General features: G+C 60.7%; 115 protein-coding genes, 2 tRNA genes, 1 pseudogene and 1 riboswitch (1 of these 119 only partly in view). Of the genes and pseudogenes, 68 read left to right on the forward strand and 50 right to left on the reverse strand.

Features of this window, described 5'->3' with window-relative positions:
* Window positions 1-1,695 carry the 3' portion of a pyruvate, phosphate dikinase gene (ppdK, locus tag WDZ78_RS11220; protein ID WP_425673055.1) on the forward strand. The gene continues 1,032 nt to the left of window position 1, outside the view, so 1,695 of the gene's 2,727 nt are visible here — the last part of the coding sequence; its start codon lies off the left edge, out of view; it ends in the stop codon at window positions 1,693-1,695.
* On the opposite strand, the gene WDZ78_RS11225 is transcribed toward ppdK, so the two are convergent.
* The 3 genes from WDZ78_RS11225 to WDZ78_RS11235 all read right to left on the reverse strand — a co-directional run bounded on the left by WDZ78_RS11225 (window position 1,673) and on the right by WDZ78_RS11235 (window position 4,042).
* Window positions 1,673-1,945, reverse strand: coding sequence for a hypothetical protein (locus WDZ78_RS11225; protein ID WP_020010640.1), 273 nt, complete (start codon window positions 1,943-1,945; stop codon window positions 1,673-1,675). The genes ppdK and WDZ78_RS11225 overlap by 23 nt on opposite strands.
* Window positions 1,946-2,127: 182 nt before the next feature.
* Window positions 2,128-2,526, reverse strand: a complete 399-nt coding sequence (locus tag WDZ78_RS11230; protein ID WP_425673056.1) for a hypothetical protein — start codon at window positions 2,524-2,526, stop codon at window positions 2,128-2,130.
* 151 nt (window positions 2,527-2,677) lie between these two features.
* Complete coding sequence (locus WDZ78_RS11235) at window positions 2,678-4,042, reverse strand: dicarboxylate/amino acid:cation symporter (protein WP_425673057.1); 1,365 nt, start codon at window positions 4,040-4,042, stop codon at window positions 2,678-2,680.
* A 357-nt stretch (window positions 4,043-4,399) separates the two neighbouring features.
* On the opposite strand from WDZ78_RS11235, the gene WDZ78_RS11240 reads away from it, so the two are divergent.
* Window positions 4,400-5,320, forward strand: coding sequence for a DUF1499 domain-containing protein (locus tag WDZ78_RS11240; RefSeq protein WP_425673058.1), 921 nt, complete (start codon window positions 4,400-4,402; stop codon window positions 5,318-5,320).
* A gap of 92 nt (window positions 5,321-5,412) precedes the next feature.
* On the opposite strand, the gene WDZ78_RS11245 is transcribed toward WDZ78_RS11240, so the two are convergent.
* Window positions 5,413-6,321 carry an MBL fold metallo-hydrolase gene (locus tag WDZ78_RS11245; protein ID WP_020812866.1) on the reverse strand — a complete coding sequence of 303 codons (909 nt, stop codon included), beginning with the start codon at window positions 6,319-6,321 and terminating at the stop codon, window positions 5,413-5,415.
* A 202-nt stretch (window positions 6,322-6,523) separates the two neighbouring features.
* Between WDZ78_RS11245 and WDZ78_RS11250 the strand changes: the two genes are divergently transcribed.
* Window positions 6,524-6,598, forward strand: a tRNA-Gln gene (locus WDZ78_RS11250).
* Window positions 6,599-6,609: 11 nt separating this feature from the next.
* Here WDZ78_RS11250 and WDZ78_RS11255 read toward each other — a convergent pair.
* The 4 genes from WDZ78_RS11255 to WDZ78_RS11270 all read right to left on the reverse strand — a co-directional run bounded on the left by WDZ78_RS11255 (window position 6,610) and on the right by WDZ78_RS11270 (window position 10,018).
* Window positions 6,610-6,921: a type II toxin-antitoxin system RelE/ParE family toxin gene (locus tag WDZ78_RS11255; protein ID WP_111784577.1), complete on the reverse strand. Its 312-nt coding sequence runs from the start codon at window positions 6,919-6,921 to the stop codon at window positions 6,610-6,612.
* Window positions 6,911-7,192, reverse strand: a complete 282-nt coding sequence (locus tag WDZ78_RS11260; protein WP_425673059.1) for a type II toxin-antitoxin system ParD family antitoxin — start codon at window positions 7,190-7,192, stop codon at window positions 6,911-6,913. The genes WDZ78_RS11255 and WDZ78_RS11260 overlap by 11 nt, the downstream gene beginning before the upstream one ends.
* Before the next feature lie 299 nt (window positions 7,193-7,491).
* Entirely contained in the window at window positions 7,492-9,207 is a 1,716-nt protein-coding gene (gene mqo, locus WDZ78_RS11265) for a malate dehydrogenase (quinone) (protein ID WP_425673060.1), read from the reverse strand.
* 388 nt (window positions 9,208-9,595) lie between these two features.
* Window positions 9,596-10,018 carry a hypothetical protein gene (locus WDZ78_RS11270; RefSeq protein WP_003509022.1) on the reverse strand — a complete coding sequence of 141 codons (423 nt, stop codon included), beginning with the start codon at window positions 10,016-10,018 and terminating at the stop codon, window positions 9,596-9,598.
* Window positions 10,019-10,282: 264 nt separating this feature from the next.
* On the opposite strand from WDZ78_RS11270, the gene WDZ78_RS11275 reads away from it, so the two are divergent.
* Window positions 10,283-10,359: transfer RNA gene (locus WDZ78_RS11275), tRNA-Pro, on the forward strand.
* 822 nt (window positions 10,360-11,181) lie between these two features.
* Here WDZ78_RS11275 and cysN read toward each other — a convergent pair.
* From cysN to WDZ78_RS11290, 3 genes are read right to left on the reverse strand one after another with little or no spacing between them, the layout of a single operon-like run.
* Window positions 11,182-12,666: a sulfate adenylyltransferase subunit CysN gene (gene cysN, locus WDZ78_RS11280; RefSeq protein WP_129564567.1), complete on the reverse strand. Its 1,485-nt coding sequence runs from the start codon at window positions 12,664-12,666 to the stop codon at window positions 11,182-11,184.
* Complete coding sequence (gene cysD, locus WDZ78_RS11285; protein ID WP_020009567.1) at window positions 12,666-13,619, reverse strand: sulfate adenylyltransferase subunit CysD; 954 nt, start codon at window positions 13,617-13,619, stop codon at window positions 12,666-12,668. Before cysD ends, cysN begins: the two co-directional genes overlap by 1 nt.
* A gap of 28 nt (window positions 13,620-13,647) precedes the next feature.
* Entirely contained in the window at window positions 13,648-14,430 is a 783-nt protein-coding gene (locus WDZ78_RS11290) for a phosphoadenylyl-sulfate reductase (protein ID WP_425673061.1), read from the reverse strand.
* Window positions 14,431-14,634: 204 nt separating this feature from the next.
* Here WDZ78_RS11290 and WDZ78_RS11295 point away from each other — a divergent pair, with 204 nt between their 5' ends.
* From WDZ78_RS11295 to WDZ78_RS11315, 5 genes are all read left to right on the forward strand, one after another.
* Entirely contained in the window at window positions 14,635-15,075 is a 441-nt protein-coding gene (locus tag WDZ78_RS11295) for an RrF2 family transcriptional regulator (protein WP_111781800.1), read from the forward strand.
* 444 nt (window positions 15,076-15,519) lie between these two features.
* Window positions 15,520-16,545 carry a sulfate ABC transporter substrate-binding protein gene (locus WDZ78_RS11300; protein WP_020009570.1) on the forward strand — a complete coding sequence of 342 codons (1,026 nt, stop codon included), beginning with the start codon at window positions 15,520-15,522 and terminating at the stop codon, window positions 16,543-16,545.
* A gap of 196 nt (window positions 16,546-16,741) precedes the next feature.
* Complete coding sequence (cysT, locus tag WDZ78_RS11305) at window positions 16,742-17,599, forward strand: sulfate ABC transporter permease subunit CysT (RefSeq protein ID WP_425673062.1); 858 nt, start codon at window positions 16,742-16,744, stop codon at window positions 17,597-17,599.
* Window positions 17,592-18,464 carry a sulfate ABC transporter permease subunit CysW gene (gene cysW / locus WDZ78_RS11310; RefSeq protein WP_425673063.1) on the forward strand — a complete coding sequence of 291 codons (873 nt, stop codon included), beginning with the start codon at window positions 17,592-17,594 and terminating at the stop codon, window positions 18,462-18,464. Before cysT ends, cysW begins: the two co-directional genes overlap by 8 nt.
* A gap of 11 nt (window positions 18,465-18,475) precedes the next feature.
* A complete protein-coding gene (locus WDZ78_RS11315) occupies window positions 18,476-19,516 on the forward strand; it encodes a sulfate/molybdate ABC transporter ATP-binding protein (protein ID WP_425673064.1) in 1,041 nt (346 codons plus the stop codon).
* 737 nt (window positions 19,517-20,253) lie between these two features.
* Here the strand turns inward: WDZ78_RS11315 and WDZ78_RS11320 are convergent.
* The 3 genes from WDZ78_RS11320 to WDZ78_RS11330 all read right to left on the reverse strand — a co-directional run bounded on the left by WDZ78_RS11320 (window position 20,254) and on the right by WDZ78_RS11330 (window position 23,563).
* Window positions 20,254-21,267: an NAD(P)H-quinone oxidoreductase gene (locus WDZ78_RS11320; RefSeq protein WP_425673065.1), complete on the reverse strand. Its 1,014-nt coding sequence runs from the start codon at window positions 21,265-21,267 to the stop codon at window positions 20,254-20,256.
* Window positions 21,268-21,355: 88 nt separating this feature from the next.
* The gene (locus WDZ78_RS11325; RefSeq protein ID WP_020009575.1) at window positions 21,356-23,158 is read right to left on the reverse strand and encodes a GGDEF domain-containing protein; all 1,803 of its coding nucleotides are present in this window, start codon (window positions 23,156-23,158) and stop codon (window positions 21,356-21,358) included.
* A gap of 168 nt (window positions 23,159-23,326) precedes the next feature.
* Window positions 23,327-23,563 (reverse strand): ribbon-helix-helix domain-containing protein, encoded by a 237-nt coding sequence (locus WDZ78_RS11330; RefSeq protein ID WP_026363483.1) that lies wholly within the window; start codon window positions 23,561-23,563, stop codon window positions 23,327-23,329.
* Between the two features lie 369 nt (window positions 23,564-23,932).
* On the opposite strand from WDZ78_RS11330, the gene betI reads away from it, so the two are divergent.
* The 3 genes from betI (at window position 23,933) to betA (ending at window position 27,925) form a co-directional block, all read left to right on the forward strand.
* Window positions 23,933-24,568, forward strand: coding sequence for a transcriptional regulator BetI (gene betI, locus WDZ78_RS11335; protein ID WP_003508993.1), 636 nt, complete (start codon window positions 23,933-23,935; stop codon window positions 24,566-24,568).
* Window positions 24,565-26,046: a betaine-aldehyde dehydrogenase gene (gene betB / locus WDZ78_RS11340; RefSeq protein ID WP_425673066.1), complete on the forward strand. Its 1,482-nt coding sequence runs from the start codon at window positions 24,565-24,567 to the stop codon at window positions 26,044-26,046. The genes betI and betB overlap by 4 nt, the downstream gene beginning before the upstream one ends.
* 229 nt (window positions 26,047-26,275) lie before the next feature.
* Complete coding sequence (betA, locus tag WDZ78_RS11345; RefSeq protein WP_425673067.1) at window positions 26,276-27,925, forward strand: choline dehydrogenase; 1,650 nt, start codon at window positions 26,276-26,278, stop codon at window positions 27,923-27,925.
* A 3-nt stretch (window positions 27,926-27,928) separates the two neighbouring features.
* On the opposite strand, the gene WDZ78_RS11350 is transcribed toward betA, so the two are convergent.
* Window positions 27,929-28,228 (reverse strand): type II toxin-antitoxin system RelE/ParE family toxin, encoded by a 300-nt coding sequence (locus WDZ78_RS11350; protein WP_425673068.1) that lies wholly within the window; start codon window positions 28,226-28,228, stop codon window positions 27,929-27,931.
* A complete protein-coding gene (locus tag WDZ78_RS11355; protein WP_020009581.1) occupies window positions 28,225-28,497 on the reverse strand; it encodes a YlcI/YnfO family protein in 273 nt (90 codons plus the stop codon). Before WDZ78_RS11355 ends, WDZ78_RS11350 begins: the two co-directional genes overlap by 4 nt.
* Window positions 28,498-28,648: 151 nt before the next feature.
* Here WDZ78_RS11355 and WDZ78_RS11360 point away from each other — a divergent pair, with 151 nt between their 5' ends.
* Window positions 28,649-29,992, forward strand: coding sequence for a chloride channel protein (locus WDZ78_RS11360; RefSeq protein ID WP_425673069.1), 1,344 nt, complete (start codon window positions 28,649-28,651; stop codon window positions 29,990-29,992).
* A gap of 4 nt (window positions 29,993-29,996) precedes the next feature.
* Here WDZ78_RS11360 and WDZ78_RS11365 read toward each other — a convergent pair whose 3' ends face one another.
* Window positions 29,997-30,749, reverse strand: coding sequence for a DUF3750 domain-containing protein (locus WDZ78_RS11365; protein ID WP_425673070.1), 753 nt, complete (start codon window positions 30,747-30,749; stop codon window positions 29,997-29,999).
* Window positions 30,750-30,822: 73 nt separating this feature from the next.
* Here WDZ78_RS11365 and WDZ78_RS11370 point away from each other — a divergent pair, with 73 nt between their 5' ends.
* Together WDZ78_RS11370 and WDZ78_RS11375 are read left to right on the forward strand one after the other, a co-directional pair.
* A complete protein-coding gene (locus WDZ78_RS11370) occupies window positions 30,823-31,821 on the forward strand; it encodes an asparaginase (protein WP_020009584.1) in 999 nt (332 codons plus the stop codon).
* Window positions 31,822-31,955: 134 nt separating this feature from the next.
* A complete protein-coding gene (locus tag WDZ78_RS11375; RefSeq protein WP_020009585.1) occupies window positions 31,956-32,576 on the forward strand; it encodes a glutathione S-transferase family protein in 621 nt (206 codons plus the stop codon).
* A 92-nt stretch (window positions 32,577-32,668) separates the two neighbouring features.
* Here the strand turns inward: WDZ78_RS11375 and WDZ78_RS11380 are convergent, their stop codons facing one another.
* Complete coding sequence (locus WDZ78_RS11380) at window positions 32,669-33,328, reverse strand: glutathione S-transferase family protein (protein WP_425673071.1); 660 nt, start codon at window positions 33,326-33,328, stop codon at window positions 32,669-32,671.
* A gap of 82 nt (window positions 33,329-33,410) precedes the next feature.
* Complete coding sequence (locus WDZ78_RS11385; protein WP_080865972.1) at window positions 33,411-33,926, reverse strand: MarR family winged helix-turn-helix transcriptional regulator; 516 nt, start codon at window positions 33,924-33,926, stop codon at window positions 33,411-33,413.
* A gap of 141 nt (window positions 33,927-34,067) precedes the next feature.
* Here WDZ78_RS11385 and WDZ78_RS11390 point away from each other — a divergent pair, with 141 nt between their 5' ends.
* Complete coding sequence (locus WDZ78_RS11390; protein WP_425673072.1) at window positions 34,068-35,597, forward strand: MDR family MFS transporter; 1,530 nt, start codon at window positions 34,068-34,070, stop codon at window positions 35,595-35,597.
* Window positions 35,598-35,633: 36 nt separating this feature from the next.
* Here the strand turns inward: WDZ78_RS11390 and WDZ78_RS11395 are convergent, their stop codons facing one another.
* Both WDZ78_RS11395 and WDZ78_RS11400 read right to left on the reverse strand, forming a co-directional pair.
* Window positions 35,634-35,933: an addiction module antidote protein gene (locus WDZ78_RS11395; RefSeq protein WP_020009589.1), complete on the reverse strand. Its 300-nt coding sequence runs from the start codon at window positions 35,931-35,933 to the stop codon at window positions 35,634-35,636.
* On the reverse strand, window positions 35,914-36,228 hold the full coding sequence (locus WDZ78_RS11400; RefSeq protein ID WP_425673073.1) for a type II toxin-antitoxin system RelE/ParE family toxin: 315 nt from the start codon (window positions 36,226-36,228) through the stop codon (window positions 35,914-35,916). Before WDZ78_RS11400 ends, WDZ78_RS11395 begins: the two co-directional genes overlap by 20 nt.
* A 235-nt stretch (window positions 36,229-36,463) precedes the next feature.
* On the opposite strand from WDZ78_RS11400, the gene WDZ78_RS11405 reads away from it, so the two are divergent.
* From WDZ78_RS11405 to WDZ78_RS11415, 3 genes are all read left to right on the forward strand, one after another.
* The gene (locus tag WDZ78_RS11405; RefSeq protein ID WP_026363485.1) at window positions 36,464-37,474 is read left to right on the forward strand and encodes a ligase-associated DNA damage response exonuclease; all 1,011 of its coding nucleotides are present in this window, start codon (window positions 36,464-36,466) and stop codon (window positions 37,472-37,474) included.
* Between the two features lies 1 nt (window position 37,475).
* A complete protein-coding gene (locus WDZ78_RS11410; RefSeq protein ID WP_425673074.1) occupies window positions 37,476-39,101 on the forward strand; it encodes a cisplatin damage response ATP-dependent DNA ligase in 1,626 nt (541 codons plus the stop codon).
* A 174-nt stretch (window positions 39,102-39,275) separates the two neighbouring features.
* Window positions 39,276-40,241: an alpha/beta hydrolase family protein gene (locus WDZ78_RS11415; protein ID WP_425673075.1), complete on the forward strand. Its 966-nt coding sequence runs from the start codon at window positions 39,276-39,278 to the stop codon at window positions 40,239-40,241.
* 38 nt (window positions 40,242-40,279) lie between these two features.
* Here the strand turns inward: WDZ78_RS11415 and WDZ78_RS11420 are convergent, their stop codons facing one another.
* Together WDZ78_RS11420 and WDZ78_RS11425 are read right to left on the reverse strand one after the other, a co-directional pair.
* Window positions 40,280-41,062 (reverse strand): glycosyltransferase family 32 protein, encoded by a 783-nt coding sequence (locus tag WDZ78_RS11420; protein ID WP_020009594.1) that lies wholly within the window; start codon window positions 41,060-41,062, stop codon window positions 40,280-40,282.
* Window positions 41,063-41,215: 153 nt separating this feature from the next.
* On the reverse strand, window positions 41,216-43,930 hold the full coding sequence (locus tag WDZ78_RS11425; RefSeq protein WP_425673076.1) for a heavy metal translocating P-type ATPase: 2,715 nt from the start codon (window positions 43,928-43,930) through the stop codon (window positions 41,216-41,218).
* Window positions 43,931-44,096: 166 nt separating this feature from the next.
* On the opposite strand from WDZ78_RS11425, the gene WDZ78_RS11430 reads away from it, so the two are divergent.
* Together WDZ78_RS11430 and WDZ78_RS11435 are read left to right on the forward strand one after the other, a co-directional pair.
* Window positions 44,097-45,005 (forward strand): L,D-transpeptidase, encoded by a 909-nt coding sequence (locus WDZ78_RS11430; RefSeq protein WP_425673077.1) that lies wholly within the window; start codon window positions 44,097-44,099, stop codon window positions 45,003-45,005.
* Between the two features lie 155 nt (window positions 45,006-45,160).
* Entirely contained in the window at window positions 45,161-45,886 is a 726-nt protein-coding gene (locus WDZ78_RS11435) for a L,D-transpeptidase (protein ID WP_020009597.1), read from the forward strand.
* 198 nt (window positions 45,887-46,084) lie between these two features.
* Here WDZ78_RS11435 and WDZ78_RS11440 read toward each other — a convergent pair whose 3' ends face one another.
* Entirely contained in the window at window positions 46,085-46,543 is a 459-nt protein-coding gene (locus tag WDZ78_RS11440; protein WP_020009598.1) for a MarR family winged helix-turn-helix transcriptional regulator, read from the reverse strand.
* Between the two features lie 191 nt (window positions 46,544-46,734).
* Here WDZ78_RS11440 and WDZ78_RS11445 point away from each other — a divergent pair, with 191 nt between their 5' ends.
* The 3 genes from WDZ78_RS11445 to WDZ78_RS11455 all read left to right on the forward strand — a co-directional run bounded on the left by WDZ78_RS11445 (window position 46,735) and on the right by WDZ78_RS11455 (window position 48,371).
* Window positions 46,735-47,157 carry an organic hydroperoxide resistance protein gene (locus WDZ78_RS11445; RefSeq protein WP_003509379.1) on the forward strand — a complete coding sequence of 141 codons (423 nt, stop codon included), beginning with the start codon at window positions 46,735-46,737 and terminating at the stop codon, window positions 47,155-47,157.
* A gap of 109 nt (window positions 47,158-47,266) precedes the next feature.
* Window positions 47,267-47,650, forward strand: coding sequence for an MbcA/ParS/Xre antitoxin family protein (locus tag WDZ78_RS11450; protein ID WP_020813092.1), 384 nt, complete (start codon window positions 47,267-47,269; stop codon window positions 47,648-47,650).
* Window positions 47,610-48,371: an RES family NAD+ phosphorylase gene (locus WDZ78_RS11455; RefSeq protein ID WP_425673078.1), complete on the forward strand. Its 762-nt coding sequence runs from the start codon at window positions 47,610-47,612 to the stop codon at window positions 48,369-48,371. The genes WDZ78_RS11450 and WDZ78_RS11455 overlap by 41 nt, the downstream gene beginning before the upstream one ends.
* Window positions 48,372-48,409: 38 nt before the next feature.
* Here WDZ78_RS11455 and WDZ78_RS11460 read toward each other — a convergent pair whose 3' ends face one another.
* From WDZ78_RS11460 to WDZ78_RS11470, 3 genes are all read right to left on the reverse strand, one after another.
* Entirely contained in the window at window positions 48,410-49,924 is a 1,515-nt protein-coding gene (locus WDZ78_RS11460) for an ABC-F family ATP-binding cassette domain-containing protein (RefSeq protein WP_425673079.1), read from the reverse strand.
* Between the two features lie 386 nt (window positions 49,925-50,310).
* Complete coding sequence (locus WDZ78_RS11465; protein ID WP_425673080.1) at window positions 50,311-50,733, reverse strand: YciI family protein; 423 nt, start codon at window positions 50,731-50,733, stop codon at window positions 50,311-50,313.
* 101 nt (window positions 50,734-50,834) lie between these two features.
* The gene (locus WDZ78_RS11470; protein ID WP_003522235.1) at window positions 50,835-51,281 is read right to left on the reverse strand and encodes a MarR family winged helix-turn-helix transcriptional regulator; all 447 of its coding nucleotides are present in this window, start codon (window positions 51,279-51,281) and stop codon (window positions 50,835-50,837) included.
* 149 nt (window positions 51,282-51,430) lie between these two features.
* Here WDZ78_RS11470 and WDZ78_RS11475 point away from each other — a divergent pair, with 149 nt between their 5' ends.
* The 3 genes from WDZ78_RS11475 to WDZ78_RS11485 all read left to right on the forward strand — a co-directional run bounded on the left by WDZ78_RS11475 (window position 51,431) and on the right by WDZ78_RS11485 (window position 53,556).
* Window positions 51,431-52,159: a DUF899 domain-containing protein gene (locus tag WDZ78_RS11475; protein ID WP_020009604.1), complete on the forward strand. Its 729-nt coding sequence runs from the start codon at window positions 51,431-51,433 to the stop codon at window positions 52,157-52,159.
* Between the two features lie 27 nt (window positions 52,160-52,186).
* A complete protein-coding gene (locus WDZ78_RS11480) occupies window positions 52,187-52,681 on the forward strand; it encodes a DUF1579 domain-containing protein (RefSeq protein ID WP_026363488.1) in 495 nt (164 codons plus the stop codon).
* A 95-nt stretch (window positions 52,682-52,776) separates the two neighbouring features.
* Window positions 52,777-53,556, forward strand: a complete 780-nt coding sequence (locus tag WDZ78_RS11485) for a VOC family protein (RefSeq protein ID WP_425673081.1) — start codon at window positions 52,777-52,779, stop codon at window positions 53,554-53,556.
* A 40-nt stretch (window positions 53,557-53,596) separates the two neighbouring features.
* On the opposite strand, the pseudogene WDZ78_RS11490 reads toward WDZ78_RS11485, so the two are convergent.
* A pseudogene (locus WDZ78_RS11490) lies at window positions 53,597-54,492 on the reverse strand (LysR family transcriptional regulator).
* Between the two features lie 122 nt (window positions 54,493-54,614).
* Here WDZ78_RS11490 and WDZ78_RS11495 point away from each other — a divergent pair.
* From WDZ78_RS11495 to WDZ78_RS11505, 3 genes are read left to right on the forward strand one after another with little or no spacing between them, the layout of a single operon-like run.
* Window positions 54,615-55,337 (forward strand): SDR family oxidoreductase, encoded by a 723-nt coding sequence (locus WDZ78_RS11495; RefSeq protein WP_425673082.1) that lies wholly within the window; start codon window positions 54,615-54,617, stop codon window positions 55,335-55,337.
* A gap of 10 nt (window positions 55,338-55,347) precedes the next feature.
* Window positions 55,348-55,824, forward strand: coding sequence for a carboxymuconolactone decarboxylase family protein (locus WDZ78_RS11500; protein ID WP_425673083.1), 477 nt, complete (start codon window positions 55,348-55,350; stop codon window positions 55,822-55,824).
* Window positions 55,821-56,171 carry an Atu4866 domain-containing protein gene (locus WDZ78_RS11505; protein ID WP_020009610.1) on the forward strand — a complete coding sequence of 117 codons (351 nt, stop codon included), beginning with the start codon at window positions 55,821-55,823 and terminating at the stop codon, window positions 56,169-56,171. The genes WDZ78_RS11500 and WDZ78_RS11505 overlap by 4 nt, the downstream gene beginning before the upstream one ends.
* Window positions 56,172-56,227: 56 nt before the next feature.
* Here the strand turns inward: WDZ78_RS11505 and WDZ78_RS11510 are convergent, their stop codons facing one another.
* Window positions 56,228-57,799: a helicase HerA-like C-terminal domain-containing protein gene (locus WDZ78_RS11510; RefSeq protein WP_020009611.1), complete on the reverse strand. Its 1,572-nt coding sequence runs from the start codon at window positions 57,797-57,799 to the stop codon at window positions 56,228-56,230.
* Window positions 57,800-58,113: 314 nt separating this feature from the next.
* Here WDZ78_RS11510 and WDZ78_RS11515 point away from each other — a divergent pair, with 314 nt between their 5' ends.
* Window positions 58,114-58,506 (forward strand): hypothetical protein, encoded by a 393-nt coding sequence (locus WDZ78_RS11515; protein ID WP_425673084.1) that lies wholly within the window; start codon window positions 58,114-58,116, stop codon window positions 58,504-58,506.
* Between the two features lie 7 nt (window positions 58,507-58,513).
* Here the strand turns inward: WDZ78_RS11515 and WDZ78_RS11520 are convergent, their stop codons facing one another.
* The gene (locus WDZ78_RS11520; protein WP_020009613.1) at window positions 58,514-58,945 is read right to left on the reverse strand and encodes a winged helix-turn-helix transcriptional regulator; all 432 of its coding nucleotides are present in this window, start codon (window positions 58,943-58,945) and stop codon (window positions 58,514-58,516) included.
* 103 nt (window positions 58,946-59,048) lie between these two features.
* On the opposite strand from WDZ78_RS11520, the gene WDZ78_RS11525 reads away from it, so the two are divergent.
* The 3 genes from WDZ78_RS11525 (at window position 59,049) to WDZ78_RS11535 (ending at window position 61,476) form a co-directional block, all read left to right on the forward strand.
* Window positions 59,049-59,807, forward strand: coding sequence for an SDR family oxidoreductase (locus WDZ78_RS11525; RefSeq protein ID WP_425673085.1), 759 nt, complete (start codon window positions 59,049-59,051; stop codon window positions 59,805-59,807).
* Between the two features lie 70 nt (window positions 59,808-59,877).
* Window positions 59,878-60,684, forward strand: coding sequence for an AraC family transcriptional regulator (locus WDZ78_RS11530; RefSeq protein ID WP_425673086.1), 807 nt, complete (start codon window positions 59,878-59,880; stop codon window positions 60,682-60,684).
* Between the two features lie 180 nt (window positions 60,685-60,864).
* Window positions 60,865-61,476: a LysE family translocator gene (locus WDZ78_RS11535; RefSeq protein ID WP_425673087.1), complete on the forward strand. Its 612-nt coding sequence runs from the start codon at window positions 60,865-60,867 to the stop codon at window positions 61,474-61,476.
* A 25-nt stretch (window positions 61,477-61,501) separates the two neighbouring features.
* On the opposite strand, the gene WDZ78_RS11540 is transcribed toward WDZ78_RS11535, so the two are convergent.
* Together WDZ78_RS11540 and WDZ78_RS11545 are read right to left on the reverse strand one after the other, a co-directional pair.
* Window positions 61,502-62,329 carry an aldo/keto reductase gene (locus WDZ78_RS11540; protein WP_425673088.1) on the reverse strand — a complete coding sequence of 276 codons (828 nt, stop codon included), beginning with the start codon at window positions 62,327-62,329 and terminating at the stop codon, window positions 61,502-61,504.
* A 112-nt stretch (window positions 62,330-62,441) separates the two neighbouring features.
* A complete protein-coding gene (locus tag WDZ78_RS11545; protein WP_425673089.1) occupies window positions 62,442-63,368 on the reverse strand; it encodes a bestrophin family protein in 927 nt (308 codons plus the stop codon).
* Window positions 63,369-63,555: 187 nt separating this feature from the next.
* Between WDZ78_RS11545 and WDZ78_RS11550 the strand changes: the two genes are divergently transcribed.
* Both WDZ78_RS11550 and WDZ78_RS11555 read left to right on the forward strand, forming a co-directional pair.
* Window positions 63,556-64,263 (forward strand): helix-turn-helix transcriptional regulator, encoded by a 708-nt coding sequence (locus tag WDZ78_RS11550; RefSeq protein WP_425673090.1) that lies wholly within the window; start codon window positions 63,556-63,558, stop codon window positions 64,261-64,263.
* A 48-nt stretch (window positions 64,264-64,311) separates the two neighbouring features.
* Entirely contained in the window at window positions 64,312-64,680 is a 369-nt protein-coding gene (locus WDZ78_RS11555; RefSeq protein ID WP_020009620.1) for a VOC family protein, read from the forward strand.
* 66 nt (window positions 64,681-64,746) lie between these two features.
* On the opposite strand, the gene tam is transcribed toward WDZ78_RS11555, so the two are convergent.
* Window positions 64,747-65,517, reverse strand: coding sequence for a trans-aconitate 2-methyltransferase (tam, locus tag WDZ78_RS11560; RefSeq protein ID WP_020009621.1), 771 nt, complete (start codon window positions 65,515-65,517; stop codon window positions 64,747-64,749).
* Window positions 65,518-65,852: 335 nt separating this feature from the next.
* Between tam and WDZ78_RS11565 the strand changes: the two genes are divergently transcribed.
* Both WDZ78_RS11565 and WDZ78_RS11570 read left to right on the forward strand, forming a co-directional pair.
* Window positions 65,853-66,734 (forward strand): branched-chain amino acid aminotransferase, encoded by an 882-nt coding sequence (locus WDZ78_RS11565; protein ID WP_020009622.1) that lies wholly within the window; start codon window positions 65,853-65,855, stop codon window positions 66,732-66,734.
* 171 nt (window positions 66,735-66,905) lie between these two features.
* On the forward strand, window positions 66,906-69,266 hold the full coding sequence (locus tag WDZ78_RS11570) for a methyl-accepting chemotaxis protein (protein ID WP_020009623.1): 2,361 nt from the start codon (window positions 66,906-66,908) through the stop codon (window positions 69,264-69,266).
* A 411-nt stretch (window positions 69,267-69,677) separates the two neighbouring features.
* Here the strand turns inward: WDZ78_RS11570 and WDZ78_RS11575 are convergent, their stop codons facing one another.
* Window positions 69,678-70,565 carry a LysR family transcriptional regulator gene (locus tag WDZ78_RS11575; RefSeq protein ID WP_425673091.1) on the reverse strand — a complete coding sequence of 296 codons (888 nt, stop codon included), beginning with the start codon at window positions 70,563-70,565 and terminating at the stop codon, window positions 69,678-69,680.
* A 95-nt stretch (window positions 70,566-70,660) separates the two neighbouring features.
* On the opposite strand from WDZ78_RS11575, the gene WDZ78_RS11580 reads away from it, so the two are divergent.
* Complete coding sequence (locus WDZ78_RS11580; protein ID WP_020009625.1) at window positions 70,661-71,203, forward strand: GNAT family N-acetyltransferase; 543 nt, start codon at window positions 70,661-70,663, stop codon at window positions 71,201-71,203.
* A gap of 125 nt (window positions 71,204-71,328) precedes the next feature.
* On the opposite strand, the gene WDZ78_RS11585 is transcribed toward WDZ78_RS11580, so the two are convergent.
* Window positions 71,329-71,706: a hypothetical protein gene (locus WDZ78_RS11585; RefSeq protein WP_425673092.1), complete on the reverse strand. Its 378-nt coding sequence runs from the start codon at window positions 71,704-71,706 to the stop codon at window positions 71,329-71,331.
* A gap of 220 nt (window positions 71,707-71,926) precedes the next feature.
* Between WDZ78_RS11585 and WDZ78_RS11590 the strand changes: the two genes are divergently transcribed.
* Both WDZ78_RS11590 and WDZ78_RS11595 read left to right on the forward strand, forming a co-directional pair.
* Window positions 71,927-72,529, forward strand: coding sequence for a superoxide dismutase (locus WDZ78_RS11590; RefSeq protein WP_003511955.1), 603 nt, complete (start codon window positions 71,927-71,929; stop codon window positions 72,527-72,529).
* A gap of 259 nt (window positions 72,530-72,788) precedes the next feature.
* A complete protein-coding gene (locus WDZ78_RS11595) occupies window positions 72,789-73,634 on the forward strand; it encodes a metallophosphoesterase (protein WP_425673093.1) in 846 nt (281 codons plus the stop codon).
* On the opposite strand, the gene WDZ78_RS11600 is transcribed toward WDZ78_RS11595, so the two are convergent.
* A complete protein-coding gene (locus WDZ78_RS11600) occupies window positions 73,623-74,333 on the reverse strand; it encodes a helix-turn-helix transcriptional regulator (protein ID WP_425673094.1) in 711 nt (236 codons plus the stop codon). The two genes, WDZ78_RS11595 and WDZ78_RS11600, sit on opposite strands and share 12 nt — an antisense overlap.
* A 133-nt stretch (window positions 74,334-74,466) precedes the next feature.
* Between WDZ78_RS11600 and WDZ78_RS11605 the strand changes: the two genes are divergently transcribed.
* The 6 genes from WDZ78_RS11605 to WDZ78_RS11630 all read left to right on the forward strand — a co-directional run bounded on the left by WDZ78_RS11605 (window position 74,467) and on the right by WDZ78_RS11630 (window position 78,322).
* Window positions 74,467-75,096 (forward strand): LysE family translocator, encoded by a 630-nt coding sequence (locus tag WDZ78_RS11605; protein ID WP_020009629.1) that lies wholly within the window; start codon window positions 74,467-74,469, stop codon window positions 75,094-75,096.
* A 119-nt stretch (window positions 75,097-75,215) separates the two neighbouring features.
* Window positions 75,216-75,650 carry a c-type cytochrome gene (locus tag WDZ78_RS11610; protein WP_425673095.1) on the forward strand — a complete coding sequence of 145 codons (435 nt, stop codon included), beginning with the start codon at window positions 75,216-75,218 and terminating at the stop codon, window positions 75,648-75,650.
* A 90-nt stretch (window positions 75,651-75,740) separates the two neighbouring features.
* Window positions 75,741-76,661: a c-type cytochrome gene (locus WDZ78_RS11615; protein ID WP_425673096.1), complete on the forward strand. Its 921-nt coding sequence runs from the start codon at window positions 75,741-75,743 to the stop codon at window positions 76,659-76,661.
* Between the two features lie 38 nt (window positions 76,662-76,699).
* Window positions 76,700-76,933, forward strand: a riboswitch (cobalamin riboswitch).
* Between the two features lie 162 nt (window positions 76,934-77,095).
* Window positions 77,096-77,278, forward strand: coding sequence for a CbtB domain-containing protein (locus WDZ78_RS11620; RefSeq protein ID WP_003509308.1), 183 nt, complete (start codon window positions 77,096-77,098; stop codon window positions 77,276-77,278).
* Window positions 77,279-77,289: 11 nt separating this feature from the next.
* Window positions 77,290-78,003, forward strand: a complete 714-nt coding sequence (locus WDZ78_RS11625; protein WP_425673097.1) for a CbtA family protein — start codon at window positions 77,290-77,292, stop codon at window positions 78,001-78,003.
* Between the two features lie 4 nt (window positions 78,004-78,007).
* Window positions 78,008-78,322, forward strand: a complete 315-nt coding sequence (locus WDZ78_RS11630; protein ID WP_020009633.1) for a hypothetical protein — start codon at window positions 78,008-78,010, stop codon at window positions 78,320-78,322.
* A 191-nt stretch (window positions 78,323-78,513) separates the two neighbouring features.
* Here the strand turns inward: WDZ78_RS11630 and WDZ78_RS11635 are convergent, their stop codons facing one another.
* From WDZ78_RS11635 to WDZ78_RS11655, 5 genes are all read right to left on the reverse strand, one after another.
* The gene (locus WDZ78_RS11635; protein WP_026363492.1) at window positions 78,514-79,080 is read right to left on the reverse strand and encodes a type 1 glutamine amidotransferase family protein; all 567 of its coding nucleotides are present in this window, start codon (window positions 79,078-79,080) and stop codon (window positions 78,514-78,516) included.
* 21 nt (window positions 79,081-79,101) lie between these two features.
* Entirely contained in the window at window positions 79,102-79,590 is a 489-nt protein-coding gene (locus WDZ78_RS11640) for a GNAT family N-acetyltransferase (protein WP_003509304.1), read from the reverse strand.
* 195 nt (window positions 79,591-79,785) lie between these two features.
* Window positions 79,786-80,733, reverse strand: a complete 948-nt coding sequence (gene pip, locus WDZ78_RS11645; protein ID WP_425673098.1) for a prolyl aminopeptidase — start codon at window positions 80,731-80,733, stop codon at window positions 79,786-79,788.
* 84 nt (window positions 80,734-80,817) lie between these two features.
* Complete coding sequence (locus tag WDZ78_RS11650; protein ID WP_026363493.1) at window positions 80,818-81,231, reverse strand: MerR family transcriptional regulator; 414 nt, start codon at window positions 81,229-81,231, stop codon at window positions 80,818-80,820.
* Between the two features lie 110 nt (window positions 81,232-81,341).
* A complete protein-coding gene (locus WDZ78_RS11655) occupies window positions 81,342-81,692 on the reverse strand; it encodes a hypothetical protein (RefSeq protein ID WP_425673099.1) in 351 nt (116 codons plus the stop codon).
* A 128-nt stretch (window positions 81,693-81,820) separates the two neighbouring features.
* Here WDZ78_RS11655 and dmeR point away from each other — a divergent pair, with 128 nt between their 5' ends.
* Complete coding sequence (dmeR, locus tag WDZ78_RS11660; protein WP_003509296.1) at window positions 81,821-82,093, forward strand: Ni(II)/Co(II)-sensing transcriptional repressor DmeR; 273 nt, start codon at window positions 81,821-81,823, stop codon at window positions 82,091-82,093.
* Window positions 82,094-82,191: 98 nt separating this feature from the next.
* Window positions 82,192-83,223, forward strand: a complete 1,032-nt coding sequence (dmeF, locus tag WDZ78_RS11665; protein ID WP_425673100.1) for a CDF family Co(II)/Ni(II) efflux transporter DmeF — start codon at window positions 82,192-82,194, stop codon at window positions 83,221-83,223.
* Between the two features lie 10 nt (window positions 83,224-83,233).
* On the opposite strand, the gene WDZ78_RS11670 is transcribed toward dmeF, so the two are convergent.
* The 5 genes from WDZ78_RS11670 to WDZ78_RS11690 all read right to left on the reverse strand — a co-directional run bounded on the left by WDZ78_RS11670 (window position 83,234) and on the right by WDZ78_RS11690 (window position 89,710).
* On the reverse strand, window positions 83,234-83,521 hold the full coding sequence (locus WDZ78_RS11670) for a hypothetical protein (RefSeq protein ID WP_020009640.1): 288 nt from the start codon (window positions 83,519-83,521) through the stop codon (window positions 83,234-83,236).
* Window positions 83,522-83,861: 340 nt separating this feature from the next.
* Window positions 83,862-84,956: a quaternary amine ABC transporter ATP-binding protein gene (locus WDZ78_RS11675; protein WP_425673101.1), complete on the reverse strand. Its 1,095-nt coding sequence runs from the start codon at window positions 84,954-84,956 to the stop codon at window positions 83,862-83,864.
* On the reverse strand, window positions 84,949-85,857 hold the full coding sequence (locus tag WDZ78_RS11680; protein ID WP_020812990.1) for an ABC transporter permease: 909 nt from the start codon (window positions 85,855-85,857) through the stop codon (window positions 84,949-84,951). The genes WDZ78_RS11675 and WDZ78_RS11680 overlap by 8 nt, the downstream gene beginning before the upstream one ends.
* A 247-nt stretch (window positions 85,858-86,104) precedes the next feature.
* Complete coding sequence (locus tag WDZ78_RS11685) at window positions 86,105-87,115, reverse strand: ABC transporter substrate-binding protein (RefSeq protein ID WP_020009643.1); 1,011 nt, start codon at window positions 87,113-87,115, stop codon at window positions 86,105-86,107.
* Window positions 87,116-87,610: 495 nt separating this feature from the next.
* Window positions 87,611-89,710, reverse strand: a complete 2,100-nt coding sequence (locus tag WDZ78_RS11690; RefSeq protein ID WP_425673102.1) for a S9 family peptidase — start codon at window positions 89,708-89,710, stop codon at window positions 87,611-87,613.
* 223 nt (window positions 89,711-89,933) lie between these two features.
* Between WDZ78_RS11690 and WDZ78_RS11695 the strand changes: the two genes are divergently transcribed.
* The 4 genes from WDZ78_RS11695 (at window position 89,934) to WDZ78_RS11710 (ending at window position 93,466) form a co-directional block, all read left to right on the forward strand.
* Entirely contained in the window at window positions 89,934-90,335 is a 402-nt protein-coding gene (locus tag WDZ78_RS11695) for a DUF930 domain-containing protein (protein ID WP_003509289.1), read from the forward strand.
* Between the two features lie 105 nt (window positions 90,336-90,440).
* A complete protein-coding gene (locus WDZ78_RS11700) occupies window positions 90,441-91,349 on the forward strand; it encodes a dihydrodipicolinate synthase family protein (protein WP_020009646.1) in 909 nt (302 codons plus the stop codon).
* A 51-nt stretch (window positions 91,350-91,400) separates the two neighbouring features.
* Window positions 91,401-92,126: a polysaccharide deacetylase family protein gene (locus WDZ78_RS11705; RefSeq protein WP_425673103.1), complete on the forward strand. Its 726-nt coding sequence runs from the start codon at window positions 91,401-91,403 to the stop codon at window positions 92,124-92,126.
* A 260-nt stretch (window positions 92,127-92,386) separates the two neighbouring features.
* Window positions 92,387-93,466, forward strand: a complete 1,080-nt coding sequence (locus tag WDZ78_RS11710) for a bifunctional transcriptional activator/DNA repair enzyme AdaA (RefSeq protein ID WP_425673104.1) — start codon at window positions 92,387-92,389, stop codon at window positions 93,464-93,466.
* Between the two features lie 297 nt (window positions 93,467-93,763).
* Here WDZ78_RS11710 and WDZ78_RS11715 read toward each other — a convergent pair whose 3' ends face one another.
* Together WDZ78_RS11715 and WDZ78_RS11720 are read right to left on the reverse strand one after the other, a co-directional pair.
* On the reverse strand, window positions 93,764-94,960 hold the full coding sequence (locus WDZ78_RS11715; RefSeq protein ID WP_020009649.1) for an AI-2E family transporter: 1,197 nt from the start codon (window positions 94,958-94,960) through the stop codon (window positions 93,764-93,766).
* An 84-nt stretch (window positions 94,961-95,044) separates the two neighbouring features.
* Window positions 95,045-95,905, reverse strand: a complete 861-nt coding sequence (locus WDZ78_RS11720; protein WP_425673105.1) for a VOC family protein — start codon at window positions 95,903-95,905, stop codon at window positions 95,045-95,047.
* Here WDZ78_RS11720 and WDZ78_RS11725 point away from each other — a divergent pair.
* The 5 genes from WDZ78_RS11725 (at window position 95,888) to WDZ78_RS11745 (ending at window position 98,579) form a co-directional block, all read left to right on the forward strand.
* Window positions 95,888-96,136, forward strand: a complete 249-nt coding sequence (locus tag WDZ78_RS11725; RefSeq protein ID WP_425673106.1) for a hypothetical protein — start codon at window positions 95,888-95,890, stop codon at window positions 96,134-96,136. The two genes, WDZ78_RS11720 and WDZ78_RS11725, sit on opposite strands and share 18 nt — an antisense overlap.
* Before the next feature lie 47 nt (window positions 96,137-96,183).
* Window positions 96,184-96,594: a universal stress protein gene (locus WDZ78_RS11730; protein ID WP_003509277.1), complete on the forward strand. Its 411-nt coding sequence runs from the start codon at window positions 96,184-96,186 to the stop codon at window positions 96,592-96,594.
* A gap of 61 nt (window positions 96,595-96,655) precedes the next feature.
* Window positions 96,656-96,976: a TraR/DksA family transcriptional regulator gene (locus WDZ78_RS11735; RefSeq protein WP_020009652.1), complete on the forward strand. Its 321-nt coding sequence runs from the start codon at window positions 96,656-96,658 to the stop codon at window positions 96,974-96,976.
* A gap of 317 nt (window positions 96,977-97,293) precedes the next feature.
* Window positions 97,294-97,962, forward strand: coding sequence for a PAQR family membrane homeostasis protein TrhA (gene trhA / locus WDZ78_RS11740; protein WP_026363495.1), 669 nt, complete (start codon window positions 97,294-97,296; stop codon window positions 97,960-97,962).
* A 119-nt stretch (window positions 97,963-98,081) separates the two neighbouring features.
* Window positions 98,082-98,579, forward strand: a complete 498-nt coding sequence (locus tag WDZ78_RS11745; RefSeq protein WP_425673280.1) for a GNAT family N-acetyltransferase — start codon at window positions 98,082-98,084, stop codon at window positions 98,577-98,579.
* A gap of 211 nt (window positions 98,580-98,790) precedes the next feature.
* Here WDZ78_RS11745 and msrB read toward each other — a convergent pair whose 3' ends face one another.
* Complete coding sequence (gene msrB, locus WDZ78_RS11750) at window positions 98,791-99,198, reverse strand: peptide-methionine (R)-S-oxide reductase MsrB (protein WP_020009655.1); 408 nt, start codon at window positions 99,196-99,198, stop codon at window positions 98,791-98,793.
* Window positions 99,199-99,401: 203 nt separating this feature from the next.
* On the opposite strand from msrB, the gene WDZ78_RS11755 reads away from it, so the two are divergent.
* The 10 genes from WDZ78_RS11755 (at window position 99,402) to WDZ78_RS11800 (ending at window position 107,799) form a co-directional block, all read left to right on the forward strand.
* Window positions 99,402-101,771 carry a putative monovalent cation/H+ antiporter subunit A gene (locus WDZ78_RS11755; protein ID WP_425673107.1) on the forward strand — a complete coding sequence of 790 codons (2,370 nt, stop codon included), beginning with the start codon at window positions 99,402-99,404 and terminating at the stop codon, window positions 101,769-101,771.
* Window positions 101,768-102,187 (forward strand): Na+/H+ antiporter subunit B, encoded by a 420-nt coding sequence (locus WDZ78_RS11760; RefSeq protein ID WP_020009657.1) that lies wholly within the window; start codon window positions 101,768-101,770, stop codon window positions 102,185-102,187. The genes WDZ78_RS11755 and WDZ78_RS11760 overlap by 4 nt, the downstream gene beginning before the upstream one ends.
* Window positions 102,187-102,564 carry a Na+/H+ antiporter subunit C gene (locus WDZ78_RS11765; RefSeq protein ID WP_003509263.1) on the forward strand — a complete coding sequence of 126 codons (378 nt, stop codon included), beginning with the start codon at window positions 102,187-102,189 and terminating at the stop codon, window positions 102,562-102,564. Before WDZ78_RS11760 ends, WDZ78_RS11765 begins: the two co-directional genes overlap by 1 nt.
* Before the next feature lie 19 nt (window positions 102,565-102,583).
* Window positions 102,584-104,161, forward strand: coding sequence for a Na+/H+ antiporter subunit D (locus tag WDZ78_RS11770; RefSeq protein ID WP_425673108.1), 1,578 nt, complete (start codon window positions 102,584-102,586; stop codon window positions 104,159-104,161).
* The gene (locus WDZ78_RS11775) at window positions 104,158-104,637 is read left to right on the forward strand and encodes a Na+/H+ antiporter subunit E (protein WP_020009659.1); all 480 of its coding nucleotides are present in this window, start codon (window positions 104,158-104,160) and stop codon (window positions 104,635-104,637) included. The genes WDZ78_RS11770 and WDZ78_RS11775 overlap by 4 nt, the downstream gene beginning before the upstream one ends.
* On the forward strand, window positions 104,634-105,017 hold the full coding sequence (locus tag WDZ78_RS11780) for a cation:proton antiporter (protein ID WP_020009660.1): 384 nt from the start codon (window positions 104,634-104,636) through the stop codon (window positions 105,015-105,017). The genes WDZ78_RS11775 and WDZ78_RS11780 overlap by 4 nt, the downstream gene beginning before the upstream one ends.
* The gene (gene mnhG, locus WDZ78_RS11785; protein WP_026363497.1) at window positions 105,014-105,346 is read left to right on the forward strand and encodes a monovalent cation/H(+) antiporter subunit G; all 333 of its coding nucleotides are present in this window, start codon (window positions 105,014-105,016) and stop codon (window positions 105,344-105,346) included. The genes WDZ78_RS11780 and mnhG overlap by 4 nt, the downstream gene beginning before the upstream one ends.
* A 433-nt stretch (window positions 105,347-105,779) precedes the next feature.
* Window positions 105,780-106,208 carry a MucR family transcriptional regulator Ros gene (gene ros / locus WDZ78_RS11790; RefSeq protein WP_003509257.1) on the forward strand — a complete coding sequence of 143 codons (429 nt, stop codon included), beginning with the start codon at window positions 105,780-105,782 and terminating at the stop codon, window positions 106,206-106,208.
* A 333-nt stretch (window positions 106,209-106,541) separates the two neighbouring features.
* Window positions 106,542-106,964, forward strand: coding sequence for a helix-turn-helix domain-containing protein (locus WDZ78_RS11795; protein WP_026363498.1), 423 nt, complete (start codon window positions 106,542-106,544; stop codon window positions 106,962-106,964).
* Entirely contained in the window at window positions 106,957-107,799 is an 843-nt protein-coding gene (locus WDZ78_RS11800; protein WP_425673109.1) for a DUF6456 domain-containing protein, read from the forward strand. The genes WDZ78_RS11795 and WDZ78_RS11800 overlap by 8 nt, the downstream gene beginning before the upstream one ends.
* A gap of 4 nt (window positions 107,800-107,803) precedes the next feature.
* Here WDZ78_RS11800 and WDZ78_RS11805 read toward each other — a convergent pair whose 3' ends face one another.
* Entirely contained in the window at window positions 107,804-108,220 is a 417-nt protein-coding gene (locus WDZ78_RS11805) for a SufE family protein (protein ID WP_003509253.1), read from the reverse strand.
* Window positions 108,221-108,327 lie beyond the last annotated feature (107 nt).

Consider the following 108,327-nt stretch of genomic DNA (forward strand, 5'->3'; position numbering starts at 1 on the left):
AAGCTGTGGATGCTCCAGACCCGGTCCGGCAAGCGCACCACCCGTGCCGCCATGAAGATCGCCGTCGATATGGTGGAGGAGGGGTCGATCTCGCAGGAGGAAGCCGTCTGCCGCATCGAGCCGTCATCGCTCGACCAGCTGCTGCATCCCACCATCGATCCCGGCACATCCCGTCCCATCATCGGCTCCGGCTTGCCGGCCTCGCCGGGAGCGGCGACGGGTGAGATCGTCTTTACCGCTGAAGAGGCGGTTGCAGCGGAGGCGGAAGGTCGCCGCGTCATTCTGGTGCGCATCGAAACCAGCCCGGAAGATATTCACGGCATGCATGCCGCCGAAGGCATTCTGACAACACGCGGCGGCATGACCAGCCACGCCGCTGTGGTGGCGCGCGGCATGGGCATCCCCTGCGTCACCGGCGCCGGCTCCATGCGCGTCGACATGCGCAACAAGGTGCTGATCGGCGTCGGCTGCATGCTCAAACGCGGTGATGTCATCACCATCGACGGTTCCTCTGGCCGCGTTCTGAAGGGCGAGGTGCCGATGACGCAGCCGGAACTCTCAGGTGATTTCGGCAAGCTGATGGAATGGGCCGACGGCCTGCGCCGCATGACCGTGCGCACCAATGCCGACACACCCGCCGACGCCCGCGCCGCCCGTGCGTTCGGCGCTGAGGGTATCGGCCTTTGCCGAACCGAACATATGTTCTTCGAGGGCGACCGCATCCATGTGATGCGTGAAATGATCCTTGCCGAAAGCGAAAAGGGCAGGCGGGCGGCGCTCGATGAGCTTCTGCCGATGCAGCGTTCGGATTTCACCGAACTGTTCCAGATCATGCACGGCCTGCCGGTAACGATCCGCCTGCTCGATCCGCCGCTGCACGAATTCCTGCCGAAGACAGATGGCGAGATCGTCGAGGTGGCCGCCGCCATGGGCATGCCGCAGACGGTGTTCCGCCAGCGGCTGGATGCGCTGCACGAATTTAACCCCATGCTCGGCCATCGCGGCTGCCGCCTGGCGATTTCCTATCCCGAGATCGCGGAAATGCAGGCCCGCGCCATTTTTGAAGCCGCCGTTGCGGCGGCGCGCATCACCGGCGCGCCCGTCGTGCCTGAGATCATGGTGCCGCTGGTCGGCTTGCGCTCGGAGCTGGATTACGTGACCGCGGTCATCGATGGTGTTGCCGCCGCGGTGGCGGAGGAAACCGGCATGGAGATCGAATATCTGACCGGCACCATGATCGAACTGCCGCGCGCTGCATTGCGCGCCCATGTCATTGCGGAAGCCGCGGAATTCTTCTCTTTCGGCACGAACGATCTGACGCAGACCACCTTCGGCATTTCCCGCGATGACGCGGCGCGCTTCATCAATACCTATCAGCGCAAGGGCATCATCGAACGCGACCCGTTCATTTCACTGGATTTCGATGGCGTGGGAGAACTGATCCGCATCGCCGCCGAACGCGGCCGCCAGACGCGGCCGGAGCTGAAGCTCGGCATTTGCGGCGAACATGGCGGTGATCCGGCCTCGATCCATTTCTGCGAGGATGCGGATCTTGACTACGTCTCCTGCTCGCCTTTCCGCGTGCCCATCGCTCGCCTTGCGGCGGCGCAGGCGACGCTGGCCGCAAGGTCGAAGCAGGGGCAAACGCCAAGCAATGTCGCCTTCATTCCTGTCAGGGGTTCTGTTGGACGATGATGCGCCGCTCCACCACCACCGGGCGGTAGAACATGTCGCGGTTCATCTGCGCCTGCCAGGCGCGGTTGTCGGCGCGACGATCCATTTCCAGATCGAGAAGGCAGCCCGCCATCGGGTCGGTGCCGGGGCGGAAACCATAACCCCGGCATGTCGCCTCATCCCGCGCCCGGCGCTCTTCCGGCGTCAGCGTCTGGCACGCGGTGAGCGCCAGTATCGTGGCAAGCGAACCGAGGACGATGGAAACACGCATCTTGTTTCTCCCTTAACATGACAGCCGTACGGCACTTTTATTGCCGCGATTGATACGCCTGTTTTGATGTGGGGAAAAGCCGCGTTGGGGCGGAAAGTTGCATCAATCCGCGATGGGGGAGGCCCAGCAAGCGGCGATAGCCGGGTCGGCTCCGACGGGCAGAGCGACGTTGCAAAACCTGTTCAGGAAAAGCGAAGAAAAGACGGTGGGAACAAACCCTGTTGAATGAGCCAGTCGCCAAGCAGAACCGTAAGGATGGCGATGAGGACGATGCCGCCGATAAATGAGAAGAGGCCGAGCGTGGCCTGCGTCCACCGGCGGGTTTGATAGAGGTAAATCGCAAGCCCGATGGGCGCGAGCAGAATGGTCGCGAGTTTGGCGGCGGAACTGCGCCGAAGGTCCCGCTTTTCGGCGTCCTCTATCTGCCACCAGGCAAACAGCGTGATGATGCCGACCATCTGCACCAGATCATTTGCGGTAAAGGAACTTGGAGGTCCGGCAGGCCAGACGGCCGCGTCGATGAGAAGCCCGAGGGATATGAAGGCGAGCAGGCCGACATAGATCCAGTGACGTTTCGCCATGCACAGGTTCCGCCGAAAGATGCGTTGTTATCTGTGTCGCTATCGCTATCGATGAAACCATCTCCGTCAATCCCAAACTCTCATGGAGCAACGGACATGGTCCTCGTTGGGGCGTCTCCGTTTTACCGGAAACGCCCCACGATGATCGCGGTCAGGCCGCCACGACTTCCCGGTCATCGAGCGCGTCGATGTCCTTGGTGTTGTTGTAGGCGGCCTCATTGAGGATGCCCTCGCGCTTGGCGACGATGGTGGGCACCAGCGCCTGACCGGCAACGTTGACCGCCGTGCGGCCCATGTCGAGGATCGGGTCGATGGCGAGCAGCAGGCCCACGCCTTCGAGCGGCAGGCCGAGGGTGGACAGCGTCAGCGTCAGCATGACCACAGCACCTGTCAGGCCGGCCGTTGCGGCGGAACCGAGCACCGAGACGAAAACGATCAGCACATAGTCCTGAATGCCGAGCGGCACCTGGAAGAACTGCGCGATGAAGATCGCCGAAATCGCCGGATAGATGGCGGCGCAGCCGTCCATCTTGGTGGTGGCGCCGAGCGGCACGGAGAAGGCGGCATATTCGCGCGGCACGCCGAGGCTCTTTTCCGTCACGGTTTCGGTGACGGGCAGGGTGCCGATGGAGGAACGCGACACGAAGGCGAGCTGGATGGCCGGCCATGCGCCCGCAAAGAAGCGTGACGGCTTCAGGCCGTGGGCGAGAAGCAGGGCCGGATAGACCACGAACAGCACCAGCGCTAGACCGATATAGACTGCCGCCGCATACCAGCCGAGCTGCGACAGCGTCGTCCAGCCATATTGGTCAACCGCGCGGCCAAGCAGGCCGATGGTGCCGATGGGGGTGAGGCGGATGACCCACCACAGGATTTTGCGCACGATCGCGAGCAGCGACTGGTTGAAGGCGAGGAACGGCTCCGCCGCCTTGCCCGCTTTCAGCGCCGCGACGCCAAAGGCGATCGACACCACGAGAAGCTGCAGCACGTTGAAGTTCAGCGAGGTGCTGCCTGCGCCGTTGTTGATTTTGGTCGAGGCTTCGAGGCCGAACACGTTGGCCGGGACGAGGCCTTTCAGGAAGTCGAGCCAGGAGCCGGTGGAGGAGGGTGCCGCCGCTGCCGTATTGGCAATCGCCGTGTTGACGCCCGGCTGGATGACGAGGCCGAGCACGATGCCGATGACCACGGCGATCAGCGCGGTGATGGCAAACCACAAAAGCGTCTGCCAGACGAGCTTTGCCGCATTGGAGAGGTTCTTGAGATTGGCGATGGAGGCGACGATGGCCGTGAAGATCAGCGGCGGAACCAGAGCGCGCAAAAGCTGCACGAAAATACTGCCGATAGTCTGCAGCGTCACCGAAAGCCAGTTCGGGCTGCCGGCGGCATCGGGACCGATGTTGCGCGCAACGAGCCCGAGCAGCAGACCGATGACCATGGCGATCAGAACCTGAAAGCCGAAATTGCGATAAAAGGGTTTAGGCCCGGAGGGGCCGGCGGACGTCGTTGCCTGTGACATGACATGTCTCTTTATTGTGCAAGAAAACGAGAATGTTGCACTTTTTACACGCATTCTCGAGGGAGGTCGCCGAGGATACGCCGATTTCCTCAGCAATTAAGGGATGAACGTGCGTATTTGTTGCGTTGCCGGGGAATTATTCTCGCAGATGGCGAATTCTCAGAAAAATGTTCCGCCCCATCGCGCTTCCGTTCCCGGCTCCTGACGGGAGGTTTTCGCATTTTGGCTTGCGGATCAAACCCGTCCTTTGTTTTCCTCGCCGTAAATCCGGTCTATGACATCATATGCAGGTGATTCCCTGCCAGAATTCGGGTGCAACGCTTTTTAGCCAATGCGATCTAACGGATATCCGCTTTCATGACTGTGCGTTTCGTCCGGCCTTTTTCGGTTGCAGCCTATCTTTCCCGGTATCTGGGTCTTGCGGCGCTTGTGCTGTTTCTCATCGCCGCCGGCATTCACCGTTTCGGGCCGCTGACGACACCTGATCTCGTCGGTCTGCTCATCATTGCCGCGGGCATCGCTCTGGCGGCCGTGCTTCTGGCGCTGATTGGTCTAGAGCGGTTGTGGACCAGGGGTGCGCGCGGCGGCCTTTCGGCGCTGGCGGCGCTGCTTCTTTCGGCTCTGCCGCTCGGCGTGGTCGGTTACGGCGCCTTTCTTTATTGGCAGCAGCCGAAGATTTACGACATCTCCACCGACCTGAGCGATGTGCCGGAATGGCTGGTGACGCCTGCGGCCAATCAGCAATGGATGGTGCGGCCCGCTGTCATCACCAAGGCCGACCGGGATGCGCAGATGGAGGCCTATGCCAGCCTCGCCGGCCGCCGTTATGAAGGCGCGATCGACCGCATCTATGCCGCCGCGAAGAAAATGGCCGCCGCCCAGACTATCCGCATCACCCACACAAAGGGGGTGATCGGGGCGGAAGACGCGCCCTCTGCCGGCATTCCCGAGCAGGACAGGACACAGCCCGCGGAAGAGGGGCCGGTGGAGGACCTGCCCTCCATCGTGCCGGTGCCCATGGCCCGCCCGACTGACGCGCCATTGCCCACCTTTTTCAATGGCAGCGGTGTTGTGCTGATGCAGGGTGAAACCCGTACCCGCATCTGGGGCCTGCGTTTCGATATCCTCATTCGCCTGAAAGAAGAGGCGGAAACCACCATCGTCGATGTCCGCGTCGCTTCCCGCTACGGCCCACACGATCTCGGCATGGGGGCGGCGATTGCGGAAGCCTATCTCGATGCGCTGGATGCGGAGATGCAGGGGCTGAACGACAACTGAGGCTATTTGTCTTGTTGTGGCACCCGCTCGTTCCCCGTCGAACGGGCGGCGAGCGACGAAAGCATCGTGAGAATTCGCGCGTCAAAACCTCATCACGCCGGAAAATATTCGCCCAGCAGCGAAGGCGCACCATCTGTCCGCACTTCGCCCTTTTCGATCAGGTCCTCTATATGCGCCAGCACGGAAAGGGCGGCCGCGCCGTGCAGGCGCTTGTCGGTGCTGGCATAGATCACCTTCACCATATCGGCGATCAGCCGGTCGCCTTCGCGGATGCGCTTCAGAACCGCCTTTTCCCGCATACGTCGATGAGCGCGTAGCCCGCGCATGAAGGCCGAGGGATCGGTGACCGGGCCGCCGTGGCCGGGCAGGAACAGCCGGTCGTCGCGGGTGAGCAGCCTCTCCAGCGAGGCCATGTAATCGCTCATCGCCCCGTCAGGAGGTGCGACGATGGTGGTAGCCCAGGCCATCACATGATCGGCGGAAAAGACGATGCCACTGCCATCAAGCGCGAAGGCGGCGTGGTTGGCCGTGTGCCCCGGCGTATGCAGCGCGGTCAGCGTCCAGCCGTCGCCGGAAAGGCTCTGCCCATCGCCAAGCGCGATATCGGGCACAAAAGCCGTATCGGAACTTTCGGCAAAGGGATTGGTCTCGCCCACATGCAGCGGCCGGGCGGCGCGATGCGGACCTTCCGCCACCGTCAGCGCGCCGGTCGCCGCCTTCAGCCGCCGGGCGAGCGGCGAGTGATCGCGATGGGTGTGGCTGACGAAGATATGGGTGACCTCGCGGCCATCAAGCGCCGCCAACAGCGCCTGAAAATGTGCCTCATCCTCCGGGCCGGGATCGATGACGGCAACAGAGCGGTCGCCGACGATGTAGCTGTTGGTGCCGTGAAAGGTGAAGGCGGAAGGATTGTTAACGGTGATGCGCTGGATGAGCGGGGCGACAGGAACCGCCTCGCCATAGGCCGGCCTGAAATCGAGATCGAATGCCGGGTCCGCCATCGAGACCTCCTGAAAAATGCCATGCCAGCTTGAGCCACGGCCTCAACCGCGCCACCGCCCAAGCCCTAACATGCGAACTTCGCCACGGCACCCAAAAAGCTTGGGTTTTGTGAAAAAATTGGTCGCCGGGTCATTGCCGGGCCGGGCAGGCTTTGATAATCAGGCCCGGTTCGGGCAGCGGCGTTTCGCTTCACTGCCCTGTTGGGGCGTCGCCAAGCGGTAAGGCACCGGTTTTTGGTACCGGCATTCCCAGGTTCGAATCCTGGCGCCCCAGCCATCTATTCCAAGTCAGAACAACGTTCTCAGATCCCTGCGGCCATCGATCACGCGAACGATTTCGACGGAACGTATTTCGTCGCCATTGGTATCCGGCACGGTTTCGTAGAGAATGACGTAAGGTGCCTCGATGAGCATGCGGGCAGATGGAAAAATTTCCGGGTGGCGTTCGCCCAGATGAGGATGGTCAATCAGACTCTCCGCTTTAGCGCGGAATCGGGCAAAATACCGCTCCGCGGCCAAGGGCTGCGACTTACCGATATCGACATATATTTTCTTCACATCGCTGCGTGCGCGGGGCGTCCAGACAAGCTTAATGGTCACGATTTTTCAACGAAGCCAGTTCTGCACGCGCTTCATCGAGCATCTCGTCAAAATCCACTTCGGTTGAACCGCCACTGGCTTTGCCCTCGCTCCACAACGCGCGCAGCTTGGCGATATCGTCGCGTCGTTGAACCCATTTTGCCGACCAGTCGCGCATCGCTTCCCTGATGACTTCGCTACTGCTGGCATAGGCACCGCTTTCCACGGCGTCGCGCAATATTTCGGCGTGCTGGGGTGTTACCGAAACGCTGATCTTTTCAACATTGGCCATGTCATTTCTCCATGGATATTTGGTAGGAATTATTACTACCAAATGGTTTTTGACACGAGATATTTTTTCGACGCCTTTAATGGCAATGGATCGGTGTGCACTGGATGCCGGGAGGTCGGAAAACCTCTCCTTCGTCATGCTCTGGGCTGTCCTGAGTATCTGCGAATGATTGATTTTATTGAATGTGTCAGTCCTTGACACAAGGCCGAGGATGAGGGCGCGGGCGAAGTAGTAGTCTCCAACAAAAACGCCGCGCATCCAAAGACACGCGGCGTCCAATCCTAGATCGCACCTAAGCCTTAAAGCGCGATATCCGGCACCTTCTTCACCGGCGCGCCCGCAGGCGCCGCACCGGCGCCCTTCAGCGCCTCAAGGTCGATCTGCGGCGGCGTCGGCAGCTGCAGGTGTTCGGCGGTGTAAGCCCATTCCTCACGCACCTTTTCCGGGTCGTCATTAAGCTTGGTGCCGTAGCTCGGCACGATCTGGCGAAGCTTCGTCTGCCATTCCGGCGTTGCCACCTTGTCCTTGAAGACCTTTTCGAGAACGCTGAGCATGATCGGTGCTGCGGTGGAAGCGCCGGGCGAAGCGCCGAGCAGGCCGGCGATGCTGCCATCCCCTGCAGCGACGACTTCGGTGCCGAGCCGCAGCACGCCGCCCTTTTCGTCGTCGCGCTTGATGATCTGCACGCGCTGGCCGGCCTGCCACAGACGCCATTCGCCCTGCTTGGCGTTCGGGAAATATTCCTTCAGCGCGGCAAAGCGGTCGTCATCCGACATCATCAGCTGGCCGGCGAGATACTCCACCAGCGGATATTCGTCGATGCCGACGCGCACCATCGGCCAGGCATTGCTTGTGGTGACCGAGGAGACGAGGTCGAAATAAGAGCCTTCCTTCAGGAACTTGGTGGAGAAGGTGGCGAAAGGTCCGAACAGGATGACGCGCTTGCCGCCCAGCACACGGGTATCGAGATGCGGAACCGACATGGGCGGCGAGCCGACCGAGGCCTTGCCATAGGCCTTGGCCAGATGCTGCATCGTCACATCAGGGTTTTCATTGATCAGGAACGAGCCGCCCACCGGGAAACCGGCATAGTCGTCCGCTTCCGGAATGCCGGACATCTGCAACAGATGCAGCGCGCCGCCGCCAGCGCCGATGAATACGAATTTCGCGTCCACCACCTGTTCGGCATCGGTCTTGGTATTGGTGTAGGTCACGCGCCAGCTGCCATCGGCATTACGCTGAATATCGGAAACCTCGCTATTGACCTGAAGGTCGAAATTCTGGTCGCTCTGCAGATGCGATACGAACTGGCGGGTGATTTCGCCGAATTCCATGTCGGTGCCGAGCGGCGACCAGGTCGCGCCGATCTTCTGGGAAGGATCGCGGCCTTCCATCATCAGCGGCACCCACTTCTTGATCTGCTCGGGATCGGTGGAGAATTCCATACCGGCGAAAAGCGGGCTGGCCTTGAGCGCCTGATAACGCTTTTCCAGATAGGCGACGTTCTCGTCACCCCAGACGAAGCTCATATGCGGCGTGTGGTTGATGAAGGAGCGCGGGTTCTTCAAGACGCCGTTGCGCACCTGCCAGGCCCAGAACTGCCGGGAAATCTGGAAGGATTCGTTGATGTTGACGGCCTGGGTGATCTTGATGTTGCCGTTGTCGTCTTCCGGTGTGTAGTTGAGCTCGGCAAGCGCCGAGTGGCCGGTGCCGGCATTGTTCCAGCCGTTCGAGCTTTCAAGCGCCACGCCGTCCAGCCGCTCCAGCATCTGCATCGACCAGGTGGGCTCCAGTTCGCGCAGCCACACACCGAGTGTCGCGCTCATGATGCCGCCGCCGATCAAAAGCACATCGACCTTCTTGGCGGCCGTATTGGCGAGAAGCGGAGAAGAGGGCAGCGCCGCTGCGGCAATTCCGGCGAGCGCGCCGCCCAGAACCTGTCGGCGGTTCAGCGGAAATGCATGGGAGAGATCAGTGAGCTGGGATTTGTCTTGATCGATGGGAGTCACGGCCATACCTGATTCTTGTTTTGTGTTAAAAACATTCCTCCCGATCGCCCCGTTACAACAAAGCGTAAATCGGCACAACCCGGCCCCATTCACTCCAGTTCAAGCGTTTTTGCAGGGATTTGGCCGGGGCATATGGTCGCGTCAGCGAATTTTGCATATTTGCGGATCGTCATTTTTAGGGCGGTGAAGATTAGGCGATGCTTTCAAACGGTTGAAAGGGTTCTCTGCGCCCGATATCGCAAAAAGCCCGCCCGGCTGCACCTTGCCGGCCATCATGGCTGGCGCAATGCCGCTGCGGGCCGATTTTTTTTCAGAAAAATGACAAAAATCCCGAAAAAGTGAAAAGGCCCGCCGGTTCGGGCGGGCCTTGGCGCGTTCGGTTTGTGGCCGAAGATCAGTTTGCGGCGAGGAATTCCGCGCAATAGCTCGGGCCGTTGACGCCGGGGCGGTCGGAGACGGTGCGCACGGCGGTGATCTTGTAGTCGCTGGAAACGACGAGCTGCACGGTGCAGGAGAGCGAGGCGGTGCGGGCCGGCGAGATCTGGCGACCCTTCTTCCCATCCTTGCCTTCTTCAAACCTGGCCGGAATGGTGGCCTTCTTGTAGCCGCCACGCCAGTTATAGACGGTGGAGCTGCCGGTTTCCGTATCGCTCAGCGGCGGGCCGAATTTTGCGAAGAAAATACCTGCGGACTGGCCGACCCAGCGGGTCTCAACGGGGCTCTTCTGGGTGAAAGAAGGAGTGGAGCCGCCCGTGGAAGTGGTGCAGGCCGAGAGCGCAATGGCAAACGCTGCGAGCGTTACGCTGCGAGATAGCATGATGAAATGTCCTTTGTGCCGTGTCCGGCTTCCCGCCGGTCATTCCGTTCCCCTAGCAGATTTGGAGACGGCGGGCAGGGGAGGTGGGCGGCTTGACGAAAATTTCCTGCCACAATTGCTTTTTTGTAACGTTTTGAGGGCGTCCAGGCGGTGCCGCAGGCGCTTGGCAGGGCTGTTTCAACGGATGGGGAAAACTTGTCACAAAAAATGCAATAAGCCGCTTGTCGAATGCCGGAGGCTGGTCTATAGAAGCGCCGCTGGTCACGGAGTGTAGCGCAGTCTGGTAGCGCACGTCGTTCGGGACGACGGGGTCGGAGGTTCGAATCCTCTCACTCCGACCAGCTTGAAGCCCAATAGATACAGCGGCTTGCAACTCATCCCGATACTTCCTGAAAATCTCCAGATCAAAGCCTCGCACCGAAACCGTCCCTGTTAAATCAGAACCGGTTGGAATGCATTCGTGGATCTTGCCTGAAAATCAGGGCACAGATGCGGATAGGCGCCTTCAAACTCCCGTTCTTCAATTGGTGCCTGCTTTAGGGGGCGGAGAGCGTTTCCTGCTCGTGGATGTGAAGCTGCACCGTCGCTTGAGCCGGCCGCCCGAACAAAAGAGGCCCGTCGCTCCGCCAAGCGCCAGGCCTCAATGTCGCGGCCTTGTTTCAGGGGACGCGCGACACGGACCGTCTTAGAAGCGTCAATTCTCGTCCACAATCCAAGAAGTTATCCATGACGGTCACAAGCCCTGAAATCCGGGGCCATCGGCATGATCAACTTATCGCGATCAAAAAAGAGGCCCGCTGTTTTTTCAAACAACGAGCCTCTGTTGGGCCGCTTGGCGGAGCGACCGCACGCAAATTCGCCTTTTGCGCATGAACGGCGAATGAACAAACGGGTTTCTGTGCGGACGAGAAACAACCCGTAAAAATCAGGAGAGCAACATGGATCGGAAAGCCGCCTCAGCCGTTATCTAACCATACAACAATGGAGGATAACATGCTGAAGGGTATTGCACTGTGGGCTATGGGCGTTCCGGTCGTGGTGATTATTCTGCTTTATATGTTCGTGTTTTAAGCTGATCCCAAGTCTTTTACACGGAAGAACCTCTCAAACGAAAAAGGCGACCGTTTTGACGGTCGCCTTTTGTTTGTCTATGCCTGTGCCTGTCAGCTGAGGTCGCCGATCAGCCGCGAGGCTGTGGCAGCGTCCGTGCGGCGGATGTCTATTTCGTCGCGGTGTCTTGCCAGGAGTTCGCTCGCCAGCAGCTTTTCCGCGAGATCGGCGGGCAGCGAGAGAATCACGCGGTCACCCTGTTCTTCCGTCGCGCCGACGCTCCGCTTGCCGGCAATCATGCCGCCCGCCACCGTGTTGTTGGTGTCGGGGTCGATCAGGATGAACGAGCCGGTTGAGCGGTTCTGTTCGTAGGCATCGAAGATCGCCGTCTCGTCGAAGGAAAGCCGCACCTTGCCGATGGCGTTCATCGGCAGCGAGGTCTCATGCGCCTGCCATTCGCCTTCCTTGAGGTTGAGCTGGCTGACGGGCTGGACGCTGACGCGCTGGCGGCGGCTGCCGCTTTTCAGCCAGTAACGCTTGCCCGCTTCGATGCCGCCCGGCTGCAACGCGACGATCTGCGCGTCGAAGGCAAGGCCCGTCTGCGGCTGCGCCTCGATGGAGACGATCATGTCGCCGCGCGATACGTCCACCTGACGGTCGAGAACCAGCGTGACTGCGTCACCCGCGACGGCCGCATTGCGCACCAGATCGAAAGTGACGATCTGCTTGACATTGGCGACCATGCCTGACGGCAGGATGACGACGCTGTCGCCCGGCTTCACCGAACCGCCGGCAACCGTGCCCTGATAACCACGGAAGCTTTCACCCGGCCGCGACACGCGCTGCACGGGCAGGCGGAAGCCGCCGGACTGCGCGGAGCGTACGGTGGCCAACTCCAGCGTTTCCACCAGCGTCGGGCCTTCATACCAGGGCATGGCGGCCTTGCCTGACAGAACGACGTTTTCACCCTTCAGCGCCGACATCGGAATGGCGGTGATCTGCTTGATGCCGAGGTTGGAGGCGAACTCGCGGAATTCGTGGGCGATCAGCTCGAAACCGGCCTTGTCGTAATGCGTCAGGTCGATCTTGTTGACGGCCAGCACGAACTGCCGGATGCCCATCAGCGCCGCAATGGTGGCGTGGCGGCGCGTCTGTTCCAGAATGCCGGTGCGGGCATCAACGAGCAGCACGGCGAGATCGGCTGTGGAAGCGCCGGTCGCCATGTTACGGGTATATTGCTCGTGGCCGGGCGTATCGGCAACGATGAAGGCGCGCCGGTCGGTGGCGAAATAACGATAGGCGACATCGATGGTGATGCCCTGTTCGCGCTCCGCCTGCAGGCCGTCTAGCAGCAGCGCGAAATCGGGCAGGCCGAGATCGTTCTGCTTGCCGCTGTCGCGGTGCAGGGTGGCGGCCTGATCTTCCTTGACGGCCTTGGTGTCCCAGAGAAGACGGCCGATCAGGGTCGACTTGCCATCATCCACGCTGCCGCAGGTGATGAGCCGCAAGGGGCGCGTATCGCGCGCTGCCTTCGAATGCTCGGCAAAGGGCAGGATGGTGGCGGAAGAGGAGGGGGTGTTGGCGGCGGCGGTGCTCATCAGAAATAGCCCTCGCGCTTCTTCTTCTCCATCGAGCCGGACTGGTCACGGTCAATCGCGCGGCCCTGCCGTTCGGAAACGGTGGCGATTTCCAGCTCGGCGATGACCTCCTGAAGCGTTGTGGCTTCTGAACGGATCGCGCCGGTGAGCGGGAAGCAGCCGAGCGTGCGGAAGCGGATCGAGCCGTGTTTGATCTCTTCGCCGGGCAACAGTTCAAGGCGCTCGTCTTCGGCAAGGATCATCATGCCGTCGCGCTCGATGTAAGGACGCTCGGCGGCGTAATAGAGCGGCACCAGCGGAATGTTTTCCGCTTCGATGTAACGCCAGATATCGACCTCGGTCCAGTTGGAGAGCGGGAAGGCGCGCACGCTTTCGCCCTTGCGGACCATGCCGTTATAGATGTTCCACAGTTCGGGGCGCTGGTTGCGCGGATCCCATTTGTGGTCGGGCGTGCGGAAGGAGTAGATGCGCTCCTTGGCGCGGCTCGCTTCCTCGTCGCGGCGTGCGCCGCCGAAGGCCGCATCGAACTGGCCGGCATCGAGCGCCTGACGCAGCGCTTCGGTCTTCATGATGTCAGTGTAAAGCGCCGATCCGTGGGAGAAGGGCGTCACATTTTCCGTCTTGCCGCGCGGGTTGGTATAGGAGATCAGGTCGAGATCATATTCCTTGACGATATTGTCGCGGAACTCGATCATTTCCTTGAACTTCCAGCCCGTATTGACGTGCAGCAGCGGGAAGGGAATGCGGCCGGGAAAGAAGGCCTTGCGCGCCAGGTGCAGCAGCACGGATGAATCCTTGCCGATGGAATAGAGCATCACGGGATTGTCGAATTCGGCGGCGACTTCGCGGAAGATGTGAATGGCTTCGTTTTCAAGCGCCTTCAGATGGGGATCGAGCGGCGGCTTGGATGCGACAGTATTCTTGCTGTCCGTCTCGTGGACTGCGTTGGACATTGTGAACTCCGGAAAATGTACTGAATGATTATCGTTGCGGGATGGCGGAAACGGCGGATGTCTGTTCCGCACCGGCGACGTGAAGACCGCATTCGCGCTTCTCGTCGTTTTCCCACCACCATCGTCCGGCGCGCTCAGGCTCGCCGGGCTTGATGGCGCGTGTACACGGCTCGCAGCCGATGGAGGGGTATCCACGCGCATGCAACGGATTGACGGGAATGTTTTCGGACGCGACATAGGCCTTGATCTGGTCGATGTCCCAGTCCGCCAGAGCATTGATCTTGATCAGATGACGCTCGGCGTCGAACTCGGCGAAGGGCGTGGTCGCACGGTTGCCCGACTGGCCGCGGCGAAGGCCGGTGATCCAGAAGGCGGCGCCATCAAGCGCCTTGCCGAGCGGGATCAGCTTTCTGACATGACAGCAGGCGTGGCGCGCCTCGATGCTTTCGTAAAAGCCATTGAGGCCGTATTTCGCGGCATAGGCGTCGATATCGTCCTGCTCGGGCCGGAAGCGACGGATTTCAATGCCGAAACGTTCTTCGGTTTCATCGATGAGATCGACGGTTTCCTTGAACAGACGGTCGGTTTCCAGCGTCACGACATCGATCGGCAAGCGGTGCGTACCGATGGCGGCGGTGATGACCTGATCCTCGATACCGAGGCTGGTGGTGAAGACCGCACGGCCGCCGAGACCGGCGATGAAGGAAAGTCGTCCCGCAAGATCGAGCCCGGCAAGCGTGGCGTCGAGGGAAGCGGCATCGGCAGAGGCATTTGCTGAATTGATCGTCATTGTCACGTCCGGGATTTCCATGGCCGATTATTGTTGAAATCCGGCCTCTGGAACAGAAATGACAGTCTTTGTGCGCTGCACTTGAGAGCAAAAATGCCTCACGCGCGCTTGGTATGAGCAAAAGATGCCCGTTCACCTTCTTTGCAGCTTGGATTTGAATTGTGACAACTTCTGCGCTAAGCCGGAATTGCCGGGTTCCCGGGCTTGTGGTCTACTGGTTTTACGATGATTTCGCAGAAGGCAAAATATGCGCTGAGGGCGCTCCTTTCGCTGGCCAAGGCCGACGGCGGCTGTCCTGTGCAGATTTCCGATATTGCCCGCGAACAGGCCATTCCGAAAAAGTTTCTGGAACAGATACTTCTCGAAATGAAGAAGGAACGCATCGTCGAGAGCAGGCGCGGCAAGCAGGGCGGGTATCTCCTGGCGCGCCCGGCCTCGGATATCACCTTCGGCGAGGTGCTGCGCCTCATCGACGGACCGCTCGCCCCCTTGCCGTGCCTGTCGCAGACCGCCTATCGCCGCTGCGAGGATTGTGACGGCGAGAAGCAGTGCGAAATCCGCCACGTCTTTGCCCGAGTGGCCGATGCGACGCGCAATATCCTTTTCAATACGACCATTGCCGATGCCGTTGCCGGTGTCGAAGTGCCGGAGCTTTTGACGGCCTGACGCATCGGACCGCAAACTCAAAGACTGCTCAGTGGAACTGCTTCTCCTGTGTGGGCGCCTCCCTCCACCCTCATTCCTGTGACAAGCACAGGAATGAGGGTGGAGGGAAAGGGTGCGCCGTGTCTACCCGTGAGCTTAAGTCCGCTGAACGGACAGCCCTGTGCTGATACGTCTCCCCCATCCCCTCATGCCGCTCAGACGAAAAAATCGTCTAAAACCCCATAATATTTTTCGCCATCGCGGTAAAAAATCGCCAAAAATGTGAAATGCTTTTGCATTCAGAAAAGTTTTACACGACGCTTGTTGCGCCTTTCGCTTATGCTGCGCTGTATTTGTTGCCCGGGGAAACGCTCTCGGGAAACACTTTTTCGATCGTATTCGGCCTCATTGACCAACTCTACTCAACCGGTAGAGTTAAGCCATCGCAATCAGGAGGGAATACCGATGTCCAAGCTTCTGTCCGGTTTGAGCGTTGTTGCGCTTAGCCTTTCACTGGCACTTGGCGGCGCTGGCTCGGCCGCCGCGCAGACCAAGCTGCTCAACGTGTCCTACGACCCGACCCGCGAGCTCTACAAGGACTTCAACGAAGCCTTTGCCAAGAAGTGGAAGGCCGACACTGGTGAGGACGTCACGATCCAGCAGTCGCATGGCGGTTCCGGCAAGCAGGCGCGCTCGGTTATCGACGGCCTTGAGGCCGACGTGGTGACGCTGGCGCTGCAGAGCGATATCGACGCCATCGTCCAGAACTCCGGCAAGATCAACAAGGACTGGCGTACCCGCCTGCCGCACAATTCCTCGCCTTATACCTCGACCATCGTGTTCCTGGTGCGCAAGGGAAACCCGAAAGGCATTCATAACTGGGGCGATCTGGTAAAGGGCGACGTGCAGATCGTCACGCCGAACCCGAAGACCTCGGGCGGCGCGCGCTGGAACTATCTTGCCGCCTGGGCCTGGGCCAATGAAGAATTCAAGGGCGACAAGGACAAGATCAAGGCCTATGTCGGCGAGCTCTACAAGCGCGCTCCCGTTCTCGACACCGGCGCCCGCGGCTCCACGGTGACCTTCGCCCAGCGCCAGATCGGTGACGTGCTGCTGGCCTGGGAAAACGAAGCCTATCTCGCCGGCCAGGAATTCGGCGCTGACGCCTTCGATATCGTCGTGCCGCCGATCTCGATCCTTGCCGAACCGCCGGTCGCCGTGGTTGACGCCAATGTCGACGCCAAGGGAACGCGCAAGGCGGCGGAAGCCTATCTGCAATATCTCTATTCCGACGAGGGCCAGAATATTGCGGCGAAACACTTCTACCGTCCGTCCAACCCCGCCGTGGTCTCCAAGGATCTGCTGAAGCAGCTGCCCGACATCAAGCTCGTCACCATTGACGATCCGCAGTTTGGCGGTTGGGCCAAGGCGCAGCCGGAACATTTCGGTGACGGCGGCATCTTCGACCAGATTTACAAGCCCGCAAAGTAAGCGGATGATGGGGTGAAAACGCGATCACCCATCCGCAGGGACAAGACAATGAGAGCCTGATCGACCGGACACCGCGCCGGTCGATCCTTTATAATAAACGCCGGGGAACACCGGCTCCCAGAGAGCATTTCCAGGAAAAGTGGACCCCGGTTTTCTCTCCGGAAATGCGCCAAAACAAAGATTATCCGGAGCCTTGATGAGCAATAATACATCCGGAAACAGGTGGAAATGGCGGCAGTCTAGCGTCATACCGGGCTTCGGCCTGACGCTTGGTTACACAGTGACCTATCTGTTTCTCATCATTCTTATTCCGCTCGGCGGCCTCATCTGGTCCACGGCGAAACTGGGTTTTTCAGATTTCATTGCGATTGCCACCGGTAGCCGCACGCTGAATGCGCTGCGCGTCAGCTTCGGTACGGCGTTTCTGGCGGCGCTGGTCAACGCGGTTTTCGGCGTCATCGTCGCCTGGGTTCTGACCCGTTACCGTTTTCCCGGCCGCCGATTTGTCGATGCCATCGTCGATCTGCCCTTTGCCCTGCCGACGGCGGTTGCCGGTATCGCGCTCACCACGCTTTATGCCAATCGCGGCTGGGTCGGCTCGCTGTTCGAACCCTTCGGCATCAGAATCGCCTTTACGCCGACCGGCATCGTCATTGCGCTGATCTTCATCGGTCTGCCTTTCGTGGTCCGCACCGTGCAGCCGGTCATGGAAGAGATCGACCGTCAGGTGGAGGAGGTGGCGGCGACGCTTGGCGCCAACCGTTTCCAGACCATCACCCGCGTTCTGCTGCCGAGCCTGACACCCGCCATCCTTACGGGTTTTGCGCTCGCCTTCGCGCGCGGTGTCGGGGAATATGGCTCGGTCATCTTCATCGCCGGCAATATTCCCTACGTCTCGGAAATCGCGCCGCTCCTCATTGTCATCCGGCTGGAGGAGTTCAATTATGCGGCCGCGACCGGCATCGCCACCATCATGCTGATCATCTCGTTCGCCATGTTGTTCCTCATCAATCTCATTCAGGCCTGGAGCCGCAAGAGGTACGGTTATGTCTGAGACCGCTCCCCGCACGTCCCCCCGGCCGTTCCGCGACCCCGCCAGCGAGAGCTTTCCCGCCCGGCTGGCATTGATCGCGATAGCCTTCGTATTCCTCGCTGCTTTTCTGGTTCTGCCGTTGGTCTCGGTCTTCTTCGAAGCCTTCCGCAAGGGTGCGGAAAGCTTCTGGGAGGCGATAGTTGAGCCGGATGCGCTCTCCGCCATCCGCCTGACGCTGCTCGTCGCCGCCATTTCGGTGCCGCTCAACCTGATCTTCGGGGTGATGGCCGCCTGGGCGATTGCGAAATTCGAATTCAAGGGCAAGGCGTTCCTGATCACGCTCATCGACCTGCCGTTTTCGATCTCGCCGGTCATCTCAGGTCTGGTCTATGTCATCCTGTTCTCATCCCACAGCGTTCTGGGGCCATGGCTGAAGAGCTACGGCATCGAAATCCTCTTCGCCGTGCCGGGCATCGTGCTCGCGACCATCTTCGTCACCTTTCCCTTCGTCGCGCGCGAACTGATCCCGCTGATGCAGGATCAGGGCAATGGCGATGAGGAAGCGGCGATTTCGCTCGGCGCTTCCGGCTGGCAGACCTTCTGGTATGTCACGCTGCCGAATATCAAATGGGGCCTGCTTTACGGCGTGCTGCTCTGCAACGCCCGCGCCATGGGCGAGTTCGGTGCCGTCTCGGTGGTCTCGGGCCATATTCGCGGCGAGACCAACACCATGCCGCTGCATGTCGAGATACTCTATAATGAGTACAATATCGGCGCAGCCTTTGCCGTGGCGACGCTGCTGGCCGGTCTGGCGCTCGTGACGCTCGTTCTCAAAACCATTCTCGAAATACGCTTTGGCGCGGGCAACGCAGCCGGCAAGCATTGAAAGGCATCTTCATGGAAGTGAAAGTTTCCGGCATCACCAAGCAGTTCGACCGCTTTCCGGCGCTGAACGACGTGTCGCTCGACATTCGTTCCGGCGAGCTGATCGCGTTGCTCGGGCCGTCCGGCTCCGGCAAGACGACGCTGCTGCGCCTTATCGCCGGCCTGGAGCAGCCGACCGAAGGCCACATTTTCTTTGGCGATGAGGACGCCTCGCACCGCACGGTGCAGGAACGTAATGTCGGTTTCGTCTTTCAGCATTACGCGCTGTTCCGCCACATGACAGTGGCGGAGAACATCGCCTTCGGCCTGAAGGTGCGTCCCTCCGCCAAGCGCCCGCCAAAGGCCGAAATCCGCAGGCGCGTATCCGAGCTTCTCGACATGGTGCATCTCTCCGGTCTCGAAAAGCGCTATCCCACCCAGCTTTCCGGCGGTCAGCGCCAGCGCGTGGCGCTTGCCCGCGCCGTCGCCATCGAGCCGAAGGTCCTGCTTCTTGATGAGCCTTTCGGCGCGCTCGACGCCAAGGTCCGCAAGGAACTGCGCCGCTGGCTGCGCGAATTCCACGACCGCACCGGCCACACCACCGTCTTCGTCACCCACGATCAGGAAGAGGCGCTGGAACTGGCCGACCGCGTCGTCGTCATGAGCCAGGGCAAGATCGAACAGGTGGGCACGGCGGACGATGTCTATGACACGCCCAACTCCCCCTTCGTTTTCTCCTTCATCGGCGAATCCTCCAGCCTGCCGATAACGATCCGCGACGGCCATGTGCTGTTTCAGGGAGAGAGCATCGGCATCGATGAGAGCGGCACGGGCGAGGGTGAGCTTTTTTTCCGCCCGGAAGATGTGGTGTTGACGGCGGAGAAGGACGCGCTTTACGGCAAGGTCACCACCTGTCGCCGCCTCGCCGGCACCCGCATCGCCGAAATCGACATCGCCAATAACGGCCACGAACCCTATCACCTCGAAATCGAGGTGCCGCTCAACGCCGCCGTGGCCGTGGGCGCGGAACTACGCTTCCGTCCGACGCGGTGGAAGGTGTTCGGGAAGAAATAGGGGAGAGGTAACCGCAGTTGACGGTCGATGATTTGTCGCTCTTTAACGCGCGTCACGTTTAATCTGATTCCACAGTACACCACAGTTGAAATCATCGACGGTGCTGCGCGTCGTTACCCCCTCTGTCCTGCCGGACATCTCCCCCTCAAGGGGGGAGATCGGCAAGAGGCTTTCTCGCCACTTCATCCTCGACCGTCGAGAGGTGCGAGACCTCACCACGGAACGATCTCCCCCCTTGAGGGGGAGATGTCCGGCAGGACAGAGGGGGTAACGACACCCAGCACCGTCGATGATTTTCAACTGTGGTGAACTGTGATCTGATTCATGCGACGCGCCTCAGTTCTCCGTCATACCGGCCTCGAGCCGGTATCCAGCCAACCCAAGTCCTTGGGCTGAAAGGAGTTCTTCTCATCGCGGGAGAGCCGCCCCGGCATTCGAGGCACGGATTTCCCCAATAGTCGAAGTAATAAGCAAAAACGGAAAAGGGCCGCCGAAGCGACCCTTCCATGAGTTTGGTCCTGTTTACAGACCCGGGACTGTTTCTCAACGTTCCGAAGGCTAGAGGTTTTACGCCGAGGGTTGCCCCGTCGAAAACACACCCTTTCCATTGCCTGCACCAGAGACCGAAATCTCACTAGACATTGGATCACCTCCTTCCGATACGTTGAACATAACTAGAAGGTAGTACGATTCGTCAGTAATGCAAGAGGGATTACTTTTAACCCGTATTAGGGGCATCACGACACCCGCATCACGATCTTGCCGATGTGATTGCTGCTTTCCATCAGCCTGTGCGCTTCCACAACCTCGTCCAGCGTGAAGACCCGGTTGATGACAGGCGCGACCTGGCCGCTTTCGATGAGCGGCCAGACCTCTGCGATGAGGTCGTCGCGGATGGCGCGTTTTTCGTCCGCCGTGCGGGGGCGCATGGTGGAGCCGGTGACGGTGAGGCGTTTGACCATGATGGGGGTAAGGTTGACCTTTTCGGCCGTAGCACCACCGAGAAAGGCGATGATCGACAGGCAACCATCCTTGGCGAGTGCCGCAAGGTTCTTTTCGAAATAGGCCGCGCCGATCATGTCGAGAACGACATCGACGCCCTTGCCGCCGGTTTCGGATTTAACGATTTCGGCGAAATCCTCCTCGCGGTAATTGATCGCGCGCTTGGCGCCGAGCTTAACGCAGGCTTCGCATTTTTCCGCCGAGCCCGCCGTGGCATAGACTTCTGCGCCAAAGGCTTTGGCGAGCTGGATCGCCGTCGTGCCGATACCGCTGGTGCCGCCGTGGATGAGCACGCTTTCCCCTTCGGTAAGGCCTGCCATCTGGAAGAGATTGGCCCAGACTGTGAAGAAGGTTTCCGGTAGGGCGGCCGCTTTGATCGCGTCGTAACCTTTGGGGAAGGGCAGGGCCTGCCCGGCGGGCACGGTGCAATATTCGGCATAAGCGCCGCCATTGGCAAGCGCGCAGACTTTATCACCCAATTTGAACTCATCGACGCCTTCGCCCAGCGCAACCACGTCGCCGGCGATTTCAAGGCCGAGGATGGGGCTTGCATCCCTTGGCGGCGGATAGGTGCCCTGTCGCTGCGCGACATCGGGGCGGTTGACGCCCGCCGCCTCGACCTTCACCAGAATTTCGCCTTTTGCGGGCTTGGGCAAAGGCGCTTGTGAAAGCTGCATCACCTCCGGACCGCCATGGGAGGGAAGGTCGATGAAGCGCATATTTTCGGGCAGGGTCTTCGTGTCGGGCATGGCCAGGGGCAACTCCTCACTTGTCGGCGTCGCCTGAAGATGTAGGTCAGATGCGCCGTCGAGGGAAGGTGGCCCTTTGCCGCTGATGTCAATTTGTCTCGCCGAACACCCGAACGACGAAGCCGCTTTCATTTTCCTTCGCAGCGGCCTTCACCCCCGCGATCTCGCTGCCGATACGCTCGGGATTGGCAATGATCAGCCCCTTCGGCAGGGTGAGGACACCGATGGAGCAGCGCAGCAGCGCGAAGTCCCGCTCGTTGCCGTGGCGGTCCTGGCCCTTCATGCAGCCGGCGGCGCGGTCTTCGTCAGAATAGAGTTCGGCGACGTCATCGTGAAAATCGCTGAGCAGCCGCTCGAGGATTTCGGTCAGTTCTTCCATCGACCAGTCACGCACACCGATGAAGAAGTCGTCGCCGCCGATATGGCCGAGGAAACAATCGCCGGCAAAAAAGTAGCGGCGCATCAGAGCCGAAAACAGGGTGATGGCGTGGTCGCCGGCGTTGAAGCCGTATTTGTCATTGAAGGGTTTGAAATTATCGAAGTCGCAATAGCAGAAGAAACGCGCCTCGTCGCCATCGCTGCAGCGGTCGGCAATGAAGCCGCCAATCGCGCGGTTGCCGGGCAGCGCCGTCAGCGGGTTCTGGTCCTGCGCCATCTTCAGCTGTTTTTCGTTGATGACCTTGATGAGCGAGGCGGCGGAAACAATGCCGGCGTAACGCATGTTTTCAGTGAGGATGATGCAGGCGCTGCCACCCATGCTGGCGAACATGTTCATCAGCTGGTCGGCATCCGCATCGAGGCCGACGATCGGCGCGGGATCGACGAAATGGGAAATGGTGCGCTCATAGATCTTGTTCTTGAGCAGGTCGCGGCCGAAGGGCCGATAGATATATTCCTTGAGGTGATATTCGTTGATGACGCCGCGCGGTTCGCCATTGGCGTTAAGAACCGGGAAGAACGCCTGCTGCGGATTTCTGCGGAACAGTTCGAAGACGCTGTCGACGCTGTCATGCTCGAAGACGGTGGGAAGGCGCTCTATTTCCCGGCGGATGAGAATTTCATCCAGCGTCTGGCTGCTGCGTCGCGCCACGCCGATGCGGTTGATGTGGGGAAAACTTTCAGGCAATTCGCTGGTAAAGACCGTTGGCCTGGCGATCAGCCAGCCCTGTACCAGATCGACGCCGAATTCGCGGCAGGTCAGAAATTCGGCTTCGGTTTCGATGCCTTCGGCAATGACCCTGACGCCGAGAACATGGGCGATGTTGACGATGTTGCGCACGAGGTGCTGCTTGCGCGGCAATTGGTCGACGCCGGTGATGAAATGCCTGTCGATCTTCAGGTAATCCAGCGGGAAGTCGCAGAGCAGCTTCATCTCGCCGTGACCGGCGCCGAAATCGTCGATTGCCAGCTTGAAGCCTTCCTTGCGCATGCGGGCGATCAGCGCGGTGAACTCCGGCACGCTGGTATTGTCGAAACGTTCGGAAAGCTCAAAGCAGATGGAGGAGGCCGGTATGCCCGCCCGCGCCAGATGGCCGACGAGCTTGTCCAAAATGGCGTCGCCATGCGGGATCAGCCGCACATCGAGATTGAGGAACAGGGTGGCGGAGGAAAAATCGGGCAGGGTGGAGAATTTTGCGAGAGCGCGGCTTGCCAGCATCTGCTCGAAGGCCTTCAGCTCGCCATCCGCGGCAGCTTGATCAAGAAGCGCCAGCGGATTGGAAAAACCGAGCCGATCATGGCCGCGCATCAGCGATTCATAACCGAAAATCGTGCCCGTCGTCGCCTCGACAATCGGCTGGAACGCCGTTTCGAGCACCAGCTTGGCCATGGGAAACATGTGCCCGGAGGCAAAACGCCTGATGACATCATTCTCCAGCGTGACGGCCTGCATTTTATTCTCCGCTGTTGCCGGTCCCCATGTGGCTAACGTAAGGGGAGCCTGTCTCTTTTGCGGCGAACAATCGCAGATTACAGGTCAACAAAAGCTTTCACGACTGTGAAGCTTTCATGAACGTTTTATTACAACCCCATGAGCATTTTGGGGTTGTTGCGCCGGGCCTCATGCGCGGCGGATGTGTCCGGTGTGAGCGGCGTAGAGATCCGCAACGTTCATGCGCTCCCGGTCAGCCTCGACAGGCTCTGCGGACTTGGTGTCGACGCCATGTTCGGCGGAGGCAGCCCATAGTCTCAGCGCCGCCCTGACGACCTCGCTGCCGGATGCGTAAGCGCCGCAATTCACGGCCTCGCGCATTCTTGCTGCCTGTTCCGGGGAAATCGATACTGTTACCATTGGCATGATATCACTCCCTTCTTTAAACGCTGCGATCGGTCGTTCGATGTCCGGTTTGCGGATCGGGCGCCGTCGTGGTCTAGGCGGGCGTTTTTATCGTCTTTCGTCTGGCGCCGCTTCCAGCGAAATTTGTATCATCAGCGATATTAGCACGAAACGCGTTCCATTCCCAATTCGCAGTATATCACGGTTTAGTTTTTCCCCCGTGAGCCGGGCAGCAGCATGGGGTTTGCCACGCTGGCCGATGAGCTGGAAACTACCACACCCCGGCGGCGGAAAATATGATCCATCGCAAATCAGCGACATAAAATGGCGCGTTTTTTATTGATTGATTGATCAATCAAGAATAATTTGCCATCCGTCAAGGAGACCCCTATGCCCAAGATCGGAATGGAGCCTTTGCGCCGCAAGGCGCTTGTGGATGCGGCGCTCCGCACCATAGGCCACCATGGTTCGCTGAATGTGACAATGTCTGACATCGCCCGGGAAGCGGGCGTGTCGGCAGCGCTCGCGCATCATTATTTCGGCAGCAAGCAGCAGCTTCTTCTGGAAACCATCCGCAGCCTGCTGCGTGACTTGAGGCGCGATGCCGTGGCGGCGCTGACCCGCGCTTCCGGCCCGCGTGAAAGGCTGAGCGCCATCGTGCATGTCTCCTTCCAGAGCGACCAGTTCACGCCCGAAACGGTGGCGGCATGGCTCGCCTTTTATGTCGAGGCGCAGCGTTCGGAAGAAACCCGCCGTCTGCTCGTGCTTTATTCCCGCCGCCTGCGCTCAAACCTCATGGCGAGCCTCAACCGGCTTTGCCCGCCGGACGATGCCGCGCGCATTGCGGAAGGGGCGGCGGCTCTGATCGACGGGCTTTATATCAGGCACAGCCTGCGTTCCGCCCCGCTTGGCCTCGCCTCCGCGCCGGCGCTGGTCGAGGATTATTTCGACATGCAGCTTAAATCTTTTCCCGATGGACAGCGCCCGAAGCCGTCTATCCGCGTTCTCAAGGAGACTTCGACATGACCATCGCCACGCCGCTCAAGGCGCAGCCGAAAGCCTCGCATTTCATCGACGGGGACTATGTCGAGGATAATAACGGCGCACCGTTCGAGAGCATCTTCCCGGCCACCGGCGAAGTGATCGCAAGGCTGCATGCGGCAACACCTGCCATCGTCGAGCGCGCCATCGCCTCGGCCAAACGCGCGCAAAAGGAATGGGCGGCGATGAGCCCGATGGCGCGCGGCCGCATCCTCAAACGCGCCGCCGATATCATGCGCGAGCGCAACGATGCGCTTTCCACGCTGGAGACACTGGATACGGGCAAGCCCATTCAGGAAACCATCGTCGCCGATCCAACCTCCGGTGCCGATGCTTTCGAATTTTTCGGCGGTATCGCGCCGTCCGCATTGAACGGTGATTACATCCCGCTCGGCGGCGATTTCGCCTATACCAAGCGTGTGCCCCTCGGCGTCTGCGTCGGCATCGGCGCCTGGAATTATCCGCAGCAGATCGCCTGCTGGAAGGCTGCGCCCGCGCTGGTCGCCGGCAACGCCATGGTCTTCAAGCCCTCGGAAAACACGCCGCTCGGCGCGTTGAAGATCGCCGAAATCCTCATCGAGGCCGGCCTGCCGAAGGGCCTGTTCAACGTCATTCAGGGCGATCGCGATACCGGGCCGTTGCTGGTCAACCACCCGGATGTCGCCAAGGTCTCGCTCACCGGCTCGGTTCCGACCGGCCGCAAGGTTGCCGCCGCCGCCGCCGGTCATCTGAAACACGTCACGATGGAACTCGGCGGCAAGTCGCCGCTGATCGTCTTCGACGATGCCGATATCGAAAGTGCTGTCGGCGGGGCGATGCTCGGCAATTTTTATTCCTCGGGTCAGGTCTGCTCCAATGGCACCCGCGTTTTCGTACAGAAAAAGGCGAAGGAGCGTTTCCTTGACAACCTGAAAAGCCGCACCGAGGCGATGATCCTCGGCGATCCCCTCGATTACGCCACCCATCTCGGCCCGCTGGTCTCCAAGGCCCAGCAGGAGAAGGTTCTTTCCTATATCGAGAAGGGCAAGGCGGAGGGGGCGACGCTCGTCACCGGCGGCGGCATTCCCAACAATGTCTCGGGCGAGGGCGCTTATGTGCAGCCGACCGTCTTTGCCGATGTGACTGACGACATGACCATCGCCCGCGAGGAAATCTTCGGGCCGGTTATGTGCGTGCTGGATTTCGACGGTGAGGACGAGGTTATCGCCCGCGCCAACGCCACCGAGTTCGGGCTGGCCGGCGGCGTCTTCACCGCCGATCTCGCCCGCGCCCATCGTGTGGTCGACCAACTGGAGGCGGGCACGCTGTGGATCAACACCTACAATCTCTGCCCGGTGGAAATGCCCTTCGGCGGCTCGAAACAATCCGGCTTCGGGCGGGAGAATTCGGCGGCGGCGCTGGAGCATTATAGCGAGCTGAAGACGGTTTATGTGAGCACGGGGAAGGTGGAAGCGCCTTATTGATGGGCGGTGCGTGGGGCTTCACCCCCCTCTGTCCTGCCGGACATCTCCCCCTCAAGGGGGGAGATCGAGATGCGGCGAGGTCGCGCCGATCTCAACGTTTGCGAATGAAGCGGTGGTAGCGCCGCTTGCCGATCTCCCCCCTTGAGGGGGAGATGCCCGGCAGGGCAGAGGGGGGTAAACCTCACCCGCCACAGTCAATCGGAACCAACGCTCATTGGAGAGCACAATCATGCAGGCAGATTACATCATCGTCGGTTCCGGTTCCGCAGGTTCCGCCATCGCCTATCGCCTGTCGGAAGACGGCCGTTATTCGGTGATCGTCATCGAGGCGGGCGGTTCGGACTTCGGTCCGTTCATCCAGATGCCGGCGGCGCTCGCCTGGCCGATGAGCATGAAGCGCTACAATTGGGGTTATCTCTCCGAACCGGAACCCAACCTCGACAATCGCCGCATCACCGCGCCACGCGGAAAAGTCATCGGCGGCTCGTCCTCCATCAACGGCCTCGTTTACGTGCGCGGCCATGCGGAGGATTTCAATCGCTGGGAGGAGCTTGGCGCGCATGGCTGGGCCTATGCGGATGTGCTGCCTTATTTCAAGCGCATGGAGCACAGCCATGGCGGCGAGGAAGGCTGGCGCGGCACGGATGGGCCGCTGCATGTGCAGCGCGGCCCGGTCAACAATCCGCTGTTCCACGCCTTCATTCAGGCGGGTGCGCAGGCTGGCTTTGAACTGACGGACGATTATAACGGCTCCAAGCAGGAAGGTTTCGGCCTGATGGAGCAGACCATCCATGATGGCCGCCGCTGGTCCGCCGCCAATGCCTATCTGAAGCCGGCGCTGAAGCGCGGCAATGTCACGCTGGTCAAGGGTTTCGCCCGCAAGATCGTCATCGAGAACGGCCGGGCCGTGGGTGTCGAGATCGAACGCAAGGGCGCAGTGGAAACCATCACGGCCAATCGCGAGGTCATCCTGTCTGCCTCCTCGTTCAACTCGCCGAAACTGCTGATGCTTTCGGGTATCGGCCCTGCTGCGCATCTGAAAGACATGGGCATTGAGGTGAAGGCGGATCGTCCGGGCGTTGGCGCAAATCTCCAGGACCATATGGAGTTTTATTTCCAGCAGGTCTCCACCAAGCCGGTCTCGCTTTATTCCTGGCTACCATGGTTCTGGCAGGGGGTGGCGGGCGCGCAGTGGCTGCTGTCGAAAGGCGGGCTTGGCGCCTCCAACCAGTTCGAGGCCTGCGCCTTCCTGCGTTCCGCGCCCGGCCTGAAACAGCCTGATATCCAGTATCATTTCCTGCCCGTGGCCATTTCCTATGACGGCAAGGCCGCGGCAAAAAGCCATGGCTTTCAGGTGCATGTGGGCTACAACCTGTCGAAATCACGCGGCAATGTCACGCTTCGCTCGGCCGATCCGCATGACGACCCGGTTATCCGCTTCAACTATATGAGCCACCCGGAAGACTGGGAGAAATTCCGCCATTGCGTGCGCCTGACGCGCGACATCTTCAGCCAGAAAGCCTTCGACGATTTTCGCGGGCCGGAAATCCAGCCCGGCGAAAATGTGGAGACGGATGAAGAGATCGACGCCTTTTTGCGCGAGCATCTGGAAAGCGCTTACCACCCCTGCGGCACCTGCCGCATGGGCGACAGGGACGACCCAATGGCCGTCGTCGATCCCGAGTGCCGCGTGATCGGGGTGGAGGGCTTGAGAGTGGCGGACAGCTCGATCTTCCCGCATGTGACCTATGGCAACCTCAACGGCCCGTCGATAATGACCGGCGAAAAGGCGGCGGATCACATTCTCGGCAAAACCCCGCTGCCACGCTCCAATCAGGAACCGTGGGTAAACCCGCGCGCGGCCGTCAGCGACCGGTGAGGGTCAATGGTAGTCGTCCTCGCGCTGGTGGCGGACGGCGGCAATGGTGACGGTTTTCGGGCCATCAATGCGGAACAGCACGATATAGCCGGAGGAACCGAAGGGCAGGAGGAGCTCGCGTATGAGGCTGTTTTCGGCAGATGCCTTGCGGCAACTGAAGGGAAAATCGCCGAGAATCTCTAGTCCTGCTCCTATGGCGCGGATTGCTTTATCAGCCACATCGATGTCGTAGGCGATCAGAAAATCATAGATGCGATCAAAATCGGCCAAGGCTTCTTCGGTATAGCGAAGCTCATACGTCATTTCCGCTTCGCGGATTTCGCAGCATCAAGTTTCTTTTGCATCATCGAAAGAACATCGTCGGTGCTATAATAAATGCCGGTGCGCTCCGCTTCTTCGAGTGACGCCAGCCCGCGCGCAATGAATTCCGCCTGCGATTTACGGATTTGCACCTGCCTGCGCACGGACTCTTCAACGAAGGAAGAAAGCGTCTCGCCTTCCTTCAGCACGCTTTCAGCAGCCTCGCGAAAATCCGCCGTCACCCGCAGCGAAGGGATCGTTGCCGTTTTCATGTCTACGTCTCCGTGCGTTGCAATTGCGACGCAAAGAATGTGCCGATGGGGGCGACCTGTCAAATGCAAAACCTTGCAATCACGTCCGGGGAGGCAGATAAACGGGCATCCCTCCCGAGAAACAATACCGAAATCACAGATCTGGACCGCCATGCCCGTCGACTACAAAAAGCTGAAGATGCTCCGCCGTTCCCGTGTCGTGTGGGGTTCATGGCGGGTGTGGAGGCCGAGGGCGGTTTTCTGGATTGGCGCGATTGCGGTCGGCCTTATCAGCGTCGGCTTTGCATGGCTTGCGGATCGGGCCCAGCACCTTTTCTTCGCGGCGACATCATCGGGTGAATGGGCGTTTCTGCTGCCGCTCATCATCACGCCGCTTGGCTTCACCCTGTGCGCATGGCTTGCGATCACGGTTTTTCCCAATGCCGGCGGTAGCGGCATTCCCCAGGCCATCGCCGCCCGGCACCTGCGGGATGATGCGGACCGTTCGCGGCTTCTGTCGCTGAAACTCGCTTTCGGTAAGGTGGTACTGACGGTTGCCGGCCTACTCTCCGGCGCCTCCATCGGCCGAGAGGGGCCGACGGTGCAGGTCGGGGCTTCGATCATGCTACAGGCGGCGCGCTGGGGCGGCATGGCGCAGGCAAAGGGTCTCATCCTCGCGGGATCGGCGGCGGGCATCGCGGCGGCGTTCAACACGCCGCTGGCCGGCATCGTCTTTGCCATCGAGGAAATGAGCAAGACCTATGAATCCCGCGCCAACGGCCTTGTGCTGACTGCCGTCATCCTGTCGGGCCTCGCCTCGCTGGCGCTGGTCGGTAGCTATACCTATTTCGGCGCCAGCTCCGTCATGGCGAAAACGACGATGGACTGGCTGCTGGTGTTGATCTGCGGTGTCGGCGGCGGCGCATTTGGTGCGCTGTTCAGCGCCGCGGCCCTGCGACTGTCCGCCCGTATCAGGCGTTTTGCCCAGACCATGCCGTTGAAGCGGATGCTGGTAGTGGCGGCAGCCTGCGGCCTTGCCTCTGCGGCAATCGGAATAGCGTCTGGAGGCGCGACATTCGGAACCGGCTATGAACAGGCGCGCGCCACAATCGAGGGTGAGGCCGCACCGGCATTCTTCTTCATCGAAAAACTGGCGGCGACCTTTCTGGCAATGATGTCAGGCATCCCGGGCGGCATCTTCGCGCCCTCGCTGTCGGTGGGCGCGGGTTTCGGCAGCACCATGGCCACCTTGCTCGGCACCAGCATCGGCCTCGGCGCGATTGTCGGCATGGCGGGTTATTTTGCCGGCGTGGTGCAGGCGCCGATGACGGCCTTTGTCATCATCCTTGAAATGACCGGTAATCATGAAGGCGTCATGCCCATCATGGCTGCATCGATGCTGGGATATCTGACATCGCGGCTTTTCTCCCGCGAGCCGCTTTATCATGGCCTGTCGCGGGTCTTCATCGCCCAGAGCATCCGCGCCAGACGCGCCGCTCAGGCCAGCGAAACGTAACCGTTTAGGCGCGGATGCCCGCCACGCCGAAATAACCGAGCCCCGGTATCTTCACGCCGGGGCGGCCAAAATCGATGCCGGCGACAAGACCGAGAAAATTGACCTCAAAACCGCTGCGGGCGCCTGCCGAAATGCCGAACAATCCGCCCAGCGAAACGCTCGCGTCCTTCCAGTCGTCGGCTATGTGGTAAAACGCGCCGTCCGGCAGATAATCGCGGCCGACCGCATCCGGCGGCAGCACGACGCCCAGTTCCGGCACGCTGCGCAATACATGGGCGACGAAGGTGTTGGAGTTGGGGCCGGGATAGATGCGATAGCCGCCCGGCCGGCCATAGGGGTAATCGGCAATCGCCTTTTCGATCTTCGGGATCAGCTTTTCCGCCTCCGCGCCGTGAATGGCCACCACCTGGCGCGGCGTGTTGGAATACCAGTAGGCATCCGCCGCATAACCATTGTGGCGGATCGGCGTGCCCCAGCCCACCTTGTCGTAACGGTCATAGCTCGCAGCACCGGGCTTTTTCAGCACGACCCAGGCATGGCTGGCGACGGAGCCCTTGAAACCGCCGGTCATGGCGGAAAAGACGTAGACGGCGGCTTCTCCGTCGCTGGATACCCCCGGCAGCATGCCGGAGGACGACCATCTTGCGGCGTTCCAGCCGCGCGGATGGTCCTTCATGGCCCACAGCCCTGCCGAAGCCAGCGCCGGCAGCAGATAGATAATGGCAATCGCCAGCAGCAGACGTTTTGCAAATTTCACTGATAGCCCCGTGCATCGAAAAATCAATTGCGGTATCAACGACATAAAATCAGAATTTTTTGAGGCTGAGAGAATGAACAATTCCGTTACCGTCGAAGTCACCAGGGGCAATCTCGTCGAAAGCCGCCATCAGGGTCTTGTCGTGGTGGTGGATGGCGATGGCGGCGTGCTGTTTTCGGCTGGTGATATCGAGCGCGGCATCTTCCCGCGTTCCGCCTGCAAGGCCATGCAGGCGCTGCCGCTGGTGGAAAGCGGTGCTGCGGATGCCTATGGTTTCGGTAATCGCGAACTCGCGCTTGCCTGTTCGTCCCATTCCGGCGAGGACGCGCATGTGGAACTCGCCGCTTCGATGCTGGAAAAGGCGGGCAGGGACGTGGATACGCTGGAATGCGGCGCGCACTGGTCTTCGGACCAGAAAACCATCATCCATCAGGCTCGTACGCTGGAAAAGCCGACGGCGCTGCATAATAATTGCTCCGGCAAACATTCCGGTTTCATCTGCGCCTGCTGCCACACCGGCACCGATCCCAAGGGCTATGTCGGTTACGACCACCCGCTGCAGCGGGAAATCCGCGCCACGATGGCAAGCCTGACGGGTGCTGCTCTTGGCCATGACAATTGCGGCGTGGATGGCTGCTCCATCCCCACCTATGCCGTGCCGCTCAAGGGGCTGGTGCATGGTTTCGCGAAAATGGCGACGGGCAGGGGGCTGGAAGCGGGGCGTGCGACAGCGTCGCGTCGTCTCATTGAGGCCTGCATGGCGGAACCCTTTTATGTGGCGGGCACGGGCCGAGCCTGCACGAAACTGATGCAGATTGCGCCCGGCAAAATCTTTGCCAAGACCGGCGCCGAAGGCGTTTTCGTTGCCGCCCTGCCGGAAAAGGGTATCGCCATGGCGGTGAAATGCGAAGACGGTACGACACGCGCCGCCGAAGCCATGGTATCGGCATTGCTCGCCCGCTATTTCGATGAAGGCAGCGCCGAGCAGCAGGCGCTGAGCGGCATGGCGAACCGGCAGATGCGCAACTGGAACGGCATCCATGTCGGCGATGTCAGAGTCGTCGGGCTCTAAATAACCTTTGACGCGGCCGGTTGCCGGCACGATGATGACAGGCCCTTTATGTGACGGCCATCCCATGGCCGCCGCGGGTCGGCGTCCGCATGAGGAAGAAACGGGCGCTTCATTGCTTTGGAGGTTGCATATCCATGTTCACATTGTTCTTCTCCCCCGGTTCCTGTTCCCGCGCAAGCCATATCGTGCTTGAGGAATCCGGCCTGCCTTACAAGGCCCACCGCGTCAATTTCGCGGAGGGCGAGCAACGCTCCGAGGCATTTTTAAAGATCAATCCCAAGGGCCGCGTGCCGGCGCTGGCCACCGCAAGCGGCGTGCTGACGGAGACGCCCGCCATTCTCGCCTTCATCGCCCAGATGGCGCCTGAAAAGAAGCTCGCGCCGCTCGATGATCCCTTTGAATTCGCGCTGATGCAGTCCTTCAACGCCTTCATTTCCTCGACCGTGCATGTCGCCCATGCGCATGGACGGCGCGGCAGCCGCTGGGCGAATGAGGATAGTTCGCTGGCCGATATGAAGGCGAAGGTGCCGCAGACCATGGGCGAGTGCTTCGAACTGATCGAGCACGGCATGCTGCACGGCCCATGGGTTCTTGGCACGGCCTATTCCGTTGCCGATCCCTATCTTTTTGTGATGTCCGGCTGGCTGGAAAGCGATGGCGTGGATATTGCCCGCTTCCCTAGGGTGCATGACCACTTCCGCCGCATGAACGACCGCCCGGCGGTGCAGCGGGCGCTGGCGGGTGAGAGGGGCTGAGAGGCCCCAACTCGGTCTGGTGTTGCTCCGTCATCCCCGTGACAAGCACAGGAGTGAGGGCAGAGAGACGCGTTGGCGGAGTGCCCTGCCGCTCAGGCCGCCTCGGCCGCGCGGGTATCCCACATCGTCTTGAACGCCGTGCGGGTCTGGCAGCGGTCCAGCCAGGCTTTCAGCGCCGGATGGGCATCGAACAGCGGCCTGTGGCCCTGCGCGTAACGAACGATTTCCGCCGCGTTGAGATCGGCCACCGTGAAACGGCCGCCCACCAGGTATTCGTGGCTGGAAAGGTGCTGCTCCAGTACCCGGAAGGGGCGCTTCAGCAGGCGGGCGGCGACATCGATCACCGCCTTGCCGCTATCGCTTTCCGAAAGGCCTTCGGCGATGGCGGAGGAAATCTTCAGCGAATTGGTCTCGATTTCGGTCGCGGCAAAGAAGGACCATTGCAGCATCGCCGCATCTTCCTTCAAATCGACGGGCGCAAGCGGTCCGCCATATTTGCGGGCGAGGTATAGATTGATGGCCATGGATTCGTAAAGCACCATTCCGTCATCCTCGATGCAGGGAATGGTGCCCATCGGGTTGACCGCCAGGAAATCCGGCGAAAGCGTGTTGAGCGGCGCATCCGCAGCCAGCGGATCGGCAAGACGGCGGGCCTGTATCACAGGCACATGCTTGAATTCTATGCCGAGTTCCCCTGCCAGCCACAATGTGCGCGTGGCGCGGGAACGGTAGACACCGTAAATCGTCAACATCGAAATTACCCCTTTAACCTGTCAGATGGCGGCACGTTACGGTCTAGCCATTTTAAAGTGAAGCTGCGGATCGCAGGGTCAACTATGATTTTTTCTGATCCGTCAGGAGGTCCGTATCCGGCGAGAGCCGGCATTCGAAGCGGTCGATAAACCGTTCGAACAGGCGGGCGAAAGTCTCCACATCCTCCGCCGGCCATCCGTCCATGACGTCCTCGATGACGCTCATCTTGGTCCGGCGCATTTCCTGCAAAAGGCTGGTGCCGAGCGGGGTGATCTCGACAATGCTGCGGCGGCCGTCTTCCTGGGAAACGCCGCGTTTCAGCAGGCCGCGCCCCACCATATCCGCCACGACCCTGCTGCCACGCGAGGGATCGATGCGCATGCCCTCGGCAATCGCGCCCACGGTAACGTCGCCTTCCGCCCGGCGCAGAATGTCGAGCACGTCGATATGCGAAAGTTCCAGACCCGGAGCGAGCTTGGCAAGCGCCATGCGGCCGATGATGCGGCGGCCGATCATGATGCGCATGCGCGTCATTGTATTGCCGATCCGCTTGATGTCCTCAGGCAGATCCTCGCTCCAGTTTTCCTCAGTCGCCACGCTTCATCGTCCCTTTCGATGCAGTTTCCCGATCACATTTAGCGGCATTAGCATAGATGTCAAAAACTTGCCATTGACATATATGTGCTGATAGCACACAAATTGCCGCAGTAAAACCGCCGAAAGCCAACGAGATTTTTCATGGATATGTCCACCGCCCCCGTGGCGCCGCTTGTGTCGGATCATCGGCGCAGGCTCATCGTCTTTCTATTCCTGATGCTGGCCATGTTCATGGCGACCCTCGACAACCAGATCGTATCGACAGCACTGCCCACCATCGTCGGTGAATTCGGCGCGCTGGAGCGTTTCGGCTGGATCGGCTCTGCCTATCTTCTGGCGACCAGCGCGGTCATGCCTGTCTACGGCAAGCTCGGCGATCTCTTCGGCCGCAAATATGTGATGATCGCTGCGGTCGTCATTTTCACGCTCGGCTCGCTTGCCTGCGGGCTGGCCTGGTCGATGGATTCGCTGATTGCGGCCCGCGTGCTGCAGGGGCTTGGCGGCGGCGGCATCATGGTGTCGATCTTTTCCGTCAATGCGGATCTGTTCGAACCGCGCGAGCGCGCCCGTTACCAGAGCTATTCCAGCCTCACCATCATGGCGTCAGGCAGTGTCGGCCCGATCCTCGGCGGCACGATGAGCGACCTGTTCGGCTGGCGGTCGATCTTCCTCATCAACCTGCCGCTCGGCATTATCGTCATTGCAGGTCTGGCGCTGATGCTGCCCTATCGCCGTCCGGCCCGCCAGCCGAAGATCGATTATCTCGGCGCGGTCCTCCTGGCGGCCACCATTGCCAGCGTGGTCTTCTGGGCAGACAGCAGCGAATTGTTCGGCTCGCTGATCGCAGGCCCCAGCCTCGGCATCATCGCTTTCGCCGTCATCGCCGCTTTCCTCTGGGTGCAGGTTGAACGCCGCGCGCCGGAACCCGTCGTGCCGCTCAGGCTCTTCAAGGACAGCACCTTTCCGCTCTTGATGATCGTTTCGCTGACCAGCGGCGGCATCGGCATCGGCATGGTCAATTATTACGCCCTGTTCCTGCAGACCACGACCGGGCTTTCGCCTTCCCATGCCGGCCTGTTTTTCATCGCCGTCACCGGCGGCATCGTCATGGGTTCGCTTTCAGCCGGGCGGCTGATTTCGATCACCGGCGTCTACAAGCCCTTCTCGGTGGCGGGTCTCACCATCAACCTCATCGCCATGCTGCTCTTCACGCAGATGCACGCCGGAACGCCGCTTCCCCTGATCGCCGCCTTGATGCTGGTGCAGGGTTTCGCTGTTGGGCTTGGCCAGCAGGCGCCGATCATCGGCGTGCAGAATTCCGCGCCCAAGGCCGATATCGGGGCTGCGAGCGGCGCGGTGACGCTGACCCGCATGGGCGGCGCGGCGATCGCCATCTCGGTCTATGGCGCCATCGTATCATCGAGCCTCAGGGGCGTGGCCGTCGATATTCCCGGTGTCGGCAAGATCGAGGAGTTGACGCCGAAAATCCTCTCCGAACTTCCCGCCGCCTCACAGGCCGCCGTCGCCTCGCTTTATTCGGATGCCTTCACGCCGCTATTCTTCGCCGCAGCCGCAACCGCCGCCATCGGCCTTGCGGCGGCGCTGATGCTGAAGCCGGTGCGGCTGCCGGCAGCGATGCAGGCAAAGCCGGCGGAAGAGGCGGCGGAGTAGCATAGCGAGGTTAACCGACAGGTCGTGAACGCCGCCTCACGCGGCGTTTAATGACTTTTCAACGGCCAGCCGAAAGCCCAGCGCATGCAGGACCTTCTGCACGGTTTCATAGCGAAGCTTCGAACCGGGCCTAAGCGCCTTATAAAGGCTTTCGCGGCCGAGACCCGAAGCGTCCGCAACGTGCGACATTCCGCGAGCCTTGGCGACCGCGCCAAGGGCGGCAATGAAGACGTCGGGGTTCTCGTCTTCCATTGCGATTGCCAGAAATTCAATCATGGCTTCGTCGCTATCCAGGTAGTCTGACACATCGAATTTGCTAAATTCCGTCACGGCCATCCCTTCCTATTGTGTGTGCTATCTCGATTGCGCGCTTTATGTCCCGCCTTTGCGAAGACTTATCGCCGCCGACCAGAAGGAAATAAACCCTCTTGCCAACGCGAGTGAAATAGACCCGATAACCGGGACCGAAGTGGATGCGCATTTCTGAAACGCCTTCACCCACCGGCGCGCAATCGCCGAAGTTGCCATGCTCGGCTGCCGTGAGACGATGAAGAATCCGCACTTTTCCGGCACGATCTTTCAACACCTTCAGCCATTCGTCGAACTCTGCCGATTTCTGGAAACTGTTCATGACAGCATGTATCCGATTGGATACATTTCTGCAAGTGTAAATCCCATGGCTACCGTGTAAGCCGGTTATGCGCTGGCATTGCGCCTGCGAACTTCGTACCAAAACTCCATACGGCCGCGGCTCAAAGCCGAAATGACGGGGCTAAACAAAAACACCGCCACTGGAAATTTAATGCCCGTTCCGCGTTATTCTCGCAGCACTTTACATTCGCGCGGGCGGCCCTATCTCAATGAATATGAAGCCGGAACAGCTGTTGAATTCCACGCCCAAGGGCCTCTATTGCCCGGCGGGCGATTTTTATATCGATCCCGTCCGCCCGGTGGCGCGGGCGCTCATCACTCATGGCCATTCCGATCACGCCCGCGCCGGCCATGGCGCGGTGCTGGCCACGCGCCAGACGCTCGATATCATGCGCATCCGCTACGGCGAGGATTTCTGCGGCAGCGAGCAGGCGGTCGCTTTCGGTGAGAGGGTGGATGTCAATGGCGTGACGGTGGGTTTCCATCCGGCGGGCCATGTTCTCGGCTCCGCCCAGATCTCCGTGGAAATGAACGGCATGCGCATCGTTGCCTCGGGCGATTACAAGCGCGGCGTCGACCCCACCTGCGCACCCTTCGAGACGGTACCCTGCGACGTCTTCATCACAGAGGCCACCTTCGGCCTGCCGGTGTTCCACCATCCCCTGCCGCGTGTGGAAATCGGCAAGCTGCTCACCTCCATCAAACAATTTCCAGAACGCACCCATCTGGTCGGGGCCTATTCGCTGGGCAAGGCGCAGCGCGTCATCCGGCTTTTGCGGGATAATGGCTATGCCGATCCCATCTATATTCACGGCGCGCTGGCGCGGCTTTGCGACTATTATGTCTCTGAGGGTATCGATCTCGGCGATCTGCGCCCCGCGACGCTCGAAAAAAGCGATCCTTCCGCCTTCAAGGGCGCGATTGTCGTAGGTCCGCCCTCGGCGTTTCAGGAGCGCTGGGCGCGCCGTTTCAACGAGCCGCTGATTGCCTTTGCGTCCGGCTGGATGATGGTGCGGCAGAGGGCAAAGCAGGGCGGTGTGGAGCTGCCGCTGGTCATATCAGACCATTGCGACTGGCCGGAACTTCTGGAGACGATCAAGGAAATTTCTCCGCAAGCCGTCTGGGTCACCCATGGCCGTGAAGAGGCGCTGGTGCGCTGGTGCGAATTGCAGGGCATTGCCGCCAAGCCGCTGCATCTTGTCGGTTACGAGGATGAGGGGGATTGAGATGAAAGCCTTCGCCACCCTTCTCGATCGCCTCGTTCTCACCCCCTCGCGCAACGGCAAGCTGAAGCTGCTGACCGATTATTTCCGCGATACGCCCGATCCCGACCGGGGTTACGGGCTGGCAGCGATTGCCGGCACGCTGGACCTCAAAAGCGTCAAGCCGGCCCTGCTGCGCGAGCTGGTGCTGGAGCGGATGGATGAAGTGCTGTTCCGCTATTCCTATGATTATGTGGGCGATCTGGCCGAGACCATATCGCTGGTCTGGGGCAATATCGGCGGCGCGGATGACGCCGAGGCTCAGGACCCGCGTCTCGGCGAAGTCGTCACACTGATGAATTCACTCGGCCGCACGGAGGTGCGCGGCGCGGTGCGCGATCTGCTCGACCGGCTCGATACGTCCTCGCGTTTCGCTTTCCTCAAACTTGCAACCGGCAGCCTGCGCATCGGCGTTTCGGCGCGGCTGGCGCGTCAGGCGCTGGCGGATTTTGCCGGGAAAGACATCACCGAGATCGAGACCCTCTGGCACGGGCTGACGCCGCCCTATACGCCGCTTTTCGCATGGCTTGAGGGCAGGTCGGACCGGCCGGTGCTGGCGACACCAGCCATCTTCCACTCGGTGATGCTGGCGACGCCGGTGGCCGATGGCGATCTCGATGGGCTGGACCCGACCGACTATGCCGCCGAATGGAAATGGGACGGCATTCGCGTGCAGCTGTCCCGCGCCGGTGGGACACGAAAACTCTATTCCCGTTCCGGCGACGATATTTCCGGCGCCTTTCCAGACGTTCTGGAGGCGATCGATTTCGAAGGTGTGATGGATGGCGAGTTGCTGATTGGCGGGACAGTGCGGTCCAACAATCTCACCCGCACCTTTTCCGACCTGCAGCAGCGGCTGAACCGCAAGACGGTGACGGCAAAGATGCTGGACGACTATCCCGCCTTCATCCGCGCCTATGACCTGCTGTTCGATGGCGAGAGCGATATCCGCGCGCAGACCTATCTGGAGCGCCGCGGCAGGCTGTCCGATATCATCGAGCATGCCCCGCATGACCGTTTCGACCTGTCGCCGCTGATCGGCTTTTCCAGCTGGACGGAGCTCGACACGCTGCGTGCCGCGCCGCCTGATCCTGTCATCGAGGGCGTGATGATCAAGCGCCGTGACAGCGCCTATCAGGCCGGCCGCGCCAAGGGGCCGTGGTTCAAGTGGAAAAGAGATCCTTACAACATCGACGCTGTCATGATGTATGCCCAGCGCGGCCACGGCAAAAGGTCGAGCTATTATTCCGATTTCACCTTCGGCGTCTGGGCGGAAGGCGAGGGTGGCGAACAGCTCGTACCCGTCGGCAAGGCCTATTTCGGCTTCACCGATGCGGAGCTGGAGGTGCTGGACAAGTTCGTTCGCGACAACACCGTCGAGCGCTTCGGTCCGGTGCGGGCGGTGCGCGCCACGCCGGATTTCGGTTTTGTGCTTGAAGTGGCCTTCGAAGGTATCAACCGCTCCACCCGCCACAAATCCGGCGTCGCCATGCGCTTCCCCCGCATTGCCCGGCTGCGCGCCGACAAGCTGCCGGCGGAAGCAGACAGGCTTTCGACGCTGGTGGCGATGATCGATGGTGCGGAGGGGTAGGGGGCTGCGCCGCTTCCCTCATTACCGTGACTAGTGCAGGAGCAAGGAAAGTGTTTTGTCCAGAAATTGCCATGATGGCTGCGAATACATTGTTGTCATTCGCGAATCCGTGATTGGACAGCCTCCCGCCGCAGTGTTGAACTGCTGATACAACCATCCTCGTCAGGTGAACATATGGCAGACAAACGCTTTCTTTCCTCACCCTTCGGACAGGAAGAGAGCGGCTTGATCTCGCCGGGCATGACGCGGCGCAGAGTGCTGGCAGGCGCCGTGGGACTGTCAGCGGCAGTTATCCTGCCGCCCGCCGTGAAAGCGGGCATTCCCACACCCGAAGTTTTGCCGCTGGAAAGGCAGGATTATGCGGAGGCCCGCCGACGTTTCCATACCCATCTGCTGCGCAAGATGGCCGCGCCGGAAAAATCCTCGGCGCTTGGCACGCCGCCAGGGGCGGAGCGTGTCACCTATTCCGGCGGGCCGGATGGCTCGATCGAACTTGTCGCCTGGCTCTCCCACTATCAGCCGTCAAAAACGCTGAAACCCGCCGTACTTTTTCTCCACGGCGGCAACGCCACCGGTGACGGCCACTGGGCGCTGATGAAGCCCTATTGGGAGGCGGGCTTCGTCGTGATGCTTCCATCCTTTCGCGGCGAAAACGGCCAGAATGGCAATTATTCCGGCTTTTACGACGAAACGGCGGATGCGCTGGCGGCGGCGACCTATCTGGAAAACCTTCCCGGCATCGACAGGAAGCGGTTCTTCATCGCCGGCCATTCCAATGGCGGCACGCTGACGCTTCTGGCCGCCATGAGCCGCAAATTCCGCGCCGCCGCGCCCATATCGGCAGGGGTCAATTCCTGGCGTTATTTCAACCGCTATAGCGACGAGATCTGTTTCGACGAAACCGACGAGCGCGAATTCATCATGCGCTCTTCCGTCTGTTTCGGCCCCAGCCTCAAATGCCCGGCGCTGCTTTTACGCGGCACGGAGGAGCGGCCCTTCGATGCCGATCACCAGCTTTTTGTGGACCGCGCCCTGACATCCGGCTTCAAGGTCGATAAAAAACTGCTGCCCGGCAGCCATAATGGCGTGGTTCCGGGCGCGGTGGAAGAAAGCATCCGCTTTTTCAATGGTTTCGTCTAAACGCGATATTGCGCGGCTGCTTGCCGGCGCATGGCGTCCTAGTTCTTGACGATGGACGTCTTGGCCTGCTCGGCCCACCATGCGCCGTCTTTTTTGTCGGCATATTGCGCGCGTTTGTTGGTGAATTGCCCCTGCGTGCACATTTCGCGGTAATTGCGAACCGGCAGCCCGAGTTCCTTGACGACGGCATGCACCACCGTCGGACCCGTCATGTCATAGACGCTGACGAGCGTTCCCTCTTCGATATTCTGGGCAATACGATCGGCCATCAGCCTCAGCGCCGGGTGACCGGGTTTCGATGCCATGAAGTAATTTGTGATTTCGCCATTTTTCATGGCGATGAAAACGGCGTCTTCATCCGCGCCGATCACATCTTCCGGGCGGGCCGCAAAGTTGGAATCGATATCCAGATAGATGCCGCCTTCCTGCAGAAGAACCAGAATACGCCAGAAATCCGCCTTGGCGGCGCCGACCTGCAATCGACGGAAGGCATCGGCATAACGTCCGGGAAAATGCCGGTCGATATAGGCCTGGCACGCCTCGTCATCATGGTAGCGATATTCGAATTCCGGCGTCAGCCAGCGGTTGAACAGGAAATTCGCATAGATCGGCGTCGTTACCCGGTTGGAGTAATTCGTCTGCCAGATGATGCGCGGAATGGCTTTTTCCGATTTCGGGCTGCGTCTGGCAGGCTGATACTCCGGAAGCGTCTTTCTTCTGCCGGGGCGGATGAAGAGATCGATGGAGAAAACAACCTTGACGATGTTGCCGCCGATCTTGATCGCGCGGTACGCAATGCGGTTATAGCCAGTTTTAACCAAGTTCAGCGCTCCTGCGCGTGGAATCGTTTGTCACGCGCGTGGAAAACGGCGGCACGCGGTATTTATTGGACGCAATTAGTTTGTCAATACGCTGAAAATGAGACCGGCCGAGCCCGGATTAACGAGGCTCGGCCGGTTTGGGAGGGGCTGCAATCAGGCTTTGTTGCGGTTGAAATATCCAAGCAGCCGCATGGCGTTTGCGGTGACCAGAACCGTAGCGCCCGTATCGGCGAAAACGGCGAGCCACAGGCCGGAAAGGCCGGTGACGGTCGTCACCAGAAACACTGCCTTCAGGCCGAGCGCGATCGTCACGTTCTGGCGGATATTGCTCATGGTGGCGCGTGACAGGCCGATGAGGCGGGCGGCATCGCCGACATTGTTGCGCATCAGCGCCGCATCCGCCGCTTCCATCGCCACGTCAGTGCCCGAGCCGATGGCGACGCCGACGCTGGCCGCCGCAAGGGCCGGCGCATCATTGATGCCGTCACCCACCATCACCACGGTCTTCTTTTCGGCAAGCTTGCGGATTTCCTCGACCTTGTTCTGCGGCAGGAGTTCGCCGCGCGCCTCAAGGCCCAGCTTGTTGCCGATGGCCTTTGCCGTGCGGGCATTGTCACCCGACAGCATCAGCGAGGAAATGCCCATCTCCTTCAGCGCTTTCACACCTTCGGCGGCATCCTTGCGCGGCTCGTCACGCATGGCGAAGAGGCCGCTTGCCGCCCCGCCGACTATCACGACGGCCACCGTCTTGCCTTCGCTCTCCAGCGTGGAGATGCGGTCGGCCAGTTCCTTGGAGACGGTGCCGACTTCGGTTGCAAAGCGCGGCGCGCCGATGAACAGGTCTTTTCCGCCGACATTGCCCTGCATGCCGCGACCGGAAATCGCCTTGATGTTGGAGCCTGGCAGGGGCTTTACGCCGAGCTTTTCGGCATGATTGACGATGGCGCGGGCGAGCGGATGGCTCGATTCATGCTCGATGGTCGCGGCCGCCGCGATCAGGCCGGCCTCGTTGCCGTCAAGCGCCACAACGTCAGTCACGACGGGTTCGCCAAGCGTCAGCGTGCCGGTCTTGTCGAAAGCGACGGTTTCGGTGCGCGCCAGCATTTCGATGACCGCGCCGCCCTTCACCAGCATGCCGTGGCGTGCCGCAGCCGAAAGGCTGGAGGCTATGGCCGCGGGAACCGAAATGACCAGCGCGCAGGGGCAACCGATCAGCAGCAGGGCGAGACCGCGATAAATCCACGTATCCCAGTCACCGAGGCCGGCGAGCGGCGGCACGATGATGGTGAGCACGGAGATCGCCACGATCAACGGCATATAATAACGCGAGAAGCTCTGGATGAAGCGCTCGGTCGGGGCACGCGCATCCTGCGCTTCTTCGACAAGCGTGATGATGCGGGCAATGGTATTGTCTTCCGGCGCGCGGTCGACACGGATGCGCAGCGAGCCGTCATGGTTGATGGAACCGGCAAAAACGCGTGCGCCCTTTTCCTTGGCGACGGGAATGCTCTCTCCGGTCATCGGCGATTCGTCGACGCTGGACTGGCCTTCCATGACAACGCCATCGGCGGCGATACGGTCGCCGGGACGCGCCACGACCACCTGGCCGATGCGCACCTGATCGGCGGCAACCTGCCGAAGCGCACCGTTTTCCTCCACCAGCGCCGTCTTCGGCAAGAGCGAACCGAGCGCCTTGATGCCAGAGCGCGCACGGGCGGCGGCAAAGCCTTCCAGCAATTCACCGACGGAGAAGAGCAGCACGACAATGGCCGCCTCTTCCGCCTCGCCGATGATGATCGCGCCAATGGCGGCAATCGTCATCAGCATCTCGATGGTGAAGACCGCACCGAAACGGGCGGCATTGAAGGCATTCTTCGCGATCGGGAAGAGCGTGACCAGCGTGGCGATGATGAAGGCATAACCGCCCCATGTGGGGAAGGTCAGTTCCGCCGCATAGGCAATGGCGACCAGAATGGTGCCGGTGAAGGTGTTGCGCGCCTTTGCGGTGCGCCACCAGACGCCTTTTTCATCCGCGCCATGGGCATGCCCCACTTCCGCGGCCTGCGCTGCAGACACCGGAGCGGAACCATGCGAATGGCCCGCATGGTCGTGGCCGGAATGATCGTGACCAGAATGGTCATGTTTGGAGTGGTCATGATCATGCCCGCTGCAGGACGCGTGATCGTGCCCGGAATGGTCATGATCTGAATGGTCATGATCCGAATGGTCGTGGTCGTGGTGATGCCCGCCGCACGACCCATGGTCATGGTCGTGATCCGCCACTTTTTCGCGCGCGGACTTTTCCTGCGGCAGCAGGGCCGGTTTAAATCCTAGCTTGCGCAGCGTGTCTTCGATTTTTTCGACCGGGGTTTTGTTCTCGGCCAGCGAGAGGTTCAGCCGTTCGCGGGCAACCGAGACCTTGACGTCGCCAACGCCGGGCAGGCGGGAAAGCGCGGTTTCGATCTTCGCGGCGCAGCTGCCGCAATCCATGCCGCCGACCGAAAAGGTCAGCGCATTGTTCTTGTCAGCGGCCGTTTCGGCCCCGTCATGGTGGTGACCGCCGCAGGAGGAATGGTCGTGATGATCGGCCTCGACCTTTGCCTGGGGAGCCTTTTCGCGCGGCAGCAAAGCGGGTTTGAAGCCAAGCTTGCGCAGCGTGTCCTCGATCTTGTCGACCGAGGTTTTCTGTTCGGCCACCGAGAGGTTCAGCCTTTCACGGGCAACCGACACCTTGACGTCGGCAACGCCGGGCAGGCGTGAGAGCGCGGTTTCGATCTTCGCCGCACAGCTGCCGCAATCCATGCCGCCGACCGTAAAGGTCAGTTCCTCCGATTCCCTGTTCAAACTGCCGCGTGTCGAAATATTCATGGTTTCGCTCCTGAATTCCAGTCGACAGTCAATCTGGCACCTCTAGCAACTAGAGCTTCAAGAGGAAAAATGCGGGTTTTCGATTTTTTTTGAAAAACCGACGCCAGCTTCGCGCCAGCCGCACGGTTCATCATGACGGTAGATTGGATTCCATGAAGCGGTTCAGATGATAGCACTCCTTTTGAAAAATGGTCGCCGGGCGGCCTCTCTGGTCGGGCTTGCGCTGCTGCCTCTCATGAGCGGCTGCCTTTTCGTGACGGATACGACCCGGATGGACCCTGACGTCTTCGTCAGGGAAACGGCGCCGGTGTTCAATTTCAACTCCGTCAGTTCCAATCGCCAGCCGGAACTGCCGCCGCAGCCGGGCCAGCTTTCGACGCGCCCGCCGGATCTGTTCAGAACCCGCTTCCATCAGGAATACGGCCCGCCGGTGCGCGGGCAGGGGCTCAGTGCGCCGCAGGTGCAGGGTTTTAACGCGCAGCAGCCGCAGGGCCAGACGATGGCCTATGGCCTGCCCGTCTCCAACCCGCTGCATCGGGTCATGTATGGCCCTATCCGCGACGAGGACCGCTCGCTGCCCGCCATTCCCTATGGGCGCATCGATCCACGTTATCTCCGGCAGGAAGTCAGTTACCAGACGGCGGAAGCGCCGGGCACCATCGTCGTCGATACAAGGCAGCATTTCCTTTATCTCGTGCAGTCCGGCGGCAAGGCGATCCGTTACGGCGTTGGGCTGGGGCGTGACGGTTATGCCTGGTCGGGCCGCGGCAAGATCCAGTGGAAGGCGAAATGGCCGCGCTGGACGCCGCCCGATGAAATGGTCAAGCGCCAGCCGGAACTCGCCTCCATCTCCGCCGCCAATGGCGGCATGACGCCCGGCCTCAACAACCCGCTCGGCGCACGCGCGCTTTATATTTTCAAGGACGGCAAGGACACGCTTTACCGCGTGCATGGCACACCGGACTGGCAGTCCGTCGGCAAGGCAACGTCCTCCGGCTGCGTACGCATGCTCAATCAGGATGTGATCGATCTTTACGAACGCGTGCCGCAAGGGGCGCAGATTGTGGTTATCTGAACACGTTCTAAAAGAAAGAGATATGGGACCCATTCCGCCAGCACCTTGTGACTGGCTTTTAGCGGTCGGTTAACTATTTTCGCAATACGCATGACACGGAACAAATGACGTACAGCGGCGATATAGCCGTTCGAAATGTGGGACAAACCGGCCTTATGACAAGCACCGACACAGATCTTTCCAGACGCACCTTCCTTTCCCTTCTTGGCCTCTCCTCCGCTTCGCTTCTCGCAGGCTGCGCCTCATCGGGCACGGGAGACGCCATCCGTCAGCAGGCGAGCGCCATCGGCACCGATTTCCGGCAGATGTTTTCGCCGGGCGTCAGCGATGCGGAACTGGCCGTCATGTACGGCTCGGTTGAGGATGGCGGTTACGTCATTCCCGCCGTACCCTATCAGAAAATCGACCGGCGTTATTACCGCCAGCGGGTTGTCGATCCGACCGGCGAGCGCCCGGGCACCGTTGTCGTCGATACACGCTCGCGCTTCCTTTATGTCGTGGAGCAGGGCGGCAGCGCCATGCGTTACGGCGTCGGCATCGGCCGCGATGGTTTCGCCTGGTCGGGCGAGGGCGTCATCCAGTGGCGTCAGAAATGGCCGAAATGGACCCCGCCGGATGAGATGGTCGCCCGCCAGCCGGAACTGGTCAAATATTCCTCCAAGAATGGCGGCATGCCGCCGGGCCTGAAGAACCCGCTTGGCGCGCGCGCCCTTTATATCTTCCAGAACGGCAAGGACACGCTTTACCGTCTCCACGGCTCGCCGGAATGGAATTCCATCGGCAAGGCAGTCTCTTCCGGCTGCGTGCGCCTGATGAACCAGGACGTCATCGACCTCTATGACCGCGTGCCTCAGAAGGCCCGTGTGGTGGTCTGGCAATAAGCCGAAAACGTTTCGAATAAAAAGGCGGCCTTGGTGCCGCCTTTAATTTAAGGAAAACCTGTCCCCATACTCGACGTCATCCTCGGGCTCGTCCCGAGGATCCAATCACGTCGCACTAAATCAATACGTTGCAGATGCTCGGGACAGGCCCGAGCATGACGGCAGAGAGATTATCAGCCCTTGCGACTTGCCGGAGGGTTACGGACGGCTGAGACTGTCCTTAAGCGCATTCACCCGGTCGCGAATCTGCACCAGTTCCTCCAGCCCGCAGCCGGTGGCGCTGCCGATCGCCGCCATGATCTTCACGCCCTCTTTTTTGAGGTTCGCGCCCTTCGGCGTCAGGGCCACCAGCACCTGCCGCTCGTCCACGGTGCCGCGTTTGCGGGTGATCAGCCCCGCATGTTCCAGCCTTTTCAGCAATGGCGACAGCGTGCCGGAATCAAGGCCCAGCATTTCGCCAAGCGCCTTGACGGTGGACGTCTCCTTTTCCCACAGCGCCATCATGACCAGATATTGCGGATAGGTCAGCCCGATCGGGTCGAGCAGCGGTTTATAGGCGCGTGTGAAGGCGTGTGCCGCGCCATAAAGGGCAAAACATATCTGCTGGTCCAGCCTCAACAGGCTTTCCATCTTCTTCTCGTCGCCCTCTGCGTCCATTTTCGTGCTCCAAAATCAACCGGGGAGGGAACAATCAGCCCCCGCTTTCGGTTCCTGCCGCATGGATGCGCGGCGAAATTTCGTGAAAATTATCGCAAAAAACGATTTCGTATTCAACGTGCAAAATTATATTGCGCAAAATTAAATTGTTCGCTATAAGAACTCAACACCAACCCGAAGGAGTAAATGTCATGCCCATTCTCTACACGACCAAAGCATCCGCCACCGGTGGCCGCGCCGGCAACGCCAAGTCGGAAGACGGCGTTCTCGACGTTACGCTGACCGTTCCGAAGGAACTGGGCGGCGATGGCGCCCGTGGCACCAATCCGGAACAGCTTTTCGCAGCCGGTTATTCCGCCTGCTTCCTGGGCGCGCTGAAATTTGTCGCCGGCAAGGAAAAGGTAAAGATTCCTGAAGACACCACTGTGACGGCAACCGTCGGTATCGGCCCGCGCGAAGATGGCGGCGGTTTCGGCATCGAAGTGTCGCTGAAGGCAAATATTCCGGGCGTCGAGCGCGAAGTCGCCGAAAAGCTGGTTGCTGCCGCTCACATCGTCTGCCCTTACAGCCACGCCATGCGCACCTCCACGGAAGTGCCGGTCTCGGTGGCCTGATCCAATCCGCGTGAGCAATTCCATGTGAGCAATGAGGCCGGGTTTATCCCGGCCTTCTTGTTTGTGGAAAGAAACATGCTATATTCTTTCCAAGGAAAGGATGTGCGCCATGAATATTCACGCCAAGACCGCCATGGATCCTGCTTCGCAGGGCAGGGTCGTCACCAAGGCCGTTATGACGGCTGCCGAGCGGCTGGGCCTGAATGCCGCCCGCACGGCGGATATCCTCGGTGTTTCCGCGCCGACGGTGTCGCGCATGAAGCGGCTGGATTTCCTGCTGGAGCCGGGCGCCAAGTCCTTCGAGCTTGCGGTGCTGCTGATCCGGGTCTTTCGCTCGCTGGATGCGATTACCGGCGGCGATGAGGCGGTGGCCAAAAACTGGCTGCGCAATCACAATACGGCGCTTGATGCCGTGCCTGCCGAGAGGCTCACCACCATTACCGGATTGATCGATGTCCTCTCCTATCTGGACGCCCGACGCGCTCCTGTCTGAAAAACGCGCCGTATCGGGAAAATACTGGCGGCTGGTGGAAGCGCAGCATCAGGTATCCACCATGAAGCTGGTGGATACGGTGGAGGAGCAATCGCTGCTGGAAGATATTCTGGAGGCGAGTAAACGGCCCTTTCCGCCGGAATGTGTAGGTTTCGACTATCTTCTTGCGACGCCCTTCCGTTATGGCGCCGCCTATCCGCACGGCTCGCGGTTCCGCCGGGCGGGCTTTACCGAGGGCGTTTATTACGCCGCCGCGAAGGTGGAAACCGCGCTTGCCGAAATGGCCTTCTACCGACTGCTGTTTTATGCGGAATCCCCTGGCACGCCGCTGCCCGCCAATCCCGCCGATTATTCCGCCTTTGCCGCCCGTATCGCCACCAATGCGGCGCTGGATTTGACGAAACCGGGACTGAGCCGCGACGAGGCGCAGTGGACCGATCTGCAAAATTACGAGCCATGCCAGGCGCTGGCCGAGCAGGCACGTGTGGCCAAGATCGAGGCGATCCTTTACCGCTCGGTGCGCGATCCCCAGGGCGGCCTCAATATTGCGGTCCTGTCGCCAAAGGCCTTTGCCGAAAAAGCGCCGGTGGAACGGATGAGCTGGCGCATCCGCCTGTCGAAGACGGGCGTGCAGGCGCTGTGCGAATTTCCGATGCGCAGAACGGGGTTTGCGGTCTCGGATTTCGCTGGCGATCCACGCCTCGCCAGCCTTTTGGGCTGACGGGCGTTTGCTTGTTTTACCTCGGCCCTCAAGGACCATCAAGCCGAAGCGAAAAACGCTTCGGGATCGTCGACTTCCACAAGTTTGCGCTTGTCGATCAGCCAGAAACGGGTTCCGACCGCCCGCACGAAACTCCTGTCATGCGAGACGAACACGCAGCTGGCCTCACGGCTGATGATTTCCGCCTCCAGCGCTTCCTGCCCGTCTATGTCAAGATGGTTGGTGGGCTCGTCCAGCAGGTAGAAATTCGGCTCCGCCAGCCGCAGCGCCAGCATGGCGAGCCGCGCCTTCTGGCCGCCGGAAAGCGTGGCGATGCGGCGTTTCTGCATCTCCATGTCGATCCCGGCGCCGGCGAGCAGGCCATGGATGCGCTGATCGCCAATATCGAAGCGGCGGGTCATGAACGCCGCCGGCGTGCTGTCGTCGTCGATTTCGGCAAGCGACTGATCGACATATCCGGCCACCAGCGAGGGCGTGGCCTTGACGCCCTCCTGTATCTGGCCACCACCCGATACCGCCGCCTGCAGAAGCGACATCAGCCGCGTCTTGCCGACGCCGTTGCGGCCGAGAATGACGATGCGGTCACCCTGGCGGACAGATTGCCGGCCGGTGCGAAACAGCAATGTTCCGTCCGGCGTCGAAACGGGGACATCTTCCAGCGTCACCAGAACCTTGGCATGGGTGCCGCGATTGGCGAGCTGGATCTTGCCGGCGGAACGCTCGGCATGGGCGGGCCGCGCCTTCTCCTCCAGCTTTTCGGCGCGCTGGCGCAATTGCTTGGTCTTGACGGTCAGAAGATCGCTGCCGGAATTGATGCCGATATTGTTGAGCTTGGCGGCCTGCCGGCGCAATTGCTGCGCGGTTTTCATGTCGCGCTGGAAACGCCGCTCATCGGCGGCATCCTCCTCTTCCAGTGCTAGCCGCGCATGGCCGTAGGGCAACCGGAACAGCGCCGAATTTTCCGGCCGCAGGAACAGCGTGGTCTTCGTGACATTGTCGAGAAAGGCGCGATCATGGCTGACGATGATAACTGCGGTATCGCGCGGCAGCTCAGCGAGCCAGTTTTCCAGCACGTTGATTTTTTCAAGGTCGAGATGGTTGGTCGGCTCATCGAGCAGCAGGACGTCAGGCTCGGTGATCCATGCCCGCGCCAGCATGGCCAGCCTCTGCCAGCCGCCGCTCAGCTGTTTCAGGCGGCGCTCGCGGAACGGCTCCGGCACCAGCATCGCGTCGAAAATAATGTCGGCGCGCCAGCTTTCACTGTCGATCGTGTCCGCCGGCAGGGCGGAAAGCACGGCATCCCGCATCGTCTGTTCCATAAGCCGGGAGGGCAGGTGCTGGTGGACGATGGACTGCGTCAGCCCGCGCAGCCGGGTGATGTCGCCACTGGTGGCGTCCAGCTCACCGGCAAGGCAATTGAGCAGGGTGGACTTGCCGCAGCCATTGGCGGCGACGATGCCGATGCGGTCTCCCGCATTTATGGTGAGGCTGAGATTGGAAAAAAGCGGCTTGCCCAGAATGATTCCGAGGTTTCGAAGCGTGATGATGGTCATAATTTGTCTCTGGCGAAACGGACCCGCGACGAACCGTGGTCTGCGGCAATGCAGTACGGGGTTTCGGTTCGGGATGATCCGTCGTGAAAACATGCGCAACGGCAGACAAGCTGCATTCTGCGCGGCCTTTTGGGCAAACCAGAGTTTTGGTGTTCCGGTCAGCCCTGCAAACGCGTCTGCAGGGCAAAAAGGTGGCAGAGCTGACGATTGCGCCAGAAGCAGGAAATATCCATGCGAAGCCTCCTTTCTTGAAACGGGTTGAACCGCTCCACCATTAACAGCGGTGGTTGTTCGAGGCAATGGCTTTTGAAGCGGGATGCCGTGCGGGAGAATGCGGCAGGCCCGCACCCTCCTGTTTCAATACGGCTCTCGTCCTTGAGCGGCTTTTATTGCTTCGCGACACGCGCGCGCAGCTCTTCGACATGGGCCGCGATTTCAGGCGTTACGACATCGCCGAAATCCTCCATTTCGAACATCGGGCGGATTTCGATCTCGCTGCGCTCCAGCATCGGGTTCGGGCAACGTTTCACCCATTCCACGGCCTCGTCCATGTCCTTCACCGTCCAGATCCAGAAACCGGCGACCAGCTCGTTGGTGTGCGGGAAGGGGCCGTCGACGACAGTGCGGCTGTTGCCGTCGAAAATGACCCTCTTGCCCTTGGAGGAGGGGTGCAGGCCGTCGCCGGATTGCATGATGCCGGCATTGACCAGTTCCTCGTTGAATTTTCCCATTGCCTCCATCAGTTCGGTCGTGGGCATGACGCCATCTTCGCTGCTCTTGGTGGCTTTTACAAAAACGATTGCACGCATGATCTTTCCTCCTTGATCGCGTTGTCCTTGTAGTTTCGCTCCCCGGCACGACGGCCGGATGACATTCTTGCGCACAAAAATGGCGTTATGCCGTCACCCCGTCAGCCGAGATCGATAAGGTCGCGGCGCAGCCGGTCAGGATCGCCGCTGCCGATGCGGGCCTCGATTTCGGCATGGGTCTGTTCCCAGATGGGGAAGGCGGCGGCGAGCACGGCCATGCCATCAGCCGTCAGCCGCAGCCGCTTGCCGCGCTTGTCCTTCGGGTCCTGCTCGATGCTGACCAGCCCGCGCCGTTCCAAAGGCTTCAGCGCCGCCGTCAGCGTCGTGCGGTCCATGGCCAGAAGATTGGCGACCGGTCCCATCGGCGGCGGCTCCGGCCGGTTGAGCGACATCAGCAGCGAAAATTGCCCATTGGTGATGCCGACCGGCTTCAGCGCATTGTCGAACAGCCGCGCCAAGGCCCGCGCCGCACGCTGCGCATGCAGGCAGAGACAGGCGTCCCGCACGAAAAGAGTTGTCGAAAAAGGAATCACGCTGGCGTTTGACATGGGATAAATATGTTGATATCAACCTAATTAGTCAAGCGGAACTTGATGTCCCGCAGACTGTTAATTGCCTTTCAACACAGAAATAGGCGGCGCCCTGCGTTAAAGCGGAGCGGCGCCGTGGTGAAAGACGGATCCAAGGAGGAAAGATCATGTCTCATCCCGTCGTTTCGAAAGAGGAGTGGCTTGCGGCTCGCCGCGATCTGCTGGTGAAGGAAAAGGAACTGACCCGCGCCCGTGACAAGCTGAACGAGGCCCGGCGCGCGTTGCCCTGGGAGGAGGTGACGAAGGAGTATATTTTCGACGCGCCTTCCGGCCCCAAATCGCTACAGGAACTGTTCGGCAACTGCAGCCAGCTGATCGTCTACCACTTCATGCTGGCACCGGACTGGGAGGAGGGCTGTGTCGGCTGCTCCTTCTTTGCCGATCATGTCGATGGCGCGCTGATCCACCTCAAGCATGGCGATGCGGGTTTCGTCGCGGTGTCGCGCGCGCCGCTTGAGAAGATCGAAAGCTACAAAAACCGCATGGGCTGGAAATTCCCGTGGGTTTCCGCCGAAGGCAGCGATTTCAACTATGATTATCAGGCCTCGTTCCGCGACGAGGATATGACCAAAGGCGAAATCACCTATAATTACCGTGACATGGCGCCCTATGGCGACCTGAAGGACCTGCACGGCATCAGCGTTTTCGCCAAGGGCGATGACGGCAAGATCTACCACACCTACTCCACTTACGCCCGCGGCGCGGAGCAGACGCTCGGCACGCTGATGCTTCTCGATCTGGTGCCAAAAGGCCGTAATGAAGAGGAGGTAATGGATTGGGTGCGCCGTCACGACCAGTATGAGGACGCACCGAAGGCCGCTTCCTGCTGCCACTGAAAACTGACGGACGAGGAGGAAACGAAAATGGAAATGGAAATCGCCAAGCCGCAGAAGGAACATGAATTCCTGAAGAGGATCGTCGGAGACTGGGTCATGACCTCCAGTTCCGGTCACGAGGACTACAATGCCGACGACCCGTCGCAGCAATTCACCGAGACCGTCCGCTCCATCGGCGGTTTGTGGATCATCGGCAACGGCACCGGCAAGATGCCTGACGGCACGGATATGACGGCCGTGATCACGGTCGGTTTTGATCCGGCCAAGGGCAATTTCGTCGGCACCTGGGTAGGGTCGATGATGACCAATCTCTGGGTCTACAAGGGCTGGCTGGAAGAGGACGGCAAGACCCTGACGCTGGAAGCGGAAGGTCCCGCCTTCGATGGTTCCGGTGGCACCGCTACCTATCACGACGTGCTGGTGCTGCATGATGATAATCACCGCAGCTTTTCCGGCAGCGTCAAGCAGCCGGACGGCACATTCAAGACCTTCATGACATCGGAGTTCCGGCGCAAGGCCTGAAGCCCGCCGGAATTTCACCTGAGCACCAGCGCCGCCGCGTCCTGCGGCGGGCAATGGCCGAAACACACCCGCCAAACCCTCCATAGGAGACGACAATGTCCGATACACATGGAAAATTCATCTGGGTCGAATTGATGACGCCCGACATGGAAGCGGCAGCCCGCTTTTATGGTCACGTCGTCGGCTGGCAGACCAAGGATTTCGGCTCGCCGGAAATGCCCTATCTGGTGCTGGAGGCCGATGGCAAAGGCATGGGCGGCGTCATGGAACTGACCGACGAGCACAAGGGCCAGGGCATTCCCCCGAACTGGACCGCCTATGTCGATGTCGACGATGTGGACGCCACGGCGAAACAATTCGCCGAAAAGGGCGGCGCGATCAGACGTCCCCCGCAGGATATTCCCGAAATCGGCCGCTTTGCCGTGGTTGCCGATCCCTTTGGTGCGGTGCTCTGTATCATGACGCCGCAGCCGATGGAAACCGGTGGTTTCCCCGAGGATATGCAGGAAAAGCAGGGCCATGTCGGCTGGCATGAACTCTTCACCGATAATGTTGATGAGGCCATGGCCTTCTACGGCGACGTGTTCGGCTGGACCAAGGATCATGATTTCGACATGGGCGACATGGGCCCGTACCGCATCTTCGCCCATAAGGGCAAAGCCGTCGGCGGCATAATGAAACGCATGCCGCAGGTCCCCGTCTGCCATTGGGGTTATTACTTCAATGTGGATGGTATCGATGAAGCCATCACCCGCGTCAGCACCGGCGGCGGCAAGGTCGTCAACGGCCCGATGGAGGTTCCCGGCGGAAGCTGGATCGTCAATTGCGTCGACCCGCAGGGCGCCTATTTCTCGCTGGTTTCGCAGAAGAAATAGTCCTGTTTTCTGATGATCTGCCGGGGCTTGCTCCGGCAGATCACCGCTCTCTCGACAGGCGGACGTGATCGATAAAGGCTCGCAGCTTCGGCGCAAGGTTACGACGGCTGGGGTAATAGAGATAAAATCCCGCAAAGGTCGGGGAATGGTCCTCGAGCATCGAAACGAGCTGTCCGCTCTCCAGATAGGGGCGGAACGTTTCTTCCATGCCGAATGTGATACCCGCACCGGCGCAGGCCAGCTTGATCATCAGCTGCATGTCGTTGGTGGTGAAATCAGGCTCCACCGCTACCGCGAATTCGCGGTCGTTTTCGGCAAATTCCCACCTGTATGGCGCGACACCCGGACGGGCTCGCCAGCCGATACACCTGTGCTCTATCAACTCGCGGGGCTGCGTTGGCAGACCGAAGCGGTCCGATAGCCAGGGGAGCAGACGGCGAGCTGCCGCTGTGGAGCGGAAACCGGAACGGCGATCATGTCCTGCGCGATCAGTTCTCCAAGGCGCACGCCAGCATCGTAATGTTCGGCGACGATGTCGAATTCCTCATCCGTCACGACGATATCAAGCTGCACCTCGGGATGCATGTCCGCAAAGCTTGCAAGCAATGGGCCGGATAAAAATCGCTCGGCTATCGAGGAAACCGCAAGGCGCAGCTGCCCGCGCACGGCGCCGCTCAGGGAAGATGCAGCATTGGCTGCCTGGACGAGATTGCCGATGGATGGCGAGACGTCCGCATAAAGCTGCTGCCCCGCTTCCGTCAGGCTGACGCTGCGTGTCGTTCGCTGCACAAGCGCTATTCCCATTGTCTCTTCAAGCTTGCGGATGGTCTGGCTGACGGCGGACCGGGTTATGCCGAGCCTGTCCGCGACGGCCCGGAAGTTGCGCTCCTCGGCAACCATGCAGAATGTCGAAAGGGCGTTGAGATCAATGTTCATTGGTTAGAAAATCTATCCATTGAGGTAATTATTGAGGCGGTTATCACGACAATGCCCAAGCTTTATCTTGTCCGCAACGGTCGCTTCCAGAAAAAGCGGGCCGTAACACCAAGGAGAAAGCCATGACATTGAACAAAGTCGTTCTCATCACAGGTGCATCGAGCGGGATCGGTGAGGGTACTGCAAGGGAACTGGCCGCTGCGGGAGCAAAGCTGGTGCTCGGTGCGCGTCGCATGGACCGCTTGCAGGTGCTGGCCGAAGAATTGCGCGGGAAGGGCGCCGAGGTCACCATCCATCCGCTTGACGTTACTGACAGACTGAGCGTCGAGGCCTTTGCGGAGGCAGGGCGCAAGGCTTTCGGGCAGGTCGACGTCATCGTCAACAATGCCGGCATCATGCCGCTATCGCTGATGTCGTCGCTCAAGGTCGATGAATGGGACCGCATGATCGACGTCAACATCAAGGGCGTGCTTTATGGCGTCGCCGCCGTTCTGCCCGAGATGGCGGCCCGTTCTTCCGGCCATATCATCAACATCGCCTCCATCGGTGCGCTCGCCGTTTCGCCCACGGCCGCCGTTTATTGCGCGACGAAATTTGCGGTGCGGGCGATTTCGGACGGGCTGCGGCAGGAAAACCGCGACCTGCGGGTTACCTGCATTCACCCCGGCGTGGTGGAAAGCGAACTTGCCCACACCATCACCGATCCGGCCGCTGCGGAGCTGATGCAGACCTATCGGGCCATCGCCTTGAAACCCGACGCCATCGGCCGCGCGGTGCGTTACGCCATCGAGCAGCCCGATGATGTCGACGTCAATGAAATCGTCATCCGACCCACCGCTGCCTGAGGAGGCCGACATGAAAGCGATTTTTCCAACCGTGCTTGCGATTGCCACGCTTGCGGGAAATGCCGCCGCCATCGCCAATCCGCAGCAACTGGATGACAGGCTGAGGCGTGGTGACGACGTCATCCGCAACCTCAACAATGGCCGGCCCCAGGCCAATCTGGAACGTTTGCGCCAGGAGTTTCCTTTCCTCGCCGAAGCGACCGAAGGTTACGCGCTGGGGGAGGTGTGGTCGCGGCCGGGATTGGACAACCGGACCCGCCAGCTGGCCGCCGTTGCGGTCATGGCGGCCCTTGGCGAGCGTGATCTGATGAAGGTCCATGCCGGTTATGCACTCAATGTCGGCGCAACCGACGAGGAACTGAAGGAAATGATCTATCTGATCACGGTTCCCGCAGGTTTTCCCAAAGCCATCGCCGCATCCCGGACGCTGGCTGAGCTGTTCGAGGAACGCCGCGACAACGCTGCATCGGGAGGGCAAAGGCAATGAATATTGTTTCGACATCGGTTGCGCTTCTGCTCGCAACGGCTTCCGCCGATACGGGCTCCCGCAAAGCGAATAACGCCATGGACATGAACATGACCGAAACGGCTCAAATCCAGAACCACCCTTACATCGGCATGTGGGTCACCGGCGATGGCCATGTTCGTCAGGAGCTTTTGCCCAATGGTCGTTATGACGAGGCGCGGGGCAACCGCAAAAGCGCTTATCAGGGGCGATATGAGGTGAAGGGAAACCATATCGACTACTGGGACGATACCGGTTTTACGGCCGACGGCGAATTCGTCGACGACATCCTCTATCACGGCGGCATGATCTTCTATCGCCAGAAGTAGTAGCTGTGCCAATCAAGCGCCGCCCGCCCCATCGGGAGCGGGCGGCGTGCCTGTTTCTATCGCTTCAAACTACCCAAAATCCCGCGCACGATGGCGCGGCCGACGGATGTGGCGACCGAACGGGCCGCACTTTTCATCGCCGCCTCGATCACCGTTTCGCGCTGGTAACCCGTGCGGCGGGCGCCGCCATTGCGGGAACCGGTGGTGGAAGCCTGCGTGGGTTCGTCGCCGAAGCCCGGCAGACGCCAGCGGCCGGAAGCAGTTTCGGACTGGTTTGCGGCATTTTCCTCTTCCGCACGTTTGGCGGCTTCCGCGTCCGCCGCCTTCTGGGCGCGGGCGGCGAGGATTTCGAAGGCCGATTCCCGGTCGATATCCTTGTCGTATTGGCCCGCGACAGGGCTCACATCGATCAGCGACCTGCGCTCCGCATCCGTCAGCGGTCCGACACGGCCGGAAGGCGGGCGCACGAGGGTGCGCTCGACGATGGAGGGTGCGCCCTTGTCATGCAGGGTCGAGATCAGCGCCTCACCGGTGCCGAGCGTGGTGATGGTGTCGGCAGTGTTGAAGGCCGGGTTCTGGCGGAAGGTGTCGGCCGCCGTGCGCACCGCTTTCTGCTCGCGCGGCGTATAGGCGCGAAGCGCATGCTGTACGCGGTTGCCGAGCTGGGCAAGAACGGTTTCCGGCACGTCGAGCGGGTTCTGCGTCACGAAATAGACGCCCACGCCCTTGGAGCGGATAAGGCGCACGACCTGTTCCACGCGTTCCACCAGCACCCGTGGCGCATCGTTGAAGAGCAGATGCGCCTCATCGAAGAAGAACACGAGACGCGGCTTTTCCGGGTCGCCCACCTCAGGCAGTTCTTCGAAGAGTTCCGAGAGCATCCAGAGGAGGAAGGTGGCGTAAAGGCGCGGGTTCATCATCAGCCGGTCGGCGGCAAGAACCGAAATGGTGCCGTGCCCGTCCGTGCCGACGCGCATGATGTCGGCGATCTTCAGCGCCGGTTCGCCAAAGAAATTGGCCGCGCCCTGCTGTTCGAGAACCAGCAGCCCGCGCTGCAGCGATCCGACCGAGGACTTGGAAATCAGGCCGAACTGGTTGGAAAGCTCCGTTGCGTTTTCGCCCATATAATTCAGGAGCGATTGCAGGTCTTTGAGATCGAGCAGCGGCAGCCCGCCCTGATCGGCGATCTTGAAGGCGATGTTGAGCACGCCTTCCTGCGCTTCCGAGGCATCCATCAGCCGGGCGAGCAGCAGGGGGCCCATTTCGGCGATGGTGGCGCGCACGCGATGGCCTTTTTCGCCGTAGAGATCCCAGAAGATGACGGAGGATTTACCGTAGGAAAAATCGGTGAAGCCGATCTGCTCGACGCGTTTCTGCACCCAGTCCTTGGCTTCGCCTTCCGCCGCGATGCCGGAAAGGTCGCCCTTGATATCGGCGCAGAAAACCGGCACGCCGGCCTTGGAGAAACCTTCAGCAAGAACCTGCAACGTCACGGTCTTGCCCGTTCCCGTCGCGCCGGTGATCAGGCCGTGGCGGTTGCCGAATTTCAGTTCCAGATATTCGCCCTTGTTCAGGCTGTCGTCCGGATTGCGGCTGGTCCCGATATAGAGCTGTCCGTCCTGCAACATCGACCATTTTCTCCTGCGGCTGATGCATGACCCTTAAAATCGCGCCGGATTTTGCAAAAGTCATGTCCGAATTAAAAGCGTAGCTGGCATGCGATGACCGTTCCTCGCGAAAGCGGCCTTTTCATAGTTTGGTTGTGATGATCTTATAAGGACAGTTTCAAGGCGCAACAACTGCTTGATGCCGATGAGGAAAAACCGCTTGATGAAAGTTGCCGCACCTGTTCGTGGCCGCTTGAATGCAGCATGAGATTGTTTTACGTTGACGTTAACGTCAGTTATTCGATGTTGGCGTCGTTTTTCAACAGGAGGCAAGAATGAACGAAGTCGTGGATCAGATCGCCGTAAAGGCGGGGATCGACCCTGAACTGGCTGAAAAGGCCATTGGCATGATTCTCGGTTTTCTCCAGCGCGAGGCCGCAGACGGCCCGATCGCGCGGATGATCGAAGCCATTCCCGGCGCCAGCGATCTGGTGGCGCAGTATAATGGCGAGGGTGCCGGCGGCGGCGGTCTGCTCGGCGGCCTGATGAGCGCCATCGGCGGCGGCGGCATCATGGGTCTCGGCCAGCAGCTGATGAGCCAGGGCCTCGGCATGAGCGAGATTTCCACGCTCGCCAAGGAAACCATCTCCGTTGCTCGCCAGCATGCGGGCGATGAGGTTGTCGACCAGGTGATCGCCTCGGTTCCGGGTCTCAGCCAGTTCGCCTGAGGCGAAGCTACTCCATCGCGGGGCGCGGCGGCTGTTCATTGAACAGGCGGCGCGCCTCTTCTATTTCGGCATGGTGCGTTTCCGCCCATATCCAAACGCCGCAAAAGGCGCTGCCAAGCGTGCGGCCGAGGTTCGTCAGAGCATAATCCACATGCGGCGGAATGACGGGGTGCACGGTGCGGCGCACCAGCCCGTCGCTTTCCATCTGCCGCAGCGTTTTCGTCAGCATCTTCTGGCTGATGTTGCCCACCAGCCTGCCGATTTGCGTGAAGCGCAGCGTGCCGTGCTCTTCCAGCACTTCCAGAATGAGCATCGTCCATTTGTCGGCCACTTTGGCAATGATGTCCTGAACCAGCGCCTCTATCACCGGATCGGTATCCGTGGGCGGCGGAACCTTGCGCCGGTTCTCGATGGCCGGGTCGGCCGCGTGCCGTTTCATCTTACACTCTCCATCGGGTAAGTATAAATCTTTTAGGTGCCTACTTTCGATTGGAGAGTATCATAGCTAACTTCCTTTCAGCCAACAAGCAAAGGATGTTCCAATGAAAATCACTGATAACACCATTCTCATCACCGGCGGTGGTTCGGGCATCGGCCGGGCGCTGGCGGAAGCGTTTCATCAGGCAGGCAACAGGGTCATCATTTCCGGCCGCCGCCAGGCCGTGCTCGACGAGGTGACGGCCGCCAACCCGGGCATGGCCTCGATGGTGATGGATGCGACGGACGCCGCAGGTATTCGCGCATTTGCCGAGGCGCTGGTGAAGGCCCACCCCACCCTCAACGCCGTCATCAACAATGCCGGTATCATGCGGCCGGAAGACATCGTCGCCGCACCGGATTATCTTGATACGGCCGAAGAAACCATCGCCACCAATCTTCTCGCGCCCATCCGCCTCACGGCGGCGCTTTTGCCGCATTTCCTCAAGCAACCCGCCGCCACGGTGCTGACTGTCTCCTCCGGCCTCGCCTTCGTGCCCATGGTGCTGACCCCCACCTACAGCGCCACCAAATCAGCCATCCATGCCTATTCGGTTGCGCTGCGCGAGCAGTTGAGGGAGACGCCGGTGGAAGTCATCGAAATCGTGCCGCCCTATGTGCAGACGACGCTGATGGGTGAGGGGCAGGCGAGCGACGAAAGGGCGATGCCGCTCGACGCCTTCATTTCCGAGGTGATGGATATTCTTGAAAATCGCCCGGACGACAAGGAAGTGGTGGTGGAGCGCTGCAAACCGCTGCGTTTCGCCGCGCAGAACGGCAATTTCGATCAGGTCTTCGCCATGATCAACCATATGCATCCGTAAACCGCAAAGTCTGTTGCGACCGGACGTCCTGTGATAGCCTCGCGCTCTTATCCGCGGAGCGCGTGCTTTCATGGGCCAAGCCCAGTTCCTGATGCCGAAAACCGTTCTGCCCGGTGTCGCCGCCGTGGTGGCGGATAGCGATCGTTCTTTTCCGCGCCACATGCATGATCAGTTCGGCATCGGCCTCATCGAACGCGGCGCGCAGAAATCGCTCTCCGGCCGCGGTATGGTGGAGGCCGGCGCCGGCCATGTCATCACCGTCAATCCGGGCGAGGTGCATGACGGCATTCCGCTCGGAGAGGGCGGCCGCGCCTGGCGAATGCTTTATCTCGACATCGATATCGTCCGCGACGCCATTGCCGATATCGGCGAGAAGGATCGAGGTTCTTTCGAATTTGCCTATCCCGTCGATGCAAGGCCGCTAGCAGCTCGGTTCTGCGCTGTCTTTTCTGCGATGACCGCAAGGCGGCGGCCGGGCGAAACCCTGCATGTCGACGAGGCCCTGCTGATGCTTTTGGCGGATGCCATGGAGGTGGCTGCCAAACCGCGCGAAACTACCGCACTCAACAGCATAAGACGGGCGAAAAGCAGCATCGATGACGATCCCGTCCGGCCGTTCCGCCTCGCCGATCTGGCGAGCGAGGCCGGCATGAGCCAGTTCCGTTTCCTGCGGGCTTTCGCCAAGGCGACAGGCCTGACGCCGCACAGCTATCTTCTCCAGCGGCGCGTGCATCTGGCCCGGCATGCGCTGGCCAGCGGTACGCCGCCTGCCGAGGCGGCCTTTGCCGCCGGTTTTACCGACCAGAGCCATTTGAACCGGTTTTTTGTGCGGCAATTCGGCGTGACGCCGGCGGTTTATCGGGCGGCGTTTTCGTAGATGCTTTCTCCGCCCTCATTCCTGTGACAAGCGCAGGAATGTGGGAGATTGGGCCGGCATAGCCCCACAGCCCGCTGTTACCGCGCGAGCCTTCGAGCATCAGTTCTGCAATTTCATCCAAGACTCCCATCCCACGCACCATCATGCTCCTGTCCTCCACCCACAGGACACACCCGCACCATGACACCCGAATTCCTCATCACATCCTTCATCGTCGCCGCTTCTCCGGGAACCGGCGTGGTCTACACGCTGGCCGCCGGGCTCTCGCAGGGGGCGAGGGCGAGCGTGATTGCGGCCTTTGGCTGCACCCTCGGCATCGTGCCGCATCTGCTCGCGGCCATCACCGGTCTTGCCGCCATTCTGCACACCAGTGCGCTGGCCTTCGGCGTCGTCAAATATCTGGGGGTCGCCTACCTCATCTACATGGCGTGGAACACGCTGCGGGAAGACGGCGCGCTGAAGATCGATGATGCCGGGGAACCCCAGAGGGCCGCCCGCGTCATCGGCGAGGCGATCCTCATCAATCTGCTGAACCCGAAACTGTCGATCTTCTTTTTCGCCTTCCTGCCGCAGTTCATCGCACCGGATGAGGCTTTGCCGACATGGCGCATGATCGACCTCGGGCTGGTCTTCATGGCCCTGACGTTTCTGGTCTTTGCGCTTTACGGCTGTTTTGCCGCCTCGGTCCGGCGGCAAGTGATGTCACGCCCGGCGGTTCTCGCCTGGCTGAGGCGCAGCTTCGCCGCCGCCTTTGTGGCGCTGGGGGCGAAGCTGGCCCTGACTGAGCGGTGAAACCCGAACCGGACTGCCCGCCGGTTTAGTCGTCCCAATCGGGTGCGAGGTGGCCGGGGCTGACGATGCGGCCGTTCGGTTTGGCCAGCGCGTGGATCGCCTGCATTTCCTCTTCCGTCAGCGCGAAATCGAAAATGTCGAAATTCTCCTTGAGGCGGCTTTCGGTCGCCGTCTTGGAAAGCGCCACGATGTCCGGCTGCTGTACGGCCCAGCGCAGGGTCACCTGTGCGGCGGTCTTGCCGTGTTTTGCGCCGATGTCCTTCAGCACGGGATCGTTCGGCACCTTGCCATCGGCCATCAGATAATAGGCCGTCACCGACATCCCGTGTTTGCGCGCGGCCGAAATCACCTTCGTCTGGTCGAGATAGGGGTGATATTCAATCTGGTTGGTGGCAAGCGGCGTGTCAGACAGTTTCACCGCCTCTTCGGTCAGCGCCACGTTGAAGTTGGAAATGCCGATATTGCGCGCCTTTCCGGCCTTGCGCACCGCATTCAGCGCGCCCATGCGCTCGGCAAGCGGCACATCGCTTTTTGGCCAGTGCAGCAGCAGCAGATCAACATAGTCAGTCTTCAGTTTTGCAAGGCTTTCATCGACGGAAGCGAGAAAATCGTCGTGGCGAAAGCGATCCACCCAGACCTTGGTGGTGAGAAATATATCGTGCCGGGAAATGCCTGACTGAGCGATGACCTCGCCCACGGCCCCCTCGTTCTTGTATATCTGCGCGGTATCGACGTGGCGGAAACCGAGTTTCAGCGCCTCCGGCAGAATGCGCCTGACATCGTCCTCCGGAATGCGGAAGGTGCCGAAACCGAGGGCGGGAATATTCGCGCCATTGGCGTTGACGTGATACATGGGATGTCTCTCCTGTTTGCTGAAAACATGGTCGGCGGCAGATGCCGGGCGGGGAAGCCGTCTTTCATTAACTGGTGTCCGCGCAATCGGTTTCAACCCGGCGGCGGCGATATCACATCAGCACGTAATCCACCGGGCGCGGATCGGCCGGCAGATCGGTCTCGCCCATCGCCTCGCGCAGATTGATCTCGATGGTGGTGGCGAGCGAATTGATCGGCAGCGCATTGAGGCCGGCGCCGAATGGGTCTTCCAGCTCGTCGGACAGCGCATCGAGACCGAAGAACGTATAGGCGATGAGCGTGGCGGTAAACGGCGTGGCCCAGCCGAGCAGATCGGTGAAACCGAACGGCAGCAGCAGGCAGAACAGATGCGCGGTGCGGTGAAGCAGCAGCGAATAACCGAAGGGAACCGGTGTCTGGCGGATGCGCTCGCACGAAGCCTGCGCCGCCCCCATCTGCTGCACGGTGGCATCCAGCATCTGTAGCTGGATATCGCTGATCTGCCCCTTGCCATGGGCGGAGATAACGGCGGCGGATATTTCCCGCAGCAGCTTATCCGGTTTGTTGCGGCTGCGCGCATAGGCCTCTGAAATGTCATCCGGAATGAGGCGGGCGGCGGTGGCGGTCGCATCCCCGGGGCGAAGGTGCGAAACCAGCGCGTGGCAGAAGGCGATGACAAGATCGGTGATCCGCCGGCGGGTTACGGGATCGGCCGCATCCTGCCGGCTTTCCAGCATTACGGTCTGGCGCGAGAGCGTGCGGGCGACGGTGATCAGCGCGCCCCATTGTTTGCGGGCTTCCCACCAGCGGTCGTAACAGGCATTGGCGCGAAAACCGAGGAAGACCGAAAGCGCGATGCCGAGCAGCGAGAATGGCGCGCCGTTCAACGCCGGCACCAGATCCGGCCGGTCCTTGTGCGCCCAGACGACCAGCGTCGACAGCAGGAACACCGCAAGCACCTGCGGGAAAATGCGGACGATGATGGAACCGCGCACGATGAGGAAAAGCTGCAGCAGGTTCGGTTTTGGACGAACGATCATGGCGGAAACTCGAAATGCCTGTGGCGGGTGAGGGGGCGTGAAAATCCCTGGCCATATCTACATGATGGCGGCGCGGCCTTGTCCACCCTTTTTTGCATGGTTGCACCGGGCGGCTGGCGGCGTTACGCGTCTATCGCCGGGATCGTCAACGGTATGATCCGACTATGCGGGTGGAAGGAAATGTCGCGTGTCACGCTCACAACGGCTTCTTGATCTGTTGCAGATACTGCGCGCCCACCGCATGCCGGTCAGCGGTACGGCCCTTGCCGCGCAGACCGGCGTCAGCCTGCGCACGCTTTACCGCGATATAGCAACGCTTCAGGCGCAGGGTGCTGACATCGAGGGCGAAGCGGGGGTGGGTTATGTGCTGCGTCCCGGTTTTCTGTTGCCGCCGCTGATGTTTTCGAAGCAGGAGATCGAAGCGCTGGTGCTCGGCTCGCGCTGGGTGGCGGGCCGCGCCGATGCCGGGCTGGCCGAGGCCGCCCGCGCCGCCCTCGTCAAGATCGGCGCCGTGCTTCCCGATGCGCTGCGCGAGGAACTCGATCATTCCACCCTGCTTGTCGGGCCGGGGCAGGGCCTCGCCGCCATCCATGTCGATCTGGCGGCCATTCGCGATGCGATCCGCAAGGAAAGCAAGGTCGTCATCACCTATCGCGATGAAAAGGGAGAGGTGACGGAGCGGGTGATCTGGCCCTTCGCACTCGCTTTTTTCGATCTGGTGCGGGTGGTGCTGGGCTGGTGCGAGACGCGGCAGGACTACCGCAGTTTCCGGGCCGACCGCATCGAAGATTTCCGTCCTCTCGACAGCCGTTATCCGCGCCGCCGCCAGGCCCTGCTGAAAGAATGGCGCGAACGGGAAAAACAGCGGCGGCGGCACCATGCTGACAAAAACTGACAGTAGCGGGGTCTAGAAACTGTTCATCCGCAACACAGGAGAACAGCCATGAACCACCCCGATTTCACCATCCTCTACGTCGATAACCCGCCGGCCAGCACGGAATTTTACAAGGCCCTGCTGGGTGCGGAGCCGGTGGAATCCTCACCGACATTTTCGCTGTTCGTGCTTCAAAACGGCATGAAGCTCGGCCTGTGGTCGCAGCATACCGTGGAGCCGAAGGCATCGGTCGCGGGCGGCGGCGGAGAGCTCGCTTTCCGTGTCGAAAACGACGCAGAGGTGGATGAGACTTTCGCCAGCTGGAAGGCAAGGGGCGTCGCCATGCTGCAGCAGCCCGCCAAAATGGAGTTCGGCTACACCTTCACCGCTGCCGATCCCGATAACCACCGTCTCCGGGTCTATGCCTTTGCAGGTTAAATATTGGCGTTTAGGCCGGTTGGCTAGATAAGCCTGCGGCCGTCCACGGGCGACAATCTCACGTCCTTACTTCTTCACCGCCACCACAAAAAGCCGGGGAAAACGCAGCAGCAACCGGCCGTCCGCCATCGGCGGATAGGCCTCCTTGATGCGCCGCGTGTAGTCGGCGAGGAAGGCTTCGCGGTTTTCCTCGCCGGCGGCGGCGAGATAGGGGCGCAGGCCCGTGCCCTTGACCCATTCGACGATGCTTTCCGCGTCCTTCATCGGATGATTATAGACGGTGTGCCACACATCCACCCGCGCGGATTTCGGCGTCAGCGCATCGAAATAGTCCGAAGGGGCAGGCAGGGGTTTGCGGCGCAGCCTGCCGTCCGCAAAGCTGTCCTTCCAGGCGCCGTTCGCTCCGGTCTCCTCCATGGCGCGATGCGTCGGCTCCTGCAGATTGTCAGGCATCTGCACGGCCAGAACGCCGCCGCTTTCCAGCTGGTCCATCAGTTGCGAAAGAACGGCGAGATGATCCGGCACCCACTGAAAAACGGCATTGGCGTAAAGCAGGTCCGCCTTCTGCGCCGGCTTCCATTTTGCAAGGTCGGCCTTGCCGAAGCGGGTGGTCGGTAGCCGGTCCGCCGCCTTTTCCAGCATGTCGTCGTCACTGTCGATGCCGGTAATGACGTTGACGCCGTAACGGTCGGTCAGAAGCTCGGTGGAATTGCCGGGGCCACAGCCGAGGTCATAGCCATTCAGCACCCGTTCCAGCGGAACCTGGGCCAGGAGATCCCGGGCGGGGCGTGTCCGTTCGTCTTCGAATTTCAGATATTGGTGGGCGGACCATGCCATGGTTTTCCTCCTGCGGACTGCCGTCAGATCGTCAGCATCGCATGGGCGAAATCGCCCCGCCATCATCGGATCGATGAATTATTGTGATGAATCTATTCATCAACCTTTTGTTTCACCTCATAAAACATCTTTGTCGGGCCGTCGCTTTGTTATTTTCCATCAAAATCAGAAATCGCGGCAATTAAAACTTGACCTCGTCAGGGGAGAGGCATTCACTCCGGCCGATTTCCGGCAAATACCAGATTGAGCGCGCAGCGTTCCTCATCCGGTAATGCATCAGAACAAAAAGACGGAGCGTTTTCAGTTGACGGAAACGCTTGAGACAGGAGACCATCATGAGCGTCGATACCGCACCCCGATCAACCACCTGGACCTATGTTGACGGTCAATGGCTGCCCGGCAATCCGCCGCTCATCGGCCCGACCTCGCATGCCATGTGGCTGGCGTCGACGGTGTTTGACGGCGCGCGCTGGTTTGATGGCGTCGCGCCCGATCTTGACCTGCACTGCCAGCGCGTCAACCGCTCTGCCGTCAATATGGGCATGAAGCCGACGATGACGGCGGAAGAGATCGAGGCGCTGGCGCTGGAAGGCGTCAACAGGTTCGACGGCAAGATGGCGATCTATATCAAACCGATGTACTGGGCCGAACACGGCATGCCCGGCAGCGTTGTCGCGCCGGATGCCGGTTCCACCCGTTTTGCGCTGTGCCTTTTCGAAGCGCCGATGGATGCCGGCAAGCCGCTGACGCTCACCGTCTCGCCGCTGCGCCGTCCTTCGCCGGAAACCGCAATGACGGACGCCAAGGCCGGCAGCCTTTATCCCAATAGCGGCCGCGCCATTCTGGAAGCCCGTTCGCGCGGCTTCGACAATGCCCTGATGCGCGACATGAACGGCAATGTCGCCGAATCCGCTTCGGCCAACATCTTCATGGTCAAGGACGGCGTCGTTTTCACCCCGGTTCCGAACCGCACCTTCCTCGCCGGCATCACCCGTTCGCGGGTGATCGGCCTTCTGCGTCAGGCCGGTTTCGATGTCCGTGAGGCGACGCTTTCGGTCGAGGATTTCCGCGAGGCCGATGAAATCTTCTGCTCGGGCAATTATTCCAAGGTTTCGCCTGTCGTGAAGCTGGATGACCGCGAGTTGCAGGCAGGCCCGGTCGCCCGCAAGGCGCTCGATCTTTACATGGACTGGGCGCGTCTCGGCGCAGACGTTTAAGGTCGGATAAAACCGATATTTTCAAAAGGCCGAGGCAGGCTCCTCCCTGCTGCGGCCTTTTGTTTTGTACCTTGTTCTTTCCCATAAAAATTCGGGGGGAATTTAATCCAATTTTAGAGGACCACACGCTAGCTTGCGGCATTACCGATCCGGGCTAGTGGGGGCCGTCAAATGTCTTTCAGCATACGCAATATACTTGTGGGATTTTTTCTGCTCGTCGGCATCGCGCTGGCAGGCTTCGTGGGCAACGGCATGTTACAGTCCGTGCAGCGTGCCCGCAGCTTTTCGGAGGTGGCGCAGCTCGTTTCGCTGGACAGGCTGCTTTTCAACGCCTTGCTGAACTTTCGCAGTGAACGCGGCAACAGCGCCTCGGCGCTGACGGTCGACCCCGCGAAGACGGCCAATACGATCGCCAGCGTGCAGGCGTCGCGCCAGAAGGTGGATGCCGCCATGAGCGCCTTTCTCGAACAGTCCGCCGCGCTCGATCAGGCTGGCCTCAAGGCTCCGCTTGCCCGCGTGAAGGATATCTACACGCAATTCCTGGAACTGCGCAAAAAGGTTGACGCCAACGTCACCCTGCCGCTCGACCGTCGTGAAAACGGGCTGGACAAGACCGTGCTGGCGCTCGGTCAGGATTTCCTGACGGCGCTCGAAGCGGGATCGACGGCGGTGGAAGGCGAGGTTCGTTCGCTGGACCAGAGCCTCACCGGCCTCATCCAGTTGCGGTCCTATGGCTGGTCGGCGCGTGCGCTGGGCGGCAGCGCCACTGTTGTCATCAATGCGGTCGTGGCCCAGCAGCGGCCGCTGACCCCGCAGGAAACCCAACAGCTTGGCAATTTCGATGCGGGCGCGGCCTTTGCCTGGAAAGCCACCGGCGAACTCGTCGTGCATGAATCGACGCCGCAGGCGCTGAAGGATATCTATGCCGCTGCCGACAAGACCTATTTCAAGGGTGATTTCGTCACGCAGCGCGCGAAGCTGATCGACGACCTGAACAATGGCCGCACGCCGGCCTTCACCATCGATACATGGCGCAATACCGTCACCGGAAACCTCGATACGGTCGCGAAAATCGCCTCGGAAGCGATGGATGTTCTCAACGCCAATGCCGAAAAGGCAAGGCAGGACGCCTTTGTCGGCGCGATGGTCTATCTCTCGGCTTTCATCCTCACGCTTGGCGTCTGCATTCTCTGCCTTGCCGTCATCGTCGGTCGTGTTACCCGCCCCATCAGCCGGTTGACCAAGGCAATGATGGAATTGTCCAGCGGCAACCTGACCATCGATGTCGCCGGTGCAAAACGCTCCGACGAGATCGGCGAGATGGCCCGCGCCGTGGAAATCTTTCGCGAGGCGGCTATCCGAAACAAGCAGCTGGAGGCGGAAGCCGTCGCCAACCGCGAGCGGGCCGAGCGGGACCGTATCGAGCTGCAGCAGCGCGCCGAGGCCGAGGCCGAAGAACGGCTCAATCAGGCCACGGGTTCGCTGGCTGGCGGTCTGCGCCGCCTTGCCTCCGGCGACATGGCCTGCGAGATCGCAACGCCGTTCGCACCGCAATTCGAGGCGCTGCGCCACGATTTCAACAGCTCCGTGCATCAGCTGCGCGAAGCGCTGACGAGCGTCGGCCAGTCCGTGCAGACGGTGAATGGCGGCGCTCACGAAGTGTCGTCGGCATCCGACGATCTTTCCCGCCGCACCGAGCAGCAGGCCGCTTCTCTGGAAGAGACCGCCGCTGCGCTGGAAGAGATCACCGCCAATGTTTCCGCCACCTCCAAGCGGGCTGGCGAGGCGCGCGACACGGTGCGTGAAGCAAGGACAAAGGCCGATCTTTCCGGCAAGGTGGTGCGCGATGCCGTCTCCGCCATGGAACGCATCGAGCACTCCTCGCGCCAGATCGGCCAGATCATCGGCGTCATCGACGAAATCGCCTTCCAGACCAACCTTCTGGCGCTGAATGCCGGCGTGGAAGCAGCGCGGGCGGGCGATGCAGGCAAGGGTTTTGCCGTCGTCGCACAGGAAGTGCGCGAACTCGCCCAGCGTTCCGCCAATGCGGCGAAGGAAATCAAGCAGCTCATCAACACCTCCGCCGTTGCGGTGGGTGAGGGGGTGAAGCTGGTCGCCGATACCGGCGTCGGGCTTTCCGAGATCGAGCAGCTGGTGCTTTCCGTTAACGCCCATATGGACGCCATCGCCACTGCGGCGCAGGAACAGTCGGCGGGTCTCTCCGAGGTCAATACCGCCGTCAACCACATGGATCAGGCCACGCAGCAGAACGCCGCGATGGTCGAGGAAATGAATGCGGCGGGCGCCGGTCTTGCGCAGGAATGCGCCAATCTCCACGCCCTTCTTGCGCAATTCCAGCTCGGTCAGCAGACCTCCGCATTGCGGGAGACGGCTCGGCATATGCAGCGCGCTGCAAGCCCGGTTCACGCGCCTGCCGCACCCGTCGCTGCACCTACCAGGGCCCGCCCGGTCGCTGCCGCGCGCGGCAATGCGGCGCTGGCCCTGAAGGGTGACGACTGGACGGAGTTCTGAGGTTCGCAAGCGTTGCTCGCGTCATCGGCTGGCGCGAGCAATGCCGTGACGAAGCATCCGACACACTCAACGTCGTGCTCTGGCCTGCCGCCCCGAACCGGACACCAAAAGAAAAGTAGCGTCATCAGATGGGAAGGCAAGTCAGGCCAACCACGCCGACGTCATCCTCGGGCCTGTCCCGAGGATCTGCAACGTATTGATTTTATTCGACGTGTTTAGATCCTCGGGACAGGCCCGAGGATGACGTCGAGAGAATGTTGACCCTCCACGACTGACTTCAAAAGGGGGGCTGCGGGTCGTCCGGAATTTAAACCGGACAGCAGTGGGACAAGCCAAGGATGGCGCTGAGGCGGGCGCACTATTCGCCATCAGAGGCGATGGCTGGCCTGCCCTCGCAACCCGGCGCAGGCCTCACCGTTTCCGCACATCCGGCAGCGCAGCGGCAAGCGCCCGCAGCGGCGCGGTCATATGTTTGTCGCGCCGCATCGCAAGCGCGATCCGCCGTTCAAGCGGCGGTTCGAGAGCGCGCCATTCAAGCTCTGACACCGCCCCCTCATGCTCCATCGACATGCGCGGGACGATGGCGAGGCCAAGGCCCGCACCCGCGAGCTTCTTGATGGCTTCGACGCTGCCCAGTTCCATGGCGGGCTGCACAGTGCGGCCGCTCGCCGAAAACCACTGATCCACCAGCCTGCGCGTATTGCCGCCCTCGTAAAGCAGCAGCGGCCGCGTCGAAAGCGTTTCGGCGTTCAAAACCGTTGTGTCGCTGACGGCGCCGTGCGGGAAAACTGCAACCAGTTCATCGAGATGGATATCGCTGATATCGAGGCTGCGGCCGCTGGCGGGCAGGGCCACCACCGCCGCATCGATCGTATTGGCCTCCAGAAGCCGCAATATATCGTGGGTATTGCCGGTCTGCACGACGATCTCGATACCCGGCATCGCTTGGCGGATTTTGCCCAGCACCGGCGGCAGCAGGTAGATGCAGGCGGTGGCGCCCGTGCCGATGCGCAGGCGGCCCGTTACCCCGCTGCGATGCGGTGCGACGGTATCGATCGCATGCGCCACTTCTTCCGCAATCCGCCTTGCATGGATGAGAAAATCCCGCCCCGCCGCCGTCGGCTGCGCGCGCCTGCCCACTCTCTCGATCAGTCGCACGCCGAGCTGCTTTTCGAGCAGCCGGATATGCAGGCTGATGGCCGGCTGCGTCATCCCCGCCTTGTCGGCGGCGGCGGAAAAGCTGCCGAGATCGGCGACATCCATGAAGCTGCGCACCTGCCGCAGATCGAGGTCCATCATCAAAGAAAACCTTATCGTTTGTATAAGACAGATAATCTTTATTTTGACTGAGCCGCAATGCACAATGGGGCCGTGAATGACCACAGGACGAGATAATGACCCTTCTCACAGTATCCAGTTGCACCATCCGCCCTTGCGAGGAAGCGGATATTCCAGCCATTACCGAAATTTACCGGGATGCCGTGCTGAACGGCCGCGCCAGCTTCGAGATCGATCCGCCTGGCGTGGATATGATGCTTGAGCGCCGCCGCCTGTTGGTGGAGGGCAATTATTCCTATCTCGTCGCCGAAATCGATGGAAAGATAGCCGGATATGCCTATGCCGGGGCCTATCGTCCGCGCCCGGCCTATGGCGCGGCGGTTGAGAATTCCGTTTATGTCGATCCGACCATGAAGGGCATGGGGATTGGCCGCAAACTCCTCGATGCGCTGATTGAGGACGCGACCTCGCGCGGCTTCCGGCAGATGCTCGCCGTCATCGGCGATAGCGGCAACGCCGCCTCGATCGGCCTGCACCGTGCGGCCGGTTTCCAGCATGTCGGCACGTTCAAATCCATTGGCTGGAAACACGGCCAGTGGCTGGATACCGTCCTGATGCAGCGCGCGCTGGGCGAGGGCGACACCACGCCGCGCTTTTGATCCGCTGGAGCATTTCCTGAAAATCTGGAGCCCGGTTTTCCGTCTGGAAATGCGACAAAACAAAAAGTTTGAGCGGGATGGCGAAAACTGTGAGCGGTTTTCGCCATCCCGCTGTTTTATATGATTTAGGGCTTGGTGGAGCCGGGAATTTCCACCTTCAGCGTATCGCCGGCAAGCTCGCTGCCCAGTTCGACGGCCTTGGTCTTCTTGTCGTAGACGCAGATATGGCTGACCGTCGCATCCGCGCCCCCACTTTTCCCGGTGAGTTTGGCCTTGCCGGTGAGGATGGCGAGGCCGTAATTCTCGCTGCCGACTGGATCGACCACCACCTTGGCGTCCTCGATCATGTCCTTAGCTGCGCCAAGGCAGGCCGTCTGCACATCCGCCACGAATTCCTTCCACGCATCGTCCGACGACGCGGCGGCGGGCATGGTGAGTGAAGAGAGTGCGAGCGAGGAGAAGGCGGCGAGCAGCAGCGCGCGTTGGATCATGGGGCGGGTCATGGAAATTCCTTCCTGCAATGTCATCAAAAGCGAACCGATAGGGTGGAAAACGGTACGCCAGGGTTGTGAAACAAATGTGGTGGTGGCCGGCGTGAGAGGAATTTTCTCTTTTGGCGGAACATTTTGATATTTCACAGGTTGCCCAAACAGAGCTTCGCTCCTATGGTCCGCTCACACGGTTTCTAGGAGCGGTAACCCGCTGCAAAAAGGAGTAAAAACCATGGCCTTTGAACTTCCTGAACTCCCCTACGACTACGACGCGCTTGCACCCTACATGTCGCGCGAGACGCTCGAGTTCCATCACGACAAGCACCACAAGGCATATGTCGACAACGGCAACAAGCTGGCGGCGGAAGCAGGTCTTTCCGACCTGTCGCTCGAAGAAGTCGTGAAGAAGTCCTTTGGCACCAATGCCGGTCTCTTCAACAATGCCGCCCAGCATTACAACCACGTCCATTTCTGGAAGTGGCTGAAGAAGGACGGCGGCGGCAACAAGCTGCCGGGCAAGCTGGAACAGGCGTTCGCCTCCGATCTCGGCGGTTACGACAAGTTCAAGGCTGATTTCATCGCCGCCGGCACCACGCAGTTCGGCTCCGGCTGGGCGTGGGTTTCCGTCAAGAACGGCAAGCTCGAAATCTCCAAGACCCCGAACGGCGAAAACCCGCTGGTTCACGGTGCAGAGCCGATCCTCGGCGTCGACGTCTGGGAGCACTCCTACTACATCGACTACCGCAACCTGCGTCCGAAGTACCTCGAAGCCTTCGTTGATAACCTCATCAACTGGGACTACGTTCTCGAGCGTTACGAAGCAGCTTCCAAGTAAGTAGCGAAAAAGCGTGGCTGCTGTCAGTCAAGACGGCCTCTCCACGCGTGACGTCATCCTCGGCCTTGTGCCGAGGATCTGCTGATGTCTCCCAAAACGCGACGTCAGCAGATGCTCGGGACAGGCCCGAGCATGACGATGACAGGTTTACGCTACCCTCCATTTAACACCCGGCCGTAATGCCGGGTGTTTTGCTTTTGTGGCCTTGGTTTTCAGTTTGTCACAAGCCTGTCATCCACCCGGTTTATCGCGGCGCATCATGACTGAAAAAACCAGCCCTCTCTTCTCCTTCGGCATCGTTGCCGATCCCCAATATGCCGACGCCGATCCCCGCCCGGATATGGGCCGGTATTATGCCGAAAGCCCAAAAAAGCTTGGCGAAGCGATCGATGCCTTCAATCGCGAGGACCTGGCCTTCGTGGTGACGCTCGGCGACATCATCGACCGCGGCTTTGAGAATTTCGATGCGATCCTTGGCGTCTACGAACAGCTTAGCCATCCTTCGGTGATGCTGCCGGGCAACCACGATTTTGCCGTCGCGCCTGAACATCTGGCCACCATCCATGCCCGTCTCGGCATGTCGGCGCCCTGGCATGATTTCGCCATCGGCGGGATACGCTTCGTGGTGCTTGATGGTAACGAGGTCAGCCTGTTCGCCCCGCCGCCCGGCGACCCGCGCCGTGCGATTGCGCAGGAGCGGTTGCAGCGCCTGCAGGAAATGGGCGCGATCAATGCGCAGGACTGGAACGCTTCGCTCAGCGACGAACAGTTCGAATGGTTGCAGACGGTTCTGCAAAAGGCGGATGCGGCAGGCGAAAAAGTGATCGTTCTCTGCCACTACCCTGTCTATCCGGAAAACGCCCACAACATGTGGGATGCACCGCGCATCCTCGATCTTCTGGATGTGCATCCTTCGGTCGTCGCATGGTTCAGCGGCCATAATCACGAAGGCAATTACGGCGTGCAGGGCAACACCCACTTCGTCAATTTCAAGGGCATGGTGGATACCCCCGACCAGAACACCTTTGCCATCGCCGACGTCTTCGCCGACCGAATCGTCGTTCGCGGTTTCGGGCGTGAAGAGGATCGCCTGTTAAACCTGTGAGGCGAGGCTGGCCGGCTGGTTGCTCTGCCAGCCGCTCATCCACAATTGCCGCAGCTTCTCGCCTTCCAGCTTGAAGAAACTGCCGGTCGTTTCGCAACTCAGCACCCGGTCCGAGCGAAAATTGCGGATCGCCTGCCGTAGCTCACACCAGGCGACGATATTCACCGTCTCCGAATAATAGATCACCGCAATCGGCCGAACCCGCCGCTGCGTTTCCGCGCCGGCTTCATCGCGATAGGTGATCTCCAGCTTCTCCTCGTCGCGCACCGCCCGCCGCACAGTCGCAAGATCAATGCCGACGGGGGCGGGCGCGATGCTGCCCCAGGCATGCAGGGCATTGGCGGAGAGCGTCTTCGACAGGGGCTCGGGCAGGGAGGCGGCGATCTTGTCGCTGACCTGTCTGGCCGCCTGCCGCAATTCGGTATCGCCGGTGCGGGCGACCATGGCGAGCGCCAGCACGATCGCTTCCGTCTCTTCGATGGAAAACATCAGCGGCGGCAGGTTGAAGCCGGGACGCAGGATGTAACCGACGCCGCGTTCCCCTTCGATCGGCACACGCATGGTCTGAAGCGCTGCTATGTCGCGATAGACCGAGCGCACCGTCACCTCCAGCGCCTCGGCAATCGTCTGCGCGGTGACCGGCCTGCGCGCCACCCGCAGGATCTGGATGATCTCGAACAGTCTCGACGCCTTGCGCATTGCCGTTTTTCCCGGTTGCTTCGCCACGCAACTGACACAACGCTGTCAGTTGGTCTTTCCTATAAACGGAGAAACACATTGAGAAACATGGGCTTTCCCGAATGTGCCATGAACCGTTTTGGGAGATACTGACATGAGTTACGCCGAAAATCTCTGGCTTTTCTTTCTGGTCCTGTTCGGCATCATCATCCTGCCGGGCATGGACATGCTGTTTGTGCTGGCAAGTGCGTTGACGGGCGGCAAGAGAACCGGGCTGTCCGCCGCAAGCGGCATGAGCGCGGGCGGCATCGTGCATTCGCTTTACGGCGCGTTGGGCGTCGGCATGCTCGCCGCCTGGATGCCGTCGCTGTTCCTGCCGCTTCTGGTCTTTGGCGCCGCCTATATGATCTGGATCGGCATCGGCCTGATGCGCAGCGCGATTGTCGTGAACGGCGACGAGGCGCAGGCGAGCGCTTCGGTCAGAAAAGCCTTCTGGCGGGCGGTGCTGACCTGCCTTTCCAATCCGAAGGCCTATCTGTTCATGATGGCGATCTATCCGCAATTCTTGAAACCCGCCTATGGTCCGATCTGGATGCAGGGGCTGGTGATGGGCGCGATGGTGGCGGTGACGCAGTTCACCGTCTATGGCGCGCTGGCGCTGACGGCGGATAAGAGCCGGGCATGGCTTGTTTCCTCACCCGCCGCCACGATCTTCATCGGTCGCGCCGCCGGTTTCATGCTGATTGCCGCAGCGCTTCTCACGATCTGGGAGGCCTTGTCTTAGGCTTCTGTTTTCACGATGGAATTCACCGCAATGTGACTTCTTTTCGCCATCCGGAAAGGGCATCCTCGCGCCGTTCCATCTAGCGCCCGGTGTCCCAGCCGGAATCAAGGAGAGTGTGCATGAAACTGAAAACCATCACGGCGGCCATGCTTTTCGGCTGTCTTTGCGCCGGAGCGGTCTACGCTGCCGGCGAGGTCGAAAAACGTGAAGGCATGATGAAGCAGATCGGCGGCGCCATGGGTTCACTCGCTGCCATCTCCAAGGGCGAGAAGCCCTTTGATGCTGATGTCGTCAAGGCCGCGGTGACGACCATCGGCACCAATGCCAAGGCTTTCCCGGACCAGTTCCCCGTCGGCACCGAAACCGGCAGCGCGGCTGCTCCCGCCATCTGGGAAAATTTCGAGGACTTCAAGGCCAAGGCCGCCAAGCTCGGCACGGATGCGGACACCGTTCTTGCCAATCTCCCCAGGGATCAGGCGGGTGTCGCCACCGCCATGAAGACGCTCGGCGCCGATTGCGGCGCCTGCCACCAGACCTATCGTCTGAAGAAGTAATCGACTGATTCTGGAAACGCCGCTTGTCGGCGGCGTTTTTTCACGCGCGAAAGGCATCTGACCGGGTCAGGTGAGAATGGGGAGAGGGGTATGGCCTCCATCTGGACGAAACTCGTGGGTGGGGCCGTGGTCGCGGCGATTGCGGGCTACGGCATATTCGCCTGGGTCACCGCGCCGGAACGGCAGGCGCCAAGCCATTGGGTCAGTCTTGGCGAACCGGATCTGGCCAATGGCGAAACGTTGTTCTGGGCGGGCGGCTGTGCAAGCTGTCATGCCGCACCCGATGCGAAGGGTGAGGCGCTGTTGACGCTTTCGGGCGGCCAGGCGCTGAAAAGCCCCTTCGGCACCTTTCATGTGCCCAATATTTCCTCCGATCCGCAGCATGGCATCGGCGGCTGGACGCTGGCGGAATTCGGCGATGCGATGACGCGCGGTGTGGGCAGGAACGGTGAACATCTTTATCCGTCCTTTCCTTATGCCTCCTATGCCCGCATGACGCAGAAGGACATCAACGATCTCTTCGGTTATCTGAAAGCCCTGCCGGCCAGCCAGAACGACGCGCCGGATCACGAACTGCCTTTCCCCTTCAACCTGCGCATGGCGCTGGGCGGCTGGAAATTCCTTTATTTCGCCCCCTCGGCGCCGCCGCGCGTCGAGCTTGCCAATGCCAATGCCGAATTGCTGCGCGGCCAATATCTGGTGGAAGGGCCGGGCCATTGCGGCGAGTGCCATACGCCGCGCAACGCGCTTGGCGGCTTCCTTGCCGATAAGTGGCTGGCCGGCGGCCCCAATCCGGAAGGCGAAGGCCGCATTCCTGATATCACTCCCGGCTCGCAAAGCATCGGAAGCTGGGCCAAGGCCGATATCGCCAGCTATCTGGAGACCGGCTTCACCCCGGAATTCGACAGCGTCGGCGGTTCCATGGTCAAGGTGCAGCAGAACATGGCGCATCTGAGCGCGGATGATCGCGATGCGATCGCCGCCTATCTGAAGGCCATTCCGGCGCGGTAAGGTGCCCGGAGGCCCATTGACTCGCGCCGCCACCCATCGGATAACAATCCTGTGATGGTTCCTTCCGGGCGTTCCGGAAGGTGAAAAGGGAACACGATAGGGAGCGATCCTCATTCGTGGCTGCCCCCGCAACTGTGAGCGGAGAGCCTGAAACGAAGTGCCACTGGCAAGCCATTTCCCGGGAACCGAGGTTTCCACAAAGGGCGATGCCGGGAAGGTGTTTCAGGTTTTGACCCGTAAGCCAGGAGACCTGCCATCACGGAAATGTCCATGCCGGCGGGGTGTCCGGAAGAGCGGAATTTCAGGGTGGCGAGATCAATGCCTCCCTGTGTCAGTCTCGTATCCCCGTGGTGAAGTGTATCGCATGCGGTCTTGCGGCTCCCGCCGTTCGGCCGCGTCTAAAGGCGCGGGGTCGCGCCGGGAGAGGGGTCACCATGTCCATCCAGCAGAATACGGCCAATTCAGCCGTTTCCGCAAAAACGGGCAGCTTCGCGCAATCGCTGACGGCGATCGTGCTTGGCCTGTTCGTTGTCGGTTTTGTCGGCTTTTCGCATGTGGAAGCCGTTCACAATGCCGCGCATGACACGCGTCATGCCAATGCCTTCCCCTGCCATTGAGGGGAAACGGCATGTCATTTTTTCGCAATATCGTCTTTACCGCCGTTCTCGTCGGTATTCTCGGCGGCTTTGCCGTGTCTGCCATGCAGGCTTTCGGCACCACGCCGCTCATCCTTCAGGCGGAAACCTATGAGAGCGCCGGTGGCGAGGCGCCCCATAGCCATGATGCGACGGCGCCCGGTGCTGCGGTTCCCGCCCATGAACACAATGACGAGGCCTGGGCTCCGGCCGACGGCTTCGAGCGCACCGCCTATACCGTCGCCGCCAATGTCCTGACCGCCATCGGTTATGCGCTTGTCCTGACCGGCCTTATTTCGCTGCGTGGCACGAATGGCGGCTGGCGCGAAGGCCTTCTCTGGGGCGTTGCCGGTTTTGCTGCCGTCATGCTGGCCCCGATGATCGGCCTGCCGCCGGAATTGCCGGGCAGCCCCGCCGCAGCGCTTGAGGCGCGGCAGATTTGGTGGCTTTCCACGGTTGCCGCAACCGCGGGCGGCATTGCGCTGATCGCATTCCGCCGCGAACCCTGGGCCATCGTTCTGGCGCTGGTGTTGATCGTTGCGCCGCATGTGGTGGGCGCACCCCTGCCGCCGGAAGGTGAACATGCGCTGGCGCCGCTGCCGCTCGAGCGTCAGTTCATCGTCGCCGCCACCATCACGAGCTTCGTTTTCTGGGCGCTGCTCGGAACATTGAGCGCGTTTTTCCTGAAGCGCTTCCAGCAGGCTTAAATCCATGCAGGACGCAGCGGAATGGAGTGAGGAACTCGATGCGCTGCGTTTTGCCGTTCCGGGCCACGGCGCTTTCTGCGCCGTGCACCGTCTTGCTTTCAAGGCAATGCTGGGGCCGAACCCGGATCGCGAGGCGGCTCTCGCCTGTTTTCATGGACACGAAGCTGCATTTATCGCTGCGGCGCTCAGCAAGATAAAGCGCTCGAATTTGCCCGCCGGCCGTAGCCTGCATCTGAACAGCCGCGATATTCGCCGTGCGATAGCAGGTGAGGGCGACGCGTCGGCGGCGCATATGTGCCGGGTGCTTGATCGGCGGTGATGCGTGAGGGTGTCTAGACGCTTGTATTTTGCACCACCTCATTCCTGTGCTTGTCACAGGAATCCAGCCGACGCGCGTCTGCGCGACGAATAGAGTCGTTTCAGCCCAAGGACTTGGGCTGGCTAGATTCCTGTGACAAGCACAGGAATGAGGGCGGACGGCTTATGTGACCCATAATATCAGCGTCCGCCTCACCGATGCTCCGCCGCAAAAACCTGAAGTTCCGCCTCGGCTTCCGGACCAAAGAGGCCGAGGTGTTTCAGGATTTCCACAGCGAAACTGACCGGTGCGCTGCCGGCGGCCGTGATGATGCCGCGATCGCTGACCGCTTTCGGCTGGTCGCGGTAAAGCGCCTCGCCACTATAGACGGCATAGGCCTTGTGGGACGCCAGCGAATTGCCGGTATGGGCGACATCGTTCAGAACGCCCGTGCCGCCGAGCGCGCTCGCCGCCGCGCAGATGCCGGCAACCAGCCGGTCGCTGTCGCGAAACCGGTGCACCAGCCCGCCGAGATCGACAGCCATGCCCTTTTCCCAGCTCAAGCCGCCGGGAATGACGAGCGCATCGATGCCAACAGGATCAAGCGCGTCATAGGATATGTCAGGCGTCACATTCAGCCCGCCCATGGACGTTACCGGCCGGCCATCGGGCGTGGCATAGATGATTTCGACGCCGAGATAGCCGCGCGCTGCGGCAGCAAGCAGCGCCGGTTCCCAGTCCGCAAAATCCTGCGCGAGCGCAATGGCGATCCGTGTCATGGCCGTCTCCATTTATGCCAGTCAGGCAATCGACTGCATGTAGCGCATGCCGGTAACCGGCCGGGGCGCGAAATCCATGTTTTCATAGAAACGATGCGCCGCGACATTGCCTGTTGTGGCGCTGACGGAAAGATAGTCGCAGCCGAGACGCTTGGCGATATCGCGGGCGCGGGAAACCAGATGCTGACCGGTGCCATGGCCGCGATGGCCGTCACGCACGAAGAGATGATGCAGCTCAAGCCCGCGCCGGCCTTCCTGCGCCCTGTAGAGCGGCAGAAGCAGGGCGTAGCCGATCAGCGCGCCATCGGCTTCGGCCACGAGACCGTGCACCCAGGGCAGCGGGCCGAACAGGTCGCGTTCCAGTTTCGCCGGCGTGATCGCCGCCGCATCGCCGTGGTAGGAGGCAAGCAGCGTGATCATCTCGTTGAGTTCGGGCAAGTCCGTCTTGCGTGCGCCACGAATGATGACGACGGGCGGTCTTTCCAGTGTAAGGGAGCTATCTTCGGTCATTTTTTCGGTCCTTTGGTCTTATCGGTGCCGTCAGGACGCTTGAGAAACAACAAAGCCGCCTGACGGCGGCTTGTTGACAACATGATCTGTCGAGCCGCCCTTAGAGGTAGGCCCAAAAGTACGAGCAGGAGATGGGTGCGCGTTCGTTGATCATGGGAAATGCAATGCGCCCGAATCCGTAATCTGTCAAGCGGGTCAATTCGCAAATCGCGCGATTGCCGACAGGATTGCATCTTCCATGCCCGCATCGCCCGTGGAATGGCCGGCGCCATCGATGGCGACAAGGTCGCTTCCCGGCCATGCTGCGGCAAGTTCGTAAGCAGTGACGGGCGGCCCCTGCAAATCACGTATGCCCTGAATGAGTATGCCGGGAACACCGGCGAGGCTGCCGGCATTGTGCAGAAGCACGCCATCGTCCAGCCAGGCGGCATGGTGGAAATAATGGGCGCAGAGGCGGGCGCGGGCAAGAATGTAATCGCCGTCGCGCCATTTTTCAGGAAAGGCCGAAATGCCCTCGGCGCTGATCGAGCCCGCCTCCCATAAATGCCACTCAAGGGCGGCCGTTGCGCGCACGGCAGGGTCGAGATCGTTCAGAAGCCGGTGATAGGCGCCGACCGGATCTTGCCTCGGCATATGATCCGGGATCGCGGCGATGAAGCGCTGCCACTGCTGCGGCAGAAACATTGCCAGCCCCTTGTACAGCCAGTCGATTTCCTTCTGCCGCGTGGTGGTGACGCCCGCCAGCACCATGCCGCGCACGCGCTTCGTGTGGCGCTGGGCATAAGCGAGGGCGAGCGTGGAACCCCATGAACTGCCGTAGACCAGCCAGTCTTCCACCGCGAGCGCACAGCGAATGGCCTCCATGTCATCGATCAGATGATGCGTCGTATTGTGTTCAAGGCTATCGGCGGCGTTCGGCGTGCTTTGGCCGCAGCCGCGCTGGTCGAACTGGATGATACGGAAAATGGCGGGATCGAAGTAGCGCCGTGCTGTCGATGACAGCCCGGAGCCGGGCCCGCCATGCAGCAGGATCGCAGGCCGCCCGGCCGGATTGCCGGCAAGCGTCACGTGCAGCCTGTGACCCTCGGAAACATCTAGGAAAATGGTGTCTGATGGCGTGATGTCAGGAAAGAGTTCGGCCATCCGGCATCCTTTTTTTCAGGCGGGTACGAGGCGCTTACCGGGTGCGGATGACATTTGAATGTCAGTCCCGTTCCCTGTTGCCGCTCAGTGCTCGCCCTCGCACATGTCATGATTGGAAAGCGCGCGGATGACGTAACAATCCTCGATCGAATGGCCGTGGCAGTGGGAGACGATGCGCTCCAGCTCGTGCTCCAGCTTTTTCAGGCTGGCGATCTTTTCTCGCACATGGGCGAGGTGTTCGGCGGCGATGCGGTCCGCGCCCTCGCATGGCATCTGCCGGTGCTGGCTAAGCGCGATCAATTCGCGGATGGCGTCGATGTTCAGCCCGAGATCACGCGCATGGCGGATGAAGGCCAGCCTGTCGAGGTCGGTCTTTTCGTAACGGCGCTGGTTGCCCTCCGAACGATCGGCCTCGCGGATGAGGCCCATCTGCTCGTAATAGCGGATCGTCGGCACCTTGACGCCGGTACGTTTCGACAGTTCACCGATGGACAGCATGACTTTCTCCATATCTCGGGCAAAGACGGGAGAACGGGGTGGCTCCGCCGTTCAGGGTCGATGCTCTAGTCTCTAGAGATATTGCTTTTCAGCCCGCCATTCAATGGGTCTCAGACGGCTTCATCCACGCCAAGCGCCTGGGCGAGCGCTTTGAGGACATCATTCTCGATGCTGGATGCGGCTTCTGGCTGCGCCGATGCGGCCATGTCCAAGGCGGGCGTTGTCGTGGAAGTGCCGCTGTCGAGGTTCCAGAGTGCCGTGGCAAGGCCGAAGGAAGCACTGGCGGCGGCCGGCGCGATGGCCGTGGCAGCGGTTTCGACGCTCGAAATGCTGCGATGCGCGGCGCGGGTAAGCTCCAGCAGGGCTTCGGTGGTGGAGTGGGTTTCCTTGCCTCTCGCCGGCTCAATGCCCCGGAGCGGAGTGGGATGATAGCTGCTGATGGTTGCTGCGATAGTCGTCATGACTGAGTCCCCTAAGTTTCACGGGGGATTTTTTAAGGGGCGAAACATTCGCGAAGATTGCGTCACGCGGGGCTTGAACGGAAAATTCTCTCAATATAGTATACCCCCCTATACTATATGAGGTGCTCATGTCCCATACGATCCGCAACAAGGAGAAGCTTCTGGCCCGCATCCGCCGCCTGAAAGGGCAGATGGAAGCGGTGGAGCGCGCGCTTGATGATGCCAAGCCGTGCGGCGAGGTGCTGCAATTGCTCGCTTCGGTGCGCGGCGCGCTTTCCGGACTGACGGGGGAGGTGATGCAGGAGCATCTGCATGAGCATGTGGTGCATGCCGAAAATGAGGACGAACGGGCCCGGGCGGCGGAAGAGCTGGCCCAGGTGCTGAAGACCTACATCCGGTAAAATCGAACGGGCCAGCAGATCAGACAGGCCCATAACAAGCGGGCCAATAACAAGCAGGCCAGTAGCAAGCAGGCCAGTAGCAAACAGGATTGAGCGACATGACGACGACATCCGAACACCGTGCAGCAGCCGGTCACGACCATGTTTTCCTCGGCCAGAACCACGAGCGCAATGAGAGACGCGTCTGGATGGTCATTGCGCTGACCGCGGCCATGATGGTGGCTGAGATCGTTGCCGGCCACTGGTATGGCTCGATGGCGCTGACGGCGGATGGCTGGCACATGTCCACCCATGCGGGCGCGATGCTGATTTCGGCCTTGGCCTATCTTTATGCCCGTCGTGAGGCGCGCAACCCGCGCTTCACTTTCGGCACAGGCAAGTTCGGCGATCTCGCGGGTTTTGCCAGCGCCATCGTGCTGGCGGTGGTGGCGCTGCTGATTGCCGTGGAAAGTGCGATGCGCCTCATCAATCCCGTCGAAATCGATTTCAACCAGGCCATCCTCGTCGCCATTATCGGCCTTGCCGTCAATCTTCTCAGCGCGGTGCTGCTGAAGGATGATCATCACCACGATCATGGGCATGGGCATGGGCATGGGCATGGGCATGGCCACGGCTCGCATGCCCATCACGGCCGTGGCAGCCACGCCCATCATGATCACGGCTCGCATGCCGGTCACCATGCTGATCACGGCGCGAAGGGCGGCAGGGACAATAATCTGCGCGCGGCCTATCTGCATGTGCTGGCGGATGCGCTGACCTCGGTTCTCGCCATCGTCGCGCTGCTGCTTGGCAAATGGAACGGCTGGTCGTTTCTCGATCCGGCCATGGGCATCGTTGGCGGTCTGGTCATCGCCCGCTGGTCATGGGGGCTGATCCGCTCCACGGCGACGACCCTGCTCGACGCGCTGCCGCCGGCGGAGGATTTGCCGCAGGAAATCCGTGAAAGCGTGGAAACCGAAGAGGATCGCATCACCGACCTGCATGTCTGGCAGGTAGGGCCGGGGCATCACGCCGCTATCGTGGCGATCCATTCGCAGGCGCCGAAAGCGCCGGCTTTCTACAAACAGAAACTTGCCGCCATACATGAACTGTCCCATGTGACGGTGGAAGTGAGCCCGGCAAGGGCCTGATAGGAATCGTTTATTCGGTATATTCCGAATAGGCGCTGCGCACCCATTCCGCCTGTGCTTCCGCCTTGTCCTCGGCGGAAGCCGCCGCCGGATCCTGATAAGCGGGCGCGCTGCCATTGCCGACGGCCCAAAGCACATTGGCCAGCGACTGGGAAAGAATGGTGCTGGAAACGGTGGGGTTGCCGGGGCTGCGTTTGACGGCCTGTTCTTCAGCCGCATTCTGCGCGCCGCCGGCTTTTTCAAGCTCGCGAACACGCCCCTGGTAATTATATCCGCCGATATTGCTTTCAATCTGCATGTCGGTGATTCCGCGTTCAAAAGTTAACGAATGGTTAACGACGGGGACTTGTCCGAAACTTGCGCTTGCTGCGCTGCAGCGATCGCCGAGGGTTGACAGCCGGCGAAGTAGTGCTTCGTTTTTGCATGGAGGGGCGGGGAGCGTGGATTGGTGAATGAGCCCACCCTCCGGACGCCAGCAATGTGTGCGTGGTCGGATAAAAGGTCGATCTCGCCAGATATGCCGACGTCATCCTCGGGCCTGTCCCGAGGATCTGCAACGTTTCGATTGTATTGACGTGTTTAGATCCTCGGGACAGGCCCGAGGATGACGGGAGAGTTTCAGAGCGTAAACAGGCCGATCACGCCGTTTCCTTCTCCGCCGGAGCAACAGGCTCCCGCACCTTCTCCGCTTCCACCTTAACCTCCGCCTCCTGCGGCGCAGGCGTCACCATCGCGGCCACCAGCGTGTCCAGACCGATGCTGCCGACCGGTTTGCCGTCCTCGTCCACCACATGGGCGGTCGTCTCGTTGGCTTCCGACATGTCGCGGGCGATTGTTTCCAGCGTCGCGTTCTCCTGCACGGCCATGCCTTCGGGGCGGCTTTCGAGCGGCTCCATGACAGTGGTTGCCTGCAGCACGCGGCTGCGATTGACGTCACGCACGAAGTCGGTGACGTAGTCGTCCGCAGGTGAGAGGATGATGCTCTGGCCGTCGCCCTGCTGCACCACTTCGCCGTCTTTCAGGATGGCAATATGGTCGCCGAGTCGCAAAGCCTCGTCCAGATCGTGGGTAATGAACACCACGGTCTTTTTCAGCTCCTGCTGAAGGTCGAGCAGCATCGTCTGCATATCGACACGGATCAGCGGATCGAGCGCCGAATAGGCCTCGTCCATCAGCAAAATATCGGCGTCATTGGCAAGCGCGCGGGCAAGGCCGACACGCTGCTGCATGCCGCCGGAAAGCTGGTTCGGGTAATAATCCTCATACCCGTCCAGACCGACGCGGTTCAGCCAATACCGGCCCTTTTCCTCGCTCTTGCTGCGAGGCACGCCCTGGATGTCGAGACCGTAGACGCTGTTTTCCAGCACGGTGCGGTGCGGCAGAAGGCCGAATTTCTGGAACACCATCGCCGTCTTGTGGCGGCGGAATTGCCTGAGCGCCGAAGCGCTCATGCCGCAGATATCCTCGCCGTCATAAAGCACCTCACCCGCCGTCGGGTCGATCAGCCGGTTGATGTGGCGGATCAGCGTCGACTTGCCGGAACCGGAAAGCCCCATGACGACGGTGATCTTGCCGCCCGGCATGGTGATGTTGATGTTGTTGAGACCGAGCACATGGTTGTGTTTGTCGTTCAGCTCGACCTTGTCCATGCCGGATCGCACCGCTTCGAGGTACTTCTCGGGATGCTTGCCGAAGATCTTGTAAAGATTCCTGATTTCGATGCTTTTAGCCATGGGAGACCTCGCGGTATTTCTGCAGACGCTTGCCGAATGCCTGGCTCGCCCGGTCGAACATGATGGCGATGGCGACCAGAGCGAAACCGTTCAGGAAGCCCACCGTGAAAAACTGGTTGTTGATGGCCTGCAGCACGTTCTTGCCCAGCCCGCCGACACCGACCATGGAGGCGACGACGACCATGGCGAGCGCCATCATGATGGTCTGGTTGATGCCTGTCATGATGGTGGGCAAGGCCAGCGGCAGCTGCACGTTGAACAGCTTCTGGCCGTTGGACGAACCGAAGGCGTCGGCCGCTTCCAGCACCTCCCGATCCACCAGGCGGATGCCGAGGCTGGTGAGGCGAATGACGGGCGGGATGGCGTAGATCACCACTGCGATCAGGCCCGGTACCTTGCCGATGCCGAAAATCACCACCACGGGGATGAGATAAACGAAGCTTGGCAGGGTCTGCATCACGTCGAGCACGGGATTGATGAGACGTTGCAGGCGTTCCGAACGTCCCATCAGGATGCCGAGCGGCAGGCCGATGACGATGGCGATCAGCGTGGCGATGGCGACGATGGAGAGCGTCGTCATGGCGTCGCGCCAGAGGCCGACGGCGCCGATCATAAGCAGGGAGATGGCGGTGCCACCGGTGATCTTGAAGCTGCGCCCGGCCAGATGCACGATGGCGAGAATGACCAGCATCGTGATGATCCACGGCGTCTGGATGAACAGCCGCTCCGAGGCATTGAGGAACAGCTGCAGCGGATGCACGACGACGTCGATCGCATCGCCGTAATTGCGCACGATGTCGCGAAAACCGTCATCGATGGTTTTGCGTGCCACACGCATTGTTGAGTTGTCGATGGCCGGGAACTTGCAGAGCAGGTCCGGCAGGTAGTTGCAGAGGGCCATTATTGTTGTTTTCCCTTTGGGTTTTGGGGGATGGTGCGGCGGAGGCTGGAGCGCGGAGCACCCCCCTCTGTCCTGCCGGACATCTCCCCCTCAAGGGGGGAGATCAATCTGCGGCAAGGTCTCGCCCATCTCGATGGTTGAGGATGAAGCGGTGAACGTGCCCCCGGCCGATCTCCCCCCTTGAGGGGGAGATGCCCGGCAGGGCAGAGGGGGGTAAGCGGCTTGCGCCGACTCCCCCATCAACCAATCACATCGAAGCCTTGATCTTCTCCGCCACCTCGGCCGGAACCCACTTCGTCCAGATGTCCTCATGGTTCTCGAGGAAATATTCCGCGCCATCCTCGTTGGTGCCCTGGTTCTCATCCATCCAGGCGAGGATTTCGGCGACTGTCTTGTTGTCCCAGTTGCGGGCCTTGATGTAATCCATCGTCACCCCGGCCTTGCCTTCGAAGTCCTTGGTGATGACCGTAAAGACATCGGCCACGGGATAGGCGTTAACCTTGGGATCGGCGCAATCGACCTTGGCCGTGCATTCGTCGAAATGGGCGCGGTCCAGTTCGACGCCGTCGTCCAGCTTCACCATTTCGTATTTGCCGAGAATGGCGGTGGGCGACCAATAATAGCCGAGCCAGCCCTGCTTCTTTTCAAACGCGTTGGCGATGGAACCGTCGAGGCCGGCGGCCGAACCCGTGTCGACCAGCGTGAAGCCCTTCTTGTCGCCCTCGCGCGCCTTGTAGAGATTGGTGGTCGTTACCTGGCAGTTCCAGCCGGACGGGCAATTATGCACGGCGCCCTTGCTAGCGTCTTCCGGGGCGGGGAAGAGTTCGGGATGTTTCAGCGCATCCTCGACGGTCTTGATGTCGGGGTGTGCATCGGCGATGAATTTCGGAATCCACCAGCCTTCGATGCCGCCTTCGCTGAGGATTTTCGACGCTTCGATCATGCGGCCGTCCTTGACGGCGGCGTCGAGCGGCTCGCGCACGGCATTGACCCACAATTCGGGCGCCATGTCCGGCTGGCCCTTTTCGTTCATGGAAGCGAAAGTCGGCATGGTGTCGCCGGTGACGACATTGACCGTGCAGTCATAGCCATTTTCCATGATGAACTTGTCGACGTAAGCCGCGACACCCGCGGATGCCCAGTTCATTTCGGCGATGGTGATGCTGCCGCAGCTATCGGCGGCATTGGCGGAATGTGCTGCACCGGCAGCGATGGTAAAGCCCGTTACGAGAATGGTCGAGGCCAGGAGTTTCTTCATAGGAGACCTCCAAGTCTGATGCAGTGTTTTCAGTTGGCAAAGCGGGAGCACTGCAAAGCCCGGATTGCCAAGGGCGAACTGACATGGCGCGTTGAAAAAGCCGAAAAATTACGGCGAGAAGAATATCCGCAGAACACGCTGCGGCATTGCCGCAGGAAAAGCGGCGAAAAGGCGCATGAATATGTCAACGACCGGCATAATACGGCCAAAAAGTGATATTGCAACGCGAAATGGCGCATCGCAGCCATGCATTCGATTTTTGGAACATTTCTCTAATTCGAATAATACATGAGATTTATTATGATTTAAGTTGGATATATTTTTAGTTGCAATAACTAGAAATAAAAATCCAATGTTTAGACAAGTGAAATTTAAATAAAAGATGCAATCGATATTTTCTGGAATAAATGTTCGAAAAGATGATTTTTGTAGGTATTTTTATCTTTCATAGGGTCGGGCGGCGACGGAATCGCCGCCCGTTTCAATGTCAGGCCGTCACACGGCGTCCTTGCCGGCCACCTTCAGGGCGAAGGCGTATTCGAAGGCGATTTCTTCAAGCCGCTGGAAACGGCCCGATTTGCCGCCATGGCCCGCCGCCATGTTGGTTTTCAGCAGGATGGGCGCTTCTCCCGTTGTCCTTTCGCGCAGCTTCGCCACCCATTTGGTCGGCTCCCAATAGGTCACGCGCGGATCGGTAAGGCCGGAAAGCGCGAGGATCGGCGGATAGGCCTTGGCGCCGACATTGTCATAGGGGCTGTAGGCGGCGATCCAGCCGTATTCCTCCGCCGATTCCAGCGGATTGCCCCATTCCGGCCATTCCGGCGGGGTCAGGGGCAGTGTGTCATCGAGCATGGTCGTCAGCACGTCCACGAAGGGAACGGCGGCGATGATGCCGGCGAATTTCTCCGGCGCCATATTGGCGACAGCCCCCATCAGCATGCCGCCGGCCGAACCGCCTTCGGCGATGATGCCCTCATAGGAGGTGAAACCTTCCTGAACCAGATGATCGGCAGCGGCGATGAAATCCTTGAAAGTGTTCTGTTTGGCTTCCATCTTGCCGGTTTCGTACCACTCGAAACCCTTGTCCTTGCCGCCGCGGATATGGGCGATGGCATAGATGAAACCACGGTCGGCGAGCGACAGCGTTGTGGTGGAGAAGGAGGCGGGAATGGTGATGCCGTAAGCGCCGTAGCCATAAAGCAGGCAAGGGGCGGAACCGTCGAGCGCCACATCCTTGCGATAGAGCAGGGAGACCGGCACCAGTTCGCCGTCATGCGCAGGCGCCATGATGCGGCGGGTGATGTAATCATCGGGATTATGGCCTGATGGTACTTCCTGCGTCTTCAGAAGCGTGCGATCGCGCGTGACCATGTCGTAATCGAACAGCTGGCTTGGCGTCGTCATCGAGGAGTAGGAGAAACGGATGACATCCGTGTCGTATTCCGCCGCGCCATGCAGGCCGAGCGAATAGGCCTCTTCGGCAAAGGCGATGGAATGTTCCTCGCCGGTGCGTCGGTCGCGGATGACGATGCGCGGCAGGCCGTCACGGCGTTCCAGCCAGATTAGATGGCGGGCATAGGCGTCGACGGAGAGGATCAGGCGGCCCGGCTCATGCGGCACGACTTCTTTCCAGTTTTCCTTGCCAGGTGCGGAGACCGGCGCTTCCACGATGCGGAAATCCTTGGCGTCGCCGTCATTGGTGAGGATGAAGAAGACATCACCGCCTTCGCACATCGAATATTCGATACCCTCTTCGCGCTCCGCCACGATAGCGGGCTCGGCCGTCAGGTTTTTCGTTGAGAGGATGCGATATTCGCTGGTCTCATGGTCGTGAATGTCGATGAAGATGAAATCGTCGAGAACCGACGCGCCGACGCCCATGAAGAAGCCGGGATCCTTTTCCTCATAGACCAGCCGGTCGGCCGATTGCGGCTCGCCGATGATGTGGTGGAAGACTTTCGAGGGGCGGTGGTTCTCGTCCTGCAGCGTATAAAAGAAGCTCTTGCCATCGGGCGCCCAAGCGCCGCCGCCGCCGGTGTTCTCCACGATATCGGCAAGGTCTTCGCCGGTTTCGAGATTGCGGATGCGCAGGGTGAAATATTCCGAACCCTTGTCGTCATAACCCCAGATGCCGTGACTGTGATCGGAGGACTGGTCGAGACCGGCAAGACGGAAATAATCCTTGCCTTCCGCTTCCCTGTCACCATCAAGCAGCACATGTTTTTCGCCGCCGTCACGCGGGGTGCGGAAATAATGCGGCTGCTCGCCGCCGGTCACGAACAGCGTGCCATAGGCGTAAGGCCCGTCATTAACGGGAACGGAGGAATCGTCCTGCTTGATGCGGCCCTTCATCTCCTCGAACAGCTTTTCCTGAAGCGCCTTGGTGTCGCCCATGGCCGCTTCCATATAGGCGTTTTCCGCCTCCAGATGGGCGCGGATGGCCGGGTCGAGCAGGGTGGGGTCCTTGAACATGGCCTGCCAGTTATCGGCCCGGAACCATGCATAGTCGTCGGTGCGGGTAATGCCGTGGTGCGTGTCCTGAACGGGCCGTTTTTCGGCGGTCGGTTGGGCGGGCAGGTTCTTGAAAATCGGCAAGGGAAACTCGCTTTCCTGTAAAAATTCCTGGGCGGCACCAAGATGTAGAGTGCGGCTTGCGGCCGATCAAGTTTCAAATCTCCACAGGCGGAATGCGGCTCGGGCACAATTTCGTCAGCTTTCGATCACATTTTGGCAATATCCGGCAAATCGGCGATGATGCGCGTCGGCCGTCCGGCCTGCCGCAATCGACAAGAACAAACGAAAAAACTGACAGGACCCCATGCGAAAGCTTCTTCCCGCTGCCCTCTCTGCCTTTTTCCTCAGCCTGCAGGCCTTCACCCCCGCTTTCGCGATCGATGCCAGCGTCATGCGGCAGCTGAATGCGCTGGCCCCCGAAGAGCGCCTGGAACAGCGCTGCGATATAGAGGCGATGGAGAGGATAGCGACGGAACAGAAGGGCATGCGGCCGGACAAGGTCATCGCCTATACGTTCGGCGACCCGGAAGTGGGGAAGAACTCCATCAAGGCGCCGGGTGCGGTCTTCAGGAGTGCGGGTGAATGGTACAAGCTCAAATATAAGTGCCAGCTGAAGAGCGACAGCCTCAGCATCCAGTCCTTTGACTACCGTGTGGGCGATAAAATTCCCGAAGAGCAGTGGAAGAAGTTGTATCTTTATGACTGAGCACGGAATTTTTCGATTTCAGGCCAGCCTTTAGCCGCCGCTTTTGTTGCGGCCGTGCGGCCGGCTCTGTAACCCTGACTTCCGATCGAAGTGAGGGGCATAGACATGGCGACACGATTCAAGGGACTTTCGGCTTTTCCGATCACGCCGGCCGACGAGGCGGGGCGGGTCGATGTTGGAGCTTTCTCTGCCCTGATCGAGCGGCTGGATGCGGCGGCGGTCGATTCCGTCGGCGTTCTCGGCAGCACCGGCATCTACATGTATCTCACGCGACAAGAGAGACGCCGCGCCATCGAGGCCGCGGCCGCCATCCTCAAGGGCAGGCGCATATTGATGGCGGGTGTCGGCGCCTTGCGCACCGATGAAGCCGTGGCGCTGGCGAAGGATGCGGAGGCCGCCGGCGCCGATGCTTTGCTGCTGGCGCCCGTCTCCTATACGCCGCTGACGCAGGAAGAGGCCTATCACCATTTCGCCGCCGTCGCCGGTGCGACGGCCCTGCCGCTCGCCATCTACAACAATCCCACCACGACCCGCTTTGCCTTCAGCGACGAGCTTCTGGTGCGGCTTGCCTATATCCCGAATATCCGCGCCATCAAGATGCCGCTGCCGGCCGATTCCGATTATGCCGGCGAACTTGCGCGGTTAAGGCCCAAGCTGGGGCAAGATTTCGCCATCGGTTACAGCGGCGACTGGGGCTGCGCCGAAGCGACGCTTGCCGGCGGCGACACCTGGTACAGCGTGGTTGCCGGCCTGCTGCCGGTTGCGGCCCTGCGGCTGATGCGGGCGGCTGAGACCGGCAATGCGGAAGAGACGAAGAGGATCGATGCGGCCTTCCAGCCGCTTTGGGCGCTGTTCAGGGAATTCGGCAGCATCCGGGTTGTTTACGCTGCCGCCAATATCCTGTCGCTGACGGTGAGTGAACCGCCGCGGCCGATCCTGCCGCTGACCAGCGCGGAGCGCCAGCGGGTGGAAGAGGCGCTGGAAGCCCTGTCCGTGCTGGAAACCGCGCCATAATTCGGGCGCTTTGCAGGCGGATTGCCACCTCTTCACACTCCGGAACATAAAATGCTGCGTCGTCTCTTCATTGCCGCCCTGTTTCTCTCCGCCTCTTCAGCCGCTTTCGCGGGAACGGGGCTTGTCGAGCCGACGCTGAAAATGACGCCGCAGCATGACGGCCGGGTGCGGGTGGCGATGACGCTGGATGCCTGCATGGGCAAGACCGACCACCGCATCCTCGATACGCTCGTGCGCGAGCGCATTCCCGCGACGATCTTCGTCACCGCCCGCTGGCTGAAACATAACAGCGAGGCGCTGGCCACGCTCATGGCGCATCCGGATCTGTTCGAGATCGAAAATCACGGCGAAAACCATGTGCCGGCGGTGGATAAGCCGGTTTCCATCTACGGCATCGCAGCTGCGGGTTCGCAAGCGGCTGTCGAGCAGGAAGTGGAGGGCGGCCGTCAGGCGATCGTCGCCGCCACCGGCATCCAGCCGCAATGGTTCCGGGGTGCGACGGCGAAATACACAGGCTCGTCCATGGCCACCATCAACCGGCTTGGCATGCGGGTGGCGGGTTATTCCGTCAATGGCGATGGCGGCTCGCTGCTGGGTGCGGCCACGACGGCGAAACACATCGCTTCCGCCAAGGATGGGGATGTCATCATCTCCCACATCAACCAGCCCACCCATGAAGCGGGCGAGGGTGTGGTGAAAGGCCTTCTGGCGCTGAAGGCGCGCGGTGTGATTTTCACAAGGCTGGACGACCCGTCCTTCGCGCCGCCGGGGAATTGATCCGCAAGGTCGCCGCCCGTTTCTTCTCCCCGCCGGGGAGAAGATGCCCGAAGGGCAGATGAGGGGGTAAGCTCCCCGCATCTCTCCGCCGTCGCCTCCTCATCCGGCGCTGCGCGCCACCTTCTCCCTTGCGGGGAGAAGAAATATGCCGCACCGGCTTGGCCTTCAAACGGCGCGGACGAAACGAGCCGACAACCTCCCCCACATCAACGCCCGTTTTTCGGCGGCGCGGGCAAAAAAATTGCGCTAGCATCCTTCTCATGATGCTGTTCAAACGCCCCGACACCGAAACCCTGTATTCAGCCCTTGTGAACAAGGACCCCGCCTATGAGGGCGTGGCCTATGTCTGCGTGACCTCAACGAAGATCTTCTGCCGTTTCACCTGCACGGCGCGCAAACCGAAGATCGAGAACTGCCGGTTCCGCGAGACCATCGCCGAATGTCTGGAAGCCGGTTTCCGTCCCTGCAAGCGCTGCAAGCCGATGCTGTCCTATGGCTCCGCCGATGAGACCGTCACCTCGCTGCTGACGGCGCTGGAAAACGAACCGGCGCGGCGCTGGTGCGAGGAGGATGTGGTGGCGCTCGGCCATGATCCTTCCACCGTGCGCCGCACTTTCAAGCGACGTTTCGGCATGAGTTTTCTGGAAATTGCGAGATTGCGCCGGCTGGGCGATGCGGCGGAGAGCATTGCTTCCGGCGAAGCGGTGATCGGTGCGCAGATCGATGCCGGTTACGATTCCGGCAGCGGTTTCCGCGCCGCCATCAACCAGTTCTTCGGCGCTTCACCCACGGCCATGAAGGGCAAGGGGTTCCTGAAGGGCGACTGGATCGATACGCCGATCGGCCCGATGCTCGTCGTCGCCGACGATCATGCCCTGCATCTCCTCGAATTTGCCGACCGGCCGGCGCTTCCCGCCGAGCTGAAGCGGCTGAAAACCCGCACCGGCGCAGATATGGTGCTCGGCCGGACGGCCGTAACCAGCCAGATTGAAGCGGAACTCAAGGCCTATTTCGCCGGGCATTCGGCCGCCTTCGAGACCCGGCTTGCCGGCCACGGCACGCCCTTCGAGCGCGATGTCTGGCGCAACCTGCGGGAAATCCCGCCGGGTGAGATCGTCAGCTATTCCTCGCTTGCAACCACGATGGAAAGACCGTCCGCCGTGCGTGCGGTCGCCCGCGCCAACGGCGCGAACCAGATCGCCATCGTCGTGCCGTGCCACCGTGTGCTGGGCGCGGATGGCAGCCTGACCGGTTATGGCGGCGGGCTGTGGCGCAAGAAATGGCTGATCGAGCACGAGCGCCGCATGGCGAACCGCCAGGGCATGCCGCTCGCTTCCTGAGCGGCCTGGCTGCTGGTTTTCAGGAGGTTGTCGATTGACGGTCGGCGCGTGGGGTTTACCCCCCTCTGCCCTGCCGGGCATCTCCCCCTCAAGGGGGGAGATCGATCTGCGGCGAGGTTTCGCCTATCTCAACGTTGAGAATGAAATGGCGGTAGCGCCTCCTGCCGATCTCCCCCCTTGAGGGGGAGATGCCCGGCAGGGCAGAGGGGGGTAAACGCCACACGCCCCCGTCAAAGGACAATCTCCTTACAGCTCAAACCCGGGGGCGCTTCGCACTTCCCGCCGGAAAACCGCCGGTCAATCCGGCAGGTTGGGCACAACCCGGCGCGAGGGGAAGAGTTCCCGCGTCACTGTCATCACGATCAGCGACAGCGGCAGGGCGAGCATGGCGCCGGCCGCCCCCCACATCCACGTCCAGAAGATGATCATCACGAAGACGAGGAAGGGGTTTATTTCCATGTTGCGGCCAACGACCGCCGGAAAAGCAAGGTTTTCCATCAGCAGGTGAATGGTGAAGAAGATCGCCGCCGGCAGAAGCGCCAGAACGATGTTGTCATGGGTGATGATGCCCGCCACCGTCAGCGAAATCGTCATGGCGGTGATGCCGAGAAACGGCACGAAGCTGGAGAGGAAGGCAAACAGCCCCCAGAGCAGCGGCATGGCCAGCCCGCCCAAATAGGCGATGACCACCATCGTCACCCCAAGCCCCGCATAGATCAGCGCCGCCGTGGCGAAATAGGTGCCGAGCACCTCTTCCACCGAACCGATGATGCGGATGGTGCGAAGCCGCTGGTGGCGGGCCGGAAAGGCCATGATGATCGCCTTGCGCAGCCGCAGCCGGCTATAGAGAAACATCAGTAGGGCGGCGAGGAAGATCAGGCCCTGAATGACCGCGGGGGTGATGTTGGAGCCGAGCACGGAGATGATCTCGCCGCTGCGTGAAATCAGCGATTCCATCGACATCGATCCCATGCTGAAACTGGCCGCCGAAATATTCAGCCATCGCAGGCTTTGCAGATAGGGCAGGAAACGATCGATGCTGCGTTCAATCAGCGCCGGTCCTTCGGAAGCCAGGAGCGAGAGCGGCTCGGTCAGCGAATTGATGACGAAAAACATCACCGCCGCCACGAGGCTTGACAGGATAAGCGCAACGCCGAAACCGGGAATGCCGTAGGAGCCAAGTTTTTCAGCGGCGATGCCAAGGATCATGCCGACCACGATGGCCATCACCACCGGAATGAGGATGAGCGACAACTCGTGGATGACCGCCATCAGCATGATGAGGAAAATGCCGATCACCGACCAGGCGACGACCACATCCAGCGCTTCGCGGCCAAGCGGCTGCTGGCTGCGCGCATCGTCGCGGCGTTGGCCGGAAGCGGGTACTTCCAGCGGGTCCGCTCTTGTCGCCGGAATGGTTCCGGCGGTAGCGCCGGCGTGTGCCCCGGTGCTGGCCAAGCTGCCGGTCTTCTCCGGCCTGGCATTTTCATTCATCGAACGGTCCCCCAATAAGGTGACAAACGTTCGAAAAATGTGGCGGTTCCGGGGCGGCAGAAATTTCTGCCGCCGCTTTTTGCTTTATGCGGAAAGCTTTAGCCCAATGCCCCAGGGATCTCTGAGGACGATGCCGTCGCTTTGCCTTTCGGTGGCGATTTCCAGCCGGTCGAGTGCGGCAACCGCCGTATCGAGCGCGGCCTGCTCGTTGAATTTCAGCGAATAGCCGGAAAGTCCCGTCATATTGTCCTTGCGGGCCGCAGCGCCGCGGCTGTTCCAGATATTGGCGGCCACATGGTGGTGATAGGCCCCGGAGCCGAAGAAACTCGCACCCGGATACCGCGCCATGATCTTCAGCCCCAGCACATCCTGATAAAACTCATCCGCCTGCGGAATATTGCCGACCTGCAGATGGATATGGCCGATGGCGGCGCCATCGGCAGCACCGGTGAATGCGGTCTTCGGTGCGCTGTCATAAAGCGCCTGAAGGTTGAGGCCGAGTGTGGCCATCTCAACCGTGCCATCAGGCTGGTAGTTCCATTCATCCGGCGAACGGTCGCGATAGACCTCGATGCCGTTGCCTTCCGGGTCGGCGAGATAGATCGCCTCGCTCACCAGATGGTCGGATGCGCCCTGAAACTGGATATTGTTATGGGCGGCATGCGCCAGCCAATGGGCCAGGTCGTTCCGGCTCGGCATCAGGAAGGCCGTGTGGAACAGGCCCGCGGCATTGCGCGGAGCGCGTTCCGCCGTGCTGGAGGTGGAAAGTGTCAGAAGCGGCTGGCCGCCGATACCAAGCACTTCGCCGCTAGGGTTCTTTTCAAGAACGGAAAGACCGATGATCTTCTGGTAGAAATCCGAAACGCGCGGCAGATCGTGAACGACGAGATGCGCCTGGCCGACATAGGCCGGCCGCGTCAGGGCGAATTGTTTGATTTCACTCATCATGATCTCCATATTGAATCCGAAGCGCCTTGGGGCGGATCGGTCGCCGAAACTATCGGCCGACGCCGCTTTGCGGCGTTTGTCGAAGGCGAATATGGGCTGGTTTCGTCGTTCAGCAAAGATCATCGTCTGGCGATTGACCGTCCACTATTCGTTGACAATGCCCCGTTCGGTTCCGGCTCCGGCTTTGACTTCGATCAAGGTGAAGGCTGTGCGGGCGGGGAAATATAAGCCTAGCCCGACACGCTAAACGGCGGATCAAGCCAAAGGAGACAGCCATGTACAAGAAGATCATCGTACCGGTAGACCTCAGCGCCACCGACAAGGGGGAAAAGATTCTCGAAAAGGCAAAAGCGCTGCTGGATCCGGACGGCGAGATCGTTCTCATCAACGTTGTCGAGGAACTGCCGGGCTATATGGCGATCGACCTGCCGGTCGACCTGATCGAAAACGCCATCAAGGACGCCAAGACCAAGCTTTCGGACCTCAAGACCCGGGCCGGTTTCAAGGGCAGCCAGGAAATCAGAAGCGGCGCACCCGCGCGCGAGATCATCGCCGCCGCCGAGGAACACAAGGCCGATCTCATCATCATCGCGTCGCACACGCCTGACTTCAGCAATTATTTCATCGGCGCCACCGCCGACCGCGTGGTGCGCCATGCCAAATGCTCGGTGCTGGTTGACCGGTAAAAGCTGACGTTTTTTGGGTTGCGGGCGGGTTTTCCGCCCGTGCCGGCTGGAGGAAAAGACCATGAATGTCGAAACTTACGAGAAAATCCTGCGTGACCGCCAGCGCGAGCTTTATCGCCGCCTGCACAAGATCGAGGCCGATTTCGAAGAGCCTCGCAATCCCGATGACGACGATCGCGCCAGCGAACGCAGCAATGACGAGGTGCTGGACGAGCTGGGGCAGGTGGGGCAGGACGAGCTGCGCGCCATCGACGCGGCGCTCGACCGCATCGCGAGCGGCGCCTTCGGCACCTGCGTCAAATGCGGCAAGAAGATTTCGGAAGATCGGCTGAAGGCGGTGCCTTACACGCCGTTTTGCCAGGAATGCGCTGCGGCGTTGTGAGGGCAGCGGAAAGCGTGACTGGGTTTCTTCTCCCCGCCGGGGAGAAGGTGGCCCGAAGGGCCGGATGAGGGGGCAAGCTCTCCGAACACATCTACCCTTACCCCTCATCCCGCTGCCGCGGACTTCCCCCCGGCGGGGAGAAGAAACAAGCGGTATCCGTCCGTTCCACAGGCGATTGCTCTGGCCGCAGGGCAACCCGCACCTCTCTTTTCGCAACAGCCTCGAACGCAATTTGATTGCCGTTAACCGGCCGCTGTCTTGTTCCTGTCTAATATTGGCCCCATGCTTTGATGAAAGCACGCAGACGGGAATGGATCATGAGCGAGATGTGGCGGTTCGGGCGCCAGTATGATTTTCACGAGATTGTCGCCGATGGCATCGTCCATGGGGTCGGCATCGTGTTTGCGCTTATAGGCGCGACGGCGCTGATCTTTTACGCGATGGTCTGGGGCAGCCTCAGCGCGATCGCCGCCGCGTGGATTTACGGTCTCGGCCTTGTCGCCTGTCTTTCCGTGTCTTTCACCTATAATATCTGGCCGCATTCCAGGGTAAAATGGTTCCTGCGCCGGCTGGACCATTCGGCGATCTTCATCCTCATCGCCGCCACCTATACGCCTTTTCTGATGCGCGGTATCCAAGATCCCCTGATTGCCGTCATGCTGGGGTTGATCTGGCTTGCAGCACTCTGCGGCATCCTGCTCAAATGCCTGTTTCCCGGCCGTTACGACCGGGTCGCCATCGGCCTTTATCTCGCCATGGGCTGGAGCGGCGTCATGGTGGTCGAGCCGCTGTCGACACATCTTTCGCCGGTCACGCTCTGGCTCATCGTTGCCGGCGGCGTCATCTATTCGCTTGGCGTCATCTTCCATGTCTGGGAAAAGCTCCGGTTCCAGAACGCCATCTGGCACGGTTTCGTGGTTTCCGCCGCCGCGGTTCACTATTTCGCCGTGGTCACCTCGTTCAGCCTCGTTCCGCTGGCCTCCTGAAGCCTACGTTTTCGAGGGGGCGAGCGAGGCGCTGGACATTGCGCCGCCTCATCGCTTAAGGCTCGTGGGGATCGCGTCAGGCAATGACGCTTTCTGAAACGACAGGGGCGAAGGATAAAATGACGGTGGAACTGCGCGATGCGACGGTGGACGATCTCTCCGGCATCATGGAGATTTATAACGACGCGGTGCTGAATACGACGGCGATCTGGAATGACGTGCTGGTCGATCTGGAGAACCGCAAGGAATGGTTCGCCGCCCGCAAGTCGCGCGGCTTTCCCGTCATCGTCGCAATCCTCGACGGCAAGGTCGCAGGCTACGCCTCCTATGGCGACTGGCGCGCTTTCGACGGATATCGCCATACACGCGAACATTCTGTCTATGTGCATAAGGATGCGCGCGGCCACGGTCTCGGCAAAAAGCTGATGCAGGCGCTGATCGACCATGCGTCGGGCAATGACGTGCATGTGCTGATCGCCGCAATCGAATCGGAAAACATCGCCTCCATCCGCTTGCATGAAAGCCTCGGCTTCAGGGTCGTCGGCCGGTTTTCGGAAGTGGGCACCAAGTTCGGCCGCTGGCTGGATTTGACCTGCATGGAGCTGAAGCTGAACTAGTTCCCGGGCGGGTTGCCTAGATAAAGTGGCCCGGCGCGGGACGTCCAACCTCTCCTCCGTCATCCTTGGGCTTGTCCCAAGGATCTAACCACGTCGAATTAAATCAATCGGTTGCAGATCCTCGGGACAAGCCCGAGGATGACGCTGAGTGCTTGGGGTGGACGTCCGCAAACCGACGTCGCATGCCGTATAGGCGTTACCCATTGCCCAATCAGACCGGCTCGAACACCATCGAATGGCCGTTGATGCAATAACGCAGGCCGGTGGGCGGCGGGCCGTCCGGGAAGACGTGGCCGAGGTGGCCGCCGCAATTGGCGCAGCGGATTTCCGTGCGCACCATGCCGTGGCTCGCGTCGCGATGTTCCGTCACGGCGCCCGGCTTTACTGGTTCGAAATAGCTCGGCCAGCCGCAGCCGGCATCGAATTTCGTGTCGGAGAGGAACAGCGGCTCGTCACAGGCCGCACAGCGATAGAGGCCTTTCTGGAATGTATCCCAGTAGGGACCGGTGAAGGCGCGCTCGGTGCCGTGTTCGCGCAGGATGCGATATTGCTCCGGCGTCAGCTGCTCACGCCACTCGGCATCGGTCTTGGTCACTTTGGGGGATATCAGATCGCTCATGGAATGATCCTTTCTGTTCCCGCCTCAAATAATCATCACTGAGGCGGATTAAAAGGGGATGGGCGTCATAACGCGTTCGTTATGGGCCGGGAGTACCGATTTGGGTTGAGATGCCTGTGTCTATGCATTAACTGAAAAGCCGATTTGAAAGAAGAACGCCATTCATTGGCGCGCAGGGATGGGGGACATCCCGGGAGATGTGAATGCCATCAGATGTCACGCCGCTGACATTCCTGTCGCTGTTTCTGCCGTTTCTGGCAGCGCTTGCCGCGCCGACGCTGGTGAAAAGGTTCGGTCACAATGCGGCATGGGTTCTGGCGATCGCGCCGGCTCTTGCCTTCGTGCATTTTGCGCTGATGCTGCCCGAGATCGCGGCAGGCGGCGTGGTGACCGGCGGTTATGCCTGGGTGCCGAGCTTCAATCTCAGCTTCTCCTGGTTCATCGACGGCCTGTCGCTCACCTTTGCGCTGCTCATCACCGGTATCGGGCTGCTGATCGTGCTTTATGCGGGCGGTTATATGAAAGGCCATCCGCAGCAGGGCCGTTTCCTGTCCTTCCTGCTCTTGTTCATGGGAGCGATGCTCGGCGTTGTGGTTTCCGACAGCCTGCTGATGCTGTTCGTCTTCTGGGAACTCACCTCCATCACCTCCTTCCTGCTGATCGGTTTCGACCATGAGCGCGCAGCCTCGCGACGCGCCGCGCTGCAGGCGCTGGTGGTGACGGGCGGCGGCGGTCTCCTGCTGCTCGCCGGGCTGATCTTCATCTGGGATATCAGCGGCATCACGCAACTGTCGATGCTGGTGCGCGGCGGCGATGTATTGCGTGACAGCCCGTTTTATCTGGCCGCGATGCTCCTGGTTCTCGGCGGCGCCTTCACCAAATCGGCGCAGTTTCCCTTCCATTTCTGGCTACCCAACGCCATGGAAGCCCCAACGCCAGTCTCCGCCTATCTGCATTCGGCAACCATGGTGAAGGCCGGCGTCTATCTGCTGATGCGCCTTAATCCGGTGCTTGGCGATACCGCCGCCTGGCAGATCCTGCTGCCCTTCTTCGGTGGGCTGACCATGCTCACCGGCGCGCTGCTCGCCGTGCGCCAGACCGATCTCAAGCTGATGCTTGCCTATACGACGGTGTCGTCACTCGGCCTGCTGGTCATGCTGACGGGCTTTGGCTCTGACCATGCCATCGAGGCGGCGGTGCTTTATCTGGTGGCACATTCGCTGTTCAAGGGCGCGCTCTTCATGGTCGCCGGCATCATCGACCATGAGACCGGCACCCGCGACGTGACGAAGCTCGGCGGCCTGCGAAAAGCCATGCCCATCACCTTTGCGGCAGCGCTGGCGGCTGCGATTTCCATGGCCGGCCTGCCGCCCTTCTTCGGTTTTCTCGCCAAGGAAGAGATTTATTATGCGCTGGCGCATGGCAATCCGCGCGCCGTGCTGTTCACCGGCATCGCCATCCTCGGCAATGGGCTGATGTTCGCCGTCGCCTTTGCGGTGGGGCTGAAACCATTCCTCGGCAAGCCGGTGAAAACCCCGAAACACGCGCATGAAGGCCCGCTGCTGCTCTGGCTCGGCCCGGCGCTGCTGGCTCTGAAGGGGCTGACGATCGCTCTCTTTTCCGGCATGGCGCATTTCTACATTTCGACGCCGATGGCAAGCGCGGTCGCGGGCGAGGCGCGCCCGGTGGAAATCTCGCTCATTCCGCATATCGGCGTACCGCTCGGCCTGTCGCTGCTCACCATGGCGCTCGGTATCGTCCTTTATACGCAGCTTTCCGCTGTCCGCGGGCTGATCGACCGCACCTTCAAGGCGCTGGGGGCCGGGCCGGACAGGGGCTTTGACGTCTTCATCGAAATGCTGGTGAAGGTCTCGTTCCACATCACCCGGATCATCCAGCCGGGCAGGCTGGAATTCTACGTCACCGCCACATTCGCCGTCATCGCCGCGGTGCTGCTTGTGCCGCTGTTCCTTTATGGCGAACTTCCCGCCATGCCGGCATGGCCGCACGATATGCAGATCCATGAGCTGACCTTCATCGTCATTGCGGTGGCGGGTCTCCTTGCGGTGCTCACGGCTTCCAGCCGGCTCACCGCCATCATCGCGCTCGGCATTCAGGGTTTTGCGGTGGCGGTCATCTTCCTGCTCTTCGGCGCGCCCGATCTGTCGTTCACGCAGTTCATGGTCGAAACGCTGTCGGTGGTCATTCTGACGCTGGTGATGACGCGGCTTCGCCTGTCACCGTCAGACCATCGCGGCCTTGGCCAGAAGCTTCTCGACAGCACCATCGCCATTGCCTGCGGCACCGGCTTTGCCCTGTTCCTGATGCGCGCGACGCAGGCGAGTTTCGACAACCGCCTGACGGACTTCTACAACACCTATTCCAAGGTCATCGCCCACGGCGCCAATGTGGTCAACGTCATCATCGTTGACTTCCGCGGCACGGATACGCTCGGTGAAATCGCTGTCGTGATGATAACGGGTCTTGCCATCCTCGCGCTGATCCGCATCCGTCCGGCCGCCGCACGCAAGGGGCCGGCCAAAACCGCGAAGAAGAAAGGAGCGCGGGCATGAACACGCTCATTCTGCGCACCGTCACCCCTGTCGTCACCAGCCTCATGGTGCTGTTTTCCATCTTCGTGCTGCTGCGTGGCCATAACGAGCCGGGGGGCGGTTTCATCGGCGGTCTGATCGCCGTCTCGGCGCTGGCGATCTATGGCATCGCTTATGGCGTCACAGCGGTCAGGCGCGCCATCATGTTTCATCCGCTGTCGATCGCCGGTGCGGGGCTGCTGATGGCGATGCTCTCCGGCCTCGTTTCCATCGCCGCCGGTGTGCCGTTCATGACCGGGCTCTGGGTCTATCCGAGCCTGTTCGGTGTCGAAATACCGCTCTCCACCGTCATGTCCTTCGATATCGGTGTCTATCTCGTCGTGGTCGGCGCCATCACCTCCATTGCACTGGCGCTGGAAGAAAGGGAAAGCGACTGATGGAAGCGGTCTTCTCCATTCTCGTCGGCATCTTCTTTTCGGTGGCGATCTATCTCATGCTGTCGCGTCACAGCATCCGCATGCTGCTCGGCATCGCCATTCTCGGCAACGCGGTGAACCTTCTGCTGTTCACGGCAGGCCGGCTGACGCGCGAAGTGCCGCCGATCATTCCGCCCGGCATGGACACGCTGCCCGCGGGTGCGGCCAATCCGCTGCCGCAGGCGCTCATCCTCACGGCAATCGTCATTTCCTTTTCCTTCTTCTGTTTCCTTCTGGTGCTGACCTGGCGTGCGTTTCAGGAACTGCAGACCGATGACACGGACGAAATGCGCACCGCAGAACCCGCAGGCGAGCCCTTGCCGCCGCTCGGTTATTGAGCGGCGAGGCTGAGACAACATGGCATCCTCCACCACAACAGCAGTCACTGACCTCTCGGCAGCGCTCGTTACGGCACCCGTGCCGCTGTCCGACTGGCTGATCATTCTCCCCATCGCGCTCTGCATCGGCGCTGGCGCGGTGCTGATGATGATGCGCCACGCCATCCGCCATCATGCGACCGTCGCCATCGTGGCGCTTTTCCTGCTGGTGCTGCTCGATGCAGCACTTTTATGGAAGGTCGCCACTGAAGGCCCGTTCACCATGGTGATGGGCCGCTGGCTGCCGCCCTTCGGCATCGCCTTTACCGCCGACCTGACGGGGGCGTTGCTGTCGCTTGCCGCCGCCATCGTCGCACTGGCGGGCGCCATCCATGCCGGCGCGGATATCGACGCGAGCGGCAGGCGCTACGGTTTTTATCCCTTCCTGCTGCTCCTGATGGCCGGCGTCACCGGCGCGTTCCTGACCGGCGACATTTTCAACCTCTATGTCTGGTTCGAAGTGCTGCTGATCTCGTCCTTCGGCCTGATCGTGCTCGGTTCGACGCGCGAGCAGATCGACGGCGCGCTGAAATACGCCATTCTGAACCTCATCGGCACGACGCTGTTTTTGATCACGGTCGGGTATCTCTATGCCATCTTCGGCACGCTCAACATGGCCGATATCGCCCAGAAGGCGACGGCGCTGCGGGAGACCGCGCCGCTGATGACGCTTGCTAGCCTCTTTACGCTCGCCTTCGCCATGAAGGCCGCGGCCTTCCCGGTGAATTTCTGGCTGCCGGCCTCCTATCACACGCCGCGCATCGTCGTTTCCGCGCTTTTTGGCGGGTTGCTCACCAAGGTCGGCATCTATTCGCTGCTGCGCGTCATGGTTATGCTGTTTCCCGTCGAGCGGGAAGAGCTCAGCATCGTCATCGCCATCTCGGCGGCGCTCACCATGGTGCTGGGCGCCATGGGCGCGCTCGCCCAGAACGATATCCGCCGCATGCTCGGTTACATCGTCATATCGGGCATCGGCTACATGATGGCCGGCATCGCCATCGGCACGCCCTCCGGTGTCACAGGCGCAATCTTCTACGCGCTGCATTCCATGGTGCTGATGACGGCGCTTTATCTTGCCGCAGGCCATGCCGCCCGTCTCGGCGGCAGCTTCAGCCTCATCGATCTCAGGGGGCTTTACCGGCAGGCCCCATGGTTTTCGGCGCTGGCGCTCGCCCTGTTTTTCGCCGGTTCCGGCCTGCCGCCCTTTTCCGGCTTCTGGCCGAAGGCGGTTCTGGTCAAGTCCGCGATCGATATCGGCGCCTGGTGGCTCGCCGGCGCCATCCTCGCATCCGGCTTCATCGCCACCATCGCTTTCGGGCGTATCTTCCTTCTGTGTTTCTGGCGTCCCGCTGCGGCATCCCCCGGTCAGCCTTCCTTCCCGCAGGCGTCACCGGCTGCATCTCCTTCTTTCGCGCCACTGGTGGGGTTGACCTTGCTCGTGGTATTCTTCGGCCTGTTTCCGGAAAGCCTGCTCAATCTCAGCCAGCAGGCGGCCGCAGGCCTCGGTAATCCGCAGGCCTATATCCAGTCGGTCTTTTCCGAAGGAGGCAAACCATGAGCCTCTATCTCGTGCAAGTGCTGTTCGTTGCCGTATGGCTCGCCGTGACCGGCAGCGTCACCCTGCCGAACATCATCTTCGCCCTGATCGTTTCGACACTGGCGCTCGGTCTTATCCGCCACCAGCTTCCGGGCGGGCGTAACCACTGGCTGCGGCTTACCCGCGTGGCGTCGCTGGCGCTGCTGTTCTTCAAGGAGCTGGCGCTTTCGGCCTGGAAGGTCGCCGTGCTGGTGACGCGGCCCAAGCTCGACGTGCAGCCCGGGATTTTCGCCTATCCGCTGACGGTGACGACGGATTTCGAGATCACGCTGCTTGCCAACCTCATCACGCTCACCCCCGGCACGCTGTCGGTCGATGTTTCCGCGGACAGGAAAACGCTTTACGTGCACGCGATTGACTGCAGCGATATCGAAGCCACGAAAAACGACATCCGGAACGGCTTTGAAAGAAAGATCATGGAGGCGTTTCAGATATGACGCCAGAACAAACAGTTTCATTTGCAACTATACTTGCATCGGTTGTTCTGTCGGCCGCTTTTTTGCTGACAGTATATCGCGTCGTCGTCGGCCCCACCTTGCCGGACCGCATCGTCGCGCTCGACATGCTGGTGGGTATCGCGATCGGCTTTATCGCTGTTATCGCCATCCGCACCGGTTTCAATCTTTACGTCGATATTGCCATTGCGCTCGGTCTGGTCGGTTTTCTGGCAACGGTGGCCTTTGCCCGCTTCGTGCTGTCGCGCGGCCCGGATGGCCGCAGGCCGACGGCGGTTCTCGATGGCGAGAGGGCATCTGAAGCCATTGAAAAAACAACGCAAACACGTACCGGCGGCAGAAAAGGAAAGGGCAGGCGATGATGGCGTGGATCGTGGCTATTCTCGTTGCAGCGCTGACGATCTCAGGCGCCGTTTTCTCGCTGATCGCGGCAATCGGGCTCAATAGACTGCCAGATGTCTATACCCGCATGCATGCGGCATCCAAGGCGGGAACGGTGGGTTCCGGCCTGCTGCTTCTCGCGGTCGGCATTCATTCCATGGAAATCCCGACGCTGGCGCGGGCTCTGGCCGGCTTTTTCTTTTTTGTCCTCACCGCGCCAGTCTCTGCACATCTTCTTGCCATGGCCGCTCACAAGGCAGGTTATCCACTTGCCGTTAAATCGGTAGTTGATGACATCAAGAAAATTTGAAGTTGAAAATCCCCCTAATAAGTGGGGGTATTCATTTTCAATTACTACTAGGCATAGTATTTTATTACCCGTAATTTTTTGTATTCCAATTAGACTGTTTTGAACTGAAAAATTGACACTAGGAATTTGACTTTTGCTGTTTTGCTGTTATCCAAATTAAGTGTAAAGTTGCTAATCGCGATTTGCATCTAGCCTCTTCATAGTCGGCATAGGCATTTTATTAATGTCTAATCTATGGCCCGTCGGACCATTGCTGCCCATGTCGCGGGCCATAAGTTGAATCTCGGACCAATTCGTTTCCGGTTTTCGCTCGAAATCTAGGGGTAGGTTTCATGTTGGTTTCAACAAGGCGAAGGTGGGGCACCGGGTAACTTCACATCGCTCGATGCGGCGTTCGCCCGCTTCAGGGGATTAATAAACAGGAGATACTTAAATGACGGAAACTGCATACGGTAACGCCCAGGATCTGCTGGTCGAACTGACTGCGGATATTGTGGCTGCCTATGTTAGCAACCACGTCGTTCCGGTAACTGAGCTTCCCGGCCTTATTTCGGATGTTCACACGGCACTCAGCGGAACATCGGCACCGGCATCGGTGGCGGTCAATGTCGAAAAGCAGAAGCCTGCCGTCTCGGTCCGCAAGTCGGTTCAGGACGATCATATCGTCTGTTTGGAATGCGGCGGCTCGTTCAAGTCGCTCAAGCGGCATCTTACGACGCATCACAGCATGACGCCGGAAGAATATCGCGAAAAATGGGACCTGCCGGTCGATTATCCGATGGTTGCGCCCGCCTATGCCGAAGCCCGTTCGCGGCTCGCCAAGGAAATGGGTCTCGGCCAGCGCCGCAAGGCCAGCCGCTGATCGTAACGACGGGTCGGCGGGGCTTGTATTCCCTCGCCACTCAACCCGCTGCCGCACCTTCTCCCCACAGGGGAGAAGGCGGCAAGGCGCATCTGCCAGCTCCATATGCCGCCTTGAAACTTTTCTACCGTCGCATGAATGTCCAGCCGGTCCGCAGACCGGCTTTTTTATTGTCGCGTAAAATTTCCGTCGAGGAAAAAAATCCTTTATTGTGTTCGTTATTTCTGCGAATATATAGCCATATCAACCGCATATTCTTCCTCGCAAAATTTACGCTTCCCCATAACTGTTCCCGGGTGTATGAATTAATTCCTATTCGTAGAGGAGTTGCATATGCCGTCGGATACTGTGTTTCTGTCTGCCGCCGCGCGGCCTTGCGTGCGGGTCGGGGATCGTCCTTTTCGTCATTGGTCGTCTGCGGGCGGGCGGGATGAGATTTCCCGTCTTTGCCGTCTGGTACGGCAGCTCACCGGTGAGATGGTGCAATTGACGGGTGACCGAACGCTGGTGCGCCGCGACATCAGGCGCACGGAGTGCCATATCCGCCAGATCGCCATGTATGTGTGCCATGTACAGCTCGGTATTCCCATGTCGGATATTGGGCCCTGCTTCGGCCGGGACAGGACGACGGTGGGCCATGCCTGCCAGGTGGTGGAGGACCGGCGGGACGAACCGGCATTCGATGAGTTCGTCGCCGCGCTTGAGCGGCTCACGGGCAGTATTTTCAACGTGATGAAAGGGGTCCGGGATGAGTGAGGTGAAACGCGTCCCGGCTGCTTTCTCAAATCCTCACCTCCTGCGCTTGCTGCGTTGCATCGCTGCGGGCGCGGCCGAGATTTCGCTGGAGGGCGGCGATATTGTCATGCACCGGGCGCGGGCAGGGCATCCCACGCTGCGGTTTCCGGCGGCGGCGGTGCGGCTCGCCGTTTCGTCCGGACTGGTGGAACAGCGGGAAAACACCCTTTCCGCCGCGCCGCCACTCGCCTCTTATCTGAAGCGTGCAATGGCAAAAGATCGCGACGAGGTTTTTCAGGAACAGCATCGGGATATGCAGAACGTTGTTGTGGATGTCGGTGACGTGAAGCAACCGGCGCGTCGCAACCTCAACACCTCACCGCTGACCAGCCTTTCAAGGCTGAAGGAGCGGGACGGCACGGTGTTTTTCCCGGCAGACGCTCTGGAGGCAGGCGAGCGCCTCGCCGCCGATTTTCATCGCGGTCACCTCAATCCGAAGGTGACGGCGACATGGGAGCCGAAAGTAGCCAGCCGCACGAAGGGGGAGGCGGGGGGCCTGCTCGATCTTACCGAGGCGGCGATGGCGGCGCGGGCGCGGTTTTCCCGCGCGGCGGATGCGATGGGACCCGAACTGTCGGGCGTCGCCATCGATGTCTGCTGTTTCGAAAAGGGGTTGGAGACGGTGGAGCGGGAGAGGCAATGGCCGGCGCGCTCGGCAAAACTGCTGCTGCGCGCAGCATTGCTGGCGCTTGCCCGCCATTATGCGCCGCCAGCCGTTCGCGCCCGTGGCAACAATCACCATTGGGGCGATGCGGATTATCGCCCCTCGATGGCGCCAGGGGTGACGGCGGGATGAGCGCTCAGGCGGCCAGCAGCCGTGCTTCCTCGCGGATGCGCTTGATCATCGAGCGCAGGCCGTTGGCGCGCTGCGATGACAGATGCTCCACCAGCCCGATCTTGTCGAACACCTCGATGGCGTCGAGATCGGCGATATCGGAGGCTTTTTTGCCGGAATAGACGGCGAGCACGATGGCGACGAGGCCGCGCACTATATGCGCATCCGAATCGCCCTCGAAGGTCAGCAGGGGGTCTTCCGCGCCGTCGCTATGGCTGACGAGCCAGACCTGGCTGGCGCAGCCATGCACCTTGTTCTCGGCCGTGCGCTTGTCCTCGGGCAGATCGGGAAGCGCCTTGCCGAGTTCGATGACATAACGATAACGGTCCTCCCAGTCGTCGAGGAAAGCGAAATCGTCAAGGATCGTTTCGAGAGAGGCCATTTGCGCGCCGTATCATCCGTTATTGCAGGTCTTTGCTAGGATATAGGGCAAGTGCGGCCGGTTTTGAACCATGGGCCACGAAAAAGCCCACGGAAAACAGGTTTCCG

Origin of the sequence: Agrobacterium sp. M50-1 (genome assembly GCF_049843495.1) — a bacterium.
Taxonomy (GTDB): domain Bacteria; phylum Pseudomonadota; class Alphaproteobacteria; order Rhizobiales; family Rhizobiaceae; genus Agrobacterium; species Agrobacterium radiobacter.

What these genes read in the sequence shown, in the direction of transcription:
- WDZ78_RS11225 (WP_020010640.1), bottom strand. Translation starts at nt 1,945, where the DNA reads ATGCGTGTTTCCATCGTCCTCGGTTCGCTTGCCACGATACTGGCGCTC.
- WDZ78_RS11230 (WP_425673056.1), bottom strand. Translation starts at nt 2,526, where the DNA reads ATGGCGAAACGTCACTGGATCTATGTCGGCCTGCTCGCCTTCATATCC.
- WDZ78_RS11235 (WP_425673057.1), bottom strand. Translation starts at nt 4,042, where the DNA reads ATGTCACAGGCAACGACGTCCGCCGGCCCCTCCGGGCCTAAACCCTTT.
- WDZ78_RS11240 (WP_425673058.1), top strand. Translation starts at nt 4,400, where the DNA reads ATGACTGTGCGTTTCGTCCGGCCTTTTTCGGTTGCAGCCTATCTTTCC.
- WDZ78_RS11245 (WP_020812866.1), bottom strand. Translation starts at nt 6,321, where the DNA reads ATGGCGGACCCGGCATTCGATCTCGATTTCAGGCCGGCCTATGGCGAG.
- WDZ78_RS11260 (WP_425673059.1), bottom strand. Translation starts at nt 7,192, where the DNA reads ATGGCCAATGTTGAAAAGATCAGCGTTTCGGTAACACCCCAGCACGCC.
- mqo (WP_425673060.1), bottom strand. Translation starts at nt 9,207, where the DNA reads ATGGCCGTGACTCCCATCGATCAAGACAAATCCCAGCTCACTGATCTC.
- WDZ78_RS11270 (WP_003509022.1), bottom strand. Translation starts at nt 10,018, where the DNA reads ATGCTATCTCGCAGCGTAACGCTCGCAGCGTTTGCCATTGCGCTCTCG.
- cysN (WP_129564567.1), bottom strand. Translation starts at nt 12,666, where the DNA reads ATGAGCACCGCCGCCGCCAACACCCCCTCCTCTTCCGCCACCATCCTG.
- cysD (WP_020009567.1), bottom strand. Translation starts at nt 13,619, where the DNA reads ATGTCCAACGCAGTCCACGAGACGGACAGCAAGAATACTGTCGCATCC.
- WDZ78_RS11290 (WP_425673061.1), bottom strand. Translation starts at nt 14,430, where the DNA reads ATGGAAATCCCGGACGTGACAATGACGATCAATTCAGCAAATGCCTCT.
- WDZ78_RS11295 (WP_111781800.1), top strand. Translation starts at nt 14,635, where the DNA reads ATGATTTCGCAGAAGGCAAAATATGCGCTGAGGGCGCTCCTTTCGCTG.
- WDZ78_RS11300 (WP_020009570.1), top strand. Translation starts at nt 15,520, where the DNA reads ATGTCCAAGCTTCTGTCCGGTTTGAGCGTTGTTGCGCTTAGCCTTTCA.
- cysT (WP_425673062.1), top strand. Translation starts at nt 16,742, where the DNA reads ATGAGCAATAATACATCCGGAAACAGGTGGAAATGGCGGCAGTCTAGC.
- cysW (WP_425673063.1), top strand. Translation starts at nt 17,592, where the DNA reads ATGTCTGAGACCGCTCCCCGCACGTCCCCCCGGCCGTTCCGCGACCCC.
- WDZ78_RS11315 (WP_425673064.1), top strand. Translation starts at nt 18,476, where the DNA reads ATGGAAGTGAAAGTTTCCGGCATCACCAAGCAGTTCGACCGCTTTCCG.
- WDZ78_RS11320 (WP_425673065.1), bottom strand. Translation starts at nt 21,267, where the DNA reads ATGCCCGACACGAAGACCCTGCCCGAAAATATGCGCTTCATCGACCTT.
- WDZ78_RS11325 (WP_020009575.1), bottom strand. Translation starts at nt 23,158, where the DNA reads ATGCAGGCCGTCACGCTGGAGAATGATGTCATCAGGCGTTTTGCCTCC.
- WDZ78_RS11330 (WP_026363483.1), bottom strand. Translation starts at nt 23,563, where the DNA reads ATGCCAATGGTAACAGTATCGATTTCCCCGGAACAGGCAGCAAGAATG.
- betI (WP_003508993.1), top strand. Translation starts at nt 23,933, where the DNA reads ATGCCCAAGATCGGAATGGAGCCTTTGCGCCGCAAGGCGCTTGTGGAT.
- betB (WP_425673066.1), top strand. Translation starts at nt 24,565, where the DNA reads ATGACCATCGCCACGCCGCTCAAGGCGCAGCCGAAAGCCTCGCATTTC.
- betA (WP_425673067.1), top strand. Translation starts at nt 26,276, where the DNA reads ATGCAGGCAGATTACATCATCGTCGGTTCCGGTTCCGCAGGTTCCGCC.
- WDZ78_RS11350 (WP_425673068.1), bottom strand. Translation starts at nt 28,228, where the DNA reads ATGACGTATGAGCTTCGCTATACCGAAGAAGCCTTGGCCGATTTTGAT.
- WDZ78_RS11355 (WP_020009581.1), bottom strand. Translation starts at nt 28,497, where the DNA reads ATGAAAACGGCAACGATCCCTTCGCTGCGGGTGACGGCGGATTTTCGC.
- WDZ78_RS11360 (WP_425673069.1), top strand. Translation starts at nt 28,649, where the DNA reads ATGCCCGTCGACTACAAAAAGCTGAAGATGCTCCGCCGTTCCCGTGTC.
- WDZ78_RS11370 (WP_020009584.1), top strand. Translation starts at nt 30,823, where the DNA reads ATGAACAATTCCGTTACCGTCGAAGTCACCAGGGGCAATCTCGTCGAA.
- WDZ78_RS11375 (WP_020009585.1), top strand. Translation starts at nt 31,956, where the DNA reads ATGTTCACATTGTTCTTCTCCCCCGGTTCCTGTTCCCGCGCAAGCCAT.
- WDZ78_RS11380 (WP_425673071.1), bottom strand. Translation starts at nt 33,328, where the DNA reads ATGTTGACGATTTACGGTGTCTACCGTTCCCGCGCCACGCGCACATTG.
- WDZ78_RS11390 (WP_425673072.1), top strand. Translation starts at nt 34,068, where the DNA reads ATGGATATGTCCACCGCCCCCGTGGCGCCGCTTGTGTCGGATCATCGG.
- WDZ78_RS11395 (WP_020009589.1), bottom strand. Translation starts at nt 35,933, where the DNA reads ATGGCCGTGACGGAATTTAGCAAATTCGATGTGTCAGACTACCTGGAT.
- WDZ78_RS11400 (WP_425673073.1), bottom strand. Translation starts at nt 36,228, where the DNA reads ATGAACAGTTTCCAGAAATCGGCAGAGTTCGACGAATGGCTGAAGGTG.
- WDZ78_RS11405 (WP_026363485.1), top strand. Translation starts at nt 36,464, where the DNA reads ATGAAGCCGGAACAGCTGTTGAATTCCACGCCCAAGGGCCTCTATTGC.
- WDZ78_RS11410 (WP_425673074.1), top strand. Translation starts at nt 37,476, where the DNA reads ATGAAAGCCTTCGCCACCCTTCTCGATCGCCTCGTTCTCACCCCCTCG.
- WDZ78_RS11415 (WP_425673075.1), top strand. Translation starts at nt 39,276, where the DNA reads ATGGCAGACAAACGCTTTCTTTCCTCACCCTTCGGACAGGAAGAGAGC.
- WDZ78_RS11425 (WP_425673076.1), bottom strand. Translation starts at nt 43,930, where the DNA reads ATGAATATTTCGACACGCGGCAGTTTGAACAGGGAATCGGAGGAACTG.
- WDZ78_RS11430 (WP_425673077.1), top strand. Translation starts at nt 44,097, where the DNA reads ATGATAGCACTCCTTTTGAAAAATGGTCGCCGGGCGGCCTCTCTGGTC.
- WDZ78_RS11435 (WP_020009597.1), top strand. Translation starts at nt 45,161, where the DNA reads ATGACAAGCACCGACACAGATCTTTCCAGACGCACCTTCCTTTCCCTT.
- WDZ78_RS11440 (WP_020009598.1), bottom strand. Translation starts at nt 46,543, where the DNA reads ATGGACGCAGAGGGCGACGAGAAGAAGATGGAAAGCCTGTTGAGGCTG.
- WDZ78_RS11445 (WP_003509379.1), top strand. Translation starts at nt 46,735, where the DNA reads ATGCCCATTCTCTACACGACCAAAGCATCCGCCACCGGTGGCCGCGCC.
- WDZ78_RS11450 (WP_020813092.1), top strand. Translation starts at nt 47,267, where the DNA reads ATGAATATTCACGCCAAGACCGCCATGGATCCTGCTTCGCAGGGCAGG.
- WDZ78_RS11455 (WP_425673078.1), top strand. Translation starts at nt 47,610, where the DNA reads ATGTCCTCTCCTATCTGGACGCCCGACGCGCTCCTGTCTGAAAAACGC.
- WDZ78_RS11460 (WP_425673079.1), bottom strand. Translation starts at nt 49,924, where the DNA reads ATGACCATCATCACGCTTCGAAACCTCGGAATCATTCTGGGCAAGCCG.
- WDZ78_RS11465 (WP_425673080.1), bottom strand. Translation starts at nt 50,733, where the DNA reads ATGCGTGCAATCGTTTTTGTAAAAGCCACCAAGAGCAGCGAAGATGGC.
- WDZ78_RS11470 (WP_003522235.1), bottom strand. Translation starts at nt 51,281, where the DNA reads ATGTCAAACGCCAGCGTGATTCCTTTTTCGACAACTCTTTTCGTGCGG.
- WDZ78_RS11475 (WP_020009604.1), top strand. Translation starts at nt 51,431, where the DNA reads ATGTCTCATCCCGTCGTTTCGAAAGAGGAGTGGCTTGCGGCTCGCCGC.
- WDZ78_RS11480 (WP_026363488.1), top strand. Translation starts at nt 52,187, where the DNA reads ATGGAAATGGAAATCGCCAAGCCGCAGAAGGAACATGAATTCCTGAAG.
- WDZ78_RS11485 (WP_425673081.1), top strand. Translation starts at nt 52,777, where the DNA reads ATGTCCGATACACATGGAAAATTCATCTGGGTCGAATTGATGACGCCC.
- WDZ78_RS11495 (WP_425673082.1), top strand. Translation starts at nt 54,615, where the DNA reads ATGACATTGAACAAAGTCGTTCTCATCACAGGTGCATCGAGCGGGATC.
- WDZ78_RS11500 (WP_425673083.1), top strand. Translation starts at nt 55,348, where the DNA reads ATGAAAGCGATTTTTCCAACCGTGCTTGCGATTGCCACGCTTGCGGGA.
- WDZ78_RS11505 (WP_020009610.1), top strand. Translation starts at nt 55,821, where the DNA reads ATGAATATTGTTTCGACATCGGTTGCGCTTCTGCTCGCAACGGCTTCC.
- WDZ78_RS11510 (WP_020009611.1), bottom strand. Translation starts at nt 57,799, where the DNA reads ATGTTGCAGGACGGACAGCTCTATATCGGGACCAGCCGCAATCCGGAC.
- WDZ78_RS11515 (WP_425673084.1), top strand. Translation starts at nt 58,114, where the DNA reads ATGAACGAAGTCGTGGATCAGATCGCCGTAAAGGCGGGGATCGACCCT.
- WDZ78_RS11520 (WP_020009613.1), bottom strand. Translation starts at nt 58,945, where the DNA reads ATGAAACGGCACGCGGCCGACCCGGCCATCGAGAACCGGCGCAAGGTT.
- WDZ78_RS11525 (WP_425673085.1), top strand. Translation starts at nt 59,049, where the DNA reads ATGAAAATCACTGATAACACCATTCTCATCACCGGCGGTGGTTCGGGC.
- WDZ78_RS11530 (WP_425673086.1), top strand. Translation starts at nt 59,878, where the DNA reads ATGGGCCAAGCCCAGTTCCTGATGCCGAAAACCGTTCTGCCCGGTGTC.
- WDZ78_RS11535 (WP_425673087.1), top strand. Translation starts at nt 60,865, where the DNA reads ATGACACCCGAATTCCTCATCACATCCTTCATCGTCGCCGCTTCTCCG.
- WDZ78_RS11540 (WP_425673088.1), bottom strand. Translation starts at nt 62,329, where the DNA reads ATGTATCACGTCAACGCCAATGGCGCGAATATTCCCGCCCTCGGTTTC.
- WDZ78_RS11545 (WP_425673089.1), bottom strand. Translation starts at nt 63,368, where the DNA reads ATGATCGTTCGTCCAAAACCGAACCTGCTGCAGCTTTTCCTCATCGTG.
- WDZ78_RS11555 (WP_020009620.1), top strand. Translation starts at nt 64,312, where the DNA reads ATGAACCACCCCGATTTCACCATCCTCTACGTCGATAACCCGCCGGCC.
- tam (WP_020009621.1), bottom strand. Translation starts at nt 65,517, where the DNA reads ATGGCATGGTCCGCCCACCAATATCTGAAATTCGAAGACGAACGGACA.
- WDZ78_RS11565 (WP_020009622.1), top strand. Translation starts at nt 65,853, where the DNA reads ATGAGCGTCGATACCGCACCCCGATCAACCACCTGGACCTATGTTGAC.
- WDZ78_RS11570 (WP_020009623.1), top strand. Translation starts at nt 66,906, where the DNA reads ATGTCTTTCAGCATACGCAATATACTTGTGGGATTTTTTCTGCTCGTC.
- WDZ78_RS11575 (WP_425673091.1), bottom strand. Translation starts at nt 70,565, where the DNA reads ATGATGGACCTCGATCTGCGGCAGGTGCGCAGCTTCATGGATGTCGCC.
- WDZ78_RS11580 (WP_020009625.1), top strand. Translation starts at nt 70,661, where the DNA reads ATGACCCTTCTCACAGTATCCAGTTGCACCATCCGCCCTTGCGAGGAA.
- WDZ78_RS11585 (WP_425673092.1), bottom strand. Translation starts at nt 71,706, where the DNA reads ATGACCCGCCCCATGATCCAACGCGCGCTGCTGCTCGCCGCCTTCTCC.
- WDZ78_RS11590 (WP_003511955.1), top strand. Translation starts at nt 71,927, where the DNA reads ATGGCCTTTGAACTTCCTGAACTCCCCTACGACTACGACGCGCTTGCA.
- WDZ78_RS11595 (WP_425673093.1), top strand. Translation starts at nt 72,789, where the DNA reads ATGACTGAAAAAACCAGCCCTCTCTTCTCCTTCGGCATCGTTGCCGAT.
- WDZ78_RS11600 (WP_425673094.1), bottom strand. Translation starts at nt 74,333, where the DNA reads ATGCGCAAGGCGTCGAGACTGTTCGAGATCATCCAGATCCTGCGGGTG.
- WDZ78_RS11605 (WP_020009629.1), top strand. Translation starts at nt 74,467, where the DNA reads ATGAGTTACGCCGAAAATCTCTGGCTTTTCTTTCTGGTCCTGTTCGGC.
- WDZ78_RS11610 (WP_425673095.1), top strand. Translation starts at nt 75,216, where the DNA reads ATGAAACTGAAAACCATCACGGCGGCCATGCTTTTCGGCTGTCTTTGC.
- WDZ78_RS11615 (WP_425673096.1), top strand. Translation starts at nt 75,741, where the DNA reads ATGGCCTCCATCTGGACGAAACTCGTGGGTGGGGCCGTGGTCGCGGCG.
- WDZ78_RS11620 (WP_003509308.1), top strand. Translation starts at nt 77,096, where the DNA reads ATGTCCATCCAGCAGAATACGGCCAATTCAGCCGTTTCCGCAAAAACG.
- WDZ78_RS11625 (WP_425673097.1), top strand. Translation starts at nt 77,290, where the DNA reads ATGTCATTTTTTCGCAATATCGTCTTTACCGCCGTTCTCGTCGGTATT.
- WDZ78_RS11630 (WP_020009633.1), top strand. Translation starts at nt 78,008, where the DNA reads ATGCAGGACGCAGCGGAATGGAGTGAGGAACTCGATGCGCTGCGTTTT.
- WDZ78_RS11635 (WP_026363492.1), bottom strand. Translation starts at nt 79,080, where the DNA reads ATGACACGGATCGCCATTGCGCTCGCGCAGGATTTTGCGGACTGGGAA.
- WDZ78_RS11640 (WP_003509304.1), bottom strand. Translation starts at nt 79,590, where the DNA reads ATGACCGAAGATAGCTCCCTTACACTGGAAAGACCGCCCGTCGTCATC.
- pip (WP_425673098.1), bottom strand. Translation starts at nt 80,733, where the DNA reads ATGGCCGAACTCTTTCCTGACATCACGCCATCAGACACCATTTTCCTA.
- WDZ78_RS11650 (WP_026363493.1), bottom strand. Translation starts at nt 81,231, where the DNA reads ATGCTGTCCATCGGTGAACTGTCGAAACGTACCGGCGTCAAGGTGCCG.
- WDZ78_RS11655 (WP_425673099.1), bottom strand. Translation starts at nt 81,692, where the DNA reads ATGACGACTATCGCAGCAACCATCAGCAGCTATCATCCCACTCCGCTC.
- dmeR (WP_003509296.1), top strand. Translation starts at nt 81,821, where the DNA reads ATGTCCCATACGATCCGCAACAAGGAGAAGCTTCTGGCCCGCATCCGC.
- dmeF (WP_425673100.1), top strand. Translation starts at nt 82,192, where the DNA reads ATGACGACGACATCCGAACACCGTGCAGCAGCCGGTCACGACCATGTT.
- WDZ78_RS11670 (WP_020009640.1), bottom strand. Translation starts at nt 83,521, where the DNA reads ATGCAGATTGAAAGCAATATCGGCGGATATAATTACCAGGGGCGTGTT.
- WDZ78_RS11675 (WP_425673101.1), bottom strand. Translation starts at nt 84,956, where the DNA reads ATGGCTAAAAGCATCGAAATCAGGAATCTTTACAAGATCTTCGGCAAG.
- WDZ78_RS11680 (WP_020812990.1), bottom strand. Translation starts at nt 85,857, where the DNA reads ATGGCCCTCTGCAACTACCTGCCGGACCTGCTCTGCAAGTTCCCGGCC.
- WDZ78_RS11685 (WP_020009643.1), bottom strand. Translation starts at nt 87,115, where the DNA reads ATGAAGAAACTCCTGGCCTCGACCATTCTCGTAACGGGCTTTACCATC.
- WDZ78_RS11695 (WP_003509289.1), top strand. Translation starts at nt 89,934, where the DNA reads ATGCGAAAGCTTCTTCCCGCTGCCCTCTCTGCCTTTTTCCTCAGCCTG.
- WDZ78_RS11700 (WP_020009646.1), top strand. Translation starts at nt 90,441, where the DNA reads ATGGCGACACGATTCAAGGGACTTTCGGCTTTTCCGATCACGCCGGCC.
- WDZ78_RS11705 (WP_425673103.1), top strand. Translation starts at nt 91,401, where the DNA reads ATGCTGCGTCGTCTCTTCATTGCCGCCCTGTTTCTCTCCGCCTCTTCA.
- WDZ78_RS11710 (WP_425673104.1), top strand. Translation starts at nt 92,387, where the DNA reads ATGATGCTGTTCAAACGCCCCGACACCGAAACCCTGTATTCAGCCCTT.
- WDZ78_RS11715 (WP_020009649.1), bottom strand. Translation starts at nt 94,960, where the DNA reads ATGAATGAAAATGCCAGGCCGGAGAAGACCGGCAGCTTGGCCAGCACC.
- WDZ78_RS11720 (WP_425673105.1), bottom strand. Translation starts at nt 95,905, where the DNA reads ATGAGTGAAATCAAACAATTCGCCCTGACGCGGCCGGCCTATGTCGGC.
- WDZ78_RS11730 (WP_003509277.1), top strand. Translation starts at nt 96,184, where the DNA reads ATGTACAAGAAGATCATCGTACCGGTAGACCTCAGCGCCACCGACAAG.
- WDZ78_RS11735 (WP_020009652.1), top strand. Translation starts at nt 96,656, where the DNA reads ATGAATGTCGAAACTTACGAGAAAATCCTGCGTGACCGCCAGCGCGAG.
- trhA (WP_026363495.1), top strand. Translation starts at nt 97,294, where the DNA reads ATGAGCGAGATGTGGCGGTTCGGGCGCCAGTATGATTTTCACGAGATT.
- WDZ78_RS11745 (WP_425673280.1), top strand. Translation starts at nt 98,082, where the DNA reads ATGACGGTGGAACTGCGCGATGCGACGGTGGACGATCTCTCCGGCATC.
- msrB (WP_020009655.1), bottom strand. Translation starts at nt 99,198, where the DNA reads ATGAGCGATCTGATATCCCCCAAAGTGACCAAGACCGATGCCGAGTGG.
- WDZ78_RS11755 (WP_425673107.1), top strand. Translation starts at nt 99,402, where the DNA reads ATGCCATCAGATGTCACGCCGCTGACATTCCTGTCGCTGTTTCTGCCG.
- WDZ78_RS11760 (WP_020009657.1), top strand. Translation starts at nt 101,768, where the DNA reads ATGAACACGCTCATTCTGCGCACCGTCACCCCTGTCGTCACCAGCCTC.
- WDZ78_RS11765 (WP_003509263.1), top strand. Translation starts at nt 102,187, where the DNA reads ATGGAAGCGGTCTTCTCCATTCTCGTCGGCATCTTCTTTTCGGTGGCG.
- WDZ78_RS11770 (WP_425673108.1), top strand. Translation starts at nt 102,584, where the DNA reads ATGGCATCCTCCACCACAACAGCAGTCACTGACCTCTCGGCAGCGCTC.
- WDZ78_RS11775 (WP_020009659.1), top strand. Translation starts at nt 104,158, where the DNA reads ATGAGCCTCTATCTCGTGCAAGTGCTGTTCGTTGCCGTATGGCTCGCC.
- WDZ78_RS11780 (WP_020009660.1), top strand. Translation starts at nt 104,634, where the DNA reads ATGACGCCAGAACAAACAGTTTCATTTGCAACTATACTTGCATCGGTT.
- mnhG (WP_026363497.1), top strand. Translation starts at nt 105,014, where the DNA reads ATGATGGCGTGGATCGTGGCTATTCTCGTTGCAGCGCTGACGATCTCA.
- ros (WP_003509257.1), top strand. Translation starts at nt 105,780, where the DNA reads ATGACGGAAACTGCATACGGTAACGCCCAGGATCTGCTGGTCGAACTG.
- WDZ78_RS11795 (WP_026363498.1), top strand. Translation starts at nt 106,542, where the DNA reads ATGCCGTCGGATACTGTGTTTCTGTCTGCCGCCGCGCGGCCTTGCGTG.
- WDZ78_RS11800 (WP_425673109.1), top strand. Translation starts at nt 106,957, where the DNA reads ATGAGTGAGGTGAAACGCGTCCCGGCTGCTTTCTCAAATCCTCACCTC.
- WDZ78_RS11805 (WP_003509253.1), bottom strand. Translation starts at nt 108,220, where the DNA reads ATGGCCTCTCTCGAAACGATCCTTGACGATTTCGCTTTCCTCGACGAC.